The 115,073-nt window shown below is 68.1% G+C and carries 100 protein-coding genes and 3 rRNA genes (1 of these 103 cut by a window edge); 54 read left to right on the forward strand and 49 right to left on the reverse strand.

Going from position 1 to position 115,073, the window contains the following annotated elements; genetic code table 11:
- Position 1: 1 nt before the first annotated feature.
- The 9 genes from BJQ94_RS03360 to BJQ94_RS03400 form a co-directional block, all read right to left on the reverse strand.
- Entirely contained in the window at positions 2–757 is a 756-nt protein-coding gene (locus tag BJQ94_RS03360; RefSeq protein WP_265399376.1) for an HAD family hydrolase, read from the reverse strand.
- Between the two features lie 94 nt (positions 758–851).
- Positions 852–1,856 carry a tryptophan--tRNA ligase gene (gene trpS / locus BJQ94_RS03365; RefSeq protein WP_265399375.1) on the reverse strand — a complete coding sequence of 335 codons (1,005 nt, stop codon included), beginning with the start codon at positions 1,854–1,856 and terminating at the stop codon, positions 852–854.
- Between the two features lie 51 nt (positions 1,857–1,907).
- On the reverse strand, positions 1,908–2,765 hold the full coding sequence (locus BJQ94_RS03370; protein ID WP_265399374.1) for an exodeoxyribonuclease III: 858 nt from the start codon (positions 2,763–2,765) through the stop codon (positions 1,908–1,910).
- A gap of 38 nt (positions 2,766–2,803) precedes the next feature.
- A complete protein-coding gene (locus tag BJQ94_RS03375; protein ID WP_265399373.1) occupies positions 2,804–3,874 on the reverse strand; it encodes a YihY/virulence factor BrkB family protein in 1,071 nt (356 codons plus the stop codon).
- A gap of 92 nt (positions 3,875–3,966) precedes the next feature.
- Positions 3,967–4,728 carry a succinate dehydrogenase iron-sulfur subunit gene (locus tag BJQ94_RS03380; protein ID WP_265399372.1) on the reverse strand — a complete coding sequence of 254 codons (762 nt, stop codon included), beginning with the start codon at positions 4,726–4,728 and terminating at the stop codon, positions 3,967–3,969.
- Positions 4,728–6,542, reverse strand: a complete 1,815-nt coding sequence (gene sdhA, locus BJQ94_RS03385) for a succinate dehydrogenase flavoprotein subunit (RefSeq protein WP_265399371.1) — start codon at positions 6,540–6,542, stop codon at positions 4,728–4,730. Before sdhA ends, BJQ94_RS03380 begins: the two co-directional genes overlap by 1 nt.
- 26 nt (positions 6,543–6,568) lie before the next feature.
- Positions 6,569–7,021 (reverse strand): succinate dehydrogenase hydrophobic membrane anchor subunit, encoded by a 453-nt coding sequence (locus BJQ94_RS03390; protein WP_265399370.1) that lies wholly within the window; start codon positions 7,019–7,021, stop codon positions 6,569–6,571.
- A 12-nt stretch (positions 7,022–7,033) separates the two neighbouring features.
- Positions 7,034–7,447, reverse strand: a complete 414-nt coding sequence (gene sdhC, locus BJQ94_RS03395) for a succinate dehydrogenase, cytochrome b556 subunit (RefSeq protein ID WP_265399369.1) — start codon at positions 7,445–7,447, stop codon at positions 7,034–7,036.
- Positions 7,448–7,640: 193 nt separating this feature from the next.
- On the reverse strand, positions 7,641–8,795 hold the full coding sequence (locus tag BJQ94_RS03400; protein ID WP_265399368.1) for a glycosyltransferase family 1 protein: 1,155 nt from the start codon (positions 8,793–8,795) through the stop codon (positions 7,641–7,643).
- Positions 8,796–8,873: 78 nt separating this feature from the next.
- Between BJQ94_RS03400 and BJQ94_RS03405 the strand changes: the two genes are divergently transcribed.
- The 7 genes from BJQ94_RS03405 to BJQ94_RS03435 all read left to right on the forward strand — a co-directional run bounded on the left by BJQ94_RS03405 (position 8,874) and on the right by BJQ94_RS03435 (position 17,281).
- Complete coding sequence (locus tag BJQ94_RS03405) at positions 8,874–9,995, forward strand: mannose-1-phosphate guanylyltransferase (protein WP_265399367.1); 1,122 nt, start codon at positions 8,874–8,876, stop codon at positions 9,993–9,995.
- 219 nt (positions 9,996–10,214) lie between these two features.
- Positions 10,215–11,315 (forward strand): BMP family ABC transporter substrate-binding protein, encoded by a 1,101-nt coding sequence (locus BJQ94_RS03410; protein ID WP_265399366.1) that lies wholly within the window; start codon positions 10,215–10,217, stop codon positions 11,313–11,315.
- A 135-nt stretch (positions 11,316–11,450) separates the two neighbouring features.
- Positions 11,451–12,968: an ABC transporter ATP-binding protein gene (locus tag BJQ94_RS03415; protein WP_265399365.1), complete on the forward strand. Its 1,518-nt coding sequence runs from the start codon at positions 11,451–11,453 to the stop codon at positions 12,966–12,968.
- Positions 12,965–14,227, forward strand: coding sequence for an ABC transporter permease (locus BJQ94_RS03420; RefSeq protein ID WP_265399364.1), 1,263 nt, complete (start codon positions 12,965–12,967; stop codon positions 14,225–14,227). The genes BJQ94_RS03415 and BJQ94_RS03420 overlap by 4 nt, the downstream gene beginning before the upstream one ends.
- Positions 14,224–15,522, forward strand: coding sequence for an ABC transporter permease (locus tag BJQ94_RS03425; protein WP_265399363.1), 1,299 nt, complete (start codon positions 14,224–14,226; stop codon positions 15,520–15,522). The genes BJQ94_RS03420 and BJQ94_RS03425 overlap by 4 nt, the downstream gene beginning before the upstream one ends.
- An 11-nt stretch (positions 15,523–15,533) precedes the next feature.
- Positions 15,534–15,968, forward strand: coding sequence for a cytidine deaminase (locus BJQ94_RS03430; protein WP_265399362.1), 435 nt, complete (start codon positions 15,534–15,536; stop codon positions 15,966–15,968).
- On the forward strand, positions 15,965–17,281 hold the full coding sequence (locus BJQ94_RS03435; protein ID WP_265399361.1) for a thymidine phosphorylase: 1,317 nt from the start codon (positions 15,965–15,967) through the stop codon (positions 17,279–17,281). The genes BJQ94_RS03430 and BJQ94_RS03435 overlap by 4 nt, the downstream gene beginning before the upstream one ends.
- Positions 17,282–17,462: 181 nt before the next feature.
- Here BJQ94_RS03435 and BJQ94_RS03440 read toward each other — a convergent pair whose 3' ends face one another.
- Complete coding sequence (locus tag BJQ94_RS03440) at positions 17,463–18,380, reverse strand: hypothetical protein (RefSeq protein WP_265399360.1); 918 nt, start codon at positions 18,378–18,380, stop codon at positions 17,463–17,465.
- Positions 18,381–18,658: 278 nt separating this feature from the next.
- Here BJQ94_RS03440 and BJQ94_RS03445 point away from each other — a divergent pair, with 278 nt between their 5' ends.
- From BJQ94_RS03445 to BJQ94_RS03455, 3 genes are read left to right on the forward strand one after another with little or no spacing between them, the layout of a single operon-like run.
- Positions 18,659–19,753 (forward strand): adenosine deaminase, encoded by a 1,095-nt coding sequence (locus BJQ94_RS03445; protein ID WP_265399420.1) that lies wholly within the window; start codon positions 18,659–18,661, stop codon positions 19,751–19,753.
- 29 nt (positions 19,754–19,782) lie between these two features.
- Positions 19,783–20,265, forward strand: a complete 483-nt coding sequence (locus BJQ94_RS03450) for a PTS sugar transporter subunit IIA (RefSeq protein WP_265399359.1) — start codon at positions 19,783–19,785, stop codon at positions 20,263–20,265.
- A complete protein-coding gene (locus BJQ94_RS03455) occupies positions 20,262–20,534 on the forward strand; it encodes a PTS sugar transporter subunit IIB (protein ID WP_134452394.1) in 273 nt (90 codons plus the stop codon). Before BJQ94_RS03450 ends, BJQ94_RS03455 begins: the two co-directional genes overlap by 4 nt.
- Positions 20,535–20,572: 38 nt before the next feature.
- Here BJQ94_RS03455 and BJQ94_RS03460 read toward each other — a convergent pair whose 3' ends face one another.
- Both BJQ94_RS03460 and BJQ94_RS03465 read right to left on the reverse strand, forming a co-directional pair.
- Complete coding sequence (locus BJQ94_RS03460; RefSeq protein WP_265399358.1) at positions 20,573–22,477, reverse strand: phospho-sugar mutase; 1,905 nt, start codon at positions 22,475–22,477, stop codon at positions 20,573–20,575.
- Positions 22,474–23,307: a purine-nucleoside phosphorylase gene (locus BJQ94_RS03465; protein WP_265399357.1), complete on the reverse strand. Its 834-nt coding sequence runs from the start codon at positions 23,305–23,307 to the stop codon at positions 22,474–22,476. Before BJQ94_RS03465 ends, BJQ94_RS03460 begins: the two co-directional genes overlap by 4 nt.
- 69 nt (positions 23,308–23,376) lie before the next feature.
- Between BJQ94_RS03465 and BJQ94_RS03470 the strand changes: the two genes are divergently transcribed.
- Positions 23,377–24,816 carry an NAD(P)H-quinone dehydrogenase gene (locus tag BJQ94_RS03470; RefSeq protein WP_265399356.1) on the forward strand — a complete coding sequence of 480 codons (1,440 nt, stop codon included), beginning with the start codon at positions 23,377–23,379 and terminating at the stop codon, positions 24,814–24,816.
- A gap of 111 nt (positions 24,817–24,927) precedes the next feature.
- On the opposite strand, the gene BJQ94_RS03475 is transcribed toward BJQ94_RS03470, so the two are convergent.
- Together BJQ94_RS03475 and BJQ94_RS03480 are read right to left on the reverse strand one after the other, a co-directional pair.
- A complete protein-coding gene (locus BJQ94_RS03475; RefSeq protein WP_265399355.1) occupies positions 24,928–26,691 on the reverse strand; it encodes a biotin carboxylase N-terminal domain-containing protein in 1,764 nt (587 codons plus the stop codon).
- 102 nt (positions 26,692–26,793) lie between these two features.
- Entirely contained in the window at positions 26,794–27,453 is a 660-nt protein-coding gene (locus tag BJQ94_RS03480; RefSeq protein WP_265399354.1) for a nucleoside triphosphate pyrophosphatase, read from the reverse strand.
- 41 nt (positions 27,454–27,494) lie between these two features.
- Here BJQ94_RS03480 and BJQ94_RS03485 point away from each other — a divergent pair, with 41 nt between their 5' ends.
- From BJQ94_RS03485 to BJQ94_RS03500, 4 genes are read left to right on the forward strand one after another with little or no spacing between them, the layout of a single operon-like run.
- Positions 27,495–28,808, forward strand: coding sequence for a TRAM domain-containing protein (locus BJQ94_RS03485; protein WP_265399353.1), 1,314 nt, complete (start codon positions 27,495–27,497; stop codon positions 28,806–28,808).
- Between the two features lie 30 nt (positions 28,809–28,838).
- Positions 28,839–29,549, forward strand: a complete 711-nt coding sequence (locus BJQ94_RS03490) for a response regulator transcription factor (RefSeq protein WP_265399352.1) — start codon at positions 28,839–28,841, stop codon at positions 29,547–29,549.
- Entirely contained in the window at positions 29,536–30,843 is a 1,308-nt protein-coding gene (locus BJQ94_RS03495) for an ATP-binding protein (RefSeq protein ID WP_265399351.1), read from the forward strand. Before BJQ94_RS03490 ends, BJQ94_RS03495 begins: the two co-directional genes overlap by 14 nt.
- Positions 30,840–31,889, forward strand: coding sequence for a hypothetical protein (locus BJQ94_RS03500; protein ID WP_265399350.1), 1,050 nt, complete (start codon positions 30,840–30,842; stop codon positions 31,887–31,889). The genes BJQ94_RS03495 and BJQ94_RS03500 overlap by 4 nt, the downstream gene beginning before the upstream one ends.
- A 281-nt stretch (positions 31,890–32,170) precedes the next feature.
- Here BJQ94_RS03500 and BJQ94_RS03505 read toward each other — a convergent pair whose 3' ends face one another.
- Together BJQ94_RS03505 and BJQ94_RS03510 are read right to left on the reverse strand one after the other, a co-directional pair.
- Positions 32,171–32,413: an acyl-CoA carboxylase subunit epsilon gene (locus tag BJQ94_RS03505; RefSeq protein ID WP_265399349.1), complete on the reverse strand. Its 243-nt coding sequence runs from the start codon at positions 32,411–32,413 to the stop codon at positions 32,171–32,173.
- Positions 32,414–32,421: 8 nt separating this feature from the next.
- On the reverse strand, positions 32,422–34,020 hold the full coding sequence (locus BJQ94_RS03510) for an acyl-CoA carboxylase subunit beta (protein WP_265399348.1): 1,599 nt from the start codon (positions 34,018–34,020) through the stop codon (positions 32,422–32,424).
- A gap of 182 nt (positions 34,021–34,202) precedes the next feature.
- On the opposite strand from BJQ94_RS03510, the gene BJQ94_RS03515 reads away from it, so the two are divergent.
- Positions 34,203–35,048, forward strand: a complete 846-nt coding sequence (locus BJQ94_RS03515; RefSeq protein WP_265399347.1) for a biotin--[acetyl-CoA-carboxylase] ligase — start codon at positions 34,203–34,205, stop codon at positions 35,046–35,048.
- Between the two features lie 6 nt (positions 35,049–35,054).
- Positions 35,055–35,621 (forward strand): PH domain-containing protein, encoded by a 567-nt coding sequence (locus BJQ94_RS03520; protein WP_265399346.1) that lies wholly within the window; start codon positions 35,055–35,057, stop codon positions 35,619–35,621.
- On the opposite strand, the gene BJQ94_RS03525 is transcribed toward BJQ94_RS03520, so the two are convergent.
- Positions 35,580–36,116, reverse strand: a complete 537-nt coding sequence (locus BJQ94_RS03525; protein ID WP_265399345.1) for a GtrA family protein — start codon at positions 36,114–36,116, stop codon at positions 35,580–35,582. The two genes, BJQ94_RS03520 and BJQ94_RS03525, sit on opposite strands and share 42 nt — an antisense overlap.
- A 109-nt stretch (positions 36,117–36,225) precedes the next feature.
- Between BJQ94_RS03525 and BJQ94_RS03530 the strand changes: the two genes are divergently transcribed.
- The 3 genes from BJQ94_RS03530 (at position 36,226) to BJQ94_RS03540 (ending at position 39,301) form a co-directional block, all read left to right on the forward strand.
- Entirely contained in the window at positions 36,226–37,392 is a 1,167-nt protein-coding gene (locus BJQ94_RS03530; RefSeq protein ID WP_265399344.1) for a 5-(carboxyamino)imidazole ribonucleotide synthase, read from the forward strand.
- Positions 37,393–37,472: 80 nt separating this feature from the next.
- Positions 37,473–37,940 (forward strand): 5-(carboxyamino)imidazole ribonucleotide mutase, encoded by a 468-nt coding sequence (purE, locus tag BJQ94_RS03535; protein ID WP_265399419.1) that lies wholly within the window; start codon positions 37,473–37,475, stop codon positions 37,938–37,940.
- Positions 37,937–39,301, forward strand: coding sequence for an LCP family protein (locus BJQ94_RS03540; RefSeq protein WP_265399343.1), 1,365 nt, complete (start codon positions 37,937–37,939; stop codon positions 39,299–39,301). The genes purE and BJQ94_RS03540 overlap by 4 nt, the downstream gene beginning before the upstream one ends.
- A gap of 146 nt (positions 39,302–39,447) precedes the next feature.
- On the opposite strand, the gene BJQ94_RS03545 is transcribed toward BJQ94_RS03540, so the two are convergent.
- The 3 genes from BJQ94_RS03545 to rfbB are packed head-to-tail and all read right to left on the reverse strand — an operon-like array spanning position 39,448 to position 42,433.
- Positions 39,448–40,593, reverse strand: coding sequence for a glycosyltransferase family 1 protein (locus BJQ94_RS03545; protein ID WP_265399342.1), 1,146 nt, complete (start codon positions 40,591–40,593; stop codon positions 39,448–39,450).
- The gene (gene rfbD, locus BJQ94_RS03550) at positions 40,590–41,444 is read right to left on the reverse strand and encodes a dTDP-4-dehydrorhamnose reductase (protein WP_265399341.1); all 855 of its coding nucleotides are present in this window, start codon (positions 41,442–41,444) and stop codon (positions 40,590–40,592) included. Before rfbD ends, BJQ94_RS03545 begins: the two co-directional genes overlap by 4 nt.
- A gap of 2 nt (positions 41,445–41,446) precedes the next feature.
- On the reverse strand, positions 41,447–42,433 hold the full coding sequence (gene rfbB, locus BJQ94_RS03555) for a dTDP-glucose 4,6-dehydratase (protein WP_265399340.1): 987 nt from the start codon (positions 42,431–42,433) through the stop codon (positions 41,447–41,449).
- Between the two features lie 74 nt (positions 42,434–42,507).
- On the opposite strand from rfbB, the gene rfbC reads away from it, so the two are divergent.
- Both rfbC and rfbA read left to right on the forward strand, forming a co-directional pair.
- Positions 42,508–43,116 (forward strand): dTDP-4-dehydrorhamnose 3,5-epimerase, encoded by a 609-nt coding sequence (gene rfbC, locus BJQ94_RS03560; RefSeq protein ID WP_265399339.1) that lies wholly within the window; start codon positions 42,508–42,510, stop codon positions 43,114–43,116.
- Between the two features lie 3 nt (positions 43,117–43,119).
- The gene (rfbA, locus tag BJQ94_RS03565; protein WP_265399338.1) at positions 43,120–43,986 is read left to right on the forward strand and encodes a glucose-1-phosphate thymidylyltransferase RfbA; all 867 of its coding nucleotides are present in this window, start codon (positions 43,120–43,122) and stop codon (positions 43,984–43,986) included.
- A 156-nt stretch (positions 43,987–44,142) separates the two neighbouring features.
- Here rfbA and BJQ94_RS03570 read toward each other — a convergent pair whose 3' ends face one another.
- Genes BJQ94_RS03570 through BJQ94_RS03580 form a run of 3 tightly spaced genes read right to left on the reverse strand, consistent with a single transcriptional unit; the run spans position 44,143 to position 47,061 of the window.
- The gene (locus BJQ94_RS03570) at positions 44,143–45,111 is read right to left on the reverse strand and encodes an NAD-dependent epimerase/dehydratase family protein (protein WP_265399337.1); all 969 of its coding nucleotides are present in this window, start codon (positions 45,109–45,111) and stop codon (positions 44,143–44,145) included.
- Complete coding sequence (locus BJQ94_RS03575; protein WP_265399336.1) at positions 45,108–46,124, reverse strand: glycosyltransferase; 1,017 nt, start codon at positions 46,122–46,124, stop codon at positions 45,108–45,110. The genes BJQ94_RS03570 and BJQ94_RS03575 overlap by 4 nt, the downstream gene beginning before the upstream one ends.
- 40 nt (positions 46,125–46,164) lie before the next feature.
- Positions 46,165–47,061 (reverse strand): glycosyltransferase family A protein, encoded by an 897-nt coding sequence (locus tag BJQ94_RS03580; protein ID WP_265399335.1) that lies wholly within the window; start codon positions 47,059–47,061, stop codon positions 46,165–46,167.
- A gap of 99 nt (positions 47,062–47,160) precedes the next feature.
- On the opposite strand from BJQ94_RS03580, the gene BJQ94_RS03585 reads away from it, so the two are divergent.
- The 4 genes from BJQ94_RS03585 (at position 47,161) to BJQ94_RS03600 (ending at position 53,698) form a co-directional block, all read left to right on the forward strand.
- Positions 47,161–49,389: a hypothetical protein gene (locus BJQ94_RS03585; protein WP_265399334.1), complete on the forward strand. Its 2,229-nt coding sequence runs from the start codon at positions 47,161–47,163 to the stop codon at positions 49,387–49,389.
- Positions 49,386–50,342, forward strand: coding sequence for a glycosyltransferase (locus tag BJQ94_RS03590; protein WP_275875554.1), 957 nt, complete (start codon positions 49,386–49,388; stop codon positions 50,340–50,342). The genes BJQ94_RS03585 and BJQ94_RS03590 overlap by 4 nt, the downstream gene beginning before the upstream one ends.
- A complete protein-coding gene (locus BJQ94_RS03595; protein WP_265399332.1) occupies positions 50,339–51,178 on the forward strand; it encodes a glycosyltransferase in 840 nt (279 codons plus the stop codon). Before BJQ94_RS03590 ends, BJQ94_RS03595 begins: the two co-directional genes overlap by 4 nt.
- A 168-nt stretch (positions 51,179–51,346) precedes the next feature.
- Positions 51,347–53,698: a hypothetical protein gene (locus BJQ94_RS03600; RefSeq protein WP_265399331.1), complete on the forward strand. Its 2,352-nt coding sequence runs from the start codon at positions 51,347–51,349 to the stop codon at positions 53,696–53,698.
- Positions 53,699–53,765: 67 nt separating this feature from the next.
- Here BJQ94_RS03600 and BJQ94_RS03605 read toward each other — a convergent pair whose 3' ends face one another.
- From BJQ94_RS03605 to glf, 4 genes are all read right to left on the reverse strand, one after another.
- The gene (locus BJQ94_RS03605) at positions 53,766–54,515 is read right to left on the reverse strand and encodes an ABC transporter ATP-binding protein (RefSeq protein WP_265399330.1); all 750 of its coding nucleotides are present in this window, start codon (positions 54,513–54,515) and stop codon (positions 53,766–53,768) included.
- Positions 54,499–55,371: an ABC transporter permease gene (locus BJQ94_RS03610; protein WP_265399329.1), complete on the reverse strand. Its 873-nt coding sequence runs from the start codon at positions 55,369–55,371 to the stop codon at positions 54,499–54,501. The genes BJQ94_RS03605 and BJQ94_RS03610 overlap by 17 nt, the downstream gene beginning before the upstream one ends.
- 99 nt (positions 55,372–55,470) lie before the next feature.
- Positions 55,471–57,480 (reverse strand): glycosyltransferase, encoded by a 2,010-nt coding sequence (locus tag BJQ94_RS03615; RefSeq protein WP_265399328.1) that lies wholly within the window; start codon positions 57,478–57,480, stop codon positions 55,471–55,473.
- A gap of 15 nt (positions 57,481–57,495) precedes the next feature.
- Positions 57,496–58,662, reverse strand: coding sequence for a UDP-galactopyranose mutase (gene glf, locus BJQ94_RS03620; protein WP_265399327.1), 1,167 nt, complete (start codon positions 58,660–58,662; stop codon positions 57,496–57,498).
- 177 nt (positions 58,663–58,839) lie between these two features.
- Here glf and BJQ94_RS03625 point away from each other — a divergent pair, with 177 nt between their 5' ends.
- Positions 58,840–60,753, forward strand: a complete 1,914-nt coding sequence (locus tag BJQ94_RS03625; protein WP_265399326.1) for a hypothetical protein — start codon at positions 58,840–58,842, stop codon at positions 60,751–60,753.
- On the opposite strand, the gene BJQ94_RS03630 is transcribed toward BJQ94_RS03625, so the two are convergent.
- The 3 genes from BJQ94_RS03630 to BJQ94_RS03640 form a co-directional block, all read right to left on the reverse strand.
- A complete protein-coding gene (locus BJQ94_RS03630; RefSeq protein ID WP_265399325.1) occupies positions 60,754–62,037 on the reverse strand; it encodes a hypothetical protein in 1,284 nt (427 codons plus the stop codon).
- Positions 62,038–62,126: 89 nt separating this feature from the next.
- Positions 62,127–63,428 (reverse strand): O-antigen ligase family protein, encoded by a 1,302-nt coding sequence (locus BJQ94_RS03635; protein WP_265399324.1) that lies wholly within the window; start codon positions 63,426–63,428, stop codon positions 62,127–62,129.
- On the reverse strand, positions 63,425–64,738 hold the full coding sequence (locus BJQ94_RS03640) for an O-antigen ligase family protein (RefSeq protein ID WP_265399323.1): 1,314 nt from the start codon (positions 64,736–64,738) through the stop codon (positions 63,425–63,427). Before BJQ94_RS03640 ends, BJQ94_RS03635 begins: the two co-directional genes overlap by 4 nt.
- 135 nt (positions 64,739–64,873) lie before the next feature.
- Here BJQ94_RS03640 and BJQ94_RS03645 point away from each other — a divergent pair, with 135 nt between their 5' ends.
- Positions 64,874–65,185 (forward strand): rhodanese-like domain-containing protein, encoded by a 312-nt coding sequence (locus BJQ94_RS03645; protein ID WP_265399322.1) that lies wholly within the window; start codon positions 64,874–64,876, stop codon positions 65,183–65,185.
- Entirely contained in the window at positions 65,182–65,472 is a 291-nt protein-coding gene (locus tag BJQ94_RS03650) for a metal-sensitive transcriptional regulator (RefSeq protein ID WP_265399321.1), read from the forward strand. The genes BJQ94_RS03645 and BJQ94_RS03650 overlap by 4 nt, the downstream gene beginning before the upstream one ends.
- 94 nt (positions 65,473–65,566) lie before the next feature.
- Here the strand turns inward: BJQ94_RS03650 and BJQ94_RS03655 are convergent, their stop codons facing one another.
- From BJQ94_RS03655 to BJQ94_RS03665, 3 genes are all read right to left on the reverse strand, one after another.
- Positions 65,567–66,010: an SRPBCC family protein gene (locus tag BJQ94_RS03655; protein WP_265399320.1), complete on the reverse strand. Its 444-nt coding sequence runs from the start codon at positions 66,008–66,010 to the stop codon at positions 65,567–65,569.
- Positions 66,001–67,500: an NAD(P)/FAD-dependent oxidoreductase gene (locus BJQ94_RS03660; protein ID WP_265399319.1), complete on the reverse strand. Its 1,500-nt coding sequence runs from the start codon at positions 67,498–67,500 to the stop codon at positions 66,001–66,003. Before BJQ94_RS03660 ends, BJQ94_RS03655 begins: the two co-directional genes overlap by 10 nt.
- A gap of 78 nt (positions 67,501–67,578) precedes the next feature.
- The gene (locus BJQ94_RS03665; RefSeq protein WP_265399318.1) at positions 67,579–68,757 is read right to left on the reverse strand and encodes an acyl-CoA dehydrogenase family protein; all 1,179 of its coding nucleotides are present in this window, start codon (positions 68,755–68,757) and stop codon (positions 67,579–67,581) included.
- Between the two features lie 131 nt (positions 68,758–68,888).
- Between BJQ94_RS03665 and manA the strand changes: the two genes are divergently transcribed.
- Positions 68,889–70,184 (forward strand): mannose-6-phosphate isomerase, class I, encoded by a 1,296-nt coding sequence (manA, locus tag BJQ94_RS03670; RefSeq protein WP_265399317.1) that lies wholly within the window; start codon positions 68,889–68,891, stop codon positions 70,182–70,184.
- Here manA and BJQ94_RS03675 read toward each other — a convergent pair.
- The gene (locus BJQ94_RS03675; RefSeq protein ID WP_265399316.1) at positions 70,100–71,143 is read right to left on the reverse strand and encodes a helix-turn-helix domain-containing protein; all 1,044 of its coding nucleotides are present in this window, start codon (positions 71,141–71,143) and stop codon (positions 70,100–70,102) included. The genes manA and BJQ94_RS03675 overlap by 85 nt on opposite strands.
- A 90-nt stretch (positions 71,144–71,233) precedes the next feature.
- Between BJQ94_RS03675 and BJQ94_RS03680 the strand changes: the two genes are divergently transcribed.
- From BJQ94_RS03680 to BJQ94_RS03705, 6 genes are all read left to right on the forward strand, one after another.
- Positions 71,234–71,377: a hypothetical protein gene (locus BJQ94_RS03680; RefSeq protein WP_265399315.1), complete on the forward strand. Its 144-nt coding sequence runs from the start codon at positions 71,234–71,236 to the stop codon at positions 71,375–71,377.
- A gap of 51 nt (positions 71,378–71,428) precedes the next feature.
- The gene (gene galE, locus BJQ94_RS03685) at positions 71,429–72,394 is read left to right on the forward strand and encodes a UDP-glucose 4-epimerase GalE (RefSeq protein WP_265399314.1); all 966 of its coding nucleotides are present in this window, start codon (positions 71,429–71,431) and stop codon (positions 72,392–72,394) included.
- A 149-nt stretch (positions 72,395–72,543) separates the two neighbouring features.
- A complete protein-coding gene (locus BJQ94_RS03690; protein ID WP_265399313.1) occupies positions 72,544–72,882 on the forward strand; it encodes a WhiB family transcriptional regulator in 339 nt (112 codons plus the stop codon).
- A 99-nt stretch (positions 72,883–72,981) separates the two neighbouring features.
- Positions 72,982–76,098: a glycosyltransferase gene (locus tag BJQ94_RS03695; RefSeq protein ID WP_275875555.1), complete on the forward strand. Its 3,117-nt coding sequence runs from the start codon at positions 72,982–72,984 to the stop codon at positions 76,096–76,098.
- Entirely contained in the window at positions 76,088–77,542 is a 1,455-nt protein-coding gene (locus tag BJQ94_RS03700; protein ID WP_275875556.1) for a DUF5719 family protein, read from the forward strand. The genes BJQ94_RS03695 and BJQ94_RS03700 overlap by 11 nt, the downstream gene beginning before the upstream one ends.
- Before the next feature lie 32 nt (positions 77,543–77,574).
- Positions 77,575–78,675, forward strand: coding sequence for an NAD-dependent epimerase/dehydratase family protein (locus tag BJQ94_RS03705; protein ID WP_265398882.1), 1,101 nt, complete (start codon positions 77,575–77,577; stop codon positions 78,673–78,675).
- Between the two features lie 16 nt (positions 78,676–78,691).
- Here the strand turns inward: BJQ94_RS03705 and BJQ94_RS03710 are convergent, their stop codons facing one another.
- Together BJQ94_RS03710 and BJQ94_RS03715 are read right to left on the reverse strand one after the other, a co-directional pair.
- The gene (locus tag BJQ94_RS03710) at positions 78,692–79,843 is read right to left on the reverse strand and encodes a HAMP domain-containing sensor histidine kinase (RefSeq protein WP_265398883.1); all 1,152 of its coding nucleotides are present in this window, start codon (positions 79,841–79,843) and stop codon (positions 78,692–78,694) included.
- Positions 79,840–80,601 (reverse strand): response regulator transcription factor, encoded by a 762-nt coding sequence (locus BJQ94_RS03715; protein WP_265398884.1) that lies wholly within the window; start codon positions 80,599–80,601, stop codon positions 79,840–79,842. The genes BJQ94_RS03710 and BJQ94_RS03715 overlap by 4 nt, the downstream gene beginning before the upstream one ends.
- 98 nt (positions 80,602–80,699) lie before the next feature.
- Here BJQ94_RS03715 and BJQ94_RS03720 point away from each other — a divergent pair, with 98 nt between their 5' ends.
- Genes BJQ94_RS03720 through BJQ94_RS03730 form a run of 3 tightly spaced genes read left to right on the forward strand, consistent with a single transcriptional unit; the run spans position 80,700 to position 82,695 of the window.
- Complete coding sequence (locus BJQ94_RS03720; protein WP_265398885.1) at positions 80,700–81,368, forward strand: glycosyltransferase family 2 protein; 669 nt, start codon at positions 80,700–80,702, stop codon at positions 81,366–81,368.
- On the forward strand, positions 81,365–82,006 hold the full coding sequence (locus tag BJQ94_RS03725; RefSeq protein WP_265398886.1) for a DUF2064 domain-containing protein: 642 nt from the start codon (positions 81,365–81,367) through the stop codon (positions 82,004–82,006). The genes BJQ94_RS03720 and BJQ94_RS03725 overlap by 4 nt, the downstream gene beginning before the upstream one ends.
- Entirely contained in the window at positions 82,003–82,695 is a 693-nt protein-coding gene (locus BJQ94_RS03730; RefSeq protein ID WP_265398887.1) for a methyltransferase domain-containing protein, read from the forward strand. Before BJQ94_RS03725 ends, BJQ94_RS03730 begins: the two co-directional genes overlap by 4 nt.
- Here BJQ94_RS03730 and BJQ94_RS03735 read toward each other — a convergent pair.
- Together BJQ94_RS03735 and BJQ94_RS03740 are read right to left on the reverse strand one after the other, a co-directional pair.
- Positions 82,644–83,129, reverse strand: coding sequence for a hypothetical protein (locus tag BJQ94_RS03735; RefSeq protein WP_265398888.1), 486 nt, complete (start codon positions 83,127–83,129; stop codon positions 82,644–82,646). The two genes, BJQ94_RS03730 and BJQ94_RS03735, sit on opposite strands and share 52 nt — an antisense overlap.
- Positions 83,129–84,316: a molybdopterin-dependent oxidoreductase gene (locus tag BJQ94_RS03740; RefSeq protein ID WP_265398889.1), complete on the reverse strand. Its 1,188-nt coding sequence runs from the start codon at positions 84,314–84,316 to the stop codon at positions 83,129–83,131. The genes BJQ94_RS03735 and BJQ94_RS03740 overlap by 1 nt, the downstream gene beginning before the upstream one ends.
- 170 nt (positions 84,317–84,486) lie before the next feature.
- On the opposite strand from BJQ94_RS03740, the gene BJQ94_RS03745 reads away from it, so the two are divergent.
- Entirely contained in the window at positions 84,487–85,896 is a 1,410-nt protein-coding gene (locus tag BJQ94_RS03745) for a glycosyltransferase family 87 protein (RefSeq protein WP_265398890.1), read from the forward strand.
- Here BJQ94_RS03745 and BJQ94_RS03750 read toward each other — a convergent pair.
- From BJQ94_RS03750 to BJQ94_RS03760, 3 genes are all read right to left on the reverse strand, one after another.
- Positions 85,884–87,461: a hypothetical protein gene (locus BJQ94_RS03750; protein WP_265398891.1), complete on the reverse strand. Its 1,578-nt coding sequence runs from the start codon at positions 87,459–87,461 to the stop codon at positions 85,884–85,886. The two genes, BJQ94_RS03745 and BJQ94_RS03750, sit on opposite strands and share 13 nt — an antisense overlap.
- Before the next feature lie 165 nt (positions 87,462–87,626).
- Positions 87,627–88,310 (reverse strand): hypothetical protein, encoded by a 684-nt coding sequence (locus tag BJQ94_RS03755; RefSeq protein WP_265399050.1) that lies wholly within the window; start codon positions 88,308–88,310, stop codon positions 87,627–87,629.
- Positions 88,311–88,553: 243 nt separating this feature from the next.
- Positions 88,554–89,000: a metallopeptidase family protein gene (locus BJQ94_RS03760; RefSeq protein WP_265399051.1), complete on the reverse strand. Its 447-nt coding sequence runs from the start codon at positions 88,998–89,000 to the stop codon at positions 88,554–88,556.
- A 44-nt stretch (positions 89,001–89,044) separates the two neighbouring features.
- On the opposite strand from BJQ94_RS03760, the gene BJQ94_RS03765 reads away from it, so the two are divergent.
- The 4 genes from BJQ94_RS03765 to rrf all read left to right on the forward strand — a co-directional run bounded on the left by BJQ94_RS03765 (position 89,045) and on the right by rrf (position 95,205).
- A complete protein-coding gene (locus BJQ94_RS03765; RefSeq protein ID WP_265399052.1) occupies positions 89,045–89,341 on the forward strand; it encodes a DUF3499 family protein in 297 nt (98 codons plus the stop codon).
- A gap of 519 nt (positions 89,342–89,860) precedes the next feature.
- Positions 89,861–91,381 (forward strand): 16S ribosomal RNA (locus tag BJQ94_RS03770).
- Positions 91,382–91,834: 453 nt separating this feature from the next.
- A 23S ribosomal RNA gene (locus tag BJQ94_RS03775) occupies positions 91,835–94,962 on the forward strand.
- Between the two features lie 126 nt (positions 94,963–95,088).
- Positions 95,089–95,205: ribosomal RNA gene (rrf, locus tag BJQ94_RS03780) — 5S ribosomal RNA — on the forward strand.
- The 16S, 23S and 5S rRNA genes sit together here, the layout of an rRNA operon.
- A gap of 558 nt (positions 95,206–95,763) precedes the next feature.
- Here rrf and BJQ94_RS03785 read toward each other — a convergent pair.
- A complete protein-coding gene (locus tag BJQ94_RS03785; RefSeq protein WP_265400743.1) occupies positions 95,764–96,618 on the reverse strand; it encodes an RDD family protein in 855 nt (284 codons plus the stop codon).
- Positions 96,619–96,635: 17 nt separating this feature from the next.
- Between BJQ94_RS03785 and BJQ94_RS03790 the strand changes: the two genes are divergently transcribed.
- Positions 96,636–97,631 carry a stage II sporulation protein M gene (locus BJQ94_RS03790; RefSeq protein ID WP_265400744.1) on the forward strand — a complete coding sequence of 332 codons (996 nt, stop codon included), beginning with the start codon at positions 96,636–96,638 and terminating at the stop codon, positions 97,629–97,631.
- Between the two features lie 21 nt (positions 97,632–97,652).
- On the opposite strand, the gene BJQ94_RS03795 is transcribed toward BJQ94_RS03790, so the two are convergent.
- Genes BJQ94_RS03795 through BJQ94_RS03815 form a run of 5 tightly spaced genes read right to left on the reverse strand, consistent with a single transcriptional unit; the run spans position 97,653 to position 103,061 of the window.
- Positions 97,653–98,960, reverse strand: coding sequence for a DUF58 domain-containing protein (locus tag BJQ94_RS03795; RefSeq protein WP_265400745.1), 1,308 nt, complete (start codon positions 98,958–98,960; stop codon positions 97,653–97,655).
- Positions 98,961–98,963: 3 nt separating this feature from the next.
- A complete protein-coding gene (locus BJQ94_RS03800) occupies positions 98,964–99,965 on the reverse strand; it encodes a MoxR family ATPase (protein ID WP_265400746.1) in 1,002 nt (333 codons plus the stop codon).
- Positions 99,962–101,209: a DUF4350 domain-containing protein gene (locus BJQ94_RS03805; protein ID WP_265400747.1), complete on the reverse strand. Its 1,248-nt coding sequence runs from the start codon at positions 101,207–101,209 to the stop codon at positions 99,962–99,964. Before BJQ94_RS03805 ends, BJQ94_RS03800 begins: the two co-directional genes overlap by 4 nt.
- Positions 101,206–101,826, reverse strand: coding sequence for a DUF4129 domain-containing protein (locus BJQ94_RS03810; RefSeq protein ID WP_265400748.1), 621 nt, complete (start codon positions 101,824–101,826; stop codon positions 101,206–101,208). Before BJQ94_RS03810 ends, BJQ94_RS03805 begins: the two co-directional genes overlap by 4 nt.
- 41 nt (positions 101,827–101,867) lie before the next feature.
- Positions 101,868–103,061 carry a hypothetical protein gene (locus BJQ94_RS03815; protein ID WP_265400749.1) on the reverse strand — a complete coding sequence of 398 codons (1,194 nt, stop codon included), beginning with the start codon at positions 103,059–103,061 and terminating at the stop codon, positions 101,868–101,870.
- Between the two features lie 132 nt (positions 103,062–103,193).
- Between BJQ94_RS03815 and mtrA the strand changes: the two genes are divergently transcribed.
- The 6 genes from mtrA (at position 103,194) to secA (ending at position 111,783) form a co-directional block, all read left to right on the forward strand.
- Positions 103,194–103,874, forward strand: coding sequence for an MtrAB system response regulator MtrA (mtrA, locus tag BJQ94_RS03820; RefSeq protein ID WP_265400750.1), 681 nt, complete (start codon positions 103,194–103,196; stop codon positions 103,872–103,874).
- A 95-nt stretch (positions 103,875–103,969) separates the two neighbouring features.
- Positions 103,970–105,559 (forward strand): MtrAB system histidine kinase MtrB, encoded by a 1,590-nt coding sequence (gene mtrB, locus BJQ94_RS03825; RefSeq protein WP_265400751.1) that lies wholly within the window; start codon positions 103,970–103,972, stop codon positions 105,557–105,559.
- A complete protein-coding gene (locus tag BJQ94_RS03830) occupies positions 105,552–107,234 on the forward strand; it encodes an LpqB family beta-propeller domain-containing protein (protein ID WP_265400752.1) in 1,683 nt (560 codons plus the stop codon). The genes mtrB and BJQ94_RS03830 overlap by 8 nt, the downstream gene beginning before the upstream one ends.
- Before the next feature lie 93 nt (positions 107,235–107,327).
- Positions 107,328–108,050 (forward strand): phosphoribosyltransferase family protein, encoded by a 723-nt coding sequence (locus tag BJQ94_RS03835; RefSeq protein WP_265400753.1) that lies wholly within the window; start codon positions 107,328–107,330, stop codon positions 108,048–108,050.
- A 99-nt stretch (positions 108,051–108,149) separates the two neighbouring features.
- Positions 108,150–108,866, forward strand: coding sequence for a ribosome-associated translation inhibitor RaiA (raiA, locus tag BJQ94_RS03840; RefSeq protein ID WP_265400754.1), 717 nt, complete (start codon positions 108,150–108,152; stop codon positions 108,864–108,866).
- Between the two features lie 100 nt (positions 108,867–108,966).
- Positions 108,967–111,783 (forward strand): preprotein translocase subunit SecA, encoded by a 2,817-nt coding sequence (secA, locus tag BJQ94_RS03845; RefSeq protein ID WP_265400755.1) that lies wholly within the window; start codon positions 108,967–108,969, stop codon positions 111,781–111,783.
- Between the two features lie 122 nt (positions 111,784–111,905).
- Here secA and BJQ94_RS03850 read toward each other — a convergent pair whose 3' ends face one another.
- Positions 111,906–112,412, reverse strand: coding sequence for an Rv3235 family protein (locus tag BJQ94_RS03850; RefSeq protein ID WP_265400756.1), 507 nt, complete (start codon positions 112,410–112,412; stop codon positions 111,906–111,908).
- A gap of 149 nt (positions 112,413–112,561) precedes the next feature.
- Between BJQ94_RS03850 and BJQ94_RS03855 the strand changes: the two genes are divergently transcribed.
- Positions 112,562–113,155, forward strand: a complete 594-nt coding sequence (locus BJQ94_RS03855; protein WP_265400757.1) for a hypothetical protein — start codon at positions 112,562–112,564, stop codon at positions 113,153–113,155.
- An 18-nt stretch (positions 113,156–113,173) separates the two neighbouring features.
- On the opposite strand, the gene BJQ94_RS03860 is transcribed toward BJQ94_RS03855, so the two are convergent.
- Positions 113,174–113,485, reverse strand: coding sequence for a helix-turn-helix domain-containing protein (locus BJQ94_RS03860; protein ID WP_265400758.1), 312 nt, complete (start codon positions 113,483–113,485; stop codon positions 113,174–113,176).
- A gap of 136 nt (positions 113,486–113,621) precedes the next feature.
- Between BJQ94_RS03860 and BJQ94_RS03865 the strand changes: the two genes are divergently transcribed.
- Both BJQ94_RS03865 and BJQ94_RS03870 read left to right on the forward strand, forming a co-directional pair.
- The gene (locus BJQ94_RS03865; protein ID WP_265400759.1) at positions 113,622–114,284 is read left to right on the forward strand and encodes an SAF domain-containing protein; all 663 of its coding nucleotides are present in this window, start codon (positions 113,622–113,624) and stop codon (positions 114,282–114,284) included.
- 2 nt (positions 114,285–114,286) lie between these two features.
- Positions 114,287–115,073: the 5' portion of a hypothetical protein gene (locus tag BJQ94_RS03870; RefSeq protein WP_265400956.1), read on the forward strand. The gene runs 674 nt beyond the window's last position; only the first 787 of its 1,461 coding nucleotides appear in the window; its start codon is at positions 114,287–114,289; the stop codon falls past the right edge of the window.

A 115,073-nucleotide genomic window follows, 5' to 3' on the forward strand; every position in this document is an offset into this window, starting at 1 on the left:
GCTACTGCGGCGCGAGGACGGCCGGCAGGGCGGCCAGGGTGGTGAGCCGGATGAGGCCCAGCGCGCGGGCCTCGACCAGGTCGGCTTCCGGCGGGGGAGGGCCGGCCGACCCGACCCGGTCCAGCCACACCCCGGTCAGCCCCGCGGCGGCCGCGCCGATGGCGTCGGTGCGCAGCCGGTCGCCCACGTACACGGAGAGCTGCGGGTCGGCGCCGAACAGGGCGCAGGCGTGCCGGAAGATCTCCGGCCGCGGTTTGCTCAGGCCGAACTCGGCCGAGGTGATCACGTGCTCCACCTGGGCGTCCAGCCCCGTGTCGGCGAGTTTCACACTCTGGTAGGCGAGCTCCCCGTTGGTGATCAGCCCGAACCGCACCCCGGGGATGCGCCGCGCCAGTTCGTCGAGGCACGGCAGCGCGTCCTCGTGCAACCGCCAGTGCGCCCGGTAGTGCACGAAATAGTCGCTGAACCAGGCGCTGGCCTCGTCCTCGGTGAGCTGCACCCCGTGTGCGGCGGCGAAGTCCCGGGCGCGCGCGCTGCGCTGCCCGGCGAAGTCCAGATTGCCGGCCAGGTAGGCGTGATAGTGCTGCTCCTCGAGGGCGTTCCACAGCTCTACGACGGCGTGCGGATCGGCGGCGGCGCCGCGGCCGCCCTGCGCGGCCACGTGCCCGAGGATGCCGGCGGCGACGGCCTCACGGTGAGCGAACAGGGTGTCGTCCAGGTCGAACAACACCAGTGCCGGGCTCGTCGCAGTCGTCACACCCGTCACACCAGCCTCAGCGGCCACAGGCGCGCGGAGAGGCGCTCGGTGAGACCACACCGGCACATCCGCGCGTTCCGCCACCGTCAGGCCCTTAGCGGCGAGCCAGGAAGCCCATGCGCTCGAAAGCGGTCGCCAGGGTGACGTCGGCCACTGCGGCGGCCCGGTCGGCGTTGCCGGCCAGGATCCGGTCCAGTTCGGCCGGGTCGTCGAGGAGCTCGAGGGTGCGCCCCCGGATCGCGCCAAAGGTCTCGGTGACCACCTCGGCCAGGCCCTTCTTGAAGTCGCCGTAGCCCTTGCCGGCGTACTCGTTCTCGAGCGACTCGATCGAACGCTCCGCCATCACGGAGTAGATCGTGAGCAGGTTGGCCACGCCGGGCTTGTTCTCCCGGTCGAAGACCACACCGCCCTCGGCGTCGGTCACGGCGCGCATGATCTTCTTGGCCGTCACCGACGGCTCGTCGAGCATCCAGATCACACCGGCGTGCGACTCGGCCGACTTCGACATCTTCGAGGTCGGGTTCTGCAGGTCGTAGATCTTGGCGGTGTCGCGGATGATCGAGGCCTCCGGCACCGTGAAGGTGTCGCCGAACCGGGAGTTGAACCGGGCCGCCAGGTCGCGGGTGAGCTCCACGTGCTGGCGCTGGTCTTCGCCCACCGGCACGATCTCGGTCTGGAAGAGCAGGATGTCGGCGGCCATCAGCACCGGGTAGGCGAACAGGCCCACCGTGGTGGCGTCGGCACCCTGCTTCTGCGACTTGTCCTTGAACTGCGTCATCCGGCTGGCCTCGCCGAACCCGGTGAGGGTGTTCAGCGCCCAGGCCAGCTGTGCGTGCGCGGCCACGTGCGACTGCACGTACAGGGTCGACTCGGCCGGGTCGATGCCGGCGGCGATGTACTGCGCGGCGGTGGCGCGGGTGTTCTCCCGCAGCTTCGCCGGGTCCTGCGCCACGGTGATGGCGTGCAGGTCCACGATCGAGAAGAACGCGTCGTGGGTCTGCTGCAGCTTCTTCCAGTTCAGCAGCGCACCGATGTAGTTGCCGATCTGCAACGAGTCGGCGGAGGGCTGCATGCCGGAGTAGAGGCGGGTCTTGGTCATGATGGGGTGTCTTTCGTCAAACGGTGGGCCGCGGTGCGGCGAGAAGAAGAACTAGATGTTGTAGTCGACGACCACGGGGGCGTGGTCGGACCAGCGCTGGTCGTAGGCATCCGCCCGGTCGACCGTGTAGTTGACGACGGATGCCGCCAGTGCGGGCGTCGCGAGCTGGTAGTCGATGCGCCAGCCGGTGTCGTTGTCGAACGCCTGGCCGCGCCACGACCACCAGGTGAACGGTCCGTCCATCTCGCCGGCGGCCTTGCGGCCCACGTCCACCCAGCCCAGGCCCGCGCCGTTGTTGTAGTCGGCCTCGTCCTCGGCGCCGAGGATCTTGTCGAAGTAGGCGCGTTCTTCCGGCAGGAAGCCGGCCCGCTTGACGTTGCCCTTCCAGTTCTTGATGTCGAGCTTGCGGTGACCCACGTTGAGGTCGCCGAGCACCACGACCCGGTCGCTGTGCGCGGCCAGTTCGGGCAGCCGGACGAGCATGGAGTCGAGGAAGGTGAACTTCTCGACCTGCTTGGGGGTGTCCACCTCGCCGGAGTGCACGTAGGTGCTCACCACGGTGACGATCTTGCCGTTCACCTCGTAGTCGGCCTCGAGCCAGCGGCCGGCGCTGTCGAAGTCGGGGTGGCCCAGTTCGACCCGGTGGATCGACGCGCTCTTGCGGCTGGCGATGGCCACGCCGGCGCGCCCCTTGGCCGTGGCCGGGTCGTGCAGGATGTTCCAGTCCGGGCCGAGCAGACCCTCGATGTCTTCGGTCGAGGCGCGCACCTCCTGGATCGCGAGAATGTCGACGTCCCGGGTGGCGAGCCAGTCGCCCATGCCCTTCCGGAATGCGGCGCGGATGCCGTTGGTGTTGATGCTGGCGATGCGCAGGGGCTGAATGGACTCTGATGCGGGAGAAGACGGCATGCGCCGATTCTACCGAGTGCCACCGACACCGGCCGGGGCTACCGCTCGGCCGGCTCCGTCACGCCGTACTTCTCGGCGCGCTGCTGGGCGCGGCGCAACCGCCGGTTGCTGCCGGGCCGTTGCAACCAGGATGCGCTCTCCCGGGCCAGCCGCGCTTGCCGCAGTTCCACGGTGGCGGCCAGGCGCAGCGCGTCGGCCTCCTTCTCCTCTTCGATCTTCTTCGTCTCGTCTGCGCTCAGGCTCGACGGCGGGATGCCGGCGTCTTGCATGCCGACCGCGATCCAGGAGGCGGAGATCAGGGTGACGGTGGAGGTGAGGTTGAACCAGATCAACAGACCGATGATCACCGCGAAGCCGGCCAGGAGCGGGTTCTTGGCCGCGCCGCCGAGGAGGGCAGCGCCGAGTACCTTGAGCACGCCCAGCGCGATCGCACCGAGCAGCGAGCCCACCAGCAGGTTCCGCCAGGGGATGCGCACGTGCGAGAGCACCCGGAACAGGGCGGCGAGGGTGATGGTGTCGATGAGGAGCACGATCAGCAGGGCGACGGTCTGGCTAGACGCGACGAACCAGAACGAGTCGGCGCCCTGTCCGAACAGGCCCAGAAACCAGCGCAGCAGTTCGGTGCTCACGATCGAGATGACGGCGGAGACCACGAGAGCCAGACCGAACAGAAGGCCGAGGCCGAGCTCGCGCAGCTTCACAAGAACGAAGAACGTGGTCTCCTGGCCCATGCCGAAGATGCCGCGCACGGCCTGCGAGGTGGTGTTCAGCCAGCCCAGGGTAGTGGCGAGCAGACCGACCAGGGCGAGAGCGCCGCTCCAGGTGAGTGCGCCGGTACTGGCCAGATCCTTCGGGTCGATGCCACCGTCACCGATCAGGCCGGGTATCGACTGGTTGATGATCACGAACAACTGATCGAGCAATTGCGGGTTCGCGGCCAGCCACAATCCGGCAACCGAGAACACCAGCCAGAGAGCGGCAAAGATCGCGAAGATCGCCTGGTAGGCCATGCCGGCGGCCAGAATCGGTCCGCGGCTCTGGCCGAAGTGGGTGTACACCCGCGCAGGCCGTGAGGCCATGACGCGCTTGATGAGGTCGCCGATCTTCATCGCTCCAGCCTAGCCAGAGGGTGTGCCCCAACCGGGCGTTAACCACAAACGGCGGCCAGAGGCCGCCGTTCGTGAGAAATCCGTAAGGACTTTTAGGGCTTACCGCGCATGATGGCCTGCTTGACCTCGGCGATGGCCTGCGTCACCTGGATCCCGCGCGGGCAGGCTTCGGTGCAGTTGAAGGTCGTGCGGCAACGCCAGACGCCTTCCTTGTCGTTGAGGATGTCCAGGCGCACGGCGGCGTTCTCGTCGCGGGAGTCGAAGATGAACCGGTGTGCGTTCACGATCGCGGCCGGGCCGAAGTACTGGCCGTCGGTCCAGAAGACCGGGCAGCTCGACGTGCACGCGGCGCAGAGGATGCACTTGGTGGTGTCGTCGAAGCGTTCGCGCTGGGCGACGGTCTGGATGCGCTCCTTGCCGTCCTTGGGCGTGTTCTGCGCCATCAGGAACGGCTGCACCTCGCGGAAGGACGCGAAGAACGGCTCCATGTCCACGATCAGGTCCTTCTCCAGCGGGAGGCCCTTGATGGCCTCCACCGTCACCGGCTTGGTGATGTCGAGATCCTTGATCAGGGTCTTGCAGGCCAACCGATTGCGCCCGTTGATGCGCATAGCGTCCGAGCCGCAGATGCCGTGCGCGCAGGAGCGGCGGAAGCTCAACGAGCCGTCCTGTTCCCACTTGATCTTGTGCAGGGCGTCCAGGATGCGGTCCGTCGCGTACATTTCGACGTCGTAGTTCTCCCAGTGCGGGTCTTCGTCGGTCTCCGGGTTGAACCGGCGCACCGACAGGGTGACCGTGAACGACTGGATCTCTTCGGGAACCGCCGGAGGCTTCTCGAGGGTGGGGGTGCTCACTAGTACTTCCTCTCCATCGGCTGGTAACGCGTAATGGTCACGGGCTTCCAGTCGAGCGAAATGTGGTCGGCGGCATCCGCCGACAGGGCGTCGCCCGACAGGTACGCCATGGTGTGCTGCAGGTAGTTCACGTCGTCGCGCAGCGGGTAGTCGTCGCGCATGTGGCCGCCGCGGCTCTCCTTGCGGTTGCGGGCGGAGAACACCACCACCTCGGCCAGGTCGAGCAGGAAGCCCAGTTCGACGGCCTCGAGCAGGTCGGTGTTGAACCGGCGGCCCTTGTCCTGCACGCCGATGTTCTTGTAGCGCTCGCGCAGCAGGTGGATGGTCTCGGTGACCTCGGAGAGGGACTCGTCGGTGCGGAAGACCTGGGCCTTGGCGTCCATGACCTCCTGCAGTTCACGGCGGAGCACCGCGATGCGCTCGGTGCCGGTCGAGGTGCGGATGGTGGCGAGCAGCTCCCGCACGAACTTGGCCGGGTCCTCGGGCAGCGGCACGAACTCCGCGGTCTTGACGTACTCCACGGCGTTGTTGCCGGCGCGCTTGCCGAACACGTTGATGTCCAGCAGCGAGTTGGTGCCGAGCCGGTTGGAGCCGTGCACCGACACGCAGGCGCATTCGCCGGCGGCGTAGAGTCCGGGAACGACGGTGGTGTTGTCGCGCAGCACCTCCGCCTTGACGTTGGTGGGGATGCCGCCCATCGCGTAGTGCGCGGTGGGCATCACGGGCACGGGCTCGGTGACCGGGTCGACGCCGAGGTAGGTGCGGGCGAACTCGGTGATGTCGGGCAGCTTGGTCTCGAGCACCTCTGCGCCCAGGTGGGTGCAGTCCAGGTAGACGTAGTCCTTGTTGGGGCCGGCGCCGCGGCCTTCCGCGACCTCCTTGACCATGCAGCGGGCCACGATGTCACGCGGGGCGAGGTCCTTGATGGTGGGCGCGTAGCGCTCCATGAACCGCTCGCCGCTGGCGTTTCGCAGGATGGCGCCCTCACCGCGGGCGCCCTCGGTGAGCAGGATGCCCAGGCCGGCCAGGCCGGTCGGGTGGAACTGGAAGAACTCCATGTCCTCCAGCGGCAGGCCCTTCCGCCAGATGATGCCCACGCCGTCGCCGGTGAGGGTGTGCGCGTTGGAGGTGGTCTTGTAGATCTTGCCGAAGCCGCCGGTGGCGAAGATGAACGCCTTGCCGGAGAAGACGTGCAGCTCGCCGCTCGCGAGGTCGTAGGCGACCACACCGGAGGGCTGGTCGACACCGTCGACGTTGGTCATGATCAGGTCGAGCACGTAGAACTCGTTGAAGAAGTTGATGCCGCGCTTGACGCAGTTCTGGTACAGCGTCTGCAGGATCATGTGGCCGGTGCGGTCGGCGGCGTAGCAGGCGCGGCGCACCGGGCTCTTGCCGTGGTCGCGGGTGTGGCCGCCGAAGCGGCGCTGGTCGATCTTGCCCTCGGGGGTGCGGTTGAACGGCAGGCCCATGTTCTCGAGGTCGATGACGGCGTCGATGGCTTCCTTGGCGAGGATCTCCGCGGCGTCCTGGTCGACGAGGTAGTCGCCGCCCTTGACGGTGTCGAAGGTGTGCCACTCCCAGTTGTCTTCCTCCACGTTCGCCAGGGCGGCGGCCATGCCGCCCTGCGCCGCGCCGGTGTGCGAGCGGGTGGGGTAGAGCTTCGAGATCACGGCGGTGGATGCGTTCGGTCCGGCCTCGATGGCGGCCCGCATGCCCGCTCCTCCCGCCCCGATGATGACGATGTCGAACTGGTGGTAGTGCACCCCGTCGACGATGGTGGATTCAACGGGGTTGGTCACAGGTGCATCCGTCATGAAAGTTTTTGCAGCTCCTCGAGGGCCTAAAGGGCCTGGCAGAAAGTGGGCAGAAGGTCGGCAGGCTGGCCGGCCGGGCAGGCGTCGAAGGTGAACACCACGAGCGTGCCGAGCACGATCAGGATGACCACCGCGGCGAGGATCGCCGATTTGAGGATGCCGCGGCCGACGCGTGTCGTGGCGTAGTCGTTCACGAGGGTGCGCATGCCGTTGCCGCCGTGGATGAGTGCGAGCCAGAGCATCGCCACGTCCCACCACTGCCAGAACGGGTTGGAGAGCTTGCCGGCGACGAAGGCGAAGTTGAGGGCGCTGACGCCCTCGCCCACCATCAGGTTCACGAACAGGTGGCCGAAGATCAGCACCACCAGCACGATGCCGGAGACGCGCATGTAGATCCAGCCCCACTTCTCCCAGTTCACGCCGCGTTTGCGCGGGGCGCGGGCGTACGGGCTGCGGGGGGCGGCGAGTGTCGAGGTCATGATCCTGCCCTCCTAGTGGCTGAACACGTTGATCAGGTGGCGGGGCGCGAAGCCGAGCATGGTGACCACCCAGAGGCCGATCACCACGTAGAACAGCACCCGCTGGTACTTCGCGTTCCAGAAGTCGATCGCGATGATCCGCAGGCCGTTGAAGGCGTGGAACACGATCGCGGCGACGAGGGCCAGTTCGCCCAGGCCCATGATGGGCGTCTGGTACTGGCTGATCACCGCGTTGTACGCCTCTGGACTGACCCGCACGAGGGCGGTGTCGAGGATGTGCACGAGGAGGAAGAAGAAGATCGCGACCCCGGTGATCCGGTGCAACACCCAGGACCACATGCCCTCGCGGCCGCGGTAGAGCGTTCCGGCCGGGCGACGTGACGTCGTCCTCCGCTGAGCTGTCAGGGTCCCTGCCGATTTTGGCATGACCAACCCTCCCTGGCTGAGTCGTGACCCCTGCTGAACGAGGTGTCATCGTTGAACAAACACGTGCGTCTATTCTATGTCTCGATGACGAGATAAGTCTGGTTAGGACTGCCTAACCGGCTCGGGCCGGCGAGGCTGCCAGAGGCTTAAGGCCCGAAAGATTCGAGGGGCGGATGCGCGGTCGCCGGCACGGCTATCGGCGTTGCGCGAGCGGCACCAGGGTCTCGGCGCGGTGGGAGAGTCCCTCGTCGACGACCAGCTGGTAGTAGTCGAACAGGGTGCTGCAGACGCTCTCCCAGCTGCGGCCGAGCACGGCACGCCGGCCGGCCTCGCCCATCCGGTGCCGCAGCGAGGCGTCGGCGACGAGCGCGGCCACGTGCCGGCGCAGGTCGTGGTCGACGTCGGGTTCGAACAAGAACCCGTCCACGCCGTGCTCGACGAGGTCGATCGGGCCGCCGGCCCGTGGGGCGACGACGGGCAGGCCGGCGGCATGCGCCTCCTGCAGCGTCTGCCCGAAGGTCTCCTCGGTGCCGGCGTGCAGGAACACGTCGAACGCGGCGTAGGCGTGGGCGAGCTCCTGGCCGGCGAGGCGGCCCAGCCAGGTCACCGGCAGTCCGGCCAGCGCGCGGGCCACCAGGGGAGTGGACGGCCCGTCGCCGACCAGGGCGATGCTGATGCCGGGCACCCCGCGCAGGGCCCGGAATCGTTCCACCTGCTTCTCCGGAGCGATCCGGCCCACGTAGCCGATCACGACCTCGCCGTTCGGGGCGAGCCGCTCGCGCAGCGCCAGGGCCGCGGGGTCCCGCCGGTGGTTCGGGTGATAGCCGTCCAGGTCCACGCCCCTGGTCCACCGGTCCAGCCGCTGCACCCCGATGCGGCGGAGATCCCGCATCGACGCGGCGGAGGGCACCAGGGTGAGGTCGGCGCCGTCGTGCACCCACTTGACGAACCGCCAGGCCAGCCGGGTCGCCTGGCCGAGGTGGTTGCGGTGCGCGTAGCCGGCCACATCCGTCTGGAACACGGCCACGCTCGGCACGCCCAGGCGCCGGGCGGCGGCGATGCCCTGCGCGCCCAGCAGGAACGGAGACGCGGCGTGCAGCACATCCGGCTGGAAGTCGGCGAGCAGGGTGAGCACCCGGGGGTTCGGCAGCCCAACCGGGAACTGCCGGTAGGAGACGGCGGGCACGGTGTGCACCGGAAATCCGGCGTAGCTGGCCGGGGCGCCCGACGGGGCTATCACCATCGCCTCGTGCCCGCGGCGGCGCAGCTCGTCGAGTACCTTGCAGACACTCGTGGTGACCCCGCTGATAGTGGGGAGGAAGCTTTCGCTGACGACGGCGACCCTCATGCCCACAGAGTAGGCAGCGGGTGCGTCCACCGGGTGAACCCACGGTGAACAGGGTCACGCGAGCGGTAGTCTGGCGCAATGTCTCACTCCAGCGATGCCCTCGACCGCTTCTACAGTGTGATCCCCGCCGGCGGGATCGGCTCCAGGCTCTGGCCGCTGTCGCGCGCCGACGCCCCGAAGTTCCTGCACGACCTCACCGGCAGCGGCCAGACCCTGCTGCGCGCCACCTGGGACCGCCTCGCGCCGTTGAGCGGCGACCAGCGCATCATGGTCGTCACCGGCCGGGCGCACCGCGCCGCCGTCGAAGAACAGCTGCCGGAACTGGCCGACCTCAACGTGGTGTTGGAGAGCGAACCTCGGGACTCCTCCGCCGCGATCGGCCTTGCCGCGGCGATCTTGGAGCGCCGCGAGCCCGGCGTGATCATCGGTTCGTTCGCCGCCGACCACGTCATCAAGGGCCCGGCGGCCTTCCGGCAGGCCATCGTCGAGGCTATCGCTGCCGCCGACACCGGCCTCATCGTCACCATCGGCATCCAGCCCACCGAACCGGCGATCGGCTTCGGCTACATCAAGACCGGCGCGGCCCTGAACATCCCCGGCGCCCCGAGCGCCCAGTCGGTGAACTCCTTCGTGGAGAAGCCCAGCCCGGCCACCGCCAAGCGGTACCTCTCCAGTGGCCAGTATCTGTGGAACGCCGGCATGTTCATCGCCCGTGCCGACCGGCTGCTCGAGGAGATCGGCGCGTCGGAGCCCGAACTGCTCGCAGGTCTGCTCGAACTGGCCGAGGCCTGGGACACCCCGCGCCGCGGCGCCGTCGTCGACCAGGTCTGGCCCAAGCTGAAGAAGATCGCCATCGACTACTCCGTCGCCGAACCCGCGGCGGCTCAGGGCAAGCTGGCCGTGATCCCCGGCCAGTTCGACTGGGATGACGTGGGCGACTTCGCGTCGATCGCCAAGATCCACGCCAACGGCCGCAAGCGCGACCTGGCGATCCTCGGTGAGGGCGCCCGCGTGCTCGCCGACTCGTCGAGCGGCATCGTGGTCAGCCACACCAAGCGCATGATCGCCCTGATCGGTGTCGACGACATCGTCGTGGTCGACACCCCCGATGCCCTCCTGGTCACCACCAGCGCGAACGCGCAGAAGGTCAAGGCCGTCGTCGACGCCCTCCGGCTCTCCGGCAGCTCCGACGTCCTCTAACCGGCCGGTCGGCGGCCGGCCGGGGCGCCGCGCGAGACTTTCTCAGGAATAGCCCCGGTAGATGACTATTTGTGTCGTTCGGATTTCCGGAATGTCGCGGCTTGATAACCTTTTGGCTACAGTGTCGGTTTGCTCATCTGAGCAGGGTTGTTCTGGGTAACGTGTAAGCCATATAGCAGCCCGCGCGATCCCACGCCGGGCCTCATCTGGAGGTCAATCTTGACAATCACGACCCGCAAGGCAACGCTCGGCGGCCTTGCCTCTCTCGGCGTTCTCGCTCTGCTCGCGGCGTGTGCGCCGGCCCCCACCGACGAAGGCTCGAGCGACGCTGCGGCAGTGGACTTCCTTCCCTGCATCGTCTCCGACTTCGGCGGCTTCGACGACAAGTCCTTCAACCAGTCCAGCTTCGACGGCATGTCCCAGGCCGCTGACGAGCTCGGTGTTGAATTCAAGCAGGCCGAGTCCACCTCAGAGGACCAGTACGCGGGCAACGTGACCAGCATGGTCGACCAGGGCTGCGACTTCATCCTCACCGTCGGCTTCGCCCTCGCCAACGCCACCCGCGACGCCGCGCAGGCCAACCCGGACACCGAGTTCGCGATCATCGACTCCGCGCTCTCCAACGACGACTTCAGCCCGCTGACGCTCGACAATGTCAAGCCGGTCCTCTACGACACCGCGCAGGCTGCCTTCCTGGCCGGCTACCTCGCTGCAGGCACCACCAAGACCGGCACCGTCGGCACCTTCGGTGGCATGCAGTACCCGTCCGTCACCATCTTCATGGACGGCTTCGCCGACGGCATCGCGTACTACAACACCGAAAAGGGCACCGACGTCAAGCTCACCGGCTGGGACAAGGCCTCGCAGGCCGGTCTGTTCGCCGGTGGCTTCGATGACATCAGCGCAGGCAAGACCCTGAGCCAGGGCCTCATCGACGCCGGTGCGGACATCATCCTCCCGGTCGCCGGCCCGCTGTTCCAGGGCACCGCGCAGGCCATCACCGAGTCCGGCAAGGACGTCGCCATCGTCGGTGTCGACAGCGACCTGTTCGAGACCACCCCCGAGTTCGCTTCGCTCTACCTCACCTCGGTCATGAAGTCGATGACTGACGCGACCGACACCATCGTCACCGACGCAGCCGGCGGAGACTTCTCCGCCGACCCGTACGTCGGCACGCTGGAGAACGAGGGCGTCGGCCTGGCCCCGCTGCACGACTGGGAGTCCAAGGTTGACCCGGCTCTCGTCACCGAGGTCGACGACCTCAAGGCGCAGATCATCAGCGGCGACATCGTCGTGACCAGCGACGCAACGCCGAAGTAGTCACCTGGCGCTCGCGCCACACGCACCACAGCAGTTCAACGGGGAGGTCAGCGTTACGTTGACCTCCCCGTTCCGTTGTGCGCCGCACCCTCCGCGAGAACCCGGCCGGGCAGCACCTCAATAGAATCGAAGACTATGAAGCTCGAACTTCGCGGCATTACGAAGAGATTCGGTGCCCTTGTTGCCAATGACGACATCAACCTCACCATCGAGGAGGGCGAAATCCATGCCCTGCTCGGCGAGAACGGGGCCGGTAAGTCAACGTTGATGAACGTGCTCTACGGCCTGTACCGGGCCGAGGAGGGCGAGATCCTGCTCGACGGTGTGCCTCAGCACTTCTCCGGGCCCGGCGACGCCATGGGCGCCGGCATCGGCATGGTGCACCAGCACTTCATGCTCATCCCGGTCTTCACCGTCGCCGAGAACGTGATGCTCGGCCACGAGCAGACCGCCTTCGGTGGGCGCCTCGACCTCGCGGCCGCCCGCAAACGGGTGCGCGAGATCTCCGACCGGTTCGGCTTCGACGTCGACCCCGACGCCCTGGTGGAGAACCTGCCCGTTGGTGTGCAGCAGCGGGTGGAGATCATCAAGGCGCTCTCCCGAGACGCCAAGGTGCTGGTCTTCGACGAGCCCACCGCCGTGCTCACCCCGCAGGAAACTGACGAGCTGATGAACATCATGCGCCAGCTCAAGGCCGCGGGCACCTCCATCGTCTTCATCACCCACAAGCTGCGGGAGGTGCGCGAGGTCGCCGACCGCATCACCGTCATCCGTCTGGGCAAGGTCGTCGGCACCGCCTCGCCGACGGCCAGCAACGAAGAGCTCGCCACCCTCATGGTGGGCAGAGCCGTCGACCTCACCGTCGACAAGGCCCCGGCAACCCCCGGCGCCCCCGCACTGGTCGTGACCAACCTCACCGTGATCGACCCGCTCGGCCAGATCCTCGTCAACGACGTCAGCTTCGACGTGAAGGTCGGTGAGATCCTCGCCATCGCCGGGGTGCAGGGCAACGGGCAGACCGAACTGACCGAGGCGCTGATGGGCCTGCAGCCCCGCGTGCTCGGCGAGATCACCCTCGACGGGCACTCCCTGCGCGGCCACTCTGTGCGCCAGGTGCTCGACGCCGGCGTCGGCTTCGTACCGGAGGACCGCACCAGAGACGGTCTCGTCGGCGGGTTCACCATCGCCGAGAACCTCATGCTCGACCGGTCCAACAAGCTGCCGTTCGTCAAGCGGTTCAACCTGCAGCTGAGCTTCCTCGCCGACTTCGCCCGCACCAAGGTGAAGGAATTCGACGTGCGATCCCAGGGCATCGACACCCCGGTCGGCCGGCTCTCCGGTGGCAACCAGCAGAAGGTCGTGCTCGCCCGCGAGCTCAGCCGCGACCTGCGCCTGTTCGTCGCCGCCCAGCCCACCCGCGGCCTCGACGTCGGCTCGATCGAGTTCGTGCACGAACGCATCGTGGCGACGCGGGATGCCGGCACGCCGGTCATCGTGATCTCCACCGAACTCGACGAGGTCGCCGCCCTCGCCGACCGCATCATGGTGATGTACCGCGGTCGCATCATCGGCATCGTTCCCGGCGACACCCCCCGATCCGTCCTGGGTCTCATGATGGCGGGCGAAACGCCCGCAGAAGGAGCCGCAGCATGAGCGCCGCTCAGCAGCCAGCCACGACCCCCGCGTCGGCGCCGGAGCCCACCGAACCGTCCAGGTGGCACAACGTCTTCCGGGAGATCACCACCGGCAACGCGATCATCTCCGTGCTCGCCGTCGTGCTCGCCCTGCTCGTGGGCGCCGTCATGATTGCGTTCACGAACGAGAACGTGCAGCAGACCGCCGGGTACTTCTTCTCCCGCCCGGGTGACATGCTCAACGCCGTCTGGGACGCCGTCTCCGGGGCGTACTCCGCCCTGTTCCAGGGGTCGGTCTACAACTTCCGCCGCCCAGGGTTCGCCGACGGCATCAAGCCGTTCACCGAGACCCTCGGTTACGCCACCCCGCTGATCGCCGCCGGTCTCGGCGTCGCGCTCGGATTCCGGGTGGGCCTGTTCAACATCGGCGGCCGCGGCCAGATGCTCATCGCCGCGACGCTCGGCGGTTGGGTCGCGTTCGCACTCGACCTGCCCAGCGGCATCCACATGATCGCCGCCCTCGTGGCCGGCGTGCTCGGCGGCGCTCTCTGGGGCGGGCTGGTCGGCCTGCTCAAGGCCCGCACCGGCGCGCACGAGGTGATCACCACGATCATGCTCAACTACGTCGCGTTCTACCTGGTCAGCTACCTGCTGCGGGACGGGTTCCTCAAGACCCCCGGCTCGAACAACCCGAAGAGCCCGGCGTCGAAGGAGACCGCGGTCTTCTTCGACCTGCTCGGCCCCAACTACGGCGTGCACTTCGGTTTCATCCTCGTGATCGCCGCGACGGTGTTCACCTGGTGGCTGCTCAGCCGCTCCAACCTGGGCTTCAAGTTCCGCGCCGTGGGTGAGAACCCCAACGCGGCCAGGGTCGCCGGCATCAGCGTGCAGCGCATGTACGTCTACGCGATGCTGCTCTCCGGCGGGCTCGTCGGCCTGGCCGGCATCAACCAGGTGCTCGGCACCACCACCAGCGGCTTCGGCGCCGGCATCGACTCCGGCATCGGCTTCGACGCCATCACCGTTGCGCTGCTGGGCCGGTCCAAGCCGTGGGGCGTGTTCGCCGCCGGCATCCTGTTCGGCGCGTTCAAGGCCGGCAGCTTCTCGATGCAGGCCGCAGAGGGTGTGCCCATCGACATCGTGCTCGTTGTGCAGTCGCTCATCGTGCTGTTCATCGCGGCACCTCCGCTGGTGCGCGCCATCTTCCGCCTGCCGGCACCCGGCGCGCCCCGCCGCAGACCCGTCCCCAACGTGACCCAGGAGGTGGCGGCGAAATGAGCACCATCGCTCCAGTGAATCAGCCCACCCAGCCCGTCGAACCCGATGAGGGCCCCGGCACCACCGTGATCAAGAGTTGGAAGGTGCCGATCGTCCTCGGCGTCTTCACGGTGCTCGGCATCCTGCTGCTCGTGGTCTTCGGCCGCTCCGGCACCAGCACCATGGTGCTCTCCACCTCGAGCGATCTGATCCAGCTGCCCGATGTGCTGCTGCCCACCAAGGCGACCGGCATCGTCATCAGTGTCCTGCTGGCGGCCATCACCGCCGTCAGCGCCTGGATGGTGCAGACGCACCGCAAGGTGCCGCTGTGGCTGATCTCGGTGTTCGGCGTTCTGCTGCTCGTCGGGTTCCTGGCGTGGGCCTCCGCCGACGCCCGCATCCCCATTCCCGGCCTGCTGTTCGGCTCGCTGAGCCTGGCCGTTCCGCTCATCTTCGGCGCACTCGGCGGGGTCATCTCCGAACGGGTCGGTGTCGTCAACGTGGCGATCGAGGGCCAGCTGCTGGCCGGCGCGTTCACCTCGGCGATCGTGGCCTCCGTCACCCAGCAGCCGCTGCTCGGCCTGCTGGCCGCCATGGTGGCCGGCATGCTGGTGTCCTTCGTGCTCGCGGCCTTCTCGATCAAGTACTTCGTCGACCAGGTCATCGTCGGTGTGGTGCTCAACGTGCTCGTCACCGGCCTCACCGGGTTCCTGTTCTCCCAGGTGCTTGCCCCGAACGCGGCCCTGCTCAACCAGCCGCCCAAGTTCGAGCGCATCAACATCCCGCTGCTCAGCGAAATCCCGATCATCGGGCCGGTATTCTTCCGGCAGACCCTGATCGTGTACATCATGTACATCGCCGTCGCCGCCGTGTACTACGGCATCTTCCACACCCGGTGGGGCCTGCGCCTCCGCTCGGTGGGCGAGCACCCGCAGGCCGCGGACACCGTGGGCATCAACGTCACCGGCACCCGCTTCTGGAATGTCTCGCTCGCGGGCGCCGTCGCCGGCCTCGGCGGCGCGTACTTCACCCTCGGGTCGGTGGGCGCCTTCGGCAAGGAGATGACGGCCGGCGCCGGCTTCATCGCCCTCGCGGCGGTGATCTTCGGCCGGTGGGACCCGATCAGGGCCACCCTCGCGGCGCTCCTGTTCGGCTTCGCCAGCAACCTGCAGAACGTGCTCAGCATCATCGGTTCGCCGGTGCCCAGCGAGTTCATGCTGATGTTGCCCTACCTGGTCACCATCTTCGCCGTGGCCGGCCTGGTGGGCCAGTCCCGGGGGCCGGCGGCATCCGGCAAACCCTACATCAAATCGTGACGGAGACCACAGTGACTGCTGACCTGAGCCCGACGTCCGGGGATATCGACTGGGGCGTGCTGCGCGCCGCGGCCGCCGAGGCGATGACCCACGCCTACGTGCCGTACTCGAAGTTCCCGGTGGGCGCGGCGGCCCTCGTCACCGACGGCCGGGTGATCAGCGGATGCAACGTGGAGAATGCCTCGTACGGCCTCACCCTGTGCGCCGAGTGCGCGCTGGTCTCCGTGCTGCACCTCACCGGCGGCGGCCAGCTCGTCGCGTTCAGCTGCGTCGACGGCAACGGCAACACACTGATGCCGTGCGGCCGCTGCCGCCAGCTGCTCTACGAACACTCGGCACCAGGCATGCTGTTGGAGACCGTCTCCGGCGTGCGCACCATCGACGAGGTCCTGCCGGACGCCTTCGGGCCCCGCCAGCTCGCCGCTTACAGGGAAGACAACTCATGAGCACCACGCCCGCCCGCACCATCGAGGCCTTCGACGCCGTCGACCTCATCCACGCCAAGCGCGATCAGGGCGAGCTCTCGACGCCGCAGATCGACTGGCTGATCGACGCGTACACCCGCGGTTACGTCGGCGACGAGCAGATGGCCGCCATGACCATGGCGATCTTCCTCAACGGCATGTCCCGCCGGGAGATCCGCGACCTCACCATGGCCATGATCAACTCCGGCGAGCGGATGAGCTTCGATCGGCTGGACAAGCCCACCACCGACAAGCACTCCACCGGCGGTGTCGGCGACAAGATCACCCTGCCGCTGATGCCCCTCGTCGCGGTCTTCGGCGCCGCAGTGCCGCAGCTCTCCGGCCGCGGTCTCGGCCACACCGGCGGCACCCTCGACAAGCTCGAGTCCATCCCCGGCTGGCGCGCCAACCTCAGCAACGAGGAGATGTTCGCCCAGCTGCAGGATGTCGGCGGTGTCATCTGCGCCGCCGGCAGCGGCCTGGCCCCGGCCGACGGCAAGCTCTACGCCCTCCGCGACATCACCGGCACTGTCGAGGCGATCCCGCTGATCGCCTCGTCGATCATGTCGAAGAAGATCGCCGAGGGCACCAGCGCGCTCGTGCTCGACGTCAAGTTCGGCTCCGGCGCGTTCCTGAAAGACATCGACCGCTCCCGCGAACTTGCCCGCACCATGGTCGCGCTCGGTGAGGATGCCGGCGTGGCCACCTCCGCACTGCTGACCAACATGAACGTGCCGCTCGGCCTGGCCATCGGCAACGCCAACGAGGTGCGCGAGTCGCTCGAGGTGCTCGCCGGCGGCGGCCCCGCCGACGTGGTGGAGCTCACCGTTGCCCTCGCCCGCGAGATGCTCAGCCTGGCCGGCATTGTCGACGTCGATGTGGAAGAGGCCCTCAAGGACGGCCGCGCGATGGACAAGTGGAACGCGGTCATCCGCGCCCAGGGCGGCGACCCGACCGCGGCGATGCCAGTTGCTCGTGAAACCCACACCGTGCTCGCCGACCGCGACGGCGTGCTCGTGGAGCAGCAGGCGCTGCCGTTCGGCATCGGCGCCTGGCGGCTCGGCGCGGGCCGTGCCCGCAAGCAGGACCCCGTGCAGCACGCCGCCGGCATCGACCTGCACGCCAAGCCCGGCGACACCGTGCGCCGCGGCGAGCCGCTCTTCACGCTCAGCGCCGACGAGCCGGAGCGGTTCAGCCGGGCCCTCGAGGCCGTCGAGGGCGCCTGGCGCATCGGCGATCCCGGCGAGCCCGTCCTCGACGGCGGCCCCCTGATCGCCGAGCGCATCACCCGCTAGCGGCCTCACCCCGCAAGCCGGCCCCGCCGACTTGCCGCAAAAGCCCCCTTCACGCGTGCCGATGGGGGCTTTTGGCGTAAGTGGGCGCATCCGCATCCGCCGACTTGCCGCAAAAGCACCCTTCAACCGCCATGAAGGGGGCTTTTGGCGTAAGTCGATGCACGCGCGACGGCGGTTCGGGTCACTCAGAGCGGCTGTGGGGGCGCCAGCCGCGTGAACGCAGCGCCTGATCGACCCTGGCAATCACGTCGGCATCGGGGGTGTCCTTGAGCACCCTGATCACCCGCCAGTCCTCTGCCATGACCCCGTCGAGCCGATCAACATCTCGGGCGAACTGCGCGTCATCCGTGCGGTGCTGTTCGCCGTCGTATTCCACCAGGGTGCGGTACCGGAGGTAGACCAGATCTCCCCGCACCCGGCGGCGCTGGTAACGCAGCGGGAGGTACACGTTGGTTTCCGGTTCGGGCAGGCCCGCCCGCACCAGCAGCAGCCGCAGCCGGGTTTCCTGGCGCGACTCGACGCGGGGGCGCACCCACTCCAGCGCCTGGCGCAGCCGACGGATGCCGCGCTGGCCGGCCCGCCCGGCCACCACTGCCGCGAGCTCCTCGGCCGTGTACGGCGGATCCAGCACCCCGAGCAGGTGGTCTCCGACCGCAATGAGATCGTCCAGGCCCACGAGGGGTGCCAGTTCGCACCAGGTGGTCATGGGGTTCTGCACGGTGAGCCCGCCGACGATCCATACCTCCGGGCGGCTGATCACGGTGTGCCCGGCTATCCCTGCGCCCTGCGGTGCTCGTTCGGGCACGACTGCGCTCACATGCAGTCGGAGGTCGCGGGTGGCGTAGCGCGGCAGAGGCATCCCGAGCAGCTGCGCCGCGGTGACGTGACTGAAATAGTGCCCAGCCGGCATCACCGCCGCGTACGCCCTGGCCCGGTCGGACACCTCGTGCGGCGTGCCGGCAGCGACCCTGACGCCGTGGAACGGTGCGTCGAGGTCGTTCGCGGACAGGCGCTTGGGTGTGACGCCGGCCAGGCGGGCCTGGGCGACGGTGAACCCGTCGGGTGGAAGGCTGCGGGGGAGCTCCGTTCGCTTATGCATCCGCCCAAACTGTCACCTCTGCGCGCTGCACGTCGGAGTTATCCACCGCTGCCGCCCACACGACTTGCCGCAAAATGCCCTCTGGGCGGCGCTCAAGGGGGCTTTTGCCCGAAGTCGACGACGGGCCTGACGCCGACTTCGGGCAAAGTTGCCCTTCAGCGGCGCTGATGGGGTGTTTTGCCCGAAGTCGGGGCGGGCGCGGATGCGGCAGCATCGGGATACGCGCAGCGCAGGGGCGATAGATTGGAGGAGTGAATACGAGCACTGAGGAATACCTGATGCCCGGCAGCGGCGTCAGCATCAACGTCCTGCCCAAGGTCTCCCTGCACGACCACCTCGACGGCGGCCTCCGGCCGGCCACGATCATCGAGCTGGCCGAGTCGATCGGGCTGGACCTGCCCGCGTCGACCGAGTCCGACCTGGCCGACTGGTTCGTCGGGCAGGCAGCATCCGGTTCCCTCGTGGACTACCTCAAGACCTTCGACATCACGGTCGCCGTGATGCAGACCCACGACGCCCTCGCGCGCGTGGCCCGTGAGTTCGTCGAGGACCTCGCCCTCGACGGCGTCATCTACGGTGAAGTCCGCTGGGCGCCCGAACAGCACCTCGCCGGCGGCCTCAGCCTCGACCAGGCCGTCGACGCCGTGCAGGAAGGCATCGAGGCCGGCATAGACCGCGTCGCGCAGGCCGGCCTGACGATCAAGATCGGCCAGCTGATCACGGCGATGCGGCACGCCGACCGCAGCCTCGAAGTCGCCGAACTCGCCGTGCGGCACCGTGACCTCGGCGTGGTCGGCTTCGACATCGCCGGTGCGGAGGAGGGCTTCCCCGCCGGGAACCACACGGCCGCCTTCGACTACCTGGCGGAGAACCTCTTCCCGGTCACCGTGCACGCCGGCGAGGCCGACGGGCCCGACAGCATCCGTGGCGCCCTGTTCGCCGGCCGGGCCCTGCGCCTGGGCCACGGGGTGCGCCTCGCCGAAGACATCGAAATCGGCCGCGAAGACCAGGACAACACCTACGTCACCCTCGGCCCGCTCGCCCAGTGGGTGCGTGACCGCGAGATCCCCCTCGAACTGAGCCCGTCGTCGAACCTGCAGACCGGCGCCATCGCCGCGTGGGGCGACGACATCCTCGACCACCCGTTTGACCTGCTCTACCAGCTCGGCTTCCGCGTCACCGTCAACACCGACAACAGGCTCATGAGCGGCACCACCCTCAGCCGTGAGCTTGCCCTGCTGACGGATGCGTTCGGCTACGACCTCGACGACCTCGAGGCCCTGCAGCTCAACGCGGCGTCGAGTGCGTTCCTGCCGCTGGAAGAACGCGAAGAACTCGCCGACGCCATCGTCGCCGGCTTCGCCGACGCCTAGCCGACCCCACCCCAACCCCGAAAGCTGCCATGTCGCTTCCCCCGCTTCCCCTCGACGCCATCGACCTCGGCCTGCACGTTCCCGACTGGCGGGCCGCCGTCGGCGCCGCCGGAGCAGCATTGGAGCGGAGCGGATCCACGTCTGCCGGCTACACCGAGCGCATGGTCGGCGTGATCGAGGAGTTCGGCGCCTACGTGGTGATCGCGCCCGGCCTCGCCCTGGCCCACGCCCGGCCCGGCCCCGACGTGCTCACCGAGGGCCTGAGCGTGGTCACCCTGGCCGAACCGGTCGCGTTCGGGCATCCGCACAACGACCCCGTCAACGTGGTCCTGGGCCTGGCTGTCACCACCGGAGACGAGCACGTGCACTTCGTGGCCGAGCTCGCAAACGTCTTCAACGATTCGAGCATCATCCCGGCGCTGGCAGCGGCACCGGACGCAGCAACCGTCCGCTCACTCCTGGGCATCGCGGCACCAACCGGCGAACACGCCAGCACGGAGGATTCAGAATGAAGATCGTCGCACTGTGCGGAGTCGGGATCGGCACGTCAGCCATTCTCAAGGTGAACGCCGAACGCGCCCTCGAACGCCTGGACATCGAGGCTGACGTCACGGCGGCAGACATCGCCAGCGTGAAACTGGCGGCCGCCGACGCGCAGGTCATCCTCACCTCGTCCGAGCTGGTGCCGTCGATCGGCAAGACCAACGCCGACGTCATCGTCATCGACAATTTCTTCGACCTCGACGAGCTCACCGCCAAGCTCGAAATCGCTCTCGGCTGAGCCGGCGCGGATGCCCGGCCGGGCATCCGCACCCGGGTCTAGCCGATGAGCGCGCGCATGCCCTTGTCGAGTTCGGCGAGGGCAATGGATGCGGCCTCCCGCCGTTCGGCAAGGGTGCCGACGGTGCTGTGGGTGTCGAGGTAGACCTTGAGCTTGGGCTCCGTGCCGCTGGGCCGCACCATCACCCTGGCGCCGTCGGTGAGCACGATCCGCAGCACGTCGCTCGCCGGCAGGCCGTTGAAGCCGCCGGAGAGGTCGTCGATGTGGTCGACCCGGCTTGAGCCGATCATGGCCGGCGGGCTTTCCCGCAGGCGGCCCATCACCCGGTCGATCTCGGTGAGATCGGTGACGCGCACCGAGATCTGGCTGGACGCGAAGTAGCCGAACTTCTCGGCGAAGGCGTCGAGGTGCTCGGCGAGGGTCGACCCGTCGGCCTTGAGGTCGCTCACCAGCGAGAGCAGAGCGACGGCGGCGGAGATGCCATCCTTGTCGCGCACGGTGCCGGGGTTCACGAGGTAGCCGAGCGCCTCTTCGAAACCGAAGATCAGGCCAGGGGCGCGGGAGACCCACTTGAACCCGGTGAGGGTGTCGGCGAAGTCCAGGCCGTAGGCGTCTGCGACGGCCTTGAGGGCAGGTGTGGACACGATCGAGCAGGCCAGGGTACCCTCGGCGCCGCCGTCGCCCGATACGGCGGCGGCGAGCTCCGCCGCACGCCAGCCGAGGATGGCGCCGACCTCGTTGCCGCTCAGCCGACGGTAGCCCTCCGGCGCCTCGGCGTCGGGGATGGCGATGGCGAGCCTGTCGGCATCCGGGTCGTTGGCGATGATCAGCTCTGCGTTCACCTCGCGTGCGGTCTCGTAGGCGAGATCCATCGCGCCGGGTTCTTCGGGGTTCGGGAACGCAACGGTTGGGAACGCCGAGTCGGGGGCGATCTGGGCGTCGACCAGGGTCGGCAGGGCGAAGCCGGCGGCATCGAGTACGCGGCGGGTGGTGTCCCAGCCCACGCCGTGCAGGGCGGTGTAGACGGTGTTCACCTGGGCGCGCGGCCGGTGGCCGACGGCGGCCGTCGCATCCACGTAGGCCTGCACGACGGACTCCGGAGCGGTCTCGTAGGCGGCGCGCGGCAGTTCGGTCACGAGCAGGGTGTCTGCGACGCGCTGGATCTGGGCGGCGATCGCGACGTCGTCGGGGGAGACGATCTGCGAGCCCTCGTCGGTGTCGCCGAGGTAGACCTTGTAGCCGTTGTCGTTCGGCGGGTTGTGCGAGGCCGTGACCATGACGCCGGCGCTGGCGCCGAGGTGGCGCACGGCGAAGGCCAGCACCGGAGTCGGCAGCAGGCGGGGCAGCAGCACGGCGCGCACCCCGGCTCCGGCCATGATCGAGGCGGTGTCTGTGGCGAAGACGTGCGAGTTGCGGCGGCCGTCGTACCCGATGACCACGGAGGGGATGCTGCCGGGCCGGGCCGCGGCGGCCTCGGCGAGCAGGAACGCGGCCAGTCCGGCGGCGGCCTGGCTGACGAGCACGCGGTTCATCCGGTTGGAGCCGGCGGCGATCGCTCCGCGCAGGCCCGCCGTGCCGAAGGCGAGGCGCTCGTCGAAGCGGGAGTGCAGGTCGGCGACCGCGGCCGGGTCGCGGTCCTGGGCCTGCTGGATAAGCAGGCGCAGTTCGGCGCGGGTCTCCGGGTCAGGGTCCTGGGCGAGCCAGGCGGTGGCGGTCACGAGCAGCGCATTCAGCGGGTCGGTGGCCGTGGTGTCCAGCACCGCGGTGGCGGCGGGAACCTCGTCGGCACCGTCGACGGTCTCCATCACGGCGGTCTTCGGTTCGCGTTCGTCGCCGGGCGAGGTCTCGGCGGCGGCTGGCGCATCCTGGCCGGCGTCTGGCGCGGCGGCGTGCGCGCCGCGCGGGCGAACGGTCTCGGCCGGGGTCTCGTCGTTCAGGCTCACAGTGCGGCCACAATCTTGGCGAGCAGGGCGCTGATGGTGGCTTCGGCGGCCTGGCCGGCCTCGAGCACTTCACCGTGGCTGAGCGGGGTCTTCTGGATGCCGGCGGCAAGGTTGGTGATCAGCGACATGCCGAGCACCTCCATGCCGGCCTGGCGGGCCGCGATGGCCTCCAGGGCCGTGGACATGCCCACGATGTGACCGCCGATGGCCTTGGCCATCTGCACCTCTGCCGGCGTCTCGTAGTGCGGTCCGCGGAACTGGCAGTACACGCCCTCGTCCAGGGTGGCGTCGATGCCGCGGGCGAGGTCGCGCAGGCGCTGTGAGTACAGGTCGGTGAGGTCGATGAAGGTCGCGCCCTCGAGCGGCGAATCGGCGGTGAGGTTGATGTGGTCGCTGATCAGCACCGGGGTGCCCGGCTTCCAGGTCTCCCGGATGCCGCCGGCACCGTTGGTGAGGATCATGGTCGTCGCCCCCGTCGCGGCGGCGGTGCGCACGCTGTGCACGACCCGGCGCACGCCGTGGCCCTCGTAATAGTGCGTGCGGGCGCCGATCACCAGGGCGCGCTTGCCGGTGGGCAGCAGCACCGACCGCAGCATGCCCGCGTGGCCGGCGAGGGCCGGCGCGCTGAACCCGGTGATCTCCTGCGCGGGGATCGTGTGGGTGGTCTCGCCGATCAGGTCGGCGGCCTTCCCCCAGCCGCTCCCCAAGGTCAGCGCGATGTCGTGGTGCGCGACACCGGTGGCGGCGATGATTTCCTGGGCGGCGGTCCTAGCCACGTCGAAGGGGTTGGTTTCGGGCGCGTCAAGAGGATTGATCTCGGTCGTGAGCATCCCCCTACTCTAATTGCCCGCAGGCCCGCGCGGTTTGGCGGGTCCGGCCGGGGAGGACAGAATAAGTGAATGCCTTACGAGTTCGAACGAAAACAACGCATCGCCATCATCGGCGGCGGCCCCGGTGGATACGAAGCGGCACTCGCCGGCGCCCAGCAGGGCGCGGAGGTGACCCTCATCGAACGGGTCGGCGTGGGCGGAGCCGCTGTGCTCACCGACGTCGTTCCGTCGAAGTCGCTGATCGCGACCGCGGAGGCATCGAACTCGATCCGCGAAGCCACCGATCTCGGTGTGCAGTTCTTCGTGCGCGACGCGAAGGGCAAGCCTCTGCACCCCGAGGTGGCGATCAACCTCGCCGCCGTGAACAAGCGCCTGCTCGCGCTGGCCAGGGAACAGTCCCAGGACATGCGGGAGACCCTCCTCAAGGCCGGGGTGAAGCTGCAGAGCGGCCACGGCCGGCTGGACGGCAGGGACGCCGTCATCGTCTCGACCGGTGACGACGGCTCCGGCACCGACTTCGACCGGATCGAGGCGGACACCATCGTGCTGTCGGTGGGCGCCAGCCCCCGCACCATGCCCACGATGATGCCGGACGGCGAGCGGATCCTCACCTGGACCCAGCTGTACAACCTCAAGTCGGTGCCCAAGCACCTCATCGTCGTCGGCTCCGGTGTCACCGGTGCCGAGTTCGCCTCGGCCTACCGGGCGCTGGGCGCCGAGGTCACCCTTGTCTCCAGCCGCGACCAGGTGCTGCCGGGCGAAGACGTCGACGCCGCCGCGGTGATCGAGAACGTGTTCAAGCGCAACGGCATGGTCGTGCTCAACAAGTCCCGCGCCGCCTCGGTCGAACGTACCGACTCCGGCGTGCTGGTGACCCTCACCGACGGCCGCACCGTCGACGGCAGCCACTGCCTCATCGCCGTCGGCGCCGTGCCGAACACCCAGGGCCTGGGCCTGGCCGAAGCGGGCGTGCAGCTGGACGAGTCCGGCCACATCCGGGTGAACCGGGTGGCGCGCACATCCATCCCCAACATCTACGCCGCGGGCGACTGCACCACGGAGATGCCGCTGGCCTCCGTCGCATCCATGATGGGCCGCACCGCGGTCTACCACGCCATGGGTGACGCCGTGAACCCGATCGAGATCCGCAACGTGGCCGCCAACATCTTCACCCAGCCGGAGATCGCCACCGTCGGCTGGACCCAGAAGGAGATCGAAGAGGGCGTTCGTCGGGGCGAGGTCTACAAGATGCCCCTCGAGTCCAACCCGCGGGCCAAGATGATGGGCATCAAGGACGGCTTCGTCAAACTGATCGCGTCCCGCGGCACCGGCACCGTCATCGGCGGCGTCATCGTGGGCCCCAAGGCCAGCGAGCTGATCTTCCCGCTCACCCTCGCGGTGGAGCACGGCCTCACCGTCGACGAGGTCGCCGAGGCCTTCACCGTCTACCCGTCGCTCACCGGTTGCATCACGGATGCGGCGCGCGCGATGCACAAGGTGCACTACTGACCCACAGCTCCACGCGCATCCGTAACTAACTGTTCCCCGTGCGGACAATTGCACCCGGCGTACCGGGACCAATTGTCCGCACGGGGAACAGTTGCGTGCGGGGTGCGGGCGCTAGCCGACCGTCATCAGGAGGTGGCCGGAGGAGACCGTGGCGCCGACGTCGGCCCCGATGGAGCCGACCACGCCGTCCTTGTGCGCGGTGAGCGGCTGTTCCATCTTCATGGCTTCGAGTACGAGCAGCAGGTCGCCCTTGACGACGGTGTCGCCCTCGGCGACGAGGATCTTGACGATGGTGGCCTGCATGGGCGCCTTGACGGCATCGCCCGTTGCGCTGCTCACGGCGTGCGACGAGGTGCGGCGGCGGGGCGCCGGCCCTGCGGTCTTCTCCGAGGCTGTGCCGGGTAGCAGACGGCTCGGCAGGCTCACCTCGATGCGACGGCCGTCCACCTCGACGACGACGCTGTGGCGCTCGTCTGTGCGCGGACGGTCCTCGACGGTGCCGCTCCACGGGGCGATCGTGTTCTCGAACTCGGTCTCGATCCATCGGGTGTAGATCGAGAACGGGGCGCCGTCCGCCGGTGCGAAGGCGGGGTCGCGCACGATCATCCGGTGGAAGGGCAGCACGGTGGGCAGGCCGGCGACCTCGAACTCGTCGAGGGCGCGGCGCGCACGCTCGAGGGCCTGCTCGCGGGTGGCGCCGGTGACGATGAGCTTGGCCAGCAGCGAGTCGAACGAGCCGGAGATCACATCGCCGGACTGCACGCCGCTGTCCACGCGCACGCCGGGGCCGCCGGCGGGCCGGAACACGTGCACGGGACCGGGGGCGGGCATGAAGCCGCGGCCGGCGTCTTCGCCGTTGATGCGGAACTCGAACGAGTGACCGACGGCGATGGGGTCGTCATAGTCCAGCGTGCCGCCCTCGGCGAGGCGGAACTGCTCGCGCACGAGGTCGATGCCGGTGACCTCTTCCGAGACGGGGTGCTCCACCTGCAGACGGGTGTTCACCTCAAGGAAGGACACCGTGCCGTCCTGACCGATCAGGAACTCGCAGGTGCCGGCGCCGACGTAGCCGACCTCCTTGAGGATGGCCTTCGAGGCCCGGTACAGCTCGCTGGTCTGCGCTTCGGTGAGGAACGGTGCCGGCGCCTCCTCGACGAGCTTCTGGTGGCGACGCTGCAGGGAGCAGTCGCGCGTGGAGACCACGACGACGTTGCCGTGGGCATCCGCCAGGCACTGGGTCTCGACGTGCCGGGGCTTGTCGAGGTACTTCTCCACGAAACACTCGCCGCGGCCGAATGCCGTGACGGCCTCGCGCACGGCGGAGTCGAAGAGTTCGGGGATTTCTTCGCGGGTGCGGGCCACCTTGAGCCCGCGACCGCCGCCGCCGAACGCCGCCTTGATGGCGACGGGCAGGCCGTGCTGGTCGACGAAGGCGAGCACCTCGCTGGCGTCCGCGACCGGGTTGAGGGTACCCGGCGCCATCGGCGCGTGCACCTTCTCGGCGATGTGCCTGGCCGACACCTTGTCGCCGAGTTGCTCGATGGCGGTCGGCGACGGGCCGATCCAGATCAGGCCGGCGTCGATGACGGCCTGAGCGAAGGCGGCGTTCTCGGCCAGGAAACCGTAGCCGGGGTGCACGGCGTCCGCTCCTGAACGGCGGGCGATGGAGAGGATCTTCTCGATCACGAGGTAGGTTTCGGCGCTGGACGTGCCGTCCAGCCCGTAGGCCTCATCGGCGAGTCGTGCGTGCAGGGCGTCCCGGTCCTGGTCGGCGTACACGGCGACCGACAGGATGCCGCTGTCCTTCGCTGCTCTGATCACTCTGACGGCGATCTCGCCCCGGTTGGCGATGAGGACCTTCGTTATACGCGACATAGGTACTGAGCCTATTGGTCAGGACCGTCTCATTTTTGGTTCTTTCCCACAAAAACCTTTGTCGGAACACTGAGACCGGCTACAAAGGCACCCCGGTGCGGGTCACTCCGGTAGGGCCGAAATACCCCGATTCCACAGGCTCGGCCAGTCATAGCCCAGCCGAACGACCAAACGGCGCAGGGTGGGTAGCGACAGCCCGACAACTGTCGACGGGTCCCCTTCGATGGCGGTGATATACGGCGCGCCGAGGCTGTCGATGGTGAATGCGCCGGCGACGAACAGCGGTTCGCCCGACGCGATGTAGGCGTCGAGCTCCGAATCGGGGATGTCGTCGGCGAAGGTCACCGATGCGTGGGCGACGGCTCCGACGGCCCGGCCGACCTTGCCGCCGGTGTGTTCGATCAACCAGTGCCCGGAGTACAGGGTGCCCGTGCGCCCGCGCTGCTGCTGCCAGCGTTCCCTGGCGCGCTCCGGGGTGTGCGGCTTGCCGTAGATCACACCGTCCAGCACGAACACCGAGTCGCCGCCGAGGATGAGGCCGTCGATGCCGTGGGCGGCGGCGTCCGCGGCGACGGCTTCAGCCTTCGCCCGCGCCAACAGCTCCACCACGTGGTGCGGGGTGAGCGGTGCGCCCAGCCGTTCGGCCTCGGCCGCGGCGACGGCGTCCTCGTCGACATCGGGGGAGATCGTGACCGGTTCGATGCCCGCTGCGCGCAGCAATGCGAGCCGGGCGGGGGAAGTGGAGGCGAGGTGGAGGCGCATGGAACCCTTCGTGCGGCAGGCAGATGTGGGATGCTCATTCAATGGGCACCAACACTAATCGTCAGCCGAGTTCGAGCATTCCCGAAGGCGAGATCGGCACAGAGCTCGAGCTCGACGTCACCAACGTAGCCCACGGCGGTATCTTCGTGGCCCGGCACGAGGGCCGTGTGGTCTTCGTCAGCGACACCCTCCCCGGCGAGCGGGTGCGGGCCCGGTTGACCGACGCCAACAAGAAGAGCTTCTGGCGCGCCGAGACCGTCGAGGTCCTGCAGGCCGCCCCCGAACGCCAGCCGCACATCTGGGCCGCCGCCGCCATCGACCGCGACCCGGCCGACCGGGCCGGCGGCGCCGAATTCGGCCACATCGAGCTCGGCCACCAGCGTGAACTCAAGCGCCAGGTGCTCGCCGACGCCCTGCACCGCATGGCCGGCATCGACACCGACGTCGTCGTCGAGGCGGTTCCGGTGGCAGCGGATGCGTCACCGGGCGACGCGATGGACGGCACCGGCTGGCGCACCAGGGTGCGCCTGCACGTGACCGAGAGCGGCATCGTGGGCCCGTACGCGGCCCGGTCGCACCGGGTGATCCCGGTGGACGACCTGCCGCTGGCGGTGCACGCCCTGGAAATGGCGGCGCCGCTGGACCGGCTGTTCGCCGGCGCGGCATCCGTTGACGTCATCGCGCCCAGCACCGGAGACGTGCAGATCCTCGTCGCCGAACAGGACGACAAGGGTCGCCGGCGCCGCACCGCCCCGAAGCCCATCACCGAGCTCGTCGGCGACCGCGAGTTCCGGCTCGACGCCGCAGGCTTCTGGCAGGTGCACGCCCGCGCCGCCGAAACCCTCTTCGCCGCTGTGCAGGACGCCATCGATCCCGACCTGTTCGACCCCAAGGCCGCCAACCTCGACCTCTACGGCGGAGTCGGCCTGCTCGCCGCTGCCGTCGGCGCCCGGTTCGGCTCCGGCGTTCGCATCACCTCGGTGGAGAGCGACGCCCAGGCCACCGGTTTTGCCAGCGAGAACCTGGCCGAATGGGTCGGCGCCAGCGCGCACACCGACAGGGTTGACAGGTTCCTGGCCGGCCTCACCCGCGACGCCACCGCGGCGGACCGCCAACGCCAGCAGGCCGCGACTGTCGTGCTCGACCCGCCGCGCGCCGGCGCCGGTGCCGACGTTGTCGACAAACTGGCCCTTCTCGCACCGGCCCAGGTCGTGTACGTCGCCTGCGACCCGGTGGCCCTGGCCCGCGACGTCGCCCTGTTCGCCGGGCACGGCTACAGGCTCAGCAGCCTGCGCGCGTTCGACCTGTTTCCCAATACCCACCACGTCGAGGCCGTCGCACTCCTCACCAAATAGCTAGTCTTAGCGAATCGACCGAAACGAAAGATGAGCAATATCGTGACCGAGCCCGATCCAGCACCCGCCGTGCTCGACCACCCCGTCCGCGTGGGAATCGCGGACGACCACGAGTCGGTGCGCCTGGGCATCAAGGCCGCCTGCGAGAACGCCGGTTTCGACGTCATCTTCGCCGCGGCCACCGTGCGGGAGCTCGTCGAGGGCATCAGCGGCCGCCCCGTCGACGTCATCGTGCTCGACCTGTCCCTGGGCGACGGCTCCCTCGTGACCGACAACGTGCACCTGGCCCGCGGCACCGGCGCCTCAGTGCTCGTGCACAGCATCGCCGACCGGGTCGCCCTGGTCAGGGAGGCGCTCGCGGCCGGAGCGGCCGGCGTCATTCCCAAGTCGTCGCCGACCACCACGGTGATGGCCGCCGTCGCGTCCGTGGCGCGGGGCGACGTGCTCAACAACCTGGAATGGGCCACCGCCATCGACGCCGACCGGGACTTCGCCAAGGCCCAGCTCGGCCGCCGCGAACGCGACGTCCTGCACCTCTACGCCTCCGGACTGCCGCTGAAGATGGTAGCCATGCAGCTGGGCATCGCGCACTCCACCGCCAGGGAATACCTCGACCGCATCCGGGTGAAGTACGTCGAGGTCGGGCGCCCCGCGCCCACCAAGGTCGACCTCCTGCGGCGAGCCGTCGAAGACGGAATCCTGCCTGGGCTCGACCCGGACGGCGGGGATGGGCGCGCCTAGGCCGGCGGAGGCAGTACCGGTCCGGTCGTTCAGGCTCACGCCTGGGCGGATCGGGACGGAGCAACTCGGGGCCGACCTCCTCAACGAGTCCAAGCAGCCGCGCAAGCCGATCAGCCGCGCGCAGATCGAGCGTGTCGTGTCCAGGGCCGTCGGGGGCGTCGGGCTGATCTTCGCCCTGCAGACCTACCCGGGGATGCTCGACCAGCTGGACAGCCTGAAGCCGGGTCTGGGCATCGCCCTCACCGTGCTGATCTTCGGCATGCTGGGGCTGGCGATCCTGGCCACCGTCCTCAAGCGCTTCATCAGGGTCACCAGCGGCCTGTTCGCCGTGGTCTATCTCGCGGCCCTCATCGCCTGGCCGGCGATGCTGAACACCCCTGACGGCGTGCTCGACGGCAAACCGTGGCTCTGGTATCTCTGCACAGTCGCGACGTCGTGCGCCGCCGTCTCCTTCCCGCTCTGGTGGGCGATGGCGTACACACTGCTGGCCCCGTTGGCGTACGGCATCGTTCGGGTGCTGCCCGCCGGCGGCGGCGCGGAGCCGATGCTCGGCTTCCTCGACGCGTTCTACGCGATCCTGCTCGGCCAGGTGGTGCTGATCATCATCACGATGCTGCGCCAGGCCACCGCAGCGGTCGACACCGCCCAGACCAACGCCCTCACCACCTATGCCGCCGCCGTGCGTCAGCACGCCACCGAGGTCGAGCGCGTGCAGGTCGACTCGATCGTGCACGACAGCGTGCTCGCCGCCCTGCTCTCGGCCGCCGCGGCGAGCACTCCCAAGGGCGCCGAACTGGCGTCCACCATGGCCAAGGACGCCATCACCCGCCTCAACGAGGCCGGGTCGAACCCGGCCGGCGACGACAGCATGGTCTCGTTCGCCCGCCTGAAAGACGACATCCGCGTCATCGCAAACCGATTCGACGAACCCATCGAGTTCATCGACTGTGAGGCAGAGGACCTCAACCTGCCGGCATACGCCGCAGAAGCGCTCGTCTCGGCCACCTCCCAGGCCATCGTGAACAGCGTCCAGCACGCCGGTGTCGCCGGCGATCCCGTGGCGAGGTCGGTGCGGGTGAACTCCAACCTCCTCGGCGGCTGCACCATCGAGATCGCCGACTCCGGGGTCGGGTTCGACCCCGCCGCCGTGCCCAGCGAACGCCTCGGCCTGCGCATCTCCATCCGCGAACGGGTCGCAACGGCCGGTGGCGTGGTACAGGTGCGGTCGGGCCCCGGCCGGGGCACCTCGATCCTGATCGAGTGGCCGCTCGGCGAGAACGGCGGCGACAGATGATCACGGTTCCCCGCGGGCTGATCCTGTCGCTCGCCGCGCTGTTCTCCGGCTATCACGTGATCCTGGCGTTCTACTCGCTGGATGCGCCGACCTCGCCGGTGCCGCCCCTCATCGCGATCCTGCTCTACGTCGTCGCCACGGTGATGAGCCTGTGGCCCACCAGTCCGCCGCGGATGTCGCTCTGGCTGGGGTTCTTCAATGTGGCCGTGTGCATCGCCGTTCCGCTCCTCGTCGGCAGCCAGCTGGACGGTTCGAACGCCGACAACGGCTACGCCACCTGGTACGTGGCCGCCGTCGGCACTCTGATGACCATCACAGCCACCCGCAGGCGGGCGGCACTGGCCTGGGTGGGGGTGGGCTTCCTGTTCGCGCACACGATCGTCTGGGCGGGTCCTGGCGCCCTCGCCTCGATGGGAGTGATCGGCAGCGTGGTCTGGGTCGTGGTGGCCGTGATGCTCGCCAGGGCGCTGGCCAAGGCCGGCCGGGACGCCCGGCAGTACGGGCTCGCCGAACGTGAGGCCACCGAGTGGCAGGCGGCGCAGGAAGCGCATCTCTATGAGCGCCAGGTGCGCCTGGCCCAGACCATCCGCCTGGCCGCGCCCATGCTGCGGCGCATCATCGAGAGCGCCGGCACCCTCACCGAGGGTCAGCGGCAGGAATGCCGGTACCTGGAGGCCGCGATCCGCGACGAGATCCGCGGACGGCGGCTACTCAACGACGCCGTGCGCCGCGAGGTGATGTCGGCCAGGCGGCGTGGCGCGATCGTCACCCTGCTGGACGAGGGCGGCATCGACGACCTCAGCGGGGCCGACCTCGAGGTGGTCCTGAACACCCTCGCCGATGCGATGGCGGGCACCACGGCGGCAACGATCATCGCCCGCACCGCGGCGGACGGCGCAGGCACGGCCGTCACCGTCGTCGGGCTGAACAGCCCCGATCCGCGCCTGAGCGCCCTCGGCCAGGATTCCCCCGACGAAGAGGTCGACCTGTGGCTGGAGATTCCGCGGGCGAGCCACGCGGTCGGACGGGTCACCCGGCGGCACTGAGCGGCCGCGGTGCGTGCCCGATAGCCGGGAGTAGAAATGCGGAAGGGGACCAGCCCCAAAAGGCCGATCCCCTTCCGACATTCCGTGTCGAGGCGACAACCCGAATGTCGCCCTGACGCGCCCCCAAAACATTCGCCTGCTTACCCTAGTCGGCGAATGAATGGTGGTGTCACTCCGAAGAGCTTCACCCAGCAATAGCAATGATGGTGCATCCGGTGCCCCCGGAAAAGTCGTCATTTAGGGGGACAGCACCTGTGCCCGGGGGACGCGGCGCGGCCGGGCTAAACGGTGAAGCCGCGCCAGCGTTCGTCGCCGCGCGCCAGAGGGGCACGGATGGCCCGCTGGCTGTCCAGCCAGGCGCTCCTGGGGCCCACTGGGGCGGCCCGGAGGCTGTCGGACTCCTCCCGCAGCAGCGCGCGCAGAACGGCCGTCACGGCCGCGGCCTCCTGATCGGTGACGCCAGTGGTCACGAAGGTCAGGTCGGCCGGGTCGAAGCCGGTGGTGTGGGTCTCTGAGTCGGTCATGGTGCCGCCTACAGCGGGATGTTCCCGTGCTTCTTGGCCGGCAGGCTGGCGCGCTTGGTGCGCAGCGCCCGCATGGCCTTCACGACCGATACCCGTGTCGCCGCAGGTTCGATGACGCCGTCGAGCTCGCCGCGCTCCGCAGCGAGGAACGGGCTGGCGACGTTGTAGGTGTACTCGTTGGCCAGGCGGCTGCGCACGGCGGCGACATCCTCATTGGCCGCCTCGGCCTTCTTGATCTCGCTGCGGTAGAGGATGTTCACGGCGCCCTGGCCGCCCATGACCGCGATCTCGGCGGTCGGCCAGGCCAGGTTGATGTCGGCGCCGAGCTGCTTGGAGCCCATCACGATGTATGCGCCGCCGTAGGCCTTGCGCAGGATCACGGTGATCAGCGGCACGGTGGCCTCGGCGTAGGCGTAGAGCAGCTTCGCGCCGCGGCGGATGATCCCGGTCCATTCCTGGTCGGTGCCGGGCAGGAAGCCGGGCACGTCGACGAGGGTGAGGATCGGGATCGAGAACGCGTCGCAGAACCGCACGAACCGTGCGGCCTTCTCGCCGGCCGGGATGTTCAGCGTTCCGGCCATCGAATTGGGCTGGTTGGCGACGATGCCGACGCTGCGGCCCTCGATGCGGGCGAAGCCGACCACGATGTTCGGCGCGAACAGCGGCTGGGTCTCGAGGAAGTCGCCGTGGTCGACGATGTGCTCGATGACGGTCTTCACGTCGTAGGGCTGGTTGGGCGAATCCGGGATCAGCGTGTTGAGCTTGAGGTCGGCATCCGTGGTTTCGAGCTCGACCTCGCTGTCGAAGACGGGCAGCTCGGCGAGGTTGTTGTCCGGCAGGAAGCTGAGCAGCGTGCGCGCGTAGTCGAGGGCGTCAGACTCATCGCTGGCCAGGTAGTGCGCCACACCGGAGACCGAGTTGTGGGTCAGGGCGCCGCCGAGTTCCTCCATGCCCACGTCTTCGCCGGTGACGGTCTTGATCACGTCGGGGCCGGTGACGAACATCTGGCTGGTCTTGTCGACCATGATCACGAAGTCGGTCAGGGCAGGGGAGTACACCGCACCGCCGGCCGCGGGGCCGCAGATGATCGAGATCTGCGGGATGACGCCGGATGCCGCGGTGTTGCGGCGGAAGATCTCGCCGTACTTGCCCAGGGCGACGACGCCCTCCTGGATTCGCGCTCCGCCGGAGTCGAGGATGCCGATGATGGGCACCCCGGTCTTGAGGGCCAGGTCCATGACCTTGATGATCTTCTCGCCGGCCACCTCGCCGAGCGAACCGCCGAAGATAGTGAAGTCCTGGGAGTAGACGGCCACCTGACGGCCGTGGATGGTGCCGGTTCCGGTGACGACGGAGTCGCCGTAGGGACGCTTCTTCTCCATGCCGAAGGCCACCGTGCGGTGGCGCACGAACTCGTCGAGTTCGACGAAGGAGCCTTCGTCGAGGAGCTCGGCCACGCGCTCGCGGGCCGTCATCTTGCCCTTGGCGTGCTGTTTCTCAATGGCAGCCTCGCCGCTGGCGGTCACGGCCTCGTGATACCGATGCTTGAGGTCGGCGAGTTTTCCCGCCGTCGTGTACAGGTCGGGTCCAGTCGGGTTCTCAGTCACGCCGTTCACTCTACCGGCCTCACCCTGCCCGCCCCAGAGCCCACCGGCCCTGCCCGTCCCGCCGGTGAGCACAACTTGCGGCGATTCGGCCATCACGGAGCCGGAATCCCCGGTACCCGGACAAACTGGGCAGAATTGCAGGAGTTATGCATCCCGCGATGGGGTGTGGGAAGCGGCGTGAGATGGAATTTCCGATCAGCAGCGGCATCGGGGCACGGTTCGAGTACCTCGACGAGGCCGGCTCCACCAACGATGTGCTCGTGACGCGAGCGACCGGGCCGGATGCGGCGGCCTGGCCGGACCTGTCGGTGATCGTGACCGACAACCAGACCAGCGGGCGCGGACGGCTCGGTCGCAGTTGGCTGGCCCCCAGCGGCAAATCCCTGGCCATCACGGTGTTGTTGCGGCCGAGGCTGGCCTCCGGCCCGTTGCCGGCGAACCGGTTCGGCTGGTTCCCGTTGCTCGCCGGCGCTGCCATGACCCGTGCGGTGCGCGCGGTGGTCGAGGCGGCGGACACGGCCGCGGCGGCGGGGCCGGTGGACGAGGACGCCCCCCGGCACGAGGTCACGCTCAAGTGGCCCAACGACGTGCTCATCGACGGCTACAAGGTGTCCGGCATCCTCTCCGAGCTGCTGCCGGACGCGAGCGGGCTGTGCATCGGCTCCGGACTCAACCTGGCGCTCGACGAACACGATCTGCCCACCCTCACCTCCACCTCGCTGCTGCTGGTCACCGGCAGCGTGCCGAACCCGGATGCCGTTCTGGCCGGCTACCTCACCGAATTGCGGGATCTCACCGCAGCGTTCCTCGTCGCAGACGGCGACCCGGTCGCCAGTGGACTGCACGCCATGGTGAGCTCGCTCTGCGGCACCCTGGGCAGCGCGGTGCGGGTCGAGCTGCCCGGCGGACACGACCTGGTCGGCACCGCCGTCGGCCTCGACCCCGACGGCCGGCTCATCGTGGAGGACCAGTCGAGCGGCGAACTGCAGGCGGTCGCCGCCGGGGATGTGACCCACCTGAGGTATTAATGGGTTATGACCAACCCAGCGAGCACGAGCCCAACGGCCCCGGCGTCTCCCGAGGTGGTCGTCGCGCGCCTGCGCCCGCACGCCAGGGCCCTGTTCTGGCCCACCCTGTTCCTGATCGCGGTCTGCGGGGTCACCGGCTACTACTCCGGCAGCCTGGCGGAGCCGTGGCAGAACACACTCCTGCTCGCGGGTGCGGCGGCCGTGACCGCGCTGCTGTGGCTTCTGCCGCTGGTGTCCTGGCTCACCAGGAGATACACGATCACCACACGGCGCATCATCCTTGTGCACGGCATCTTCGTGCACACCCGCCAGGAGGTGCTGCACAGCCGCGGCTACGACGTGAGCGTGCGCAGAACCTGGCTGCAGTCGCTGATGCGCTCCGGCACCGTGCGCATCACCTCCGGCGGCGGTACCGTGCTCCAGCTGCAGGATGTGCCGGGTGCCGCTCTCGTGCAGCAGGCCCTCCAGGACCTCACCGAACAGGCCAGGGCCGCCCAGGCCAGGTCGGCGCAGGGGTTCCGGCCGGACCCGTCAGCGCTCGGTGACGAGACCGCGTTCTGGACGGGCCGGTAGCCGTATCGATCCGGTCGCGGTCCTGGCGGCGGCCACTGGACGCCTGGCCGGGGAGAACACCCAGTACCGGTAGAGCACAAAACGGAACACCGCGCCGAGCAGCAGGCCGATGACGTTCGACGAGATGTTGTCGGCGAGCACGCTGGTGTGGCCGAGCACGTAGTGGCTCACCCACAGGCAGGCCAGGCCGATGCCCATGCCGGCCAGGCTGACGGCGAAGAACTCCAGTCCTTCCCGGACGGTCTGCGACTGGCGGTCCTTCGAGAAGGTCCAGTACCGGTTGCCCACCCAGTTGGCCAGAATGGCCAGGATCGTCGAGACGACCTTCGCCCAAATCGGCCCGGAGTCCAGGTTGTCGGGGGAGAACACCGTGGCCCGAAGCAGGTTGAAGACCGTGATGTCCACAGCGAACCCGACGAGTCCGACCATGCCGAACTTGGCGAGCTGCGCGGCGAACGCGAAGACCCGGTGTCTACTGACGGTTATTCTCGACATGCATCCGTCCGGCCGATAAGTGAAAATAGAAGTTGGAGCGGGACAACACGCTTCTTTCGCAGTCTACGACGCGGCATATTTCCCATCCTGAGAGTTCGTAGCCCTCGGGATGAACGCTCGCACAGAAATTGGTGAACAGATGAGCACGATCGTTGGTGTGATCGGTGGTGGTCAATTGGCCCGCATGATGATCCCCGCCGCGGTGAACCTCGGCCTCGACCTGCGCGTCCTGGCCGAAGCCGACGGGATGTCGGCGAGCCTGGCCGCCGTGTCGGTCGGCGACTACCGGGACCTGGCGACTGTGCTCGCCTTCGCCGAGACCGTCGACGTGGTCACGTTCGACCACGAACACGTTCCGCAGGCGATCCTCCGGGAGCTCGTCGACCGCGGCATCGCCGTGCACCCCGGGCCGGACGCGCTGCTCTACGCGCAGGACAAGCTCCTCATGCGTGAGCGCCTCACCGAACTCGGACTGCCCGTCCCCGACTGGGCGCGCGTGCACGACTCCGAGGAACTCGCCGCCTTCCTCGCCGACCACGGCGGCCGCGCCGTCGTGAAGACCGCCCGCGGCGGCTACGACGGCAAGGGCGTCCGCGTGGTGCAGCACGCCCACGAAGCCGACGACTGGTTCCTCGCCCTGGCCGAAGACGCCAACGACGGAGCCCTCCTGGTCGAGGAGCTCGTGGACTTCCGCCGCGAACTCGCCCAGGTGATCGCCCGTCGCCCGTCCGGCGAAATCGCGCTCTGGCCCGTCGTGGAGACCGTGCAGCAGGGCGGTGTCTGCGCCGAGGTGGTCGCGCCGGCCCCGAAGTCGGCCGGCCGCCTCAGCGATGTCGCCGCCGACATCGCCGAGCGCGTCGCGGTGGGCATCGGCGTCACCGGTGTGCTCGCCGTCGAACTGTTCGAGACCACTGACGGCAGGCTCCTGGTCAACGAGTTGGCGATGCGCCCGCACAACAGCGGCCACTGGTCGATCGACGGGTCGACCACGAGTCAGTTCGAGCAGCACCTGCGCGCGGTCCTGGACCTGCCGTTCGGCGGCACGGGCCTGACCGAACCCTGGTCGGTGATGGTGAACATCCTCGGCGGCCCGCTCGAGGGCACGATGGCCGACCGGTATCCGGCCGCGTTCGCCGAGCAGCCGACGGTGAAGGTGCACAACTACGGCAAGGACCCGCGGCCGGGTCGGAAGATCGGGCATGTGACGGCCACGGGGTCCGATCTGGACTCGGTCACCTACCAGGCGCGTGCCACTGCGGCGTTTTTCCAGGACTGAAGCCTAAGATCGTCTCCGTGCCTGACAAACCCGTGACCCCAGAGCCCGTACCCGCCGCAGCCACCCTCGTCGGCGTCGTGATGGGGTCGGACTCCGACTGGAACGTCATGAGCGACGCCGCCGCCCTGCTGAGCGAGTTCGGCGTCGGCCACGAGGTACAGGTGGTCTCGGCGCACCGCACGCCGGAGAAGATGATCCGTTACGGCCAGGATGCGCACGCTCGCGGCCTCAAGGTGATCATCGCCGGCGCCGGCGGTGCCGCGCACCTGCCCGGCATGCTCGCTGCGGTGACAACCCTTCCCGTCGTCGGCGTGCCCGTGCCGCTCGGCCGGCTGGACGGCCTTGACTCGCTGCTCTCGATCGTGCAGATGCCCGCGGGGGTTCCCGTCGCGACCGTGTCGATCGGCGGCGCCCGCAACGCAGCGCTCATCGCCGTCAAGATCCTGGCGACAGCGGATGACTCGCTGCGCCTGAAGCTGGAAGGCTACGCCGCCGGCCTGGCCGAGCAGGTGGAGCAGAAGAACGCGGCCCTGCAAGCGAAGCTATGAGCAGTGCCAGCAGCCCGATCCGGTACCCGAATTCCGGTTCCAGCCAGGTCATGACCCGGCGGGCCTGGTGGCTCGTCGTCCTCAACATCGTGCTTCCAGGCTCCGCGCAGGTGCTCGCCGGCAACCGTGGCCTCGGCCGGTTCGGCCTGCGTGCCACGCTGAGTTTCCTCGCCCTCGTCGTGCTGGCCGGGGTGCTCTACGCGATCAACCCTGAGATCATGCTCACGATCGCCACCAACTCGATCGGGCTGTGGGTCCTCGCCGCCGTGATGGTGTTCTACGCGGTGGTCTGGGCGATCCTGACCTTCGACACCATGCGGTTGGTGCGTCTGGTGAAGGCCAGGCCCAAGGCCCGCCCGTTCATCGCCGGGCTCGCGACGGTGGCTATGGTCGCCGTTGTCGGTACCGCCGGATACGGCGCCTATGTGGCCACGACGGCCAGCGGCTTCCTCTCCTCCGTCTTCGTCGCCGGCCCGAGCGAACCGCCCGTCGACGGTCGCTACAACATCCTCTTGCTCGGCGGCGACGCCGGCGCCGACCGCCTGGGGCTGCGCCCCGACAGTACCTCGGTGGTCAGCATCGACGCCGAAACCGGCAAGGCCGACATCATCGGCCTGCCCAGGGACCTCGAGTACGTCCCTTTCCCCGAGGACTCCCCGATGCACGCCTCCTACCCGAACGGGTACGGCTACAACGGCACCTGCGACGTCGATGTCTGCCAGTTGAACTCGATCTACACCGAGGTCGAACTGAAGAGCCCGGAGATGTACCCGAACGCCGTGGCCGAGGGCAGCGAACCCGGCATCGAGGCGATGCGGGACGCCGCCAGCGGCGTCACCGGGCTGACCATCCAGTACTACGTCCTGATCGACATGCAGGGCTTCTCCCAGCTGATCGACGCCCTCGGCGGCGTCGACATCAACGTGACCGAACGGCTGCCGATCGGCGGCCAGCTCGACGACCTCAGCGATGTCGAGGGCTGGGTGGAGGTCGGGCAGCAGCACATGGACGGCTTCACGGCGCTCTGGTACGGCCGGGCCAGGCACGGGTCAAGCGACTACGACCGGATGGCCCGCCAGCGCATCCTGCAGGAGGCGATCCTGCAACAGTTCAACCCGGCGAACGTGCTCACCAAGTTCCAGGGTGTGGCGCAGGCCGGCGAACAGGTCGTCAAGACCGATGTGCCGCAGGGCATGCTCGGGTACTTCACGAACCTCGCCACCAAAACCAAGGAACTGCCCGTCGGCGCGGTCGAACTGGTGCCGGAGAACGGCGTCGACCCCACCGACCCCGACTACGACTACATCGCCGGGCTGATCGACGCGGCGCTCAACCCCGTCACGGAGACGCCGGCCCCCTGACCCGGTCCGCCAGCGCGGAACAGGGCTTCCCGCTCAGCTCGCGAAAGCGGTTGTGTGGCTGCCTCACGGCGGTGAAGCGACCACACGGCCGCTCTCGCGGAAGGGGGCAGCCCGAGGCAGCCGCGAACCGCCCGGAACAGGCCGGCTCAGAGGTCGGCGTGCAGCTGCCAGACCCGCTCGGCGGTGTCCCGCCAGGTGAAGGCCTTCGCCCGGTCGCTGCCGAATATCCGCAGCCGGTCGGCCAGCTCGGTGTCGCCCAGCACCCTGTCGATGGCCGCGCCGAGGCGCTCAGGGTACCCGGCCGGGTCGTCCCGTTCCACGGTGAAGCCCGCATCTCCGCCAGCCTCGACGAGGGCGGGCGCGTCGGAGTGGATGACCGGGGTGCCGAAGGTGAAGGCCTGGATGATCGGCAGGCCGAAGCCCTCTTCCAAGCTCGGGTAGACGAACACGGCGGCCCGGGAGATCACCAGGGCGAGTTCCTGGTCGGTCAGACCGTTCAGCGACCGCACCCGGTCCGGCGCCAGGCCGGCCTCGTCGGCCACGGACGCCAGGGTGAGTTCACCCCAGGAATCGGGCCCGAGCACCAACAGCGGCAGGTCGGAGGCGCCCGGCCGGCCCAGCGCGGTGATGACCGCCGTGACGGCCCGACGCGGTTCGAGGGTGCCCGCCGTGAGGATGTACTCCTCCGGCAGGCCCAGGCTGGCCGCCAGGGCTTCCGCCGCGGCCGAGTTCGTCGGGAGGCGGAGGCCCGTGCTCACGGCCCCGCCGATGACACGCACCCTGTCGCCGAAGTCCAGGATCTCCCCGAGCTGGCCGGCCAGCGCGTGGCTGGGCACAACGATGGCGTCAGCGTGCTTGCGGGCGCGTTTGAGCATGAGTTTGGTCCAGGCCACGGTGGTCGGGGTGAGCGACTCCGGATGCGTCCAGGCGAGCACGTCGTGCACCGTCACGGCCACCTGGGACTCGTCCCTGGCCCGGTCGTGGCGGCGGAGCGGCGCGAACAGGCCGGGGGCGTGCACCAGCCCGTGGCCGGCGGAGGTGGCCACGCCCAGCTGCCAGGCCGCTGAGAGCTCCCGGCGGGGCAGTGCCATCTTGTGCAGGCCGGCGAGGCCGGGCAGCGCCGTGGTGATCTGCTCGTAGTTCTCCGCCGAGGTGGCCGAGACGATGCCCTCGACGACGCAGTCGGTCGGCGCCGTGCTGATCAGCGACCGGGTGAGTTCTTCGGTGTACCGGCCGAGCCCGCCCGGAACGGGCGAAACCAGCTGGTCGACAATGACCCGGAGGGTGATCATGACGGGGTGAACGCGCCGTGGTCTGCGGCGTCGGCCAGGGCCTCGGTCCACGGGCGCATGGGGGAGAGGCCGGCTGCGGCCCAGGCGTCGTGCCCGAGCACCGAGTACGCCGGGCGGGGTGCTGGTCGTACGAACGAGCGCCCGTCGGTGGGCAGCACCCGCTCGGGATCCAGTCCGGCGCTGGCGAACACGGCCTTGGCGAAGCCGAACCAGTTCGTCTGCCCGGCGTTGGTGCCGTGGTAGATCCCGGCCGGCGCGTCGGCGTCGAGCATGGCCACGATCTGGCGGGCCAGGTCGACAGTCCAGGTGGGCTGGCCGAACTGGTCAGCGACAACGGAGACGGTGTCTCTGCCCGCGGCGAGGGTGAGCATGGTGCGACCGAAGTTGGGTCCGTGGGCGCCGTAGAGCCACGCGGTGCGCACGATGTAGCTGCCGGCGGGGTTCTCGGTGAGCACGAACTGCTCGCCGGCGGCCTTGGTGCGGCCGTAGGCGTTGAGCGGATCGATCTCGGTGTCTTCGGCGTACGGGCTGTTGCCGGTGCCGTCGAAGACGTAGTCGGTGGAGATCTGCACGAGCTTGGCCCCGGCGGCGGCCGCGGCCAGCGCGAGGTTGCGGGGGCCGATGGCGTTCACCGCGTACGCGGCGGCCTCGTTCTCCTCTGCGGCGTCGACGGCGGTGTACGCGGCGGCGTTGATGATCACGTCGTGGCCGGCAACGGCCTTCTGAACGGCGGCGAGGTCGGTGATGTCCAGCTCGCTGCGGTCGACGGCGGTGACGTCGCGCCCGACGAGGGCGTCCTGCAGGTCGCGGCCGAGCATCCCGGCCGCGCCGGCGATCAGATAACGGGTCATGCTCAGCTCAACGCCGCACGGGCCTTGAGGGGCTCCCACCAGCTGCGGTTGTCGCGGTACCACTGCACCACGTCGGCGAGGCCCTTCTCGAAGGGGACCTCGGGCGAGTAACCGAGTTCGGCCTGGATCTTGGAGATGTCCACGGAGTAGCGCAGGTCGTGGCCGAGACGGTCGGCAACGCGGTCGACATAGGACCAGTCCTTGCCGGTGGCGTCCAGCAGCAGCTGGGTGAGCTCGACGTTGGTCAGCTCGGTGCCGCCGCCGATGTTGTAGATCTCGCCCGCACGGCCCTTGACCAGCACCATGGCGATGGCGCGGGTGTGGTCGTCCACGTGCAGCCAGTCGCGGATGTTGTTGCCCTCGCCATAGAGAGGAACGTGCAGGTCGTCGATGAGGTTGGTCACGAACAGCGGGATGACCTTCTCGGGGAAGTGGTACGGGCCGTAGTTGTTCGAGCAGCGCGTGATCGACACGTTCAGGCCGTGGGTGCGGTGGTAGCTGCGGGCGAGCAGGTCGCTGCCGGCCTTCGACGCGGAGTAGGGGGAGTTGGGCTCCAGGGCCCGCTCCTCGTTCCAGGAGCCCTCGGCGATGGAGCCGTAGACCTCGTCGGTGGAGACGTGCACGAAGCGGGGCAGGTCGTTGCGGAGCGCCGCGTCCAGGAGCTGCTGGGTGCCGAGCACGTTGGTCTCGACGAAGATCGACGCGTCGCGCACCGACCGGTCGACGTGGGACTCTGCGGCGAAGTGCACAACCGCGTCCAGGCCGGGGAAGAGGGTGTCGAGGAGTGCACCGTCGCGGATGTCCCCCTGCACGAACGAGTAGCGCGGAGAATCGGCGACGGGCGCCAGGTTCTCCAGGTTGCCGGAGTAGGTGAGTGCGTCGAGCACGACGACCTCTGCGCCTTCCAGGCCGGGGTATGCGTCCTGCAGGGTGCGTCGAACAAAGTTCGAGCCGATGAACCCGGCGCCGCCGGTGACGAGGATCTTCATATAAAGGTAACCATTCCGTTTGCGTAAAGGTGCCTACGCGATTGTACTGGACGCGCATTGCTAGGCTGGCAAACGTGCAGATTCGCGAACTCTCCGTGCCCGATTCCTACGAGGTGACCCCGAAGCAGTTCGGTGACGACCGGGGCGTGTTCCTCGAGTGGTACCGCTTCGACAAGCTGAGCGAGGCCATCGGACACCCGCTCGACCTGCGTCAGGCCAACACCAGCGTGTCCAGCCGCGGGGTGGTGCGCGGCATCCACTTCGCCGACATCCCGCCGGGCCAGGCCAAGTACGTCACCGCAACGCACGGCGCGATCATCGACTTCATCGTCGACATCCGGGTCGGCTCGCCGACCTTCGGCCAGTGGGACTCCGTGCTCCTCGACGACGTCGACCGCAAGGCCGTGTACCTCGCCGAAGGACTCGGCCACGCTTTCGTCGCGCTGACCGACAAGGCCACCGTGAGCTACCTGGTCTCCTCCACGTACACTGTCGGCGCCGAGCACGGCATCAACCCGCTCGACCCCGAGGTCGGACTGGTGTTCCCGTCCGCGGCCGGTGAGCTGCTGCTCTCGCCCAAGGACACCGACGCGCCGAGCCTCGCCGAGGCCGCCGCGAGCGGGCTGCTCCCCACCTGGGACGCCGCCCGCGCCTACTACGAGTCGCTGAACGAACGGAAGTAGACCATGCGCGGAATCATTCTCGCCGGAGGCTCTGGCACCCGCCTGTGGCCGATCACCAAGGGCATCTCCAAGCAGCTGATGCCGATCTACGACAAGCCGATGATCTACTACCCCCTGTCGACGCTGATGATGGCCGGCATCCGTGAGGTGCTCATCATCACCACCCCCGAGTACAACGACCAGTTCAAGGCACTGCTCGGAGACGGCAGCGACCTCGGCCTCCGCCTCGAATACGCCGTGCAGCCGTCCCCGGACGGCCTCGCACAGGCGTTCACCATCGGCGAGGAGTTCATCGGCGACGACAGTGTCGCCCTGGTGCTCGGCGACAACATCTTCCACGGCGCCGGCCTCGGCACGGCGCTCCGCAACAACGCCGACATCGACGGCGCCCTGATCTTCGCGTACCACGTGTCGAACCCCACCTCGTATGGCGTCGTGGAGTTCGACGACGACTTCACGGCGGTGTCGATCGAAGAGAAGCCGGTCATCCCCAAGAGCAACTACGCGGTGCCCGGCCTGTACTTCTACGACAACTCTGTGGTCGAGATCGCCAAGTCGATCGAGCCGAGCGCCCGTGGCGAGCTGGAGATCAGCACCGTGAACGAGCGCTACCTCAACCAGGGCAACCTGCACGTGCAGGTGCTGGATCGCGGCACCGCGTGGCTGGACACCGGCACCTTCGAATCGATGATGCAGGCCTCCGAGTATGTGCGCGTGATCGAGGACCGTCAGGGCCACAAGATCGGCTGCATCGAGGAGATCGCCTGGCGCGCCGGCTGGATCGACGACGCTCAGCTGGCCACCCTGGCCGCCCCGCTCGCCAAGAGCGGCTACGGCGTCTACCTCAACGGGCTGCTCAAGACCGACTAACAGCCCGCCGATCTGCCGCAGAAGGCCCCGTGGATGCGTTCCACGGGGCCTTTCGCGTCATACGGGAGGCAGTGCGCCGCGTCGAGTTGCTGCAAAGTGCCCCTTCAGCGCCCGTGACAGGGCGTTTTGCGGCAACTCGCGGGCGGGTGAGAGTGCTTAGCCGCCGGACTGGATGTGGGTGAGCACGTCGTCCATGGTCGCCTTGATCCCGGCGGGCAGGCTGGTGAGCTGGCGCCGATCGAGGTCGGGCCACACCGTCGACGTGATCCGCAGGTCCAGGCCCTGCATCGACGCCTCGGCCGAGTAGCCGAGCATCACGTTCGGCTGGCTCTTGGCGAGGGTGCGGATGTGCCCGAGCAGGTTGCTGATCGTCACGGCCTGGCCGGAGGCGAGGTTCTTGACCACCTCGGTGCGCCCCTCCGCCGCCGTGACCGTGAGCAGGCGGGCGACGCAGTCCAGCACCAGTTCGGCGCAGTCGCGCACGAAGATGTAGTCCCGCATGGTTTCCAGCGGCACGAAGATCGAGGCCGGCTTGGGCGAGAACTGGGCCTTGGCGAGGTGCGAGATCAGGCCCTGCATCTTGCCGAGTTTCTGGCCCGGCCCGTACAGGTTGGCGATCCGCCCGGCCAGGACCGACACCCCGGACGACCGGGAGAAGGCGACCAGGCTCGCCTCGGCGTCGAGCTTGAACCGGCCGTAGCCGGAGATCGGCACCGGGGTGCTCTGCTCGTCGAACGGCGGATGCACCGAACCGCCGTACACGCCGCCGGCGGAGGAGGCGTAGAAGACCGCGCCGGACCCGGCGGTGCCGAGCGACCCGGCGGCGTGGCCGACGGCGTCGAGAACGAGCCTGAGCTGGTGCAGTTCCCGTTCGATGGCGGCCGGCGGGGTGGAGGTGACGGCGTTGCCGGCCAGCCAGAGCACGGCCCAGTTCGCGGAGTCCGTCGCTGCGGCCCTGAGCAGTCGGTCAGCGGTCGCCGACACAGCCTCGACCAAGGCCGTGTCGTCGGACCAGGGCAACGGGTCGGCGGGCAGCAGCACCCAGCCGGTTCGGCGGGCGATCGCCGCCGACGTGGCGCTGCCCAGTAGGCCGCGGGCGCCGATCACCCAGGCATAGGTGGTCACTTCGCGGCTTTGCGCGTCCGCCCGAGAGGCCCGTCCGCGGGGTCTGTCGTGATGAGGTACGGCGGCTTGCCCATCGCCATGTTCACGTTGATGCCGATGTACTCGGCGATGACACCGAGGGAGAACAGGATGAACCCGGCACTGAGCAGCACCAGCACGCTGAGCGAGGCCCAGCCCTGGATGGCGATGTCGCCGGAGAGCCGCTGGATGAAGATCACCACGGCGAAGACCACGCCGACGAGGGCGAAGACCACGCCGAGCCCGCTGACCAGCCGCAGTCCACGCGTGCCCGTGGTGAGGATCATGCGCCAGAAGTGCGAGAACAACCTGCGGGCCGAATAGCCGCTGGAGCGTTCGCCCTCTTCGCGCAGCTCGACGGGTGAGGTGGTGACGCGCGCGGCGACCCAGCCGATGGCCACGTCGAGGTACACGCCGCTTCCGGCGTATGCGGCGACGCTGCGACCGATGTTGCCGAGCATCAGCCGGTAGCTCTGATAGTCGGCGGCGGCGCCGGAGCCGGACAGTTTGGTGAGCAGGTACTTGGCCGTCTTCGACGCGGTGTTTCGCAGGGCGCCGTGCGGGGCCGGGTTGGTGGGCTTGGCGTAGACGACGCTGGCCTGTTCGCGCATGGCGGTGTCGAGCATCCCGCCGATCGCGGCGGGGTCGTGCTGGCCGTCCTCGTCGAGGGTGACGATCCAGTCGCCGCCGGAGGACGCCATACCCGCCAGGGTGGCGGCGTGCTGGCCGAAGTTCTTGCTCAACCAGATGCCGCGGGCGAACGGGTACCGCTCGATGATGTCGCGGATGACCGAGGCCGAGTTGTCGGGGCCGTGGTCGAAGACCAACAGCACTTCTTCGACCTGGAAGGTGTAGCCGTCCGGGGTGATGCTCAGCCGGGTCAGCGGTTCGATCTCGCCGAGCACGCCCGCGAGGGTACGTTCACCCTGGTAAACGGGGATGACGATCGAGATGCTGTGGTCGGCGACGCCGGGTTCTGCAGAGGGGAGTGTCACGGGTTCAGAACCTACCACACGGGCAGTTTCGTCGGCCGGGTCAGGCGTTTGCTGCATCCGCCTTCACCGCCTTCGACATCCGTCGCCCGAGCCAGATATAGGCCAGGCGGCGCGCCTGCGCCATCACCCTGGCGCGGGTGTTGCCGATGAGGCGGTCGGTGCCGGAGACGACATCGGGGCGGGTCGCGGCCATCCAGTTGTGGAAGCCCATCGCCTGGGCGGCCTGCTCGGCGACGAGTCGCACGCTCCACTGGCTGTCGGAGATCCGGAAACCGGCCAGGCTGCCGGGCACGCCGACAAATTTGCCTTCAAGCAGAACCAGCGAATAAGAGGTCTCGTCGATCAGGTACGGCCAGCGGGAGTCCCACCAGCCGACCTTCTCCAGCACGCTGCGGCGCATCAGCACGCAGCCGGGCTCACCGAAGATGTTGGTGCCCTGCGTGACCGTCTTGCGCACCGCCACAGTGCCGTCGTGCACACCGACCAGACCGGCCAGGCCGCGGTTCTTGATGACGGGAACACCGTTGGCATCGACGATGTCACGCGGGGAGGCGGCGAGCACGGCGCCGGGCTCGGCGACGAGTGCGGCCACCTGCTGGGCCACGATGGTGGGGTAGAGCAGGTCGTCGCCGCAGACGAGCTTGATCAGGTCGCCGGTGGCCGCCTGGCTCACCCGGTTCCAGTTGCGGAGCGCGCCGCCACCGCCCTCGGTGTGCAGCAGGGTGACACGGGGGTCGCTGCTGTAGCGCTGCATCACCGCCCAGGTGTCATCGGTGGACGCGTGGTCGGACACGATGATCTCGAGGTTGGTGTAGGTCTGGCCGAGCACTGACTTCATCGTGTCGTCGAGGTAATCCGCGTTGTTGTACGCGGGAATGACGATCGAGACGAGAGGTTCGTCCTGGCTCGAGGGGGTCTGGGGCGAATTGATACTCATATGTAGGTGGTTGCTCGTTTCGTTGGGGAAACTACCCCACCACGATACCGGCTGACCCCCTCGTGCGGTTGTGAAGGCACCGTGAGGGATAATCTTCTGGTGCAGTCCAAAATTGTGTGGCCCATGCTCGTCGTGGTGGCAGTCCTGGCGGGAGCATCGATCCCGCTGTTCTTCGACCCCGGTTTCTACTATGTGGACGACAGCCAGTCCGGCGCTTTCGGCCAGTGGTACGAGATCGGCCGCCGCGTGCTCGACCTCGACTGGTCCCTGGTCAACCCCAGGGTCTGGCAGTCGGGCAACTACCTCGCCGAGGGCGCGTGGGGCATCCTGAGCCCGGTCCTCTGGGTGGTCGGCATCGGCGCCCACCTCACCGGCAGCGCCCTCATCTTCAGCACCGTCATCAAGCTGCTCTGCCTGCTGCTCGGCGGTGTGGGCGTCTACGCCCTGGCCCGTAACTTCGGCGTCCTGCGCCCCTGGGCGGCACTCGTGGCCGTCGCCGCGCCGCTGGCCGGCTTCACCCTGTACATGGATGCGCCGTCCTGGGCGAACGGACTGATGGCCTGGAGCTTCCTCCCGCTGACCTGGGTGCTCGCCCGCCGGGCCGTGCTGCAGGCGAAATCCCCGGTGCTGCCGATCCTCTCCGGGATCGCGCTGGTCGGGATCGGCTACGCGCACGCCACGATCTTCCTGGCGATCACCTTGGGCGCCCTCATCTTCGAGGCTTTCCTCACCAAGCACCGCCCGTCGATCATCCGGGCGTTCGCCCTCGCCACGGCATTGGGCAGTTTCGCCGTGATCGTGCACCTGCCGGGTCTGCTCACCGCGCCCGTCACCGGCCGCACGAGCGAGATCCTGAACACCGACCTGCTCACGGTCAACCTCAGCGGCCTGTTCGCGTCGTCTACGCCGGTCGGCACGCCGGGCATCCTCTTCTTCAGCGGTCAGTTCCCGTACGCACCGCTGTTGTACATTGCCTGGTTCCTTCCCCTGTTGGCTTTCGTCGACCTGCACCGACTCCGGGTGCTGCTGCGTTCCCGCCGTAGCATTGTGGTCGTCTTCGTGGCCGCGCTGATCGGCGTTCTACTGCCCAGCGACTTCGGAGCGCTGCGTTTCCCGGTGCGGATGATGCCGTACCTCACCCTGGCGGTGTTGCTTCTGGTCGGCGTGGCCCTGTCACACGCCCTGGCCACGGTGCTCACCCGCAACCGGTTCCTGGTCGCCGGCGCGATGGTGCTCGGCAGCGCCGCCCTGACCTACGCGTCCGGACCTCAGTACATCAAGGTGCTGCTCGTCGTCACCACGGTCATCCTGGTGGCCGTGTGGCTGAGCTACCTGATCCTCGGTGACCGCCCGTTGCCCGTGCTGGGCAGCAACTCATCCGGCTGGTTGGCCGGCCGTGGGGTCACGACTGTCGCGTTGGCCGGAATCGCCGTCACGCTCGTCCTCCTGGTGCCCCAGCATGTGGCGTCACCGTCATCGCCGCTGCCGGACTACAGCGTTCCCAACGACGTGAGCGACTACCAGCAACAACTGGAGAACGCCGAGGGCGACGTGATCGTCGTCGGCGGCGTGGCCGACACGAACGACGCAGACGCGTGGGATGAAACCCTGGTCGGCAACCTCTGGTACGTGACGGAGGAGGACGTGCAGAACGCGTACTCCGCGGTCTACTACAGCCCATACAACTCGCTCACCTGCATGAGCTACAACGGCTCCACCTGCGGCGGCCTGTACGACCGCCTGTTCGAAGAGATGCCGGAAACCGGCCTCACCCCTGTCGACCTGATGGGCATCAGCTCGGTACAGGTCGTCAAGGGCATCGTGCCGAAGAAGGACTGGTCTGTGGTGCCGGAGGGCTGGCACATCGTCGACGACACCGAGAAGACCCGCCTGATCGTGCGCGACGAACCGGTCGCGGGCGCGGGCTCCGTGGTCTGGTCCTCCGAGGGCACCGAGGTCACCGTGCTGCACGAGGACGCCATGGGAGTCACCTTCCGCGTCGACGCCATCGGCGACGACGGCGGCCAAGTGGCACTCAGCCGGATCCCGTGGCCCGGCTACCAGGCCGATGGCGGCACGATCTCCGCCGATCCTGTCGACACCTTCCTGCTGGGCGTCGACATCGACGCGTCCCAGCTCGGCAAGACCGTGACGGTGTCCTACTACGCGCCCGGCTACCCGCTGCAGTTCGCGGCCGCCATTCTCCTGCTGCTGATCCTGCTGGGCTGGCCGCTTCTGCGCCTGATCGGTCGTCGACGGGACGGTGCCGGCCGCGTCGTGCGCGTCGCCCGCGCCAGCCGGGTGCCGGCCCCCGAGGTCTCGGTGTGAGCGCCCCCGGCCGCACCGTGGCGGTTGTCGTGGCGTTCAACCGCCGTGACCTCCTGATCGAGGTCCTGGACGCCCTCGCCGTGCAGACCGCACCGGTCGCGGCGATCGTGGTCGTCGACAACGCCTCCACCGATGACACCGCCGCGCTGGTGCGCGAGAGGTACCCGCACGTCGACCTGGTCTCCGTTGCCCGCAACACCGGCGGCGCCGGCGGGTTCGCCATCGGTGCCGCGCGTGCCGTCGTGCGCCAGTCCGCCGACCTGGTCTGGCTGATGGATGACGACACCATTCCCACCGACACCGCCCTCGCGGCGCTGCTCGCGAGCGTCGGCGACGACACCCAGGTCACCGTCGCCGGTTCCCGAGTGGTCTGGTCCGATGGTCAGGACCACCCGATGAACACGCCCAGGACCAAACCGTTCGTGGGCGCCGCCGAACGTACCGCAGCGCAGGCGCGCGGAGCCGTTCCCGTGCGCAGCTCATCGTTCGTGTCGATGCTGGTGCGCGCCGATGCTGTTCGTGAGCACGGGCTGCCCATCGCCGACTACTTCATCTGGAACGACGACTTCGAGTTCTCCACCCGCATCCTGCGGCGGAGCCGCGGCTTCTTCGTGCCGGGTAGCGTCGTGGTGCACAAGACCGTCAAACTCGGTGCCACCGACATCGACCCCGGCGCCCGCTTCTACTACGAGGTGCGCAACAAGGTCTGGCTGATCCGGCTGGCCACCGGGCTGAGTCCCGCCGAAAAGGTGCTCTACTCCGGAGCATCGCTGCGTCGCTGGGCGCGCACCTTCCGCGCCTCTGCCGACCGGCCCTTGCTGCTGACCGGGCTGCGCAGCGGGCTCCGCGACGGCTTCCGCACCCGCCCGCGGCCCAACCGGGTCGCGCTGGCCGGGCTGGGCGAAGCCACGGATGACGTCGCCGCCTGCGAAGCCGGGCTGGCTCGATCGTGACGGCAACCGAGTTCTCCCTGCTGCTGCCGGTGTACGCCGGCGACAAGGCGGCGTACTTCTCCAAGGCGTTCGCGAGCACCGTGGTCGAACAGAGCCGGCGGCCGAGCGATGTCGTCATCGTGCAGGACGGCCCCATCGGCACCGAACTCGCCGCGGCCGTCGCAGCGGCCGCCGCGAGCTCCCCGGTGCCGGTGAACCATGTGCGCCTGCCGGCGAACGTCGGACTGGCCCGTGCCCTCGAGACCGGCCTCGGGCACTGCGCCCACGATGTGGTCGCGCGCATGGACGCCGACGACATCTCGCTGCCCACCAGGTTCGAACGCCAGCTGGCCGTGATGGAGACCGGTTACGACCTCGTCGGCACCGGCATGCTCGAATTCGACGAGGCCGGCCGGGTGCTCGGCAAACGGATTCCCCCCACCGACCCCGACGACATCGTCACCAGCGCCCGTTTCCACGACCCGTTCAACCACCCCACCGTGGTCTACCGCCGCTCGGTCGTGGCCAGGGCCGGCGGCTACCGCGAGCTGCCGCTGATGGAGGACTACTGGCTCTTCGCCCGGATGATCCAGGCCGGCGCCGTCGTGGCCAACCTGCCCGATCCCCTCGTGATGTACAGGGTGGATGCCGGCGCCTACGGCCGCCGCGGCGGTTTGACGCTGTTTCGCAGCGAGATCGCCCTGCAGCGCAGCCTGCTCAAAGACCGGTTCGTGACGCGTCGCCAGTTCGCCCGCAATGTGCTCGTCAGGGGCGGCTACCGCTTTGTGCCGGTGGGCCTCCGACGGGTGGCCTACCGCCGCTTCATCGTGCGGAATTACGCCAACGACGGCGACTGACCGGCGCGTCAGGACGCCGATGGGCGTCCCCTCCGGATGCTCCGGGTTAGTCTTGTCGAACGTGCGCAGACGCGTGAGCAGAACCGCGGGGGCAAAATTTCTGCCTCTCGCCGGGCTTTTCTCGTGCTTGCCAGGTTCATTGACCGACAAGATAGCCGAGGCCCCGACGTGTTCAGACCTGACCCAGAGCTGACCAGACCGCACGCACCCAAGCGCCTCCTGCGCCGGTTCACCGCGACGATCGGCGTTCTCGCCCTGGTCCTCGGCTTCTTGACCGTCGGCGCGACCACGTCGGACGACTCGGCCGTTGCGGCTACCGGCAGCGACTTCAACGCCGGCAACATCATCAGCGATGCCGTCTTCTACAACTCGGGCACCATGTCCAAGACCGACATTCAGGCCTTCCTCAACAACAAGGTGCCCACCTGCCGCTCCGGCTACACCTGCCTGAAGAGCTACACCCAGGCCACGGCCTCGCAGAGCGCCAAGAGGGAGGGCTGCGCCGCCTACTCCGGTTCGTCGAAGGAGACCGCCGCGGCCATCATCGCGAAGGTCGCGACGGCGTGCGGCATCAACCCGCAGGTCATCCTGGTGCTGCTGGAGAAGGAGCAGGGTCTCGTCAGCGACACCTGGCCGTCCGCCAGGCAGTACCGGTCGGCCACGGGCTACGGCTGCCCGGACACCGCGGACTGCGACACGAGCTACTACGGCTTCTTCAACCAGGTCTACAACGCCGCCTACCAGTTCAAGAAGTACCAGGCCAGCCCGAGCTCGCGCGGCTACGTGGCCGGCAAGTGGAACACCATCCAGTGGAACCCCGAAGCCTCCTGCGGTTCGTCCAGCGTCTACATCGAGAACCAGGCGACGGCGGCTCTGTACATCTACACGCCGTACCGGCCGAATGACGCGGCGCTGGCCAACGTCTACGGCACCGGTGACGGCTGCTCCTCCTACGGCAACCGCAACTTCTGGCGCATGTTCACCGACTGGTTCGGCGACACCAAGGGCGGCAGCTCCTTCGTGCGGGACGCGAGCACCGGCGCTATCTACCTCATCACTGGCACGATCAAGCACTACGTCCCGTCCACGGCGATCTACAACGCACTGGCCAAGCTGGGCACCTACCGCAACGTCAGCTCGTCGTACCTGACCGGATACGTCGTCGGAACCAACGCCAGCCCGCTGGTCCGCAATCCGCTGACCGGCGATATCGCGCTCGTGCAGGGCAATTCCCGGCACCGGTTCACCAGCTGCGGCCAGGTGTCGGTATGGGGCTATGACTGCGGCTCGCCGACCGACCTGATGCCCGGCCAGTGGACCAAGATCCCCCAGGGCGGTGAGGTCTCCAACTACATGGTCGTCGCCGGAACGGCCACGACCTACTTCCTCAACTCGTCCACCCGATTCCCGGTCGCGGAATGGACCGGAGTGGTCCGCCTCAACGGTGGCGTAGCCCCGTGGGTGGGCACCATGAGCGTGACGAACGCGCAGCGGTACCCTATCGGGCGCACCCTGGCCACACCGGGAACGGCCATCAAGTCGTCGAGCAACAATGAGCTCTACCTGGTCGACGGCTTCGGCAGTCGCATCCGGATCCCGTACATGTCCATGCTCGCCGAGTACGGCCTGAAGACGTACAAGACGGTGTCGCCCAATGTGGTCGACGGTTATGCGAAGTCGGCGGCCGACCTCACGCTGGTGGCGTCCTGCAACTCGGCGCTGGTGCTCGTGAACGGCGGCAAGGCGTCACCGCTGACCGCGAACAACGGGGCCGGAATCGCCACGACGCCGCTCTCGCCATCCACCTGCAGCGGCCTGGCCAAGGGGGCGACCATCCCGGGACTCGTCTTCGCCAAGACGGGCGTGTCTCCCTACGTGTACGTGCTCCTGAACGGCGCCGCGCGACAGATCTACGAGTGGAGCGATGCCGTCGCGATCAACGGCGGCTCGGCTCCCACCGTGATCACCCTGTCGTCGCCGACTATCCGCACCTTCGCGATGCCGGGTGGCGTGGTCGCGTCTGGTTCGCTGATCAAGGCGGCGAACAGTGCCACAGTGTACCTCGCCGACGGCACCGACCGGATCACCAAGCTGCCCTCCTTCGGGATCAGCGACGGTCTCGGTATCGGGTCGTACCGCACGGTGCCCGCCACGGTGATCGCCGGGTACGCCAAGACCGGTGCCTCGCTCAGCCGGGTGGTGAACTGCGCCGGCGCCCCGTATATCGGGCTGAACGGAACTCTGTACAAGCTCAGCGCGACCAGCGGAATCGGGCTGCCCGTCACCGACCTGCGCGGCTCGACCTGCGCCACGTTCACCCTGTCGAAGAACGCTGCGATCTCCAAGGTGTTCGTCAAGGAGGCGAACAAGTCCGCGGTCTACTACATCACGGCTGGAAAGCGCCGGCTGGTGGGCTCCTGGTCTCAGGCGATCAACCTCAATGGCGGCAGCGCCCCGCAGGTCTTCACCATCCGCGCGTCGGAGATGGGATTCTTCGCCGACGGCGGCCCGATGAAGTAGCGCGGGCCCCGGAACGACGAAACGCCCCGACCTCGGTCGGGGCGTTTCGTCGTAGTGCGGAGAGGGGTTACTGGGCGCGCATCCGCGCGACGGCCTCGTGTGACTCGCCGTCGAAGACGACCCTGCCCTTGTCGATGAGGATGCCGCGGTCGCAGAGGTCGGCGACCATGCCCAGGTCATGGCTCACTACGACCAGCGTGCGGCCCTCAGCGTGCAGCTGACGGATCTTGGCCAGGCACTTGCGCTGGAAGGGCTCGTCGCCCACCGAGAGGATCTCGTCGACCAGCAGGATGTCGACCTCGGTGTGGATGGCGACGGAAAACGCCAGGCGCAGGAACATGCCGGAGGAGTAGTGCTTGACCTCGGTGTCGATGAACTTGGCGATCTCGCTGAACTCCACGATGGCGTCGAAGCGCTCGTCGATCTCCTTCTGGCTCATGCCGAGGATCGCCGCGTTCAGGTAGATGTTCTCCCGGCCGGACAGGTCGGGGTGGAACCCGGCACCGACCTCGATCAGGCCGGCGACGCGACCTCGGGTGAGTACCTCGCCCGTGTCGGGGCGCAAGACGCCGGAGATCAGCTTGAGCAGCGTGGACTTGCCCGACCCGTTGAAGCCGAGCAGGGCGACGGACTCACCCGTGTTGATCGTGAAGCTGACGTCGTCGAGGGCGTTGAAGCTCGAGGAGATGGGCTTGCGCCGCACCGCGGCGATCACCGACTCCTTGAGCGAATGCGTGTGCCGCAGCAGGAATGTCTTACTGAGGTCGGACACGATGATGGCCAGCCGCGGTTGCTGCTCGTTAAAGGTCTTGGGCAAAGCGACGCTCCAATCGGCGGAAGACAAGCTGTCCGATGACCAGCAGCACGCTCGAGGTGAGCAGGGCGCAGAGACCGAAGAACCACAGGGTGGGCGGCAGCGGGCTGCTGCCGTCGGTGGTGGGGTACCAGAAGCCGGCATGGAGCAGCTCGACCGCGGCCGTGATGGGGTTCAGCTGGTAGATGACCATCAGCCAGTCCGGCAGCACCTTGGCGACGGTGCTCCACTGGTAGAGCACGGGGGATGCCCAGGTGGCGACGAGCAGGATCAGCTCGACGAAGTTCTGGGCGTCGCGGAAAGAGACGTTGATCGAGCCGAAGAACAGGCTCAGGCCCATGGCGAGCAGCACGATGATGAGCACGCCCAGGAGGATGCCGAGCAGCTGCAGCAGGCTGGGGCGCCAGCCCGTGAACACGCAGACCACGGCGAGCACAAGGGCCTGGGGCAAGAAATTGACGAAGGCCACCAGGGTGGACGACACCGGGAACAACTCGCGGGGCAGGTAGATCTTCTTGATCAGCGGTGCGTTGTCCACGAGCGACTTGGTGCCGTTGCTGAACGCCTCGCTGAACAGGTTGATCACGATGAGGCCGGAGAACAGGTAGACCGGGTAGTTCGGGATAGTGCCGTTCAGCTGCAGGAACACGCCGAGCGCGATGAAGAACACCAGGAACTGGGTGATCGGCTTGACATAAGACCACATCCAGCCGAGGACCGACCCGCGGTAGCGGACCTGCACTTCTTTTCGCACGAGCAGGGAGAGCAGGTACCGACGGCGGAATACGTCGATCAGTCCGGCCCCTTGACCCGGCCGGACGAAGCCGTCGAGGTCTGGTACTGGAACGATTTGCGTCACACGTTTCCTTTTATCGTTGGGTCGCCGGCCTGGTTCCTCCGGGTGGGGGCAACTGGCCCACCCGTGATTCTAGCTGTTAGCGGTTGCGCGGTCGTGACCCTATTCGCGGGTGCTGTCGGCCGTTGCAGCCGTCCCGGGTGCCACGCCATCGACCGCTGAATCCAGGCCGAGAGTGGACGTCCAGGACTCCAGCGAGGTCAGGTCGTGCTGGTTGGAACGGTATTTCTCGCTGAGGGCGGCCCACTGGCGGCGGAACTTCAGGTTTTGGATCACGCTGGACCGGAGCAGTGACCGGAACATGGTGCGGTCACGAATGTGCCAGGTGACTCCCGAACCCTCGGCGTTGGTGATGACCACGCTGTCCATGTTCGGAACCGTCCACCACGGCGCTGTGCGCGGCAGGTGGGTGTCCGGGCGATCGGCGCTCCCCGGGTGCGGGTGGGTCATGCCGTGCCGTACGAAGTTCTTGATCAGGAACGAGTAGAGCTTGCGTCCGCTCGGGCGGGGCTCGTCGCTGCCGACGAGGTTCGTCATCGGGAACCGGCCGAAGCGGCCGAGGTCCTTGATCAGGGTGGATTCCGGGTAGTCTCCGGCGATCGCCCGGATGGCGGGCAGTCGGCTGGTCAGCTCGGAGTGCAGAGAGCCGGGGCCCGCCATGACGCTCTCGTATGCCAGCTGGCGAAGCTTCACCGTGTAGTAGTCCATGGTCAACAGGTGCCGCACGTCCGAGGCGAGGTTGCTGATCGTCAAGCGGCCGCCCTTGGCGTGCGGCGAGTGCAGCAGGGCCGCGACCAGACGGTTGCGCGCGTGGTAGAACGCCTGCCAGTCCCGCGAGTCGTCCTTGTCGACCCAGGACACGTGCCAGACGGCCGCGCCGGGGAGGCTGACCGTGGAGTAGCCGTGTTCGGAGGCGCGCAGCGAGAATTCGGCGTCATCCCACTTGATGAACACCGGCAGGGACAGCCCGATCTCGCGGATGACCTCCACCGGGATCAGGCTCATCCACCAGCCGTTGTAGGCCACGTCGTTGCGCTGGTGCAACCAGGTGGTCTGGCGCAGGTTCATCGCGGTGAAGTCGTGGCGGGACGGCGTGATCGGGCCCCACATGAAGTTCCAGGTGTCGATCGACTCGGCGAAGGCGTGCAGCTTGGTCTTGTCGAACATGTCGAACATGTGGCCGCCGACGATGGTCGGTTCGGTGCACAGCCTGGCGAAGGCCAGGGCGCGACGGATGCTTTCCGGTTCGACGACGACATCGTCGTCCAGCAGCATCACATAGTCACTGGTGCCGGCCGCGACGGTCTCGAGCATCCCGCGGGAGAACCCGCCGGAGCCGCCGGCGTTGACCTGTTCGATGACCCGCAGACGTCCGCCAAGGGCAGCATCCACCTCGGCGTACCTGGCGTGTTCGCGGATCTTGTCAGTGCCCTGGTCGACAACGATGATCTGGTCGAGGCCGGCGAGCACGTCGGCGTCGGTCGCGATCGTGGCGAGCAACTCCAGGCAGTAGGCAGTGCGGTTCAGGGTGGTGATGGCGACGGTCAGCGTGCGGGCCGGCTGGGCCGGTTCGTCGCTCGGCGGCGCCTGCCATTCGGCGCTCGTGAGGGCGAAGTCCTCACCGCGGGAGACCAGGTCGAACCAGTACCAGCCGCCGTCGATGAAGTAGTCGAAGCCGAGGTCGAACTCCACGGTGCCGGCGGTGTCCACGTGGGCCGAGTCGACCGTCTGGATGACGCCGCGGGCGTTGGAACGGTAGACGATGATGTCGCCGGGTCCGGTGGTGGAGATGCTCAGGCGCACCCCGGTGAGGCTGGTCCAGCGGCGCCAGTAGCTGGCGGGGAAGGCGTTGAAGTAGGTGCCGAGTGACACCCGCTTGTCCAGGCCGGGCTTGAGGCCGCGGCGGCCGTCGAGCATCGGGGTGACGTTGTGGTGCGTCAGCCGCAGCGGCTGCATCGTCGGTTCGTCGGAGTTGCCGCGACGCTTCTTGGCGTCTTCCTGGGCGGGGGCGACGATCTGGGTCCACTCGTCAGGGTCGACATAGAGCGGAGCGACATCCGGCTCCGAGGAGGACGGGAAGACGACTTTTTGCAGGACGATGGGCGTGGACATATAGACTCCGTGTCGCTATTCGCTGCGTCCGCTGAGAAGCGGCTTGAGCTTGTTTTCGTACATGGACAGCGCAGACCCGATGGCCATGTGCATGTCGAGGTATTGGTAGGTACCGAGGCGACCGCCGAAGAACACGTTCGGCTCGCCGGCCTGCAGGGCCCGGTAGGAGTGCAGGCTCTCGCGGTCGGCCGGGGTGTTGATCGGGTAGTAGGGCTCGTCGGCCTTGGTGGCTGCCCGGGAGAACTCACGCATGATCACGGTCTTGTCCGTGGGGTACTCGGTGCGCTCCGGGTGGAAATGACGGAACTCGTGGATGCGGGTGTACGGCACAGTGGAGTCCGCGTAGTTCATCACCGGGGTGCCCTGGAAATCGCCGACCGGCAGCACTTCCTGCTCGAAGTCGAGTGTGCGCCAGGTGAGCTCGCCGCCCTGGTAGTCGAAGTAGCGGTCGACCGGGCCGGTGTAGACGACGGGGATGCGGCCGACGACGGACTTCTTGTTGATCTCCTGGCTCTCGTCGAAGAAATCGGTGTTGAGACGCACCTCGATGTTCGGGTGGTCGGCCATCCGCTCGATCCACGCCGTGTAGCCGTCGACCGGCAGGCCCTCGTGGGTGTCGTTGAAGTACCGGTTGTCGTAGTTGTAGCGAACCGGGAGCCGGCTGATCACCTCGGCCGGCAGGTCCGTCGGAGACGTCTGCCACTGCTTGGCCGTGTAGTCACGGATGAAGGCCTCGTAGAGCGGGCGGCCGATCAGGGAGATGCCCTTCTCCTCGAGGTTGCGGGACTCGCCGGTGGCGAACTCGCTGGCCTGGCCCTTGATCAGCGCGCGGGCCTCGTCGGGCGAGTACGCGGACCTGAAGAACTGGTTGATCGTGCCCAGGTTGATCGGCAGCGGGAAGACCTCACCGCCGAAGTTGGTGAAAACCCGGTGTTCGTAGTTTGTGAACTTCGTAAAGCGGTTGACGTATTCCCAGACGGGCTCGTTCGAGGTGTGGAAGAGGTGTGCGCCGTACTGGTGCACCTCGATTCCAGTCTCCGGCTCCGGTGCGCTGTAGGCGTTGCCGCCGATGTGGCTGCGCTGGTCGATGACCATCACCTTGAGCCCGAGGTCCCTGGCGGCTCGTTCCGCAACGGTCAGGCCGAAGAAGCCCGAGCCAACGACCACAAGGTCAACCGTCATATCAAAAGTCCTTTATCTCGGGAGGTGTAGCCAACGTTCTGCAACGTTCCACGATAGCCGATGCTTGCTGGGAGGGTCCCTTTTGAGGCATTCCCACTGTGTCGGCGGTGGCCGGGAGGCCGTCCCTGCCGGTGTCAGCGGCCGTTTCGTCATAGGGCCGCGTTGTAGGGTGTTGCAGTGAATGACGCTCGAGTGGCCACAGTTTCCGGCAGCGACCGAGCCGGCATCGGCCGAATCAGAATCGGCGTCGTTGTGACGGTGGCCCTGATCCTGCACCTGATCGTGCAGGCCGGCATGTACCTGGCCACCCCCGGTTTCTCGCTTGCCCGGTTCCGCGACTACTTCGTGCACGACCAGCTCGGCTACCTCGCGATCGTGAAGAACTTCTCAGAGGGACAGTTCGCCGCCCTCGAACCCGACACCGAGACCGGCGCGAACACCTACCCGCGCATGTACTACGAGGCCATCGGCCTCGTCGCCCGAGTGACCGGGTGGGACCCCATCGTCGCGTGGAACGTGTGCGGCATGGCGGTGCAGCTGGTGCTCGTGGGCCTGTTGGCGGCCATTCTCATCCGGCTGAGCCGGCGCTGGTGGGTCGGCCTGATCGCGCCGGTGCCGTTCATGCTCGGTACCTTCTCCAGGCTCACCGTGACCGGCTGGTACACGCCGCTCGAATCGCACGCCGTGATCTGGGGGCCGTTCGGTCTTCTGCACACCCTCAACGGCGAGTCGGTGTCATTGTCCATCGCGGCCATCTGCCTGCTCGCCCTGGCCCTGCTCTGGTTGCGGCCGGCCCGCACCCGCACCCGGGTGCTGCTCACCACCCTGATCTGCCTGATCCTCGGTGGTCTCGCCAATGTGCAGACTTACTCGTTCATCGCCGCGATCTACCTGCTCGCGTTCGGCCTGGCCGCCTGGGTCATCCTCCGCGGCCGCCATCTCGTGCTTGCGGCGCTGTCCGTTGTCCTGATCCCCGTCGTCTTCCTGGCCGGCCCCACCGTCGCGGATGCCGGCGGCCAGCTGCCCGCCCTGGTCTTCGGGCTGCTCCCCGCCGTGCCCGGCATGATCGCGCTCATCGTGCGCAGCCGGGGCGTGGTGCTGCTGTACTGCGTAGCCGTCGTGCTCGGAGCCTCCCCGCAGGTGGTCGGCACCGTCATGGGCCTCGTCACCGGGGACCCATTCCTCGCCTATCGGGTGGCCTCGAACAGCGAGCTGGGCGTGCCGCTGGAGACCGGGCTCATCTCGGGTCTTGCGCTGATCGTGCCGTTGGCCGTGATCCTCGCCGCCGCGATCTGGCGCCGCCGCCCGGTCTGGGGCGCCTATGCGCTCGGCGCCGCGCTGGCCTGGATCCTGCTCGGCACGAACGACATCTGGGGGGCCAACGCCGAGCCGTACCGGCTCTACATGGACGTGTTCTTCCTCGTGGCCGCCACCATCCTGCCCGTCGGGGTCATGGTGCTCACCGATCTCTGGGCCGCTGCGACTCCGCACCCGGCGACGCCGGCCGCCGAGCTGGGGAGCGCCCCCACGTCACCGGCCCCAGTGGCCGAGGAGCCCGCAGGCACCGCCGTTCCGCGGGAAGGCAGGCGCTCGGTGCCGCGCTGGGCCGTGCTCGTCGCCGCGCTGCTCTGCGTCGGCATCGCCACGGTGTCGCTCACCGACTGGTGGGTCTTCTATCGCGCCGGCATCGCCCGGTCCCTGCTGGTGACCGATTCACCCCGCAACACAGCGCTCAACGACCTGGCCCTGCAGTCCGCCGAGACCCACCCCGGCACACTCCTCATGGTCGACTCCTGCATCGACCCACGCGTGCTCAAGGTCACCTCCGGTGTGCCGATCGCGTACTACCACCTCGGCATGGCCTGGCCCACCGAGTACGACGCGATCGCCACGATCGTCTCCAGCCGGCTCAGCGGCGCCATCGACCGGGATGCGGCCATCGCCGGCGATGCCACCCAGGTGCTCTCAGACAGCGCCTGCGGAGACGACTGGGGGAACCGTTATGCGGACATCCTCGTCGAACAGTCCAGCCTCCCGTACACCCAGGACGACGGCTCCACCGGCACCATCACGCTGTGGGGCCTGGAGTAACTAGGCCCTGGCAGGCTCAGCGTTCCGCACGAAAACCAGGTAGACGGCATGCACCAGCACGCCGGCTGCCGGACCGACGAGCAGGGCCAGCATGGTCTTCTCGATGAACCCCATCGGCAGCAGCAGGCAGGCGACGGTGGTGAGAGCCGCGACGATCCAGCCGGCGCTGAACGCCGCGTGCGCGTTCCTCGAGAGCACGGCGGGCGCGCTCACGCACAGAGCGCCGACCAGGGCAGAGGACAGCACGAGGGTGGGGATGAGCCAGTCGGCCGGTGCGGACTCCTTGGGGTACAACCAACCGAAGATGGGCGGGCCGAGCAGGTAACCCAGAACCGCCAGGACCAGGCCGATGGCGATCACCGCACCCTCCAACAAAAGCAGGGTACGCCAGAAATGCGCGGCCCTGGCTCTGAAGAAGACGATCAGGTAGCTCTGCAGCGCCATACCCACGACGATCAGCGGCGCCCGCGTCAGCGTGGCCAGCAAGATCACCAGACCGATCTCATCCGCTGACACTCCGGGCGAGGTGAGCTGGAGGACGAGCGGGAAACCGCTGATCATGACACCCATCGCCGCCGCCGCCGTGATCGTGCGCCCGACATTCCAGGTGAGCTGGGGGAGAGTGACGTCCAGCCGGGTCTTTCCCACGATCCGCGCTCGCGCGAAGGGCCACACTACCGCCACCGCCACGGGGAACGGCAGTGCGACGGCCCACGCCAGGGCGACCATGTCGGGATTGATCAGGGCGACGGAGCCGACCAGGACCAGCCGCAGCATGCCCTCGACGGTGATCAGCGCGAACAGTGCCTTCCAATGGCCGACCCCGTAGAGCGAGCCCGCCAGGACGGCCAGGGGCACATACGAGGCCGCCCCGATGGCCAGGGGGACCACCATGGCCCAGCCATGTTCGGGGAAGACGGCGTGCTGCCAGAATGGCGCGGTGCCGAAGACGGCGATGAGAACCACAAAGAACGCGATAAGCGCGAAGCGGCCGGCCTGACCGGCTCGGGTTCCGTCACCGGGCTCGCGCGCCTGCGTGCCCCGGGTGATCTCCTGCTGGATTCCGGTGAGGGCCGCTGCAACGAGGAAGATGAACGACCAGAAGACGGCGAACACCGCGTAGGACGCCACGCCGATCTGAATCGGAAGCAACGCCGTGATCAGATAGCCCGCGATGCCGACGAGTCCGGTTGCGGCCACGATCAGGATGAAGCCGTTCCCGGTCTTCGGGCTCGCCGGAGCGAGGGTGGGCTGATCCTGGTCTGGCTCTTCTGTGTGACTCACGTGCACGGGTCCCGCTTCCATTGGCTGGTTCGATACATTCTGCCGGGCTCCGGTGGATGTTTCCCCGGGAGGGAACATCAGGGCCTGAGTTAGTCGTCCGCGTCGACTCGGGGGCTGGGCTTGAGAAGGCGCCGCCAGCTCTGGCTCTGTGCGGCCTTCACCGAGCAGATCAGCAGCAGCAGCCAGCCGAACTCGACGAGCACCGTGCTCTCGGCCGCCGAGGTGACCAGGAGCGCTACGAGGACCAGCGGCGACCAGACGTAGACGACGGGGCGCTTGTTCGAGGCGAGCACCCACGAGCGGATGAACGCGAGGGTCACGAGCGCCACGAAGGAGAGGAACCCGACGAGGCCGACCTGAAAGTAGACGTCCAGGAACGCGTTGAGTGCGGAGGAGTGCTGGCTCTTGGTCACGAAGTCGAGCCAGCCGTACGGGCTGATGTCCTGCGGCCAGGTGCCGGTCCAGCCCCAGCCCTCGAGCGGATGCAGCTCCACGAGTCGCCACATCTCCCGCCACAGCGTGGATCTGGTCTCGAATTCGCTGCCGGCATTGAGCAGGTTGATGATGCTCGCCCGGCCGATGAAGACGAGGAGCGTGACGACGAGCACGGTGCCGAGCAGGCTCAGCTGCAGCAGCCACCGCTTGTCGACGGGGGTGCGGCGCAGCCAGTACAGGGCCAAGGCGGCGATGCCGACGGCACTGGCGACGACGACGAACACCGGCGAGTGGGTGAGGAGCACGCCGAGGCTGGCCAGTGCGATCGACCAGGCGGCCCGGAGCGGTCGCACCGACCTGGAGCGCAATTCGATCAGGAAGCTGACCCCGGCGATCAATGACACCAGGCCGAGCACGTTGCGTGAACCGAACACCCCTTGGATGGGGCCGAGCATGGCGATGTTGCCCTGCACCCCGAGGAAGGCGATGGGGAGGTCCAGCAGGAGCCCCGACAGCACCTCGAGGGCGATCGACAGGCCGAGCAGCACCCGCAGTACGTCGCCGGTGGCGCGCACGATCTGGATGGTGTCACGCACGAGGGCCACGTAGATCGCCAGGAAGGCGAAGGTCAGCTGGTAGCCGACCCCGGCCACGGTGCGGCCGGGGTACCCGCTCCACAGCACGGACAGCGCACACCAGATCAGGAAGACCAATATCGACACCGGCAGCAGTCCGTGCCATTCGATGCTGCGCCGCCTGGCCACCAGAGACGCCGTCGCGAGTGCGACCAGACAGGCCAGCGCGCCCAGCAGGCCGGGCCAGCCCATCAGGCTGCGCAGCAGGTGCGTGGCGAAGGCCAGCCCGAGGATGAGGTGGGTGAGCGCGGCGCTGAACCGCGGAGAGGAGAACACCGCGGAGACCGCGGTCGGAATGAGCGGCCGGGCGCGGTCGGTCATCGCTTGCCCACGCCGAGCAGTTCCTCAGCCGCGCCGGGGCGCTTGGTCTTCACGGCGAGCACGATCAGCAGCACCCAGCCGGATTCGACGAGGATGCGGCTTTCCGCCAGGCTCTGAGCGAGCAGCGCGACGAGCAGGAGCAGGGGCAGCAGCGCCGTGACCGAGAACCGCGCGGTGTCGTCGACGCCCAGGCGGGGCCGGTCGACGGCGAGGAACCAGGACCGCCACAGGGTCGACAGGGCGAGGGCGCCGAAAACGATCAGCCCGAGGATGCCCAGTTGGAGCCAGACATCCAGCCAGGCATTGTGGGCCTGCAGGTATTGCACACCCTTGCGCACGGCGAGGCCGTTGAACGGTTCGACCCACGGCGCCCAGTAGCTGACCCAGCCCCAGCCCCAGACCGGGCGTTGGCCGGCCAGGTCGATGACACTGTTCCAGATGTCGAAACGGCCGGTGAGGTCTTCGCTCTTGCCGAGCAGGCCGAGGAGGGTCGACGAGAAGGCGACGACCCCGATCACGAGCGCGGCGAGCGCGGCGGCGAAGGTCAGGTACAACGGCCGCCGGCCGAGCGGCGGCAGCCGGCGGGCCCAGAGCGCGAAGAGCAGGGCGATCACGACGGCGACGAGCGCGACGGACACGGTGGCCGACCGGGTCAGCCAGAGCAGCACGAGCGCCACGGCAACCCAGAAGATTCCGCGGCCGCGGGCCACGGTGCCGGCCGCGAGCTGCACGGCGAACACGATCAGCGCGAGCAGCGCGATGAAGCCCAGCAGGTTGCGGCTCGCCACGATGCCCTCGATCGGGCCGCCATCAAGCAGCAGCCCGCGCGACCAGTAGAACGCGGCGGGGATCTTGCCGGTGTACTCGACCCAGAACGGGAGCACGGCGTGGCCGACGAACACCGCCACGATGAACTCGAAGACCAGCGACAGGCCGAGGATCAGCCGCAGGGCCACGCCGAGGGTGCGCAGCAGTTCGGTCCAGCTGAGGCAGAGGGCCACGAACAGTGCCGTGATGGTGGTGATCCACTGCAGGGTGATGCCGAGCGCGCTGACGCCGGGGTAGGCCGACCAGGCCAGTGAGACCGTGGCGAGCAGCATGAACGCGGCGAGTGATTTCGGGAAGGTGCGCCAGGCCAGGCCGGGCTTGGTGGAGAGGAGGAACCAGAGGCTGCCGACGACGATGACCACGGCGATGGCGCCGAAGCCCCACCAGCCGAGCAGGTTCCGCCAGAACTGTCCGGCCAGCACGCTGAAGAACACCAGGGTCGCGAAAAGGCGAACAGTGAGACGGCTCTGCACGACGGGCATGTGTCTAGGGTACTGGGGGGACCTCTCCTCGGCCTGCGGAGTTCTTCTGATACCCTGTGGGGTATAAACCGATGGGAAGCCGGGTGCCCAGTTTCGGCTGCACAGGTGCCCCTCCCCGCCCCGAAGGGATACCCCATGACCGATATCTCCGTGACCGAACTCTCGGCGCTGCCCCACCCCGTCGTGATCGACGTGCGCGAACCGCACGAGTGGGGTGCCGGCCACGCGGCTGCCGCCATCCACATCCCCCTCGGCGACCTCGGTGAGCGCGTCGGCGAGGTGCCCCGCGACGCCACCGTCTACGTCATCTGCGCCGCCGGCGGCCGCAGCCTGCAGGGCGCGGCCTTCCTCGAACGGCATGGCCTCGAGGCCGTCAACGTGACCGGTGGAATGAACGCCTGGCAGCAGGCCGGTCTGCCCGTGGTGCAGGACGGGGCGCCGTCATGACCGCGGTGTCCGAGGTCATGACCGATGAGCAGCGCGCCGTGAACCAGAAGAAGGTGCTCAACCGGCTGCGCCGTGCGCAGGGGCAGTTGAGCGCCGTCATCACCGCCGTCGAGGCCGGTGGCAGCTGCAAGGATGTCGTCACGCAGCTGGCGGCCGTGTCGAGCGCGCTCGACCGTGCCGGTTTCACCATCGTCTCCTCCGCCATGCGCGACTGCATCGCCGATCCGGAGAACAAGGAATCCCTCACGGTCGACGAGCTGGAAAAGCTCTTCCTGGCCCTCGCCTAGGGCCCGGGAACCCCGCGCAACTGTTCCCGAATCGGACAAATGCGTCCGGCGCACCGGGACCAATTGTCCGGAGCGGGAACAGTTGCCTCGGGCGTCAGTCTCCGCCGGCGCCGCCCTCGGCGAGGTAGGCCAGTCGCCGCAGCGTCTCGGCGTTCCTGGCGCGGATCGCCACGTCGCGCAGGGGCCTGGGCACGAACCGGCCGGGGCCCGCCGTGGCGTCCTCGGCCAGGCGCACCACGCATCCGTCGCCGCGTGGTTTCACGTCGATCGTCACCTGCGCCTCGCCGATCGGCCAGCCGCGCGCCCGCAGCAACGCGTGCCGGGGAGGATCCCACTCCAGGACCAGGGTGGAATCGTCGATCAGGGCCGGCCACACCCCGACCGAGTGGTGGATGGCGCTGCCCGTGGCCGGCCAGGCCGGGTCGACCTCCCGGATCCTGGACGCGCCGACCACCCAGCCGGGGTACAGCCAGCCGTCGGCGAGAACCGCGAAGACTTTCTCGGGAGAGCAATCGAGGGAACGGTAGTTCACGGCCACGGTGTCACCTTTCGCTGGGCGGATGAGGGGGAGAGGTCGGGGGCGCTGGACACGCCTAGATCGTGCCGGAGCGCGCTCAGGGCCGCGTGCCACCCGGCCAGGCCGTGCACGCCCGGTCCCGGCGGGGTCGACGACGAGCACAGGTAGACGCCGGCCAGCGGGGTGCGCCAGGGGTCGCTCGAGAGCACAGGTCGAGCCAGCAGCTGGCGGATGCTCACCTCGCCCGCCGAGATGTCCCCTCCGACGTAATTGGGGTTGTGAGCCTCAACAACCTGGGCGGTGCGACCGGCATGGGCGAGGATCGTGTCGCGGAACCCCGGCGCGTACCGCTCGATCTGGCCGATGATCGCCTCGGTCTGGTCGACCGTGGAGCCGCGCGGCACATGGGTGTACGCCCACAGGGTGTGCCGGCCGTCCGGGGCACGGCTGGGGTCCCAGCGGCTGGGCTGCGAGACGAGCACGTAAGGCTCGGCCGCATGCCCGCCGCGCGCCACGGTGTTCTCCGCCCGCCGGATCTGCGCCCTCGTGCCTCCCACGTGCACGGTGCCCGCCGCGTGCAGCCCGGCGGCCTGCCAGGGCACCGGGTCCGACAGCGCGAAGTCGACCTTCGCCACGGCGTTGCCGTAGCGGAAGGCCGCCAAACGCCGGGCGTATCCGGCGGGCAGCTCGCCCTCGGCCAGGCGCACCAGCGCCCGCGGGGTCACATCGAGCAGCACCACGCGCGCCGAAGGCAGGTCGCGCAGCCGCCGTACCTCGGTGGACGTGACGATCTCCCCGCCGTGCCGGAGCAGGTCGTCGACCATGGCGGTCACGATGGCGCCACTGCCGCCGACCGGGATCGGCCAGCCGCCGGCGTGCGCGTAAGTGGCCAGGGTGAGGCCGGCGCCGGCCGTGGCGAGGCTCGGCAGGGCCCTGATCGTGTGGGCGCTGACCCCGGTGAGCAGGGCAGGGGCGGCGTCGTCGGTGAAGCGCCGGTCCCAGAGCGGCCCACCCTGCTCGAGGGCGCGCAGGCCGAATCGCGCCGCCGTGACCGGGTGCCTGGGTACCCGCAGCAGCTGGTTGCCGGTGAACTCGGCGACCTGCTCGGCGTGCTCCACCAACGGCGCGAACAGGCGGTGCCAGGCCGGCCCGTCCCTGCCCAGCTCGTCGACAGTGCGGGCCAGGCTCCGGTAGGCCAGGCCGGCGGTGTCGCCGGGCAGCGGGTGCCCGTACGAGACCTCCGGCACCACCAGATCGATCCGGTCGTCCAGGCCGAAGCGGCGAAAGAACTCGGAGGCCAGCGCCAGCGGGTGCACGGCGGAGCAGACGTCGTGGTGGAAGCCGGGCAGGGTGAGCTCCGCGGTGGCCGCGCCGCCGCCCACCTGGGCGGCCCGCTCGTAGACGCGCACGGACAGCCCGGCCCTGGCGAGCGTCACGGCGGCGGCCAGGCCGTTCGGCCCGGAGCCGACCACGATGGCGTCCACCTCCGGCGCCCCTCGCCGCACGCTCACGCGGTCACACCGTTCCGGTCGTCGCGCGCTGATGCCATGCGCCCATTGTCACCCCGCGGCGGCGATTGCGGCAGGAGATCACACGAATGCGGCCAGGCCAGTGATGCTGCGGCCCACGATGAGGGTGTTCATCTCCTGGGTGCCCTCATACGAGTAGATGGCCTCAGCGTCGGAGAAGAAGCGGGCGATGTCGTAGTCCAGCACGATCCCGTTGCCGCCGAACAGTTCGCGGCACCAGGCCACCGTCTCGCGCATCCGTGACGTCGTGTACGACTTCGCCAGGGCCGAGTGCTCGTCGCGCTGGGTGCCGTCGTCGAGCATCTGCGAGACGCGCACAACCATGCCCAGGCTGGCGGTGACGTTGCCCAGGCTCTTCACGAGCAGGTCCTGCACCAGCTGGTGCCCGCCGATCGGCTTGCCGAACTGCACCCGCTCTGCGGCATAGGCGACCGCGGCCTCGTACGCGCCCATCGCCAGGCCGACAGCCGCCCAGGAGACCTCGGCGCGGGTGAAGCGCAGCACCCGTGCGGTGTCGCGGAACGAGTTCGCCTCCTGCAGCCGGTTGTGCTCCGGCACGAGAACGTTCTGCAGGGTGATGTCGGCGTTCTGCACCGAACGGAGGCTGATCTTGCCCTCGATCTTGGTGGCCGTGTAGCCGGCCGTGTCCGTCGGCACGATGAATCCCTTCACCGCGCCGTCTGCGGTGTCCTTGGCCCAGACGATGGTGATGTCCGAGAACGTGGCGTTGCCGATCCAGCGTTTCTGCCCGTTCAGCACCCAGCCGTCGCCTTCCCGGGTCGCTGTCGTGCGCAGGCCCTGCGCGGAGTCCGAGCCGCTGAGGGGTTCGGTGAGGGCGAACGCGCCGACGATGTCGCCGCGGGCCAGCCGGGGCAGCCACTGGGCGCGCTGCTCCGCAGACCCGCAGGCGGCGATCGAGCCGGCGACAAGGCCGTTCTGCACGCCCACGAAGGTGGCGACGGATGCGTCCACCCGCGCCAGCTCCAGTGCCACGAAGCCGCGGAAGACGGCCGAGTTCGGGAACGGGCGGGTCTCCTCCCAGCCGAACGAGTACGCGCCGAGCGCGCCGAGCGGCTTGATGATCTCGGACGGGAACTCGGCCCGTTCCCAACACCCGTTCACCACCGGCCGCACGTCGGACTCCAGGTAGCCGCGTATCCGCATCAGTGCGGCCTTCTCCTCGTCGGTGAGGAGGTTCTCGTATCCGAAGAAATCACTGCCGAGCGGCTCGAAGGTCATCGTGCTCCATTGCAACGTAGATGTACGGCCGTGCGAGTGCCGCGACCGGGACTTTCAGCCTAGGTCGGCGAAGCCGCGGGTGAGAAAGCGGTTGGTAGTTTGGTCTAAACCAATCGACTCAGGAGCCAAGCATGTTTGTGGGCATCAGCAACACCCCGCGTGACTACGCGTGGGGTTCACGCACCGCGATCGCCGATCTCCTCGCCCACCCGGCGTCCGGCGGCCCTGAGGCCGAGTTGTGGCTGGGCGCGCACCCCGGCAGCCCGTCCGTGATCACCGACCCGGCGCTCGCCGGGGGAGCGGCCAACCTCGCCGCCTGGATTCACGCCGATCCGGCGTCGGCGCTCGGCGCCGCGCACGCCGGGGCGGAGCGTCTGCCGTTCCTGATGAAGATCCTCGCCGCGCACAGCCCGCTCTCCCTGCAGGCGCACCCGTCGCCGGAGCGCGCCGCGGCCGGCTTCGCGCTGGAGAATGCCGCCGGCATCCCCGTCGACGCCGCCGACCGCAACTACCGCGACCCGTTCCACAAGCCGGAGATCATCTTCGCGCTCAGCGACACCTTCCAGGCCCTGTGCGGTTTCCGGGACCCGCGCCAGATCCGCTCCATCCTCGCTGAACTGCGCGCACTCGACGCCACCATGGACGACCCGCAGCCCGCGGCGCTGCTCGGGCTGGAGAACCGGCTGGTCGGGGACGACGCTCTGCACGACGTCGTCGATTGGCTACTGCGCGACGGCCGCGGCGGCGACTCCGGCGAGGTGTCCTGGCTGGTCGAGCGGGTCGTGGCGCTCGCCGAGCGGGCCGCGTTCCTCATCGACGGCGGCGCCCAGGTGAGTTTCGCCGCCGAACTCGCCACGGTGCTCTCCTTGTCCCGCGCGTACCCCGGCGATCCCGGCATCGTCATCTCCCTGCTGACCAACCTGGTGACGCTCCAGCGCGGCGAGGTGCTCTTCCTGCCGGCCGGAAACATCCACGCCTACCTGTCCGGGCTGGGCGTCGAGGTCATGGCTTCCTCGGACAACGTTCTGCGCGGCGGGCTCAGCCCCAAGCACATCGACGTCGACGAGCTTCTCGAGGTGCTCGACTTCGCGCCCCTGCCGGTGCCATACCTGGCGCCGGAGCTGCAGGCAGACGGCGTCGCCGTGTACCGGCCCGACGTGCCCGACTTCGAGCTGGCCCACATCGAGGTGTCGGCGGATGCCGCAGCCGGCGCGGCCGGACCGGCCGGCGTCCCCATGCGCCAGGTGACCCTCACCGGCCCCGGCATCGCGATCTGCACGGCCGGCCGTTTCCTCATCGCCGGCGCGGGATCATCGATCTCCCTGGCCAGGGGTGAGTCGGTCTACATCACGCCGGACGAGGCGACGCTCACCTTCGCGGGTTCCGGCGAGGTCTTCCTGGCCACCACCCCGGCTGCGTCCGCGTAGTCCGGCGTCATCCGGCGCCGGCCGAAGGTGCGCCGGTATGCCGTCGGCGTGGTCTGCAGGCCGCGCACGAAGTGGTGCCGCATCACCGCGGCAGCGCCGAACCCGGTCTGGGCCGCGATGAAGTCGAGGGTCTCGTCGGTCTCCTCGAGCAGCTGCTGGGCCAGCATCAGGCGCTGCCGGTTCAGCCACGCCGTGGGCGTGGTTCCGAGCTCGGCCCTGAACCGGCGGGCGAAGGTGCGCGGGGACATCAGCGCGCGTCGGGCGAGCTGGTCGACGGTGAGTTCCTGGTCGAGGCTGCGCAGCATCCAGTCGGTGATCTCGGCGAACGAGTCGCTGCGCTGTTCGGGCATCGGCGCCTGGATGAACTGCGATTGGCCCCCGTCCCGCTGCGGCGGCACCACCATGCGCCTGGCGATCACATTCGCCGCGGCGGCGCCGAGTTCCCGGCGCACCACGTGCAGGGCGGCGTCGATGCCGGCCGCGGTCCCCGCCCCGGTGACCACATGGGTGTCGTCGACGAAGAGCACATCGGGGTCGACGGTGGTGTTCGGGTACGCCTCGGCGAGGGCGTCGGCGTACATCCAGTGCGTGGTGCTGCGCCGGCCATCGAGGATGCCGGCGGCGCCGAGGATGAACGCGCCGCTGCACACGCTGAGCACCCAGGCGCCGCGAGCTTCGGCGTCCCGCACGACCCGCAGCACCTCCGGGTGGATCTCCGAGCCGGCCTCGTAGGCGGGAATGGCGATGAGGTCGGCGTCCGCCGCCGCCGCCAGGCCGTCGTGCACCACGATGTCGAAGCCCAGTTTGGTGCGCAGGGCCCCCGGAACCGCCGTCACGACGTGGAAATCGAAGACCGGCCCGCCGTGCGCCGACCTGTCGATGCCGAACACCTCACAGATCACCCCGAACTCGAACGGGGCCATGCCGGGGATGGCGACGCAGACGATCTTCTTCAGCATGGGGTCCTCCGACGGGGTTGGCAGGAATGTGCGGGTAAACGGCAACTCTGCCACTCGTGGCAGGAAGTAGCAAGACCTACCGTTAGTGCCATGATCCTGTTCCTGAGTGTATTAGTGGCCCTGACAATCTGGGCCGTGGTGGCGAGCGTCGCCGCGCTGCGCTCCGACGGCTTCGGCGACGCCGAACTGGCCAGGCGCAACCGGCATCCCGAACCCTTCCCGCGCGGACGATAGTGTGGTCTGAAACGGCAGCATGCGGCTGCCTGGAGAGCGCAGGGGCACCACATGGCTTGGCTTGTTACCGGAGGGGCCGGCTATATCGGCTCCCACGTCGTCCGTGCGTTTCTGGCTGAGGGCATCGACGTCGTCGTCCTCGACGACCTGTCCAGCGGCCACGCCGAGTTCGTTCCCGCCGGGGTCCCGTTCATCGAGGGCACCCTGCTGGACACCGCGCTGCTGACGAAGACCTTCGCCGAGCACCAGATCAGCGGTGTCGTGCACGTCGCCGGCTTCAAGTACGCCGGAGTGTCGGTCTCCCGGCCCCTGCACACCTACGAGCAGAACGTCACGGCCACGGCCCTGCTGCTCGCCGCCATGCAGGAGGCCGGCGTCGGCCGCATCGTGTTCTCCTCGAGCGCGGCCGTGTACGGCACCCCCTTCACCGACCTCGTCACCGAGGAGACCGCGAAGAGCCCGGAGTCGCCGTACGGCGAGTCGAAGCTGATCGGCGAGTGGCTGCTCCGCGACCAGGCCGTCGCGGCCGGCCTCGCGCACACCTCGCTGCGCTACTTCAACGTCGTCGGCTCCGGTGCGCCGGAGCTGCGCGACACCAGCCCGCACAACCTGTTCCCGATGGTGTTCGAGGCCCTCATCGACGGGCGCACGCCGCGCATCAACGGCAACGACTACAAGACCGCGGACGGCACCTGCGTGCGCGACTACATCCACGTCGCCGACCTCGCGACCTCGCATGTCGCCGCGGCCCGGCGGTTGGACGCCGGTCAGGACATCGCCCCGGTCTACAACCTCGGCAGCGGAGACGGCGTCTCGGTCGGCGAGATCATGAGCACGGTCGCGACGGTCACCGGCATTCCGTTCACCCCGGACATCGGCCCGCGTCGCACCGGCGACCCCGATCGGATCGTGGCGTCGGGCGAGATGGCGGCTCGCGACCTGGACTGGAAGATGCGACACAGCCTCGAAGACATGGTGCGCAGCGCGTGGGAGTCCAGGAAGGCATCCGTCAGCTGACTCGCACGACACGATTCGAGCACGTGGGCGCGTCGCAAACCCTCCAGCCCGCGTTGAGGGTTTACCATCGGCGACTTGACGCCAGGGAACTACACCGGTGTAATTAGTTCTAGCGCGGAAATGTGCATGAGCTGATGGGTGGAGGCGATATGACGTTGTCCGAATATCGTTCCGGTGTACCTGACGACTGGTTCGTAGATCCAGTACGTCTCGGTGTACCCGGAGTGCGCAAGCAGCCCACGACGCCTGACGGCGATGCCGATGACAATCCCCTCGCCTGGCAGTCTGATTCGCTCTGCGCGCAGACCGACCCCGAGGCCTTCTTCCCGGAGAAGGGCGGCTCCACCAGGGACGCCAAGAAGATTTGCGGCTCGTGCGAGGTTCGCCCGCAGTGCCTGCAGTACGCGCTCGCCAATGACGAACGCTTCGGCATCTGGGGCGGCCTCTCCGAGCGCGAACGCCGCAAACTCCGCAAGCGCGCGGGCTAGGCAGAACCGACAGTTCTGGCCGGTTTGCGGGGCCCGGTTTTGTGGCGCGCCTGCCGATTGAGCCGTCTCCACAGATATCCGACCTAGGCTGTCCACGATATGCAAGCCAGAGTCACCGCCATCATCGTCGCCCGTAACGGCGCCCAGCACCTTCAGCGAACTCTCGAGGCCCTGCGCGGGCAAACCCGCCAGCCCGACACCGTCATCGCCGTCGATTGCGGGTCCACCGATTCCTCCGCCGAACTCCTCGCGGCCTACGGGCCCACCCATTTCATCTCGGCGCATGCGAACCTCTCCTTCGGCGATGCGATCAAGACCGCCGAGACGGTCCTGCCCGCTACCGACGGTGAGCACGAACTGCTCTGGCTGCTGGCGCAGGACAGTGCCCCCGAGGCCGGCGCGTTGGAGAAACTCGTCGCCGAACTCGAGATCGCGCCGTCGGTCGCGGTAGCCGGTCCGAAGGTCATGGAATGGGTCGCCGACGACTACATCCACGACTTCGGCCAGTCGATGACTCCGTACGGTTCTACGGTGACCCTCGTCGAGAGCGAACTGGACCAGGAACAGCACGACGCCCTGAGCGATGTGCTCGCCGTCAGCGCGGGCGGCATGCTCGTGCGCCGCACGGTCTGGGACCACCTGGACGGGTTCGATCCCGCGCTGCCCATCGTCGACGACTCCCTCGACTTCTGTGTGCGGGTGCGTCTCGCCGGCTACCGCGTGTCTGTGGTCTCCGCGGCCAGGGTGAGCTCGGCCGGTGACGGCGTGGCCGGCCCGGACGGCTCGTCCCGCGGACGTGCCCGGCGCCGCATGGTGCGCGCGGAACGCGCGGCGCAGCTGCACCGCCGTCTCGTCTACGCGCCGGTCTGGGCGCTTCCGGTGCACTGGCTCTCGCTCATTCCGCTGGCCTTCCTCCGCTCGCTCGGCGACCTGCTCCGCAAGGAGCCCGGTGCCATTCTCGGCGAGTTCTCTGCGGCGTTCTCCGCCGCGTTCCTCGGCGGCCGGGTTCGCCAGGCCCGCCGGCGCCTGGCCGGCACTCGCACGCTGGCCTGGTCGTCGATCTCGACCCTGCGGGTGTCCGCCGCCGAGGTGCGGCGGCGTCACGCCCTCACCCGGGAAGCCGCGCTCACCGGTGCACGGGGAGACCGGCCGGAGATCCGGTTCTTCTCCGGCGGGGGAGCCTGGACCCTGCTCGGCGCTGCCGTGCTCAGCGTTGCTGTGCTCGCCTCCTTGCTCGGCGCTGAGACCCTCACCGGCGGCGGCCTGCTCCCGCTCTCCGACACCGTCGGCGCCCTCTGGGCGAACGTCGGCTACGGGTGGCGCGACATCGGCTTGGGATTCGTCGGCGGTGCAGACCCCTTCGCGGTGGTCCTGGCGGTTCTCGGCACGCTCACCTTCTGGTCGCCGTCGTTCTCCATCGTGCTCCTGTACATGCTGGCCCTGCCGCTGGCCGCCACCGGCGCGTGGATGGCCGCGACCCGGCTTACCCATCGCGGGTCGATCCGCGCGACCGCCGCCGTGCTCTGGATGCTGTCGCCCACCTTCCTCACGGCCATCGCGGCCGGCCGCCCGGCGGCCATCCTCGTGCACCTGCTGCTGCCGTGGCTGTTCTTCGCGGGATTCGCCGCGGCCAGGTCCTGGTCGGCATCCGGCTCGGCCGCCCTTTTGTTCGCCGCCATCGTCGCCTGCGCCCCGTCGTTGGCCCCGGCCCTGCTCGTCGGCTGGCTCCTCTGCGTGTTCGTCAGCGGACGCCGGGTGATGCGCTTCGTGGGCATCCCGCTGCCGGCCCTCGCGTTGGCAGTTCCCCTGATCTGGAGCCAGGCCTTGCGCGGCAACTGGTTGGCCCTGCTGGCCGATCCCGGCGTTCCGGTTCCCACGTCACCGGTGCCGGTCTGGCAGCTGATCCTCGGATTCCCGGCCGGCGACCTCGGCGGCTGGACCCAGCTCCTGCCCCTCTGGGGCGCGGATGCGAGCATCGCCACCCTCGTGGTGCCGCTGCTCCTGGTGCCGCTCGCGGTGCTGGCGCTCGTCGCGCTGCTGCTACCCGGCGCGCGCGGCGCGGCGTTCGCCCTGCTCGCGGCCCTGCTCGGACTGGCCACCGCGATCGCCGCCGGCTCGGTGTCGGTGGCGGCGGTGGGCGACGCGGCCGTCGGCATCTGGCCCGGCGCCGGACTCAGCCTCTACTGGCTCGGCATCACCGGTGCCGTGGTTTTCGCGGCCCGCGGGCTGCACAAGGTGGCCATCGCCCCGCTGGTGGTGTCCGCGGTCGCCCTGGCCGTGGTGGCGTTCCCGCTGGCCGCGGCACTCCCGCTCGGCACCTCGGCGGTGCAGGAGGGCATCGGCCGCACTCAGCCGGCCTTCGTCACTGCTGAGGCCCTGGTCGACGAGCGCGTCGGCACCCTGCAGATCGTGCCGCAGTCGGACGGCGGCATCCTCGCCACGATCGTGCGCGGAACAGGCGAGCGCCTCGACGTGCAATCCACCCTCGACAGCACCGCGACCGGGATCACCCAGGAGCAGGCGGAACTGGCCACCCTGGCCGGCAACCTCGCCTCGCAGAGCGGGCTGGACGCCTCCGCCGACCTGGCCAGGTTCGGCATCCGCTTCGTGCTGCTGCGCCCCGCCGCCGAGACACCCGCGGAGTGGGGCACGACCGGCACAGTGACGCCGGCGGCCGCCCAGACCAGCACGCGCACCACCACCTCCCTCGACGGAACCGCGGCGCTCGTTCCGGTGGGCGACACGGCCTTCGGCCGGCTGTGGCGGTCGGACGCCCCCACCGACACAGCGGTCAACGGGCCGATTCCCGCGGACGCCGGCGGCGCATTCGGGCTCATCACCGCGCTCATCGCCGCCATCGTGATCGGTGCGACGGTGCTCCTGTCCATTCCCACCGGTGCGGGCCGTGAAGCCGTGCGCCAGGCGCACCGCGACGCGATCCGCCGGGCCTCCAGGATGAGCAAACCGGCCAAGCCCACCCGCGCGCCACGACGGGTCCGGTCAGCGCGGGTGCCGCGCTCCGAACGGCCCGGCGCCACACCCCGAACCAAGGGCAAGCGCAAACGAGGCAGCGAGGTCCAGGCCACCGGGTCGGCTGAGGCCCAGACCCCGCCCGCCACCCCGGACACCGCCACCCCGGACACCGCCACCCCGGACACCGCCACCCCGGACACCGCCGCCCCCGACAGTGCAGAGGATGCAGACCATGGCCACTAAGCGCAGGGTCGCCCTCGTCGGGGCCAGAGTCACCGCCGGCCTGATCGGCATGGCCGTCGTAGTCGTCGCCGTGGGCGGGTCCGCCCTCGTGCCCTGGCCGGCAGTGCTGCAGGAGCCCACGTCCACGCTGGTGACCCCCGTTGCCAGCGACCAGTTGCGGGTGTGCCCTGGGCCGCTCCTCACTCTCGCCGCCGACTCCAGCCAGGCGGATGCGGCCACCTCTGTTGGCCCGTTCGCCACCGTCTACGGTGCGCGCGCACCCGGCGCCGACGGGGGCGTCCTGACGGTCGAGCGTGCCGACGTGTCCGCGGTCGACAACTCCGAGAGCGGCAGAGACGGTTCCCCGCTCGTGCTGAGCGTTCCCGTCGACGACGGCGCGCTCGAAGCCCCCCTGGTGGCCGGGGCCCAGTCGCAGACCGCCGCGGGGGAGACCCTGGGCGGGCTCGCCGCCGCAGCCTGCACCGAAGCTTCCAGCGACTCATGGCTCGTCAGCGGCTCCACCGATGTGGGCCGCACCAGCCTCGTTCTGCTCAGCAACCCCTCCTCCGTCGTCGCATCCGTGGACCTCACCGTCTACGGCGAATCCGGTCAGGTCGACGCCCCCGGGTCCACCGGCATCCTGGTGCAGCCCGGAACGCAGCGCATCATCTCCCTCGCGGGGCTCGCCCCCAACCTGCTGTCGCCCGTCGTGCACGTGCAGGCCACCGGCGGTCAGGTGGCCGCGGCGATCGAGCAGAGCGTGATCCGCGGCATCCAGCCCGGCGGCGTCGAGCTCACCGGTCCGACGACCGCCGCCGCTACCGAACAGGTCATTCCCGGCGTCGTTGTCAGCACGCCCGGCACCGACGTGTCCGTCGACGACGGCGCCGTGTCCGACGACACTCCGACGGTGCGGGTCCTGGTGCCCGGCGACATCCCGGCCACCGTGAGCGTCGGCGTGCAGAGCGAGGACGGGGCCTCGACCGGCACCTCTCTCGAGGTCGAGATCCAGCCGGGTGTTGCCACCGAGATTCCTCTCAGCGGCGTCGTGGCGGGCAACTACACGGTGAATCTCAGCAGTGACCAGCCCCTGGTCGCTGCGGCGCTCAGCACCGCCACCGGCTCCGTCAGCCCCGACTTCACCTGGGCGTCGGCCGCCGCCCCGCAGGACGGCGCCTTCCTGGTGCACGTCGCGGACGGCCCTGCCCCCGCGCTGCACCTGGCCAACACCTCCGACGCCGACGTCACCCTCACGCTCACCCCCGACAACGGTGAGCCGACGGTCGTGACGGTGCCGGCCGCACAGTCTGTGGTCATCGGGGTCGCGGCGTCCACGCAATACCTGGTCACCGGCGGCACGGGCATCGTGGCCGCGGTCGGCTACACGGGAGACGGACTCGCGTCGTCGTACACCATCAGCCCGATCGGACCGCTGGCGGAAGCCATCCCGGTCTACTCGCGCTGACCCGCCATCAGCCAGCGCCCAAGGAGCCAGACGTGATCGACACCAGCACCGCAGTGCCGCCGGCGGGGGACACCGCCGGCCACCTCCTGATCACCGGCGGCGCCGGCTTCATCGGCGGCGCCATCGTCTCGGCCGCGCTCGAGCGGGGCTGGCGGGTGCGGGTGCTCGATTCCCTCCGTCGCGACGTGCACGGCGGTCTGCCGACCCCCGACCCGCGAGTCGAGTTCGTGGTCGGCGACGTGACCGACCCCGTCGTCGTCGCGCACTCGCTCCTCGGCATCGACGTGGTCTGCCACCAGGCGGCCAAGGTCGGCCTCGGCGTCGACTTCTCCGACGCTCCCGACTACGTGCACAGCAACGAGGTCGGCACGGCCGTGCTGTTGGCCGGTATGGCGGATGCCGGGATCGTTCGATTGGTCCTGGCCTCTTCGATGGTCGTCTACGGCGAGGGCAGCTATCGCGGCAGCGCCGGGTTCGCCCGGCCCGGCCCGCGACGCGCCACCGACCTGGATGCGGGCCGGTTTGACCCTCTCGACGAGGTGACGGGCGCGCCTCTCGAGCCGACGCTCGTGGCAGAGGACGACCCGCTCGACCCCCGCAACGTCTACGCGAGCAGCAAACTGGGGCAGGAGTACCTGGCCACGTCGTGGAGCCGCAGCACCGGCGGCCGGGCAGCCGCGCTGCGCTACCACAACGTCTACGGCCCCGGCATGCCGCAGAACACCCCGTACGCGGGTGTCGCATCGCTGTTCCGGTCCGCGCTGCAACGCGGCGAGGCGCCGACGGTCTTCGAAGACGGCCGGCAACGCCGGGACTTCGTGCACGTGCGGGACATCGCCTCCGCCAACATCGCCGCGATCGAGTGGACGGCCGCCTCCGACGCCGGCGTCTTCCGCGCGTTCAACGTCGGCAGCGGTACCGTGCACACCATCGGCGACATGGCCGAGGCGCTCAGCCGGGCCGCCGATGGTCCGGCCCCGGTCATCAGCGGGGAGTACCGCCTCGGCGACGTCCGGCACATCACGGCGTCGTCTGAGCGCCTCCGCACCGAGCTGGGCTGGCAGCCATCGGTCAGCTTCGAGGACGGCATGGTTGAGTTCGCAACGGCACCGCTGCGGGCAGCCGTCCGCTAACCCAACCCGGCCGGGTTCACGGCACCGTGGTGGCCGGTTCCAGCGGAAGCAACAGGTCGAACCGGCAGCCGCCGGCCACATTGTGCACAGTCACCTCGCCGCCGTGGGCGGCGACGATTCCCTCGACGATCGCCAAGCCGAGCCCGGCGCGTCCCCGGTCGGCCGGCTCCACGCCGGGGGTACGCGGTTCACTGCCCCGCCACCCGGCTTCGAACACCCGTCCCAGATCGGCCGGGTGGATGCCGCCGGCGCTGTCCTGCACCGAGATGACCGCTCGTCCGTCGGCGTGGTCGGTGACCGCGACCACGATGGCGCTGCCCGGCGTCGACTGTTGAACCGCGTTCATCACCAGATTGCCCACGGCCCGCGACAGCTCTCCGGGGTCGGCCCGGATGGTCAAGCCCATCGCACCCTCGAACCGGAGGTCAAGCGACTTCTCCCTGGCGACCGGCCCGAGGTCGGCGACGGTGTCGCTGATCAAGTCATAGAGGGCCACCCGCTGCAACCTCAACCGCAGGGTGCCGGAGTGGATGCGCGACAGCTCGAAGAGATCGTCGACCATGCCCGTGAGCCGGTCGACCTGGCCGCGGATCTGGCGGTAATAGCGGCGGGGGTCCTCCACCATGTCGTCTTCCAGCGCCTCCGACATGGCCCTGATGCCCGCCAGCGGCGTGCGCAGGTCGTGCGAGATCCACGCGACGAGTTCTCGCCGGGAGGCGTCGATCCGGCCCTCGCGGTCCCGCAGCTCCTGCAGTCGTTCCCCCGTCGCGGCCAGCTGGCCGGCCAGGGCGGCGAATTCGTTGTTGCTGTGGCGTTCGGGGGAGGCCACCGGCTCTCCCCGGCCGAGGCTCTCCGCTGCGCGGGTGAGGTAGCGGCTGTCCCGCACCAGGGCCCGCCCGAGCAGGGCGGCCATCACGAGCGACACGCTGCCGGCCACCCCGGCCACGAAGTAGAACACCGTCAGGTCGTGGTCGGACACGTACATCAGCGAGGCGGCCGCGGCCATCCCGCTGACCACGGACACCACGGTGGCCAGGGCGACCACCACGAGCTGAAGCACCAGGGAGTACCGGGCCAGCAACCGCAGGGTGATCAGGCCCAGTGCCCCGACGATGATGGCGGTGGCCAGGGCGATCACGACGACGCTGACCAGCCCGTAGAGGTTCATCGGCGGGCTCCGGAGTCCTGGTCGTCCGGGCGGGAGGCGACCAACGGCTCGGGGTCGAACCTGTAGCCGACGCCCCACACCGTGTTCAACAGGCGGGGCCGGGTCGGGTCGGCCTCGATCTTCTCCCGCAACCGGCGCACATGCACGGTGACCGTGGACAGATCGCCGAAGTCCCAGCCCCAGACCGACTTGAGCAGGTCCTCCCGGCTCAGCGCCAGGTGCGGCCGGCCGATCAGGTGTGCGAGCAGGTCGAACTCCCTGGCGGTGAGCACAAGCGGCTCGCCGAACATCCGCACCTCGTGTGCCGCGAGGTCCAGCGAGAACGGCCCGGCTTCGACCGCGCCGCTCGGCGCCGTTTCCGGCACGCTCCGGCGCAAGACCGATTGCACCCGCAGCACGAGTTCCCGCGGGGAGAACGGTTTGGCGAGATAGTCGTCCGCGCCGGCCTCGAGACCCTCGATCCGGTCTTCCTCCTCGTCGAGGGCGGTGAGCATGATCACCGGCACAGCCCAGGCAGCCTTGAACCGGCCGCAGACCTCGATCCCGTCCATTCCGGGCAGCATCCGGTCGAGCACGACCAGGTCCGGCCGGTTCGTTCCGGCACGGCGCAGGCCGTCCAGGCCGTCCGGCGCCTGCTCGACGGTGAAGCCGGCTGCGCTCAGGTAGCTGCAGACGATTTCGGAGACCGTCGGATCGTCGTCGATCACCAGGATGCGGCGCGGAGTCTCGGGGAGCCCCGTCGTGGGCGTTGGATTCACCCTTGAAGGATAATCGCTCCCCGCCGCATCCCGATCCTTCCGCACTCCGTAACGTTTGGTGGTGCGGCGGCAGGTGACCCCCGACATAGGGTCGAGAGGTGAGTGAATACCGAGTTGACATCGTGTTTCCGTGCCTGAACGAAGCCGGCGCCCTGCCCTGGCTGTTGGGGCGGCTGCCAGAGGGATACCGGGCGATCGTCGTCGACAACGGGTCGACAGACGGGTCGGCCGAGATCGCGTCTTCGGCCGGCGCCACGGTGGTCCACGAAACCCGCCGCGGCTTCGGCGCGGCCGCTCACGCCGGGCTGCTGCACGCCAGCGCAGCCATCGTCGCCTTCTGCGACGCCGACGCGTCGATGGATCCGCAGGACCTGCCGCTGGTGGTGGATCCCGTCGCCGCCGGGGAGGCCGACCTGGTGCTCGGCCGGCGCCGCCCGACGACCGCCGGATCGTGGCCCCTGCACGCCCGGATAGCAAATACCACTCTTTCTTGGCGACTGCGCCGAATAACAGGTGTGAACATCTACGACTTGGGCCCGATGAGGGCCGCCCGGCGAGAAGACCTCCTGTCCCTCGACCTCCAGGACCGGCGCAGCGGGTATCCGCTCGAGGTCTTCCTCAAGGCGGCCGCGCGAGGCTGGCGCATCCGTGAGGTCGACACCCCGTACGCCCCGCGCGTCGGGCGCAGCAAGGTGACCGGCACCGTGCGCGGCACCCTCACGGCCATCGGCGACATGTCCCGACTCCTCAAGGAGGCCGGACGATGACCACCCTGATCGTGATCGCAAAGGAATGCCTGCCCGGCAAGGTGAAGACCCGGCTGCACCCGCCGCTCAGCCTCGCCCAGGCCGCGGAGCTGGCCGCCGCCAGCCTCGACGACACCCTCGAGGCCGTCGCCGCCCTGCCGGCGACACGCCGGGTGCTCGCCTTCGACGGCGAGATCCCCCCGGCCGCCGCGGCCGGCTACGACATCGTGCCGCAGGTTGCCGGCGGACTCGACGAACGCCTCGGCGCCATCTTCGACGGCTGCACCGAGCCCGCGGTGCTGATCGGCATGGACACCCCGCAGGTGTCCGCCGCCCTCCTCGCCCCGATCTTCACCGCCTGGCCGGACGACGTCGACGCCTGGTTCGGGCCTGCCGCCGACGGCGGATTCTGGGCGCTCGCACTCCGGCAGCCGAACGGCGACCTGATCCGGGGTGTTCCGATGTCCCGCGACGACACCGGCGACCGCCAACTCGACCGGCTCCGTTCCGCCGGACTGCGGGTGCGGATGCTGCCGACCCTCACCGACGTCGACCACATCGAGGATGCCCATCACGTGGCCGCCCTCGCACCGAACCGCCGGTTCGCGGCGACGCTGGCCGGCTTCGGTGCAGCCCTGCTCAGCGGGGCGAGCCGATGACGCTGCTCACCGGGCGCTCGGACGTCGAGCAGCCCACCACTTTCGGTTCCGGCGGCACCGAACCCTACGCGGCAGCCCTGCAGCAGGAGTCCGCGGTGCTGTACCTGCGGAACAATACGGCTCAGCTCACGGCCTCTGCGCCCATGGACGCCGGCCGCTGGAGCGCCGACGCCGACGCCACCGATCTTGACGTGCTGACGGATGCCACCGGGCCGGTGCTCGACATCGGCTGCGGCCCCGGCCGGATGATCCGCGCCGCCATGGACCTGGGCATGTCGGCCGCCGGCGTCGATGTGTCACCCACGGCGGTGCGCATCGCCACGGCCGCTGGGCTCGCGGTGTTCAACCGCTCGGTGTTCGCCCCCATGCCGCTCGAGGGCGGCTGGGGCACGGCTCTCCTGCTCGACGGCAACATCGGCATCGGCGGTGACCCGGCGGCCCTGCTCGCGCGATGCGCGCAGCTCCTCGCCGTTGACGGCGCGCTCATCGTGGAGGTCAGCCAGGATCCGATTCGGGAGCACGCCTTCGAGGGCACCCTCGAAGACGCTCAGGGCCGTCGCAGCGACGTCTTCCCCTGGGCCGAAATCGGGCTCGTGCCGCTTCGTGCGCGCGCCGAGGAGGCCGGCCTCGCGGTGGCTCAGGACTGGGTCAGGGACGGACGCTGGTTCGCCCGCCTGGTGCGCAGGTAGAGCCAGACGGAGAGGGCGCCGCCCGCCAGCGCGAGGGTGAGCCAGAACAGGCCCAGGTTCACCGCGTAGTCCAGCGGGAGGATGGTGGGGTTCTTGGGCCCCAGGTCCTGCGCCACGATCGCCGGCACCACGATCAGCGTCATCAGCGAACCCAGCACGATGACGGCCTGCGCCGTCACGATGATGCTGCCGGCCAGCCGGTGCCCAGCGCGTCGGGTGAGCACCCCGAGCCCGAACACAAGGGGGGAGATCACGGCGTCGTGCAGCACGATGGCCGCGCCGATCCACAGCGCCACCCCGGGCAGGCGCCGCAGTGAGACGGTGTCGACCAGGACGTAGGCGCCCCAGGCGAGCCCGAGCACACCGAGCGCGAGGAGTGCGATCCGCGCCGCGCGCATCCGGCGCGTCGGTACGAGGGGTGCTGGTGTCGTCATCACGCGTCGATCGCCTCGATCCGGCTGAGCCATTTGGTCTGCAGAACGCCGGGCCTTCCCGGCGCGATCATGCGCGCCGGGTAGCCGTGTTCGAGGTCGAGGGTCTCGCCGTTCAGTTCGAGGGCGACGAGGGTGAGCTCGTCCCGCACGTACTCGTGGCCCATTTCGGTCTGTTTGAAGCCGCCGCGCTGCTCGAGGCTGATCAGCCTGAAGTCGGTGTCGGGGGAGCCGCCGACCTCGTCGATGAGGTCGCGGAGGCGCACCCCCCGCCAGGATGCCATCTGGCTCCAGCCCTCGACGCAGGAGATGGGCAGGTCCACGTCGGTCTGCGGTAGGGCAAGCAGCTCGGTGCGGGTGAAGGAGCGTTCGGTTCCGCCTGAAGCGACAGTGAGCACCCAGTCGGACGCCAGGGCAGTCGTCGCCACCTTCGCCTGGGCGGAGGTGCGGTTCACGGGAACGCCCTGCTGGCCGACTCCCTTCTTGCGCGGTCCGAAGACGTTGATCGCGTCGAGGGGCGCAAAGGTCTGGCCTGCGGTGAGTCCCACGACCGCCGCAACCGCCAGTGCCACCGTGGTGAGAAAGCCGCGCCGGCTGGTGCGCGCCGGAAGGTTGGGCGTCGCATCGATGTAGGACAGCAGCCGCCCGGTCAGGCCTCGTGTTCGTGGCAGCCCCTCCGTGGGGACCTCGGCGGTGACGGTGTCCACCGGGTGCCGTTCCTCCGGGCCCGGCGTGGGGGCGGAGCGCCAGTGCGCCGCGATCAGCGGCAGCTTCACACCGATATGCACCAGCAGTGAGCCGATGATCACGAAGGAGAGCGCGAAATGCACCTGCTTGAACGGGAACGGGAACGGATACCACTGGTAGGTGTTCAGCAGGCCGATGGTGATTTCCACCAGGGAGGCGCCCACGAAGAGCGCGATCGACGCGCGTTCGAAAAAGTTCACGAACGAGGTGACCGGCGGGTACTGGAAGAGCTGCGGGAAGACCACGTAGAGCTTCGCCAGCAAGAGCGGGAAGCAGGCGATCCCGGTGACGATGTGCGTGCCCTGGGTGAGTTGGTACAGCCCGGCCGGCCGGGTGGGGAAGGTCATCCACGGCAGTGGTTGCTGCAGGAAATGGCTGTACAGTCCGGTGCCGAAGCAGAGCAGGAATGCCAGGCCGAGCAGCCGACCGATTACGGTCGCCATCCGGGGATTTCGCACCGGAGAGGCGAGCTGGGCCCTGGCCTCGTACATCAATCGGCGCATAGTCCATTCCACCATCTCATGGAGCACTGCAGGTGTATGCAATCCTTACAGTTCGATGACGGGCCGCCGGTCGGTCGGGACGTGTTCGCTCGCTCGGGGAGGATGGCAGGGTGCGTATAGCCATCGTCTCGGCCCTTCTTGTCATCAGCGCCGCTGTCACTGCGGGCCTGGTGGTGGCCTTCGACCTGTTCCGTCCGCACCGGGACACCGTGCCGCTGCTCGTGGGCACCCTCGTGCTCTGGCTGCTGTTCGCCGCGGCCGTGCTGGCATTACGGAAGGTCAGGGGCAAGGCCGTCGTGGTGCTGGTGCTGGCCGGATCCGTCGTGCTCGGCGGGGCCGCGATGGCCGGCCCGCCGAATACGAGCACCGACTCCGCCCGGTACGCCTGGGATGGCATCGTGCAGAATGCCGGGATCTCGCCGTACGCCTACACGCCCGCTGACGACCGGCTCGACGGCCTGCGGCCGGACTGGCTGTTCCCGGCCCCGGTGGCCGTCGACGCGGACGGCGGCGTCAAGTGCGTGGGGGAGCGCATCGAGACCGTGGACCGGGGCGAGACCCTGCCGCTCTGCTCGGCGCTGAACCGCACCAGAGTGCCCACGATCTACCCGCCGGCCGCCGAAATCTACTTCGCCGCCGTCCGCGCCGTCGTCGGCGCCGAGGCCGGCTATTGGCCGTTGCAACTGACGGGGTTGCTGCTCAGCGTCGGCATCACTGGGATGCTCCTGGTGGGCATGCGGCGCCGTGGCATCGACCAGCGCTACGCGGCGCTCTGGGCGTGGTGTCCGCTGGTCGCCACTGAGGGCATCACCAACTCCCACGTCGACCTGCTCGGTGTGGCCTTCGTGCTGGCGGCTGTCTTCTGGGTCAGCAGCGCACGGTACGTCCGCGGCGGGATCCTCCTGGGGATGGCCATCGGCGTCAAGCTCATCCCGGCCATAGCCGCGCCGGCAATGCTCAGGAGGCAGGGCTGGAAGGTTGTCGTGGCGGCGGCCCTGACCTTCCTGCTGCTCTACGTGCCGTATGTGCTGGCCACCGGCATCGGAGTACTCGGCTACCTGCCCGGCTACCTCACCGAGGAAGGATACGAGGACGGGTCCAGGTTCGCCCTCGTGTCGCTGATCGCGCCCGGCAGCTCAGCCATCGTCGTGGCGGCGATCCTGCTGGCCGGACTGGCCGCGTTCACGATCTGGAAGACCGACCCTGATCGCCCCTGGCTCGGCCAACTTGTGATGATCGGCGGCACCCTCCTGGTACTCAGCCCGCGGTACCCCTGGTACGCGTTGCTCCTGCTTCCCTTCATCGCGCTCAGCGGCCGCTGGGAGTGGCTGGCGATCCCGCTCGCCCTCACCGTGCGACTGTTGGTTCCCTCGCTCACGGTCACCAGGGTGTCGCTCGCGGTCGCGCTGCTGATCATCGTTGTCGTGTCGGTGCGGCGCGCGGGCCCCGGCGCCTGGGGCCGGTGGCGTGCTGCCCTGCCCGGTGTGAAGACCGGGCCGCAGGGCGATCAGCGTTCGTAGCGCAGCACGTTGACCCCGGTGAGTCCCCATTCTTCGTCGAGGGAGTAACCGAGGGCGGCGAGTTTCTCGGTCACACTCGGCCGCCAGTCCTGCTTGTCGCTCGTGACCAGCCAGACCGCATCGACGCCGTCGAGCCGGTCGGTCACCGCGTCCAGGGGGTACCGGGTCTCCCACAGCTCGCCGGTCTGGGCCGCGGGGGTCTTCAACTTCACATCGATCAGCCCGGTGAAGGCATCCGGGTACGAGTACGCGATCACCCGGGTCGTCGCGGCGGGATGCTGGCGCACCGGCCCATAGATGACGGCGCCGGTCTCGCCCGGATGGGCGGCGCGCTCCCGGCTGATCAGGTCGGCGACCTCGCTCCACGACGAATTCTGCTTGGCTTCCGGCTGGCGCTGCGCGACGAACTGCGGGGCAGCCAGGGCGACGAGCACGACGAGCGCCGTGATGATGAGCCAGCGACGCCGCAGCGCGGCGAGCCCCACTCCGATCAGGATGGCCACGGCCGGCGCACAGAACGTGAGGTAGCGCGGCGAGTACAGCGGCGACAGCAGTGCGGACACCAGGATCACGCCGAGCGTCGGCACCGCCAGCCAGGGCAGGGCGACGGCCAACAGCGATGGATTCCGGGCGCCGGCGCTCGGCGCGGGGGAGCCGGTGGCCCGCGACCGGCCACGGATGAGGGCGACGACGCCGATCACCAGCAGCGCCCAGGCCACGACCGCGAAGGCCGGGTTCAGGTAGAACCACTGGGTGACGAAGACACCGTTCCAGCTGCCCCAGCTGATCGGGGCGATCCAGCTCACCTGGCCGGACTGCCGCACCACGGCCAGTGCGAACGGCAGTAACAGAAGTGCGGCGGCGACGGAGGCCAGCGCCCAGCCGGCCAACGACGCTCGAGCCGCCGGGTCCCGGCGTCGCGCGGCCCACACGGTCCAGAGCGCGGTGAGGCCGTGCGCGGCCACCAGGAAGGCGAGGTAGATGAACGTGGCGGTGGCAGCCACCGCGGCCAGACCGTACAGCGCCCACCAGAGCAGCCGGATGTGTCGGGGAGCGGGGCCGCGCCGCCAGGCCGCCAGGAAGACGAGGGTCAGGGCGATCGCGAGGGCGGCGGTCAGCGCGTACGACCGGCCCTCCGTTCCCATCCAGGTCACCCTGGGCAGCAGGCAGAACACGATACCACTGAGAACGGCGGTGCGGCGGCTGGCCCGGGATGACACGAGTAGCACCGTGAGCGCGGCGCTGACACCGACGAACACGGCGCTGGGAAGCCGCAGGGCGAATGAAGAGTAGCCCACGAGGTCGAGCCAGAGGTGCATCCCGACGTAGTACAGGCCGTGGACCGCATCGACGCTCTGCAGCATCCGGCCCAGTTCGGGCCAGCTCCGCATGGTGGCGGAGATTGTGGCCGCCTCATCGAACCAGATGGACGGCTGCCAGGCCAAGGCGAGGCTGAGGATGGCGCCGAACGCTCCGACGACGGCCGCTGCCCGCCACTCGCTCGCAACGGGTATGCGACCGGAGCGCGTGACGGAGCGCCGCGGGCTCGAGATGGTGGCGATCATGCGCTGGCTTTCGGTTTGTTCCTGGTGGGGGTCGATTCGTGGCGGGCGCCCTGTCGAGGTTAGGGGACGTTACCGGGGAATCTACCCGGAGCCGCTCCGTCACCGCCGGGTGCGCGAAAAAACGGCCGAGCGGGTGCTCGGCCGTTTTTCGGGTGGTGCTGGGTGTTACTTGGTGGCGACGGTGATGGTGGCGATGCCGACGAGGAGCTGGTCGGCGACGGCGTCGGTGTTGAAGGTGCTGTTGAGCAGGCCGGCGGCTTCGGCGGAGATGTGCACGGTGGTGCCGGTGAGGATGGCGTTGTCGCCGTCCATCTGGAGGGGCTTGAGGGTTCCGCCGTAGAGGTTGAAGAGGAGGACCTGGGTGGCGGCGGATTCGCCGTTGACGGTGACGTCGCCGAAGAGTTCGGAGGTGCCGGGGTCGATGGTGAAGTTGGTCAGTTCGACGACGGTGTCTCCGGCGGTGAGGGAGAAGCCGCTGCCTTCGTGTTCGATGTTGCCCTGGACGTAGGGGCGGTAGTCCTCGGCGGGGTCGTAGTAGTCGACGTTGCCGCCGGTGATGGGGAAGTGGAGGCTGCCTTCTTCGAGGGTGGCGGTGCCGACGGTGCCGGGGGTGAGTCCGAGGCTGGTGAGGGCGGCGGCGAAGTCGGCGTCCAGGAGGACGGCGGTGTCGACACCGGTGAGGCTGGGGATGGAGGCGACGGGGGTGGGGGTGGCTTCGGCGGAGCTGCTGCTGGAGCTGCTGGACGAGGAGGACGTCGACGTCGAGGCCTCGGTGGAGCAGGCGGCGAGGCCGGCGACGAGCAGGCCGGCGGTGGTGAGTCCGAGTGCGGTCTTGGTGAAGCTGCGCATGATGTGTTCCTTTGCTGTGGGGATGGTCTGCGGGGTGTTGCTGGTGTTGCTTGGTATGCAGGTGGTTCGGCCCCATGCCAGAAAAGGTTTGGTCAATCTCAAAAGTCGTCGCTCGAGCCCTCACCCAGACGTGTGTGTGCGTCGTGCCCCGTCCGCTGGTCGAGCTTGTCGAGACCCCGCGACATACTTACGTGTCCTGCCCCGCGCACTGGTCGAACGTGTCGACGTGTGCCCCGGTGCTTGCTAGAAGTGACGGAAGCGGTCGGGCGCGAGATCCCAGGGATCCTTGCCGAGCAACTCGGCAATGGCCCGGAAGACACAACTCTCGATCACCATGCGCTGATGGAACTCGTCGTTCCGGTGCAGCCGGCTGAGGCGCTGGATCGGCAAGCGGTAGAACGTGATCCGCCGCTCGCGGGCATCCACGGCGAAGCGCTCGACCCCCACGTCGGGGATGACGGAGAACGGCCCAGGGGCAACCTCGAAGACGACATCGCTCAATTCGGTGGGCCACACCATGCGCAGGTAGTCCACCGTGGAGGCGATCGTCATGTCGAACGAGTCGATACGTGTGCGCAGCGGAGGGAGGAATGGCCCGGTGGCCGAACTCCGCACGCCGCGGCCGTGCCGGTCCCTACCCCGGCCGCGGAGGGTCGGGGTTTGCACGAGCGTGCGGCGGGAACGGGCCATGGCCTCAGTCTACTTCCGTCGCTTCGGCGGTATCCTGAATCACCATGTCAGCCAGAGCGTGTTCACGAATCTCCTGCAGCGACGAGGCCGTTGCGACCCTGACCTTCTCCTATGCCGACTCCATGGCCGTTCTGGGCCCGCTCGCCGGCACCCATGAGCCGCACACCTATGACCTGTGCGACCGGCACGCGCGCCTCACTTCGGCGCCCCAAGGTTGGCAGCTGATCAGGCATCGGATTGTGTCGATAGCTGATGCCGGCCCCGACGCGTCACAGCGTGCGAATGGGCCCGACACGCCCGGGCGCATGGGGCAATTTGCGGCCCCCTCAGAATCCCCGTAATGTCATCTCTCGTCACCCCACAGGTTCGGAAAAGCCGCAGAGCTTCCGGCCTCAAGCGGGACCAAATCCCAGTCAAATCACACTCCATTCGCTTATAGCGATGGGTCATTGGTTTGCTGGAAATCAGCATTTCGCACGATCCGTCAGTCGATGGAACGGAGCGTTTTCAGGCACTAGTTTGCCGAAAACACGCCGCTCACTCGATTTGACACGGATTCGAGCGGAGGCTAAGGTAGTCAAGTTGCCCCGGAGCGACAGCCAATAACATGGCCTGAAGTCGGGTGCGTCCGATCCTTGAGAACTCAACAGCGTGCACAATGTCAAATGCCAAAAACCTCGGTCGTAGGGCTCCTTTCTAGGGAGTACCGCGGAAGAGATTCCTTTGGAAAACATTTAAACAACAAAGCAAGTCAGTAATGATTTGTTCTGTCAGTTTCAAACTTGTGTCTTGTTCGCCTATTCCGGCGGCTGGACACACTAGATGTGCCCACTGAGCTTGCTCGGTGAGGCTATTAAACATTTACGGAGAGTTTGATCCTGGCTCAGGACGAACGCTGGCGGCGTGCTTAACACATGCAAGTCGAACGGTGAAGAGGAGCTTGCTCCTTGGATCAGTGGCGAACGGGTGAGTAACACGTGAGTAACCTGCCCCAAACTCTGGGATAAGCACTGGAAACGGTGTCTAATACCGGATACGAGCTTCAGCCGCATGGCTAGGAGCTGGAAAGAATTTCGGTTTGGGATGGACTCGCGGCCTATCAGCTAGTTGGTGAGGTAATGGCTCACCAAGGCGACGACGGGTAGCCGGCCTGAGAGGGTGACCGGCCACACTGGGACTGAGACACGGCCCAGACTCCTACGGGAGGCAGCAGTGGGGAATATTGCACAATGGGCGCAAGCCTGATGCAGCAACGCCGCGTGAGGGACGACGGCCTTCGGGTTGTAAACCTCTTTTAGTAGGGAAGAAGCGAAAGTGACGGTACCTGCAGAAAAAGCACCGGCTAACTACGTGCCAGCAGCCGCGGTAATACGTAGGGTGCAAGCGTTGTCCGGAATTATTGGGCGTAAAGAGCTCGTAGGCGGTTTGTCGCGTCTGCTGTGAAAACCCGAGGCTCAACCTCGGGCCTGCAGTGGGTACGGGCAGACTAGAGTGCGGTAGGGGAGATTGGAATTCCTGGTGTAGCGGTGGAATGCGCAGATATCAGGAGGAACACCAATGGCGAAGGCAGATCTCTGGGCCGTAACTGACGCTGAGGAGCGAAAGCATGGGGAGCGAACAGGATTAGATACCCTGGTAGTCCATGCCGTAAACGTTGGGAACTAGATGTGGGGACCATTCCACGGTCTCCGTGTCGCAGCTAACGCATTAAGTTCCCCGCCTGGGGAGTACGGCCGCAAGGCTAAAACTCAAAGGAATTGACGGGGGCCCGCACAAGCGGCGGAGCATGCGGATTAATTCGATGCAACGCGAAGAACCTTACCAAGGCTTGACATATAGAGGAAACGGCTGGAAACAGTCGCCCCGCAAGGTCTCTATACAGGTGGTGCATGGTTGTCGTCAGCTCGTGTCGTGAGATGTTGGGTTAAGTCCCGCAACGAGCGCAACCCTCGTCCTATGTTGCCAGCACGTAATGGTGGGAACTCATGGGATACTGCCGGGGTCAACTCGGAGGAAGGTGGGGATGACGTCAAATCATCATGCCCCTTATGTCTTGGGCTTCACGCATGCTACAATGGCCGGTACAAAGGGCTGCAATACCGCAAGGTGGAGCGAATCCCAAAAAGCCGGTCTCAGTTCGGATTGAGGTCTGCAACTCGACCTCATGAAGTCGGAGTCGCTAGTAATCGCAGATCAGCAACGCTGCGGTGAATACGTTCCCGGGCCTTGTACACACCGCCCGTCAAGTCATGAAAGTCGGTAACACCCGAAGCCAGTGGCCAAACCCGCAAGGGATGGAGCTGTCGAAGGTGGGATCGGTGATTAGGACTAAGTCGTAACAAGGTAGCCGTACCGGAAGGTGCGGCTGGATCACCTCCTTTCTAAGGAGCACAGCAGTGCCGTCTGTATACAGCGGAGTAACACTGCCAAGTCATACGAAGACGAATGTTCTTCGATGGCGCTCATGGGTGGAACATTGACATTGATACAGAAACAGAACAGTTGAATCCAGTACGCCGCTTGCGGTTGGAGAGGTTTGGTTGTCGAGGGAATGTATATGCACGCTGTTGGGTCCTGAGGGACCGGAACGATCAGGGCAACCTGGTTGGACTTTTCCTCTGGACCTTTTTCGGTCAACAGTCGTACCTCTCGGGGTCGTTGGTCGTAAGGGGTACCGCCCGTACTTTGAGAACTACACAGTGGACGCGAGCATCTTAAATTTGAACCCTTCGGGGTCAAATTACAAAGATCAACACACTCTTTGAGTGTGTGATCATTGGTCAATTTCGGTCGCGAATTTATTCGCGGCACTTAATCGATTCAAACTCATGTGATTTCAAATTTCTAAGAGCAAACGGTGAATGCCTTGGCATGTAGAGCCGAAGAAGGACGTAGTAATCTGCGATAAGCCTCGGGGAGTTGATAAACGAACTGTGATCCGAGGATGTCCGAATGGGGAAACCCCGCCAGGCCCGCAAGGTGACCTGGTGACTCCCGCCTGAATATATAGGGCGGGTAGAGGGAACGTGGGGAAGTGAAACATCTCAGTACCCACAGGAAGAGAAAACAATAGTGATTCCGTTAGTAGTGGCGAGCGAACCCGGATGAGGCTAAACCGATCATGTGTGATAGCCGGCAGGCGTTGCATGGTCGGGGTTGCGGGACTTTTCTGCTGATTCTGCCGAACAGTGAGCGTTACAAAGTTGTATAGACGAACAGGATTGAAAGCCTGGTCATAGAGGGTGCGAACCCCGTAGTCGAAATGCAGCGATGGCGCGAAGAGTATCCCAAGTAGCACGGGGCCCGAGAAATCCCGTGTGAATCTGTCAGGACCACCTGATAAGCCTAAATACTCCTACATGACCGATAGTGAACAAGTACCGTGAGGGAAAGGTGAAAAGTACCCCGGGAGGGGAGTGAAATAGTACCTGAAACCGTTTGCTTACAAACCGTTGGAGCACCCTTTGTTGGTGTGACAGCGTGCCTTTTGAAGAATGAGCCTGCGAGTTAGTGATATGTGGCGAGCTTAACCCGAGAGGGGAATGCGTAGCGAAAGCGAGTCTGAATAGGGCGATTCAGTCGCATGTCCTAGACCCGAAGCGAAGTGATCTATCCATGGCCAGGTTGAAGCGACGGTAAGACGTCGTGGAGGACCGAACCCACTTCAGTTGAAAATGGAGGGGATGAGCTGTGGATAGGGGTGAAAGGCCAATCAAACTTCGTGATAGCTGGTTCTCTCCGAAATGCATTTAGGTGCAGCGTTGCGTGTTTCTTGCCGGAGGTAGAGCTACTGGATAGCCGATGGGCCCTAAAAGGTTACTGACGTTAGCCAAACTCCGAATGCCGGTAAGTGAGAGCGCAGCAGTGAGACGGTGGGGGATAAGCTTCATCGTCGAGAGGGAAACAACCCAGACCACCATCTAAGGTCCCAAAGCGCGTGCTAAGTGGGAAAGGATGTGGAGTTGCATAGACAACCAGGAGGTTGGCTTAGAAGCAGCCACCCTTGAAAGAGTGCGTAATAGCTCACTGGTCAAGTGATTCCGCGCCGACAATGTAACGGGGCTCAAGCACGCCACCGAAGTTGTGGCATTGATATTTTTGGTAAGCCGCACCCTTGTGGTGTTGGTTCAGCCGTGTTGATGGGTAGGAGAGCGTCGTGTGGCCAGCGAAGCGGCGGTGTAAACCAGCCGTGGAGGCTACACGAGTGAGAATGCAGGCATGAGTAGCGAAAGACGGGTGAGAAACCCGTCCTCCGAAAGATCAAGGTTTCCAGGGCCAGGCTAATCCGCCCTGGGTAAGTCGGGACCTAAGGCGAGGCCGACAGGCGTAGTCGATGGACAACGGGTTTATATTCCCGTACTGATGAAAAACCGTCCAAGCTAATCCAGTAATGCTAAGCATCTGAATCCTCTAGATGGATCCCTTCGGGGTGAAGCGTGAGGCCTAGCGTGCGACCCTATGCTGGTGCGGTTAGCGTATTAACAGGTGTGACGCAGGAAGGTAGCTGAGCCGGGCGATGGTTGTCCCGGTCTAAGGATGTAGGGCGAACGATAGGCAAATCCGTCGTTCATTAAGCCTGAGACCCGATGGGTAGCCCGTAAGGGCGAAATCAGTGATCCTATGCTGCCAAGAAAAGCATCGACGCGAGGTTTTAGTCACCCGTACCCCAAACCGACTCAGGTGATCAGGTAGAGAATACTAAGGAGATCGAGAGAATCGTGGTTAAGGAACTCGGCAAAATGCCCCCGTAACTTCGGGAGAAGGGGGGCCTGAGGCGTGAAGGGATTTACTCCTGGAGCGTTCGAAGGCCGCAGAGACCAGTGGGAAGCGACTGTTTACTAAAAACACAGGTCCGTGCCAAGTCGCAAGACGATGTATACGGACTGACGCCTGCCCGGTGCTGGAAGGTTAAGAGGAACGGTTAGCCGCAAGGCGAAGCTGAGAATTTAAGCCCCAGTAAACGGCGGTGGTAACTATAACCATCCTAAGGTAGCGAAATTCCTTGTCGGGTAAGTTCCGACCTGCACGAATGGCGTAACGACTTCCCAGCTGTCTCAACCGCGAACTCGGCGAAATTGCATTACGAGTAAAGATGCTCGTTACGCGCAGCAGGACGGAAAGACCCCGTGACCTTTACTACAGCTTGGTATTGGTGTTCGGTGTGGCTTGTGTAGGATAGGTGGGAGACTTTGAAGCTTGGACGCTAGTTCAGGTGGAGTCATCGTTGAAATACCACTCTGGTCATATTGGATACCTAACTTCGAACCGTGATCCGGTTCAGGGACAGTGCCTGGTGGGTAGTTTAACTGGGGCGGTTGCCTCCTAAAAAGTAACGGAGGCGCCCAAAGGTTCCCTCAACCTGGTTGGCAATCAGGTGTCGAGTGTAAGTGCACAAGGGAGCTTGACTGTAAGACTGACAAGTCGAGCAGGGACGAAAGTCGGGACTAGTGATCCGGCAGTGGCTTGTGGAAGCGCTGTCGCTCAACGGATAAAAGGTACCTCGGGGATAACAGGCTGATCTTGCCCAAGAGTCCATATCGACGGCATGGTTTGGCACCTCGATGTCGGCTCGTCGCATCCTGGGGCTGGAGTAGGTCCCAAGGGTTGGGCTGTTCGCCCATTAAAGCGGTACGCGAGCTGGGTTTAGAACGTCGTGAGACAGTTCGGTCCCTATCCGCTGCGCGCGCAGGAAATTTGAGAAGATCTATCCCTAGTACGAGAGGACCGGGATGGACGAACCTCTGGTGTGTCAGTTGTTCCGCCAGGAGCACCGCTGATTAGCTACGTTCGGAACGGATAACCGCTGAAAGCATCTAAGCGGGAAGCCGGCTTCGAGATGAGATTTCCATCCCTTAGGGGGAGAGGCTCGCAGCTAGACTACTGCGTTGATAGGCCGGATGTGGAAGTGGGGACTAAAGACCCACGGAGCTGACCGGTACTAATAAGCCGATAATTTGATAACACTCAGTTTGAATAAGCTGCTATGCGTCCACTATGTGGTTCTCGATGTACGGTCGAGAACAAACACACTCCTCATGGGAGTGTTCTATAACTAAAAATATAGATTCGATTCACCATCACCAGGTGTTTCGGCGGCTATAGCAAGAGGGAAACGCCCGGTCACATTCCGAACCCGGAAGCTAAGACTCTTTGCGCCGATGGTACTGCAGGGGGGACCCTGTGGGAGAGTAGGACACCGCCGGACTTAACTTAAGTAACACACGAAATGGCCACCCCCCAGGGGTGGCCATTTTGCGTTTAACCACCCCGCCCGTCCCGCGACCCGTGAGTAAAACCCCCAAAACCCCCGGTTTTCGGGGTCAAACTCACGGCTCGCGAACCCACTGCACCGGGCGCGACACCTACGCACGTCACCGGGTCTCGACGAGCTCGACCAACGGACGGGCGCGACCCGCAGACATCCGCCCGCGCGCATCCGCGAACCGTGAGTAGAGCCCCGAAAACCCGCGCTTTTCGGGGTCAAACTCACGGCTCGCGAACCTGCTCCGATCGGGAACGCGCCCCTCCCGCCGGTCGAGCCTGTCGAGACCCCGCGAGACGACCTGCGGAACGCACGCCGCACACCGGCACCCCGCGGAACCCACGCTCGTTACCGGGTCTCGACGAGCTCGACCAGCGGATGGGCGCGACCCGCCGGCATCCGCCCGCGCGCATTCGCGAACCGTGAGTAGAGCCCCGAAAACACGTGATTTTTGGGGTAAAGCTCACGGCTCGCGGGCGGGGCGAGTGGGGGAGGGCGGGGTCAGCGGTCGGGGAAGTTGTGGGGGTGGCCGGTGAGGACCGGGGCCAGGGCGTCCAGGCGGGTGCGCTCGAGAAGGTGGCCGGCGTACTCGCGCTTGCGACGCACGTCCGCGACGCCGATGAGGAGGTACTCCGGCGGCACCGGCGGCAGAGGCGACACGAACGGTGCCACCTCGGCGGCGAGGCTTGCCGCCAGGCGCACCCGGGTGTCGGGGGAGAGCTGGTGGGCCTGCCTGAGGAACTGCGCCACCCGACGTGACAACCGGTCGGGCAGGCGCGCAACGTCCACGGTATCCGCCCAGGACTCCAGAACCGGGGGCAGCACGAAGCTGGGTTCGCTGAACCGCGGCACCCGCTCGTGCTGGCTGTAGGTTCCGGCCAGCAGATCGCCGAGCCGTTTGGACCTGGAGTTGAGAAGTGCGCAGGTCACCGCGAGACCGCCGAAGGTGAGGAAGATCTCGATCACCCCCATCAGCGCGCGAATGAAGGAGTGTCGAAGCCCAGTGGCACCACCGTCGTCTCGCACGATGCGCGCGCCGATCGCCCACCTGCCCAGGGACCGGCCGTGTGACACCGTTTCCACGAGCATGGGCACGACCAGGAGAGAGAAGACCAGTCCGGACACGGCCAGCGCTTGTGCCAGGGCCTCGTCGATACCGTCGCCGAAGAGCACCGACACGACCAGGGCCATGAGCAGGAACAGGCCGACGTAGGCGACCCAATCGATCATGGTGCCCGCTGCCCGCAGGATGACGCTCGCCGGCCGCACGTCGAGGGCAACGGCCTCCCCGGTTACCAGCTCGTGCTCGATCAGGGAATCTTCACCATGATCGGCCGCTTTCCAGGGCTGCGCCATGTCTACTATTGAACCAGATGGATCTCGACGCGTATTCAGCGGCGCACCGCGCCGAGTGGGACCGCCTGGCCGGACTCGGCCGCCGGCGGCAGCTCAGTGGCGCCCAGGCCGATGACCTGATCCAGGGCTACCAGGCCGGTGCCACCCAGCTCTCGGTGATCAAGACGGCCGCGGGGTCGACCGTGCAGGGCGACCGGCTCTCGGTGATCCTGTCCCGGGCCCGGTTGCGTTTCACCGGAGCCGGAACCAATGTGTTGTCGCAGGTGCCCCGGTTCTTCCTGGCCCAGCTGCCGGCCGCGCTCTACCGCCTGCGGTGGCTCACCCTCGCCGTCGCGGCCGTCACGGCGGTTGTCGCGACCTTGTACGCGGTCTGGGCCCTGAACAACCCGGCGGTGCTGGCGAACTTCGGTTCCCCGGCCGAGCTCGACCAGCTCGCGAACTCGGGTTTCGTGTCGTATTACTCGGAGAACCCGGCGGCGTCGTTCGCCGGGCGGGTCTGGACCAACAACGCCTGGATCGCCGCCCAATGTGTGGCCTTCGGCATCGTGGGCGTCTATGTGCCGTACATCGTGCTGCAGAACGCCCAGAACCTCGGTGTGACCGCGGCGGTGATGTTCGCCTACGACCAGGGCGACACCTTCTTCCTCTATATCGCCCCGCACGGCCTGCTCGAGTTGACGGCGATCTTCGTGGCCGCCGCGGCAGGTCTGCGCATCTTCTGGGCTTGGATCGCGCCCGGTGCGCGCACCCGTGGGCAGGCCCTGGCTGAGGACGCCAGGGCGCTCTTCACAGTGGCCATCGGGTTGGTCTTCGTGCTGTTGGTCTCGGGCATCATCGAGGGCTTCGTGACACCGGCGCCGTGGCCGTGGCCGGTGAAGATCGGCATCGGCGCGGTGGCGCTCCTGGCGTTCCTCGCGTACATGCTGGTGCTGGGCGGGCGGGCCTCCCGCGCCGGGGAGACCGGAGACCTCGCCGAATTCGAGGCAGGCACCGCCCGCGTCTTCGCCGGTTGAGCTTCTGGCCACAGCCCCGAGCTACAGACGACCGGCGGCCTTGAGCGCGATGTAGCGGTCGGCCAGGGCCGGCGGCAGCTGATCGGGAGACGCGGTGACCACATCGGCCCCCAGCTGCCGGACGGCGGCCGCCACCCGCGCGGAATCCAGCAGGGTACGTTCGGCGGATGCGGCGCGATACACGCTCTCCCGGTCGCCACGGATGCGTGTCTGGCCGACCACCGCGGGATCCGTGACCGACGCCACCAACACTGTGTGGCGCTGGGTGAGCTGTGCGAGCACCGAGAGCAGCCCGGTCGACGCGCCGGGGGCATCCATCGGGGTGAGCAGCACCACCAGGGCACGCTGGCCCGTGATACCGCGAATCTGCGCGGGCAGCCCGGTCCAGTCCATCTCGATGAGTTCGGGTTCGATCAGCGCCATGCCGTCGACCATCCGGCTGAGCAGGTCGGCGCCGGACGCGCCCTGCACCCGCGCGCGGACGCGGCGGTCCCAGGCGAGAACATCGACCCTGTCGCCGGCCCGGGAGGCGAGCGCGGCCAGCAGCAGCGCCGCCTCGAAGGCCGTGTCGAGCCGGGGTTCGTCGGCGACCCGCGCGGCCGAGGTGCGACCGGTGTCGATGACGATCACGATGCGCCTGTCCCGTTCGGGCCGCCAGGTTCGCACCACGACGTCGTTGCGGCGGGCGGTGGCGCGCCAGTCGATGGAGCGCACGTCGTCACCGCGCACGTACTCGCGGAGGGAGTCGAATTCGGTGCCCTGACCGCGGACGAGGACACTCGTGCGGCCGTCGAGTTCCTTGAGCCTGCTGATGCGGGACGGCAGGTGCTTGCGGGAATGGAACGGCGGCAGGACGCGGATGCGTGCGGGCGCGACGAGGGTGGCCTGCCGGGCGCACAGGCCCAACGGGCCCAGCGAGCGCGCGGTGACGTGGGCCGCGGTGCGTTCGCCCCGTCGCGTGGGGCGCAGCGTGAGCGCCACGAGGCGTCGTTCGCCGGATGGCAGTGTCACGGCCGTGCGGTTGTTGCCCGCGCCGGCAGACGGCTGCCAGCCGTCCCGAACCACGCCGCGCAGCCGGCGCCGGCCGTCGTTGGTGAGGTACAGCTCGCTGGTCACCGCCTCACCCAGCCGCACCCGGGCGGGCAACACCCGGGTGACCGTGAGGGTGCGCGGCGACGCCGCCAGGGCGAGATCGATGCCCCCGAGCACCAGGCTGAGCAGCAGCCACCCGGCCAGCACCGCGAGCGCGGTCGGCGTGGTATCGCCGAGCAGCACAAGAGGCACAACGCCGAGGGCGATGAGGAGAACGAACCTGCCGGTCAGGGCCATCGGCTAGATCGGAACCTGGACGTGCTGCAGCACACCGTGCAGGATCGCGTCGACGGTGATGCCCTCCAGCTCCGCCTCCGGGCGCAGCTGGATGCGGTGCCGCCAGACCGGCAGCACCATGGCCTGAACGTGGTCGGGGGTGATCGACGCGTACCCGCTGAGCCAGGCCCAGGCCTTGGCGCTGGCCAGCAGGGCGGTGGTGCCACGCGGGCTGACGCCCAGCTTGGCCGACGGGCTCTGCCTGGTGGCCCTGGCCAGGTCGACGATGTAAGCCAGCACGTCCGGGCTCGCGCCGACCGCGGCGACCGAGGCCTGGGCTGCTGCGAGCTCGGCCGCACCGAGCACCGGGGTGACGCCGGCCGCGGCGAGGTCGCGGGGGCTGAACCCGGCGGAGTGCCGACGCAGCACCTCGAGTTCCACGTCCCGCTCCGGGATGTCGAGAACGAGCTTGAGCAGGAACCGGTCCAGCTGGGCCTCAGGGAGCGTGTAGGTGCCCTCGTACTCGATCGGGTTCATCGTCGCAGCCACGATGAACGGCTCGGGGAGGGCGAGCGAGAGCCCGTCGACACTGACCTGGCGCTCCTCCATCGCTTCGAGCAGGGCGGACTGGGTCTTCGGCGGGGTGCGGTTGATCTCGTCTGCGAGCAGGATGTTTGTGAAGACCGGGCCATTGCGGAACTCGAACTCGCCCGCCTTGGCGTCGTAGATGAGCGACCCGGTGACGTCGCCCGGCATCAGGTCCGGTGTGAACTGGACCCGCTTGGTGTCGAGGCTGAGCGCGTGGCTGAGTGAGCGCACGAGCAGGGTCTTGGCCACACCGGGCACCCCCTCGAGCAGCACATGGCCGCGGGCGAGGAGCGCGATGATCAGACCGGTGACCGCGCCGTCCTGCCCGACGACGGCCTTGCCCACCTCGGTGCGCACCTGGGCGAGAGAGCGGCGCAGGCTGTCGACCGAGGCGTCGGCTGGCGTGGTGTCGGCGGATGTCGCGGCTTGACTGGTCATGGTTCCATTCTTCCGGTAGACGGGGGAGCTGCGGGGGAGGGGCCGGATCCGGGCGGCCGCGCGGCCACCGCCGTCGCGTCCTCAAGATCGTCGATGGCGGTAGACAGCGCCATCAGGTCTGCATCGTTGTCCGGGACCTCTCCGACGAGTGCGGCGTACACACTCTCGGCGGGGCGCCCGGTGAGTGCCGCGACGGTGCTGATCACCTGGTCGAGCGGTGCCGTGCGCGGCAGACCGGCAGCCAGGGCCATCCTGGTGATGGCGCCGATCCGGATGGCGTCGATCGCGCGCAGCCGGGCGTTCCCCCTGGCGTACAGGCGGGCACGGCCCTCCATGGTCTCGCTGGCCCGCACGACGACGGGAAGGTTCTCGGCGACGAGCGGTCCGAAGCGCCGGCCGCGCCAGACCATGGCGGCAATCGCGGTGCCGGTCAACAGCAGAAGGACGGGTGTGACCCAGCCGGGGGTGAGAGCCCCGAGCGACGGTGGACCCGTCACGGGCACATCCGCCAGCGTCGGCAGGTACCAGACCAGGGTGTCATCGGCGCCGAGCAGGTTGAGCGCCAGCGCCGCGTTGCCCGAGGTGGCGATCTCGTCGTTCGCGAAGACCGCGGTGTCGGCGACCAGGGTCAGGGTGCGGCCATCCGTGACCTTCTCGACCACCGAGAAGGTGCCGTCACCGCCGGGGAAACAGCCCGTGTACCCGGGGGTATCCGCGGCGAGCCCCAGGGTCTTGCCGCCGGGCGACAGCGTGCCGGCGGCGATGGCGGCCGGAAGAGTGCACTGGGCGGTGAGGGAATCCGCGGGGGAAATCCCTCCGAAACCCACCTCGGGTGCCAGAGCCTGCAGGGTGAGGAAGCCGGGGTCGGCCACGACCGTGCGGCGGGCGAGAGCGCCGAGCTCGGTGAGCTGGTCGGACTCGAGGAACGCCTGGGGGTCGGTGAAGAACAGGGTGGCGTCGTCATGAGCGGATATGGTCTTGCTCGCTTCGTCGAGCGTGTCGACGGGCAGCACGGTGACACCCTGCTGGCGCAGCACCTCGACGAGGGCCATGCTGCCGGCCTGGGCTGGGTTGTCGGCCGCGAGCGGCGGGCCGGATGAGCCGCCGGCCGCCGTGGCGATGAAAGCGATGACCGCGACGAGTACCGCCCCGATTCCGGCCACGACCCAGAAGGCCGAGGTGCGCAGGGCCGCCCGGATCGTCGGCGTGCTGGACCGGTGTGTCGGGGCGAGGGTGGGGCTCATGGCGCCGGCACCGGCACCGATGGCTGCGGGCGGGCGGCCTGCAGGTCGGCATCGAGGGCGGCCAGGGCGCGATAGCCGGATTCGGTTCCGCTGCCGCCCAGGTAGCGGACGCTCTCGAAGACGACGGCGCCCGCACGCAGCCTGTCCAATTCGGCAGGGAAGGCAGCGCCGGCCAGCTCGGCGACGCTGTGCGCCGTCGTGCCCGGTGTCGGCCGCACTATCGTGCGTTCAACCAACGCTTGCGCGATCGCCCGGAAGGCTTCCTCGCTGGCCAGGGTCCAGTCGAGCGCGTCGGCCGCCGTCGCGGCGGCCGCGCGCAGCTGGGCGGCGGTGCGGCGGTCGTCCTCGGCGAAGATCCCCGTGGCACTCTGGCGGCGCCTCGCACGACGTGGCAACCCGAAGATGAGCACAGCGGCCACCACAACAGCGATGCCCACCAGCGTTCCGATGACAGACAGCCACCCGCCGCTTCCATCTCCGGAGAACGACAACGACCCCAACCAGTCGACGATGGCCTGCGACACCCTGTCGAACCAGGTGGGCTGGGCAGCCTGGTAGGGAGCCTTGGCCAGCTCGTCGCGCAGCCACTGCTGCGCCTCAGGCGCGTCAGGATCCACCGGGATCCCTATCCATGCCAAGCCGAGCCCCCACACCGCGATCATGCCCAGGGCGCCCCCGGGTCAGGACGAGGGGCGTCATCGGCCGTCGGCGCCGGATCTCGCACGAGATAGGGATCGGCGGTCTGGCTGCCGGGGGCGGCCTCGACGAACCGCTGGAGCTCGAGGTCGAGGCCCTCCTTGCGCATCCGCAGGTCGATGTAGATGAGCGCGACGGCGGCGGACTGAACGACGGCGGTCACGGCACCGATCACGAGGGTGATCAGGATCGTGAGCACGTACAGCACGGCCGCGGGAATGTACGCCTCGATGCTCGCATTCGGGTCGATGAGCGCAGTGGCGGCGCCGAACAGCAGCGAGAGGGGCGTCGTCACGATCTGCGAGATCACGCCGACGATGAGCGAGATGAGCAGCAGGACGCCGAGCGTGCGCCAGAAGAACCCGGTGGTGAGCGACCAGGAGCGGCGGACCGCCGGCCAGACGCGCAGCCGCTCAAGCACGATCAGGCTCGGGACAACGGCGGTCTTCGTGTTCACCCAGGCGAAGCCCGCGATCAGGGCGAGTCCGCCGAAGACCCCGATGAGAACCGCGAGCCCGATCCACGCGCCGCCCAGCAGCACGCAGGCGACGACCAGGCCACCGATGAGGAGAACGCCCACCAGGATCGCCGCTGTGAGGAGCAGCGTCCAGCCGAGCAACGGCCAGACGCGCCGGCCCACCTGACGCCAGAGCGCCGTCAACCGCAGCTTCTCGCCGAGAGTTCCCCTGGCGACCTCGAGAACGATGACGCCCTGGAGCATGGCGGACGCCACCACCAGCAGGGCGATCGGGATCAACGCGGACAGCACGATGGCGAGGATCGCTCCGGCCTCCACGGCGTCCTGATCCTCGACGGAGGCCGCGTCGATGCGGCCGATCGCGAAGAACGTCACCGCGCCGACCACCACCAGAGTGACCAGCAGGTACGCAGCCTGCACGAGCAGGGCGCTGCCGAAGGTGGCCTTGGGGTTGCGCCGCAACACCTGGAAGGGCGCGCCGAGCAGGGTGCCGAAACCGAGCGGCCGGAGCGGGATGAGGCCAGGTTTGGGCGGAGGAGTCCAGGCGGGCGGCGGGGCCTGCCGGTAGCCGCCTTCCGGGTCGACGGGAGGGTACCCGGGCGGCCCGCCCTGAGCGTATTCGCCGTAGCGGGGGCGGTCCGGATCGTTCGTCGGGGGGTGCCAGTTAGGGTCCGTCACGCCTCCATGCTGGCATACCTGAAGTCTGTGCGGGGCCCTGTCAGCACTCTCGGGGCCGTGTCGACTATTCTGGTGCCAGAGATTGCCCGCGTTGCCGGGTTATTGCCCGGTGAACGGGCGGAAAACGGATGTATGAACTCACGCATTTTGGTTGTCGACGATGACCCCGCACTGGCTGAGATGATCGGCATCGTCCTGCAGGGCGAAGGCTTCGAGCCGCACTTCTGCGCGGACGGTTCGCTGGCCCTGGACGCGTTCCACAGCGTCGCCCCCGACCTGGTTCTGCTCGACCTCATGCTTCCGGGGCTGGACGGCATCGAGGTGTGCAGCCTCATCAGGGCCGAATCCGGCACTCCGATCATCATGCTGACGGCGAAGTCGGACACCACGGATGTCGTCAAGGGACTGGAGTCCGGCGCCGACGACTACATGGTCAAGCCGTTCAACCCGAAAGAACTCGTCGCCCGGATCCGCACCAGGTTGCGGCCGGTTCCGGTGGAATCGCCCGCCAACCTGCAGATCGGCGACCTCATCGTCGACGCGGCCGGTCACGAGGTCAAGCGCGGTGACCAGAGCATCAACCTCACGCCCCTCGAATTCGACCTGCTACTGGCGCTGGCGTCGAAGCCCCAGCAGGTGTTCACCCGCGAAATGCTGCTCGAACAGGTGTGGGGCTACCACTACAAGGCCGACACCCGCCTGGTTAACGTGCACGTGCAGCGTCTGCGCGCGAAGGTCGAGGACGACCCTGACAACCCGCGCATCGTGATGACCGTGCGCGGTGTCGGCTACCGGGCCGGCGCGGCCGGCTAGATCCGGTGTCGGCGCGATTCGACGCGGGCGGGCGATTCGACGTGAACAGTCTCAACTGGCGGTCGTGGGCGTCGTGGCGTTTCCTGACTCTGCGGATGCGACGCCGCTGGCGTTCGTCCCTGCAGTGGCGCACCGTCGCCATCACCGTGGCGGCCTCCGGGGCCGCGATCGGCTTGGTGGGGGTGTACATGTCGGTCAGCGTGGGCAACGACCTCTTCCAGTCCAGGCTCAGCCAGGTCCTGGTGGACTCCAACCGGGCGACCACAGCCGCCCAGGGCATCCTGGACTCGTCCGACGCCACCGACAGGGTGCAGGTGCAGACGCTCCTCGAGGCCGCACGCACATCGATCTCCGCGGCGTCGTCGAGCCGGCTGGTCGCCCTGTTCCGGGTACCGGGCCAGGAGGCGTCCACGGTGGCCCCCCAGGACTCGTCCACCTTCGGCAGCTCCACCTCGGTCATCTCGCCCGAGCTCCGCGCGTCCGTGCAGGACGACGCCGACGGCCAGCTCTGGCAATCCGTGACGCTCGCCTCCGACGACGGGTCGCTCGTCCCCGGGATCGTGGTGGGCTCCCAGATCACCGTGCCCGTCGCCGGACGCTATGAGCTCTACATCGGCTACAGCCTCGCCGACGCCGAATCGACGCTCCTGTTCGTGCAGCGCACCCTCGGCGGCGCGGGGCTGGCCTTGATCGTGCTGATCGGCGCGGTCACCTGGATCGTCGTACGCTTCGTGGTCACTCCGATCCGGGTGGCCGCCGAGACGAGCCAGAAGCTTGCCTCCGGCGACCTCGGCGTGCGGATCCCCGAGAAGGGCGAGGACGTGATCGCCACGCTCGCCCGGTCGTTCAACGGCATGGCCGATAGCCTGCAAAGCCAGATCAAGGAACTCGCCGAGCTGTCCGAGGTGCAACAACGGTTCGTGTCCGACGTCTCGCACGAGCTCCGAACGCCGCTGACCACCATCCGCCTGGCCGGCGATCTGCTCTACGACCAGCGTTCGACGTTCCCTCCGGCCACCGAGCGCACAGCCGAACTGCTGCACACCCAGGTGGAACGTTTCGAGCTGCTCCTGGCCGACCTGCTCGAGATCAGCCGGTACGACGCCGGGTCGGTGGAGCTGGAATCCGAGCCGACCAACCTGGTCCACCTGGCCGAGGACGTGATCGACGGCATGAAATCGCTCAGCGAGTCCAAGGGCACCCCGATCATGCTGGTCGCCCCCGGCGGGCACCTCGCCGCCGAGGTCGACCCGCGCCGGGTGCGCCGGATCGTGAACAACCTGATCGGCAACGCCATCGAACACGGTGAGGGCAAACCCATCATCGTCTCTGTCGACAGCAACGAGTCCGCCGTGGCCCTGTCGGTGCGCGACTACGGCATGGGAATGAGCCAGGCCGAGATCACGCACGTCTTCGACAGGTTCTGGCGCGCCGATCCGTCCCGGAAACGCACCATCGGCGGTACCGGGCTCGGCCTGGCGATCTCCCTCGAAGACGCCATTGCCCATCGAGGCTGGCTGCAGGTGTGGTCGAGTCCAGGGGCTGGTTCCTGCTTCCGCTTGACCCTGCCCAGGCAGGCGAGCGGTGTTCTCACGACGTCACCGAACCCGTTGCCGCCGGAAGACGCGGATACCGGCGGTTACGTCTCGCCGCGAGCCGACCAGAGGGGAGACCATCATGTCTAGCCGGCACCGGCTTCTCGCCGTCGTCACCGCCGCCGCCCTGCTGCTGAGCGGATGCTCGAGCATCCCGCGCAGCGGAGCCGTGCAGGCCGGCCAGGATGCCGTCACGGGGGAGAATCCCGCGCCCATCTTCCTGCCGTTCGGCCCAGGCGCCGACGCGACCATGGAGGAGATCCTCACCGGCTTCATCGATGCGGCCACGAGCCCGGACAACAACTACGAGATCGCCCGGGAATTCCTCACCCCCGAGTTCAGCGAATCCTGGAAGTCGGATGCCGGTGTCACCGTCTACGACGGGTCAGAGCGCACCTTCGGCCAGGTCGACGAGAGCACCATGATGTTCGAGGTGAAGCCCGTCGCCGAGGTCAACGCGAACGGTGAGTACCACGAGGAGGCGTCGTCCTCGAGTGTTCCGTTGCGCTACTCCTTCACGCTCGTCGACGGACAGTGGCGCATCAGCGCGGCGCCGAACGGCACCGTGCTCGACCAGAGCACCTTCAAGGACGTCTTCAGCGCGCAGTCGCTGTACTTCTTCGATCCCGACTACCGCTACCTGATTCCCGACGTGCGCTGGTACCCGCGCGGGGCGTCCACTCCCACCAAGATCGTCAATGGCGTGCTCAACGGTCCCAGCGAATGGCTCGCCGGCGCTGTCACCAGCGCCTTCCCGGAGGGAACCGCGCTGACCGCCGACGCGGTGACCGTGGTCGCCAGGGACGCCAAGGTCGACCTCAACAGCGAAGCCCTGAATGCCGACACCATCACGCTGCAGCGGATGCGGAGCCAACTGGAGACCAGTCTGCCCAGCGGCCTGACGGTGTCGATCACGATCAATCAGAATTCGCAGGACATCGACGAGCTGGGATCCAGCGAACCCGAGGTGAACCCCCGGGTGGATGCCCGCGCCCTGGTCCTGCGCGACGGCGAATTCGGCTTCCTGGCCGCGACCGGTAAGACCGTCACTCCGCTCGCCGGGCTGTCCGAGTCCATCGTCGCTCTCGCCCCGACGGCGATCGCCCTGTCGCCCTCGCAGACCGCGGCCGCGGCTTTGACCCCGAGCGGGGTCTTCGGGGTCAGGGTGGGCGACGAGGCTCGTCTGCTCGACCCCCGGCAGAACCTCATCGAACCGTCCATCGACGGCTCCGGCTTCGTCTGGTCGGTGCCCGCCGACCGGCCGAACGAACTGTTCGTCTACAACGCCCAGGGCGAGGCCTCCGCCCTGCTGACGCCCTGGCTGGATGCGTCGAGCATCGCTGCCCTGCAGGTGTCGCGGGACGGCACCCGGGTGATCGCCCTGCTCAGCGCCGCCGGGGAGACCAGGCTCGTTGTCGCTGCCGTGCTGCGCGAGAACGGCGTTCCCACCGGTCTCGGTGAGGCCGTGCAGCTCGCGTCCGGCCCCGGCACCCCGGTGGACGCCACCTGGATCGACCAGAGCACGGTGGCCTACCTGAGCGTGCAGCCCAACGGCGAGGACCGCATCGTGGCCCACGAGATCGGGGGAACGAGCACGCAGCTCGAGTCGTCGACCGGCATCACCGCGATCGCCGGGAGCAACCTGCTGCGGGACCTGCGCGCACTGTCGACCGATGGGTCGCTCCTGGTGCAGCGTGGGGTCGGCTGGCAGGAACGCATCGGCGAAGTCACCGTGATCGCGACGCAACAGGGCATCGGCGGCTGATCCGGCCGTCCTGCACAGGCGCAGCGGCCCGCCGTTGTGCACGGCTCCGCCCGCCGTCCGTCGACCCGTGAGCCGGCGCACGACCATGGGGGGATGACGGACGACCGGTGGGGTGTGCGAGCGGGGCTGGACGTCGTGCGCGACGCGCTGCTCGAGGCGTGGGCGGTGCTGATGCCCACGGAGTGCAGCGGCTGCGGCACTCCGGACCTGGCCCTCTGTGCGGCCTGCGCTGACCTTCTGCGGGGCACGCCGGCACCGGCGGGCCGCGACACTCTCACGATCTGGTCAGCGCTGGAGTACACCGATGTGGTGGGCCGGGTTCTTGTCGCCTACAAGGACGGTGGCCGCACCGACGCGGCGCCGGCGCTCGCCGCGGCGCTCGCCGGCGCGGTGGCAGCGGCGCTGGCTGCCGCAGCACCGGCTGTCGCGGCGCCGGGCGACGCTGCAGTGCTGCTGGTCACGGTGCCGTCCTCCCGCCGCGCCTGGCGGGCCAGGGGCTTTCACCCCGTCGACCTGCTCCTCGGCCGCAGCGGCCTGCGACCGGTGCGGTTGCTGCGTGCGCAGGGCCGTGTGGCGGACCAGGTCGGCCTGGGCCGGGAGCAACGCCTGGACAACCGCAGGGGCACCCTCATCGCCACACGGCCACTCGACGGCCATCGGATTCTGCTGGTCGACGACATCGTCACCACCGGAGCGACCCTGCTCGACGCCCGCCGTGCGGTGCTGGCGGCCGGCGGAACCGTGGTCGGCGCGGCCACAGTGGCCGAAACCCGGCGGCACCAACCTGTCGACACGCGTTCACGGGAAACTGATTGACAAAAGCTGTGACTTATCCAGCTGGCACGACTACGGTAGGGCCAAAGGCGCGTACCAATCGCCCGGATCAGGGGCGGTTCGCCAGATCTGGAGGTCGTCATGGAAACTAACATCGTTGGACGCAACCTGGGGATCACTGATCGCTTCCGGGAATATGCGACGGAGAAGGCCGAGAAGATCGCCGGCCTCGCCGAGAAGGCCCTCGCCCTGGAAATCAAGGTCAGTCGTCACACCGAGAAGAGCGGCGCCGCCGGTAACGACCGCGTCGAACTCACCCTCATCGGCAAGGGCCCCATCGTTCGGGCCGAAGCGGAGGGCAGCGACAAGTACGCGGCATTCGACATTGCGCTCGGACGGCTTCTCGAACGTGTGCGCCGGGCCAAGGACCGCCGCAAGGTGCACCGCGGCGGCGCCCACCGCCCGACCTCGCTGCACGAGGCTTCGGCCTCCGGCTTCGCGGTCATCGACATCGTTCCCGCCGACGGCGACACCCTCGAGCGAGTGCGCACCGGTGCGATTCAGGTCGTTCCGGACGACGCCCAGGTCGCCGCAGACGAAGCCGACGAGGCCGAAGAGGTGTACAGCCCGGTCGTCATCCGACGGAAGGTTTTCGCCGCCGCCCCGATGACAGTGGATGACGCACTCTATTTCATGGAACTCGTCGGACACGACTTCTACCTGTTCCAGGACGCCGAAACGCACCGGCCCAGCGTGGTCTACCGGCGCAAGGGCTGGGACTACGGGGTCATCGAGCTGGACGACAATGCCGTGGATGCGCGTGCGCTGGCGTCCGTTGCCAGCGAGTCCGGCTACTGACCAACTAGCATTGCTATAGTTGCCGGCTAGGTCGGCGCTACGTGCGTCCGACCGGACGACAGGCGTGTACACACGCCGTGACGACTAGTGGAGTGCATTCGTGGCCTCAATCCTGGAAAAAGTTCTTCGTGTTGGCGAGGGGCGCATTCTGCGCCGGCTCGAGAGCTATGCGAAGGCCATCAATGCGCTGGAAGACGACTTCGGCACCCTCAGCGATGAGGAACTGAAGAACGAAACCGTGCAGTTGCGTGAGCGGTACTCGGGTGGCGAGTCTCTGGACGACTTGCTGCCCGAGGCCTTCGCGGCTGTGCGCGAAGCATCCACCCGTACCCTGGGCTTGCGTCACTTCGACGTGCAGCTGATGGGCGGGGCAGCGCTGCACCTCGGCAACATCGCCGAGATGAAGACCGGTGAGGGCAAGACCCTGGTGGCCACGACGGCCGCCTACCTCAACGCGATCACCAGCCGTGGCGTTCACGTCATCACGGTGAACGACTACCTGGCCAGCTACCAGAGTGAGCTGATGGGCCGCGTGTTCCGCGCCCTCGGCATGACCACGGGCTGCATCGTCTCCGGGCAGACCCCGGCGCAGCGCCGTGAGCAGTACGCCTGCGACATCACCTACGGCACGAACAACGAGTTCGGCTTCGACTACCTGCGCGACAACATGGCGTGGCAGGCCAGCGACATGGTTCAGCGCGGCCACTACTTCGCCATCGTCGACGAGGTCGACTCGATCCTCATCGACGAGGCCCGCACCCCGCTGATCATCTCCGGTCCGGCATCCGGCGAGGCGAACCGCTGGTTCACCGAGTTCGCCAGCCTCGCCAAGCGCCTCGTCGTCGACGAGGACTTCGAGGTCGACGAGAAGAAGCGCACTGTCGGTGTGCTCGAACCCGGCATCGAAAAGGTCGAGGACTACCTCGGCATCGACAACCTCTACGAGTCCGCGAACACCCCGCTGATCTCGTTTCTGAACAACGCCATCAAGGCCAACGCCCTGTTCAAGAAGGACAAGGACTACGTCGTGATGAACGGCGAGGTGCTCATCGTCGACGAGCACACCGGCCGCATCCTGATGGGCCGCCGCTACAACGAGGGCATCCACCAGGCGATCGAGGCCAAGGAGGGTGTCGCGGTCAAGGCCGAGAACCAGACCCTGGCCACCGTGACCCTGCAGAACTACTTCCGCCTGTACTCGAAGATCTCCGGCATGACCGGAACCGCCGAGACCGAGGCCGCCGAGTTCATGAGCACCTACAAGCTCGGCGTTGTCGCGATCCCCACCAACAAGCCGATGCAGCGCATCGACCAGTCCGACCTGATCTACAAGAACGAAGAGGCCAAGTTCGGCCAGGTCGTCGAAGACATCGTCGAGCGCCACGAGAAGGGCCAGCCGGTCCTCGTCGGCACCACGAGTGTCGAGAAGAGCGAGTACCTGTCGCGCCTGCTGGCGAAGAAGGGCGTGCGCCACGAGGTTCTCAACGCGAAGAACCACGCTCGTGAGGCCGCCATCGTCGCCCAGGCCGGTCGTCTCGGCTCGGTCACCGTCGCGACGAACATGGCCGGCCGCGGCACCGACGTGATGCTCGGCGGCAACGCCGAGTTCCTCGCCGTCGCCGCCATGAACGCCAAGGGCCTGAGCCCGGTGGAGACGCCGGACGAATACGAGAGCGAGTGGGACGACGTCTTCGCGGGCGTCAAGGCCGAGGTCGCCACCGAGGCCGAAAAGGTCATCGCGGCCGGCGGACTCTACGTGCTCGGCACCGAGCGCCACGAGTCCCGCCGCATCGACAACCAGCTCCGCGGCCGCAGCGGCCGCCAGGGTGACCCGGGCGAGAGCCGGTTCTACCTGTCGCTGACCGACGACCTGATGCGCCTGTTCAACGCCGGTGCCGCCGAAAGCCTGATGGGCCGCCAGGGCGTCCCGGACGACATGGCGATCGAATCCAAGGTCGTCAGCCGCGCCATCCGCAGCGCCCAGTCACAGGTCGAGGGCCGCAACGCCGAGATCCGCAAGAACGTCCTCAAGTACGACGACGTGCTCAACCGCCAGCGCGAAGCGATCTACGGCGATCGCCGTCACATCCTCGAGGGTGACGACCTGCACGAGCGCACCCAGCACTTCCTGGAAGACGTCATCGACGAGGTGCTCGATGTGCACACCGGTGAGGGCAACGGCGACGACTGGGACTTCGACGCGCTCTGGACCGAGCTGAAGACCCTCTACCCGGTGGGCCTGACCATCGACGAGGTCATCTCCGAGGCTGGGAACAAGGGCAAGATCAACCGGGACTTCATGCGCCGGGAGATCATCTCCGACGCCAAGGTCGCCTACAGCCGTCGCGAGGAGTCCCTCGGGGCGCCCGCCATGCGCGAACTCGAACGCCGCGTCGTGCTCTCCGTGATCGACCGTCGCTGGCGTGAGCACCTCTACGAGATGGACTACCTCAAGGACGGCATCGGCCTGCGCGCGATGGCGCAGCGCGACCCGCTGGTGGAGTACCAGCGTGAGGGTTTCGCGATGTTCCAGCAGATGATGGGACAGATCCGCGAGGAGACCGTCGGCTTCCTGTTCAACCTCGAGGTCGAGGTGTCCCAGGGCGCCGGAGCCGTGGATGCCCCCGTCGTGGCCGCCAAGGGCCTGACTCCGCCCGCGGAGACCGCAGAGGGCAAGCTGAGCTTCACCGCGCCGAGCGACTCCGGCGGGGTCGAGGTGCGCAACCAGCGCGGCCAGATCCAGCAGGCCGCAACGGACCGTGCCCGCCGCGCTGCCGTCACCGCCGCGCCCGTCGAGGCCGAACCGGCCGCGCCGGCCGGTCCGCCGCAGCGCGGAGCCTTCGGCCAGCGCGCCGAGTCGGACAAGCCGGTTCCGGTGAACCGCGCGGAGCGTCGCACCCAGGGCAAGAAGAAGTAACCAGCCGCTCGCAGCCGCAGTACGGGCATCCGCCCATAACTGTTGCCCAATCGGACAAATGCGCCCGGCACACCGGGCGCATTTGTCCGCACGGGCAACAGTTGTCGGCGACCGCGGGGCGGTCAGAGCACGTTGATGGCGCTGGCCCGCCAGCGGTTGTCGAGCCCCTCGAGGCGCACGGCCACCGCGCGCACCCGAACCTTGCTGTGCACGATGACGACGGCCTCGATGATGCCGTCCCTGGGCTCGTTGATGGTGACCCGCCCGATGGTGATGGCCGGGCGTTGCGCCCGCTGGCCCTTCACCGCTCTGGCCCTAGCCGAGAGCACCACGCGTTTGAGCAGGTGCCGGTAGACGTCGTCGCTCACCCACCTGGCCAGCTGGTCGAGCTCCCTGGCCCCAGCCAACACCTCGATGACGCACCGGGTGAGGTTGATCAGCAACGGCTCGGGATCTGGCAACGTGCTGCGCGAACTGGGCTGGTGGCCGAAGAAGTCATCGGCGATGAACCCCTCGGCGGATTCGCGCTCCGGGTGGCCGGACGCCGCCCCGGCTGAGGGCTCGGGCAGGTTCGGCGGGTTCGCCTCCTGTGGGCGGCGGCGGTCAGGCTCGGCAAGTGGATCGCTCATGGGTTGCTCCAGATGCGTGGATCCGTGGTGTCGACGAGAAGATCGGGGTTTGGCCGACACTCAACCACCCGGGATCGCGGCTGTCTAGGCTTTGCCAGGGGCTGTGGATAACGTCAGCGTCCGGCGAATGGTCCGACTACCGTCGGGGTGTGCGCTGGGACAATCTGTTCGACGACCTCGAAGGTCAGCTTGAGAACGAGCTGAACGCCGAGGACCTCGACCTGCGTGCCGAGGAGGAGCGCCTACGCCTCGGGCGGCTGTCGTTGCGGCAGCGTCTCACGGCGGTGAGCGCCGGCACCGGATCGTCCAGGGTGCTGCGGATCGTGCTCGTGGATGGTCGGACCCTCACCATCCGGCCCACCACCTTCGGCCGGGATTGGCTGGCGGCCGACCTGCTCGACGCGGGCGCCGGTGAACCGGCCGGCGTGGTGCCGTTCACGGCCATTGCGGCCGTGCTCCTGCTCCCCGAGCAGGTGGCGCAGTCGCTGGAGCCGGAATCCGAGGCGTCGGCCAGGCTCGTCGACCGGATCGGCCTGCCGTTCGTGCTGCGGGACCTGTGCCGGCGCCGGAAGAGCCTGGAGATCCAGACCGGACTCGGTTCTGTCACCGGCACCATCGACAGGGTCGGGCGCGATCACCTCGACCTGGCGGTGCACGCCCCTGGCACCGCGCGGCGGGCGGCGGCGGTGGCGCAGTACCGCATCATCCCGCTCGGCCAGATCCAACTCGTCAGGCTCGACTGAACGACCCCGGCGCGGGGGTCAGCCGCCGGTGTCGCCGTCGGCGGAGGACTCCGGGCGCAGTATCCGGCCCTCGGACAGCTCGGGGATGTTCGCGAAATCGGACTGCTCCCAGAGCGACATCCGGCGTGCCTCCTCGTACTTCGCCTCGATATACGACTCGAGGACGACCCGTTCCACCCGCCAGGCGCCGGAGGCGCCGATCCTGATCGCGGGGAGCTCGCCGGTGCGCACCAGGTCGAGGGCCGCGGCAACGGACACATTCAGGATCTGAGCCGTATCGGCGAGGGTGAGAAAACGACCGACGGATGCGGAGGAGACGGGATCGCTCATGATCACGATTATCCGTCCTGCGGCGCCGGTGCGCACGGTGTCGGCGGGAGCTGTGGATAACTTCAACGCCGCGGGCTCAGGCCCGCAACGATGGTACCCAGGCCAACGGGCAACGGGTGATGGACGGGGTGACCGCATGAGACGAGGACCAGACGCCGGATCCGGCCGGCCGAAGACGGGCGCCCAGACCCGCACCCGATTCTGGTTCGACCCGCGCTTCGCGCTCGGCCTGGTGCTCGTCGTCGCATCCATCGCCGGGGTCAGTGTGGTGGTGGCGGGCAGCGACCGCACCATCGCCGTCTACGCGGCCAGGGCGCCGCTGGCCGTCGGGGACAGCCTCGACCCGGCCGATCTGGTGGAGACCAGGGTGAGCCTGGGCGCCGCCGACACGCTCTACTTGACCCCGGCCAGGCTCCCCGCCGACGGACTCGTCGTGACGCGCACCATCACAGCGGGTGAACTCATCCCGGCGTCGGCCGTGGGCACCCACGCGGGAACAGCGGTGACGAGCATCGTGCTCGACCTGAGCGGCCGGCTCTCGGCGGGGCTCACGGCCGGTTCGACCGTGGACGTCTGGTCGGCGGCGCCGACCGAGGACGGCGGATTCGGGCCGCCGTCGGTGCTGGTCGGGCAGGCGGCGATCGTGCGGATCCTGGAACCGACGGGCCTCATCCAATCGGACGGCGCCAGGTCGGTGGAGGTTCTCGTGCCCAAGGCGAAGGTCGCCGTGGTGCTGCAGGCCGTGGCGAACGAGGAGGCGATCTCCCTGATCGCCGTGAACAGCCCGATCGGCGGTTGACGGTGACCCTCCTGGCGCTCGCACTCGACCGTGACACCGAGGACCGGCTCCTGGCCGACATCGTGGAGCACGGCCACATCATCGTCGCCCGCCCCGCGAATGTTCGTGAGCTGCTGGCCGCCATCGACCGGCACACTCCAGAGGCGCTCATCGTCGGGGCGACACCCGGAACCCTCACGGCCGAACTGCTCGCCGCGAGCGACTCGAACGGTATCCGGGTCGTCGCCCTGGCCGCCACCGAGCAGGAACGCCGCTATGCGGCCGAGCTCGGCCTGCACGAGGTGGTCGCCGCCGATGCCGACTGGCCGGACATCGAGGCCGTCATGATGCTGGGCGGCGTGGTGCCGCTGCGCATAGACGAGGCCGCCGCCCCGCCGCCGGAGCCGGCCGACCCCGGCCGCATCCCGCAGGGCCGGCCGCGGGCAGCCAGGCGCGCCGACCGGGCCAGCCGGAAACGGCACCGCACCGCACCGGAACTGAAGGCCGCTCCCGACCCGGCCCGGCCGGTCACGTCCGCCCCGTCCCGACCCGCTCCCGGCGCGGTGAGCGACGACGACGGCACCGGCGGCCTGTCCGGCACCGGCACGGTCATCGCCGTCTGGGGACCGGCAGGCGCGCCAGGGCGCACCACCCTGGCCATCAACATTGCGGCTGAGATCGCCGCGGCCGGGCACACTGTGGTGCTCGCGGATGTCGACACCTACAGCGGGTCCATCGCCCCGAGTCTCGGGCTGTTGGATGAGGCGCCCGGGTTCGCTGCGGCCTGTCGGCTGGCCGGATCGGACGCGC

The sequence above is a fragment of the Cryobacterium sp. SO2 genome, assembly GCF_026151165.2.
Lineage (GTDB): Bacteria > Actinomycetota > Actinomycetes > Actinomycetales > Microbacteriaceae > Cryobacterium.

Coding starts and splice junctions, on each gene's coding strand:
- trpS (WP_265399375.1), bottom strand. CDS start 1,856: ATGACCAAGACCCGCCTCTACTCCGGCATGCAGCCCTCCGCCGACTCG.
- BJQ94_RS03370 (WP_265399374.1), bottom strand. CDS start 2,765: ATGCCGTCTTCTCCCGCATCAGAGTCCATTCAGCCCCTGCGCATCGCC.
- BJQ94_RS03375 (WP_265399373.1), bottom strand. CDS start 3,874: ATGAAGATCGGCGACCTCATCAAGCGCGTCATGGCCTCACGGCCTGCG.
- sdhA (WP_265399371.1), bottom strand. CDS start 6,542: ATGACGGATGCACCTGTGACCAACCCCGTTGAATCCACCATCGTCGAC.
- BJQ94_RS03390 (WP_265399370.1), bottom strand. CDS start 7,021: ATGACCTCGACACTCGCCGCCCCCCGCAGCCCGTACGCCCGCGCCCCG.
- sdhC (WP_265399369.1), bottom strand. CDS start 7,447: ATGCCAAAATCGGCAGGGACCCTGACAGCTCAGCGGAGGACGACGTCA.
- BJQ94_RS03400 (WP_265399368.1), bottom strand. CDS start 8,795: ATGAGGGTCGCCGTCGTCAGCGAAAGCTTCCTCCCCACTATCAGCGGG.
- BJQ94_RS03405 (WP_265399367.1), top strand. CDS start 8,874: ATGTCTCACTCCAGCGATGCCCTCGACCGCTTCTACAGTGTGATCCCC.
- BJQ94_RS03415 (WP_265399365.1), top strand. CDS start 11,451: ATGAAGCTCGAACTTCGCGGCATTACGAAGAGATTCGGTGCCCTTGTT.
- BJQ94_RS03420 (WP_265399364.1), top strand. CDS start 12,965: ATGAGCGCCGCTCAGCAGCCAGCCACGACCCCCGCGTCGGCGCCGGAG.
- BJQ94_RS03425 (WP_265399363.1), top strand. CDS start 14,224: ATGAGCACCATCGCTCCAGTGAATCAGCCCACCCAGCCCGTCGAACCC.
- BJQ94_RS03435 (WP_265399361.1), top strand. CDS start 15,965: ATGAGCACCACGCCCGCCCGCACCATCGAGGCCTTCGACGCCGTCGAC.
- BJQ94_RS03440 (WP_265399360.1), bottom strand. CDS start 18,380: ATGCATAAGCGAACGGAGCTCCCCCGCAGCCTTCCACCCGACGGGTTC.
- BJQ94_RS03445 (WP_265399420.1), top strand. CDS start 18,659: ATGCCCGGCAGCGGCGTCAGCATCAACGTCCTGCCCAAGGTCTCCCTG.
- BJQ94_RS03450 (WP_265399359.1), top strand. CDS start 19,783: ATGTCGCTTCCCCCGCTTCCCCTCGACGCCATCGACCTCGGCCTGCAC.
- BJQ94_RS03455 (WP_134452394.1), top strand. CDS start 20,262: ATGAAGATCGTCGCACTGTGCGGAGTCGGGATCGGCACGTCAGCCATT.
- BJQ94_RS03465 (WP_265399357.1), bottom strand. CDS start 23,307: ATGCTCACGACCGAGATCAATCCTCTTGACGCGCCCGAAACCAACCCC.
- BJQ94_RS03470 (WP_265399356.1), top strand. CDS start 23,377: ATGCCTTACGAGTTCGAACGAAAACAACGCATCGCCATCATCGGCGGC.
- BJQ94_RS03475 (WP_265399355.1), bottom strand. CDS start 26,691: ATGTCGCGTATAACGAAGGTCCTCATCGCCAACCGGGGCGAGATCGCC.
- BJQ94_RS03480 (WP_265399354.1), bottom strand. CDS start 27,453: ATGCGCCTCCACCTCGCCTCCACTTCCCCCGCCCGGCTCGCATTGCTG.
- BJQ94_RS03485 (WP_265399353.1), top strand. CDS start 27,495: ATGGGCACCAACACTAATCGTCAGCCGAGTTCGAGCATTCCCGAAGGC.
- BJQ94_RS03490 (WP_265399352.1), top strand. CDS start 28,839: ATGAGCAATATCGTGACCGAGCCCGATCCAGCACCCGCCGTGCTCGAC.
- BJQ94_RS03495 (WP_265399351.1), top strand. CDS start 29,536: ATGGGCGCGCCTAGGCCGGCGGAGGCAGTACCGGTCCGGTCGTTCAGG.
- BJQ94_RS03500 (WP_265399350.1), top strand. CDS start 30,840: ATGATCACGGTTCCCCGCGGGCTGATCCTGTCGCTCGCCGCGCTGTTC.
- BJQ94_RS03505 (WP_265399349.1), bottom strand. CDS start 32,413: ATGACCGACTCAGAGACCCACACCACCGGCTTCGACCCGGCCGACCTG.
- BJQ94_RS03515 (WP_265399347.1), top strand. CDS start 34,203: ATGGAATTTCCGATCAGCAGCGGCATCGGGGCACGGTTCGAGTACCTC.
- BJQ94_RS03520 (WP_265399346.1), top strand. CDS start 35,055: ATGACCAACCCAGCGAGCACGAGCCCAACGGCCCCGGCGTCTCCCGAG.
- BJQ94_RS03525 (WP_265399345.1), bottom strand. CDS start 36,116: ATGTCGAGAATAACCGTCAGTAGACACCGGGTCTTCGCGTTCGCCGCG.
- BJQ94_RS03530 (WP_265399344.1), top strand. CDS start 36,226: ATGAACGCTCGCACAGAAATTGGTGAACAGATGAGCACGATCGTTGGT.
- purE (WP_265399419.1), top strand. CDS start 37,473: ATGGGGTCGGACTCCGACTGGAACGTCATGAGCGACGCCGCCGCCCTG.
- BJQ94_RS03540 (WP_265399343.1), top strand. CDS start 37,937: ATGAGCAGTGCCAGCAGCCCGATCCGGTACCCGAATTCCGGTTCCAGC.
- BJQ94_RS03545 (WP_265399342.1), bottom strand. CDS start 40,593: ATGATCACCCTCCGGGTCATTGTCGACCAGCTGGTTTCGCCCGTTCCG.
- rfbD (WP_265399341.1), bottom strand. CDS start 41,444: ATGACCCGTTATCTGATCGCCGGCGCGGCCGGGATGCTCGGCCGCGAC.
- rfbB (WP_265399340.1), bottom strand. CDS start 42,433: ATGAAGATCCTCGTCACCGGCGGCGCCGGGTTCATCGGCTCGAACTTT.
- rfbA (WP_265399338.1), top strand. CDS start 43,120: ATGCGCGGAATCATTCTCGCCGGAGGCTCTGGCACCCGCCTGTGGCCG.
- BJQ94_RS03580 (WP_265399335.1), bottom strand. CDS start 47,061: ATGAGTATCAATTCGCCCCAGACCCCCTCGAGCCAGGACGAACCTCTC.
- BJQ94_RS03615 (WP_265399328.1), bottom strand. CDS start 57,480: ATGTCCACGCCCATCGTCCTGCAAAAAGTCGTCTTCCCGTCCTCCTCG.
- glf (WP_265399327.1), bottom strand. CDS start 58,662: ATGACGGTTGACCTTGTGGTCGTTGGCTCGGGCTTCTTCGGCCTGACC.
- BJQ94_RS03635 (WP_265399324.1), bottom strand. CDS start 63,428: ATGACCGACCGCGCCCGGCCGCTCATTCCGACCGCGGTCTCCGCGGTG.
- BJQ94_RS03640 (WP_265399323.1), bottom strand. CDS start 64,738: ATGCCCGTCGTGCAGAGCCGTCTCACTGTTCGCCTTTTCGCGACCCTG.
- BJQ94_RS03645 (WP_265399322.1), top strand. CDS start 64,874: ATGACCGATATCTCCGTGACCGAACTCTCGGCGCTGCCCCACCCCGTC.
- BJQ94_RS03650 (WP_265399321.1), top strand. CDS start 65,182: ATGACCGCGGTGTCCGAGGTCATGACCGATGAGCAGCGCGCCGTGAAC.
- BJQ94_RS03665 (WP_265399318.1), bottom strand. CDS start 68,757: ATGACCTTCGAGCCGCTCGGCAGTGATTTCTTCGGATACGAGAACCTC.
- manA (WP_265399317.1), top strand. CDS start 68,889: ATGTTTGTGGGCATCAGCAACACCCCGCGTGACTACGCGTGGGGTTCA.
- BJQ94_RS03675 (WP_265399316.1), bottom strand. CDS start 71,143: ATGCTGAAGAAGATCGTCTGCGTCGCCATCCCCGGCATGGCCCCGTTC.
- BJQ94_RS03680 (WP_265399315.1), top strand. CDS start 71,234: ATGATCCTGTTCCTGAGTGTATTAGTGGCCCTGACAATCTGGGCCGTG.
- galE (WP_265399314.1), top strand. CDS start 71,429: ATGGCTTGGCTTGTTACCGGAGGGGCCGGCTATATCGGCTCCCACGTC.
- BJQ94_RS03690 (WP_265399313.1), top strand. CDS start 72,544: ATGACGTTGTCCGAATATCGTTCCGGTGTACCTGACGACTGGTTCGTA.
- BJQ94_RS03695 (WP_275875555.1), top strand. CDS start 72,982: ATGCAAGCCAGAGTCACCGCCATCATCGTCGCCCGTAACGGCGCCCAG.
- BJQ94_RS03700 (WP_275875556.1), top strand. CDS start 76,088: ATGGCCACTAAGCGCAGGGTCGCCCTCGTCGGGGCCAGAGTCACCGCC.
- BJQ94_RS03710 (WP_265398883.1), bottom strand. CDS start 79,843: ATGAACCTCTACGGGCTGGTCAGCGTCGTCGTGATCGCCCTGGCCACC.
- BJQ94_RS03725 (WP_265398886.1), top strand. CDS start 81,365: ATGACCACCCTGATCGTGATCGCAAAGGAATGCCTGCCCGGCAAGGTG.
- BJQ94_RS03730 (WP_265398887.1), top strand. CDS start 82,003: ATGACGCTGCTCACCGGGCGCTCGGACGTCGAGCAGCCCACCACTTTC.
- BJQ94_RS03735 (WP_265398888.1), bottom strand. CDS start 83,129: ATGACGACACCAGCACCCCTCGTACCGACGCGCCGGATGCGCGCGGCG.
- BJQ94_RS03740 (WP_265398889.1), bottom strand. CDS start 84,316: ATGGCGACCGTAATCGGTCGGCTGCTCGGCCTGGCATTCCTGCTCTGC.
- BJQ94_RS03750 (WP_265398891.1), bottom strand. CDS start 87,461: ATGATCGCCACCATCTCGAGCCCGCGGCGCTCCGTCACGCGCTCCGGT.
- BJQ94_RS03755 (WP_265399050.1), bottom strand. CDS start 88,310: ATGCGCAGCTTCACCAAGACCGCACTCGGACTCACCACCGCCGGCCTG.
- BJQ94_RS03760 (WP_265399051.1), bottom strand. CDS start 89,000: ATGGCCCGTTCCCGCCGCACGCTCGTGCAAACCCCGACCCTCCGCGGC.
- BJQ94_RS03765 (WP_265399052.1), top strand. CDS start 89,045: ATGTCAGCCAGAGCGTGTTCACGAATCTCCTGCAGCGACGAGGCCGTT.
- BJQ94_RS03785 (WP_265400743.1), bottom strand. CDS start 96,618: ATGGCGCAGCCCTGGAAAGCGGCCGATCATGGTGAAGATTCCCTGATC.
- BJQ94_RS03790 (WP_265400744.1), top strand. CDS start 96,636: ATGGATCTCGACGCGTATTCAGCGGCGCACCGCGCCGAGTGGGACCGC.
- BJQ94_RS03795 (WP_265400745.1), bottom strand. CDS start 98,960: ATGGCCCTGACCGGCAGGTTCGTTCTCCTCATCGCCCTCGGCGTTGTG.
- BJQ94_RS03800 (WP_265400746.1), bottom strand. CDS start 99,965: ATGACCAGTCAAGCCGCGACATCCGCCGACACCACGCCAGCCGACGCC.
- BJQ94_RS03805 (WP_265400747.1), bottom strand. CDS start 101,209: ATGAGCCCCACCCTCGCCCCGACACACCGGTCCAGCACGCCGACGATC.
- mtrA (WP_265400750.1), top strand. CDS start 103,194: ATGAACTCACGCATTTTGGTTGTCGACGATGACCCCGCACTGGCTGAG.
- mtrB (WP_265400751.1), top strand. CDS start 103,970: ATGCGACGCCGCTGGCGTTCGTCCCTGCAGTGGCGCACCGTCGCCATC.
- BJQ94_RS03830 (WP_265400752.1), top strand. CDS start 105,552: ATGTCTAGCCGGCACCGGCTTCTCGCCGTCGTCACCGCCGCCGCCCTG.
- BJQ94_RS03835 (WP_265400753.1), top strand. CDS start 107,328: ATGACGGACGACCGGTGGGGTGTGCGAGCGGGGCTGGACGTCGTGCGC.
- raiA (WP_265400754.1), top strand. CDS start 108,150: ATGGAAACTAACATCGTTGGACGCAACCTGGGGATCACTGATCGCTTC.
- BJQ94_RS03850 (WP_265400756.1), bottom strand. CDS start 112,412: ATGAGCGATCCACTTGCCGAGCCTGACCGCCGCCGCCCACAGGAGGCG.
- BJQ94_RS03860 (WP_265400758.1), bottom strand. CDS start 113,485: ATGAGCGATCCCGTCTCCTCCGCATCCGTCGGTCGTTTTCTCACCCTC.
- BJQ94_RS03865 (WP_265400759.1), top strand. CDS start 113,622: ATGAGACGAGGACCAGACGCCGGATCCGGCCGGCCGAAGACGGGCGCC.